We start from the raw sequence: 92,602 nt of genomic DNA, 5'->3' as shown, positions 1-92,602 counted from the left end.
CCCGGCGCCGGGCGGCCGGCACAGTGCGGGCGGCGGGCGGGGCGCGCCGAGAGGAGCCGTGCGGGCGCCCGTGCGGCCACCAGCCACCACAGCGATCAGCGGATGCCCGCGCGGCGCGGGCCGGCAGACGGCGCGACGAACGGCGGCCGGCACCGGCGGGACAGAAGGAGAAACCCGAATCCCCGGCCGCGGGCCCCGCGCCGGCCGGCCAGGAGCCGCCGGCACCGCACCGGACGCGGGCCCGGTACCCCCCGGCCGTGCGGGGACACCATGGATCTCCGCCAGACGGCTCCCCCACCGGGAACAGCCGGAGCCCGGCCGGCCCCGGCCCAGCACGGCCCCCGCTCGGGAGCTCGGCAGCCGGCGGACGAACCTCGGCACCGGAGCTCGGCGGCCGGGCCCAACTCCGCGGCGCCGGCGGAACAGCGAGACAGCCGCCGGGCGGGCGCAGCGGCCGTACGGCGCCCTGCCGGCGACGAACAGGCTGGCGCCGCTCCGCGTCGGACGCGGGCGCCGCAGAGAGCCCGCACGGCGCCCAGGAAACCCAACGGGAGCCGCCCGGGGCGAGACGGGCGCAGCGCCCCGCAAGGGGCCCCCCGCGGCACAGGAGCTCGACGGGCGGGCGAAGGGCCTGCGCCGGATCACGGCCGGCCCGAGGGCCGGCGGCACGACCGTCCTGGACGCCGCGGCCCGGAGCCCGGTGCCCGGCCGCGGGCGAGGGCCAGGCCAGCGCTCGGTGCCCCACCACCAGGCGGACGCCGCCGGACATGGGCCGGCGGGCGGGCGCGGGGCGTCAGCACGTGAGCCGGCGGGGCGCAGCGACGGGCACGGCCGGCGGAACACGGCGCACCCCGGGCCGGCAGGCGCGCCGCAGCGCAGAGCGCACGACGTCGACGTCGACGAGCAACTCGGCGCCCCGGCCCGGCGGCGGCACCGAGGACTCAAACCGGGGCCCCACCGTGCCCCGGGAGCGGCCGGCCTCGACCGGAAGCCGGGCGCAGCAGTGCGCGGCCACCGAGTACCCCCCGGGTGCCGGCGGCGCGCCCTGGGAATCCGTCCGCCAGGACGCGGCAGGCTGGCCGCGGCGTACGGCGCCGACGAGGAGCTGGGCACCCCCGGCCGGCAGCGGCGGGAGCCGCGGGCCGGCGTCGCACTCCGAGCGCCGGCCGGGGCGTACGTCGTCCGGCAGCCCCTGGAGCGGGGACCGCCGGCGAACTGGCCGGCCGGGCCGGGAGAGCAGCTCCGGCCGGCAAAGCGGTGGCGGGCGGCGGGGCCAGCGGCGGCGACGCTCTCCGGCTTTCCGAGGCGGCCGTCGACGGGGAGCAGCGACATCGCCCAGGAACCCGGCACCCGGGTGCAGCAGGGCACGGCGGGAGTACGGCGCCGCGGCGGGCAGGGTCCGCCGGCGGCTCAGCCGGGGGCGGTCCCGGGGCCCTCGGGTACAGCCGGCCCGGTGGGCGCCGCATCGTCGTCGGCGGGCGCCAGGTGGCCGGCCACGACCTCCTCCAGCACCTCGTACACCGCGGCCGCCCGGGTACTGCGCGCGCTGCCCAGAACCTCCCTCGGCGCGCTCAGCAGCGCCTGCCAGTGCTGCCCGCTCATCCGGCCCCGGCCGGCCGCCCTCAGCGCGAACACCAGCCGGCGCTGCGCCTTCTCCTGCAGCGGCCCCCGGGGCGGCGTCACCAACCGGTGCGCCGCCATCGTCAACTTCTGGCGCAGCGTCGGCGCGAGGTCCCCCCACAGCGGATCGTCCGTGGCGGGGAGCAGCAGCCCTTCCGCCGCCCCCGCCGCCGCCCGCACCGGCGGCCCGGCCGGTTTCCCGGAGCGCTCCGCCACCGCGGCGGCCGGCTCCACGCCCTCGGTGTCCCCCCGCCCGGCGCCTGCGGCCGGCGCCGCTCCCCCGCCGGCCTCCTCGGCGGCCTCCTGAGCTCCTTCCGCGGCCGCGGGCGCCCCGGCGCACCCGCTCCCCCGGACATGCGCGGCCAGCCCCGCCGGCGGCCCCGCGTACGCGCAGCCCGCACACCGCACCCACCCCGCCTCACCGACCGCCGCCCCCACCACCGACACCTGCGGCCCGAACCCCGCCTGCACCAGCCGCTCCGGCAGGCTCAGCCCCGACACCGCCCGCAGCGCCGCGGCCGCCGTGATGTCGTGCCCCCGCACGAACCACCGCCCAATCCCCGCCTCACCCCCGCACCCACAGAAACAGTCCCCCGTCGGGATCAACCGCGCTTTCCTCGTCACCGTCATGCGCGGCAACGTACCGGCCCCGGCCCCGCCCCAGGTCACGAACACCACACCCGGACCACAACCGCCCACAACGCGACCAGAGCCGACCACTCCACGATCGAGAATGACCAGCGCGCACCTACAACACGCCCCGCTTGCACGCCCTGACAGCGTGCACGTCAGCGCGTACGAACAGCGCGCTGTCACAGCGCGCCCGTCCTGCATGACCAGGCAACACGCACCACCGGGCGGCAACCGGTCATGCTTCACCGGCACGCACCCATATCACGCCACCGGGCCGGTCCCGGGTGCCGGACCGGCCCGCACGCCAGACCACACCGTCCACCGGGCACGACCATCCAGCGCGATGGCCGGCAGCCCGGGCAGCAGCAACGGACAGCCGACACGCGGCCGAACGGCAGCGACCAGGTATCGGCCGCCCGGCCCCGGCTCGACGACCGCGGCCACGGCCAGCCGGCGGCAGGAGCGGCGCCGGCGGACTCCCGGCCCGAGGAGCAGCGACGGTGGCGGGCGGACTCGACGGCGGCGGGTGCCGGGCGGCCAACCCGACCACCCCCGCTCCGGCGCAGCGAGGCGACCGCAGCGGACGGCGGCTCGGGGCGGCCGGACCGGTTCGACAACGGGCCAGGGGCCGGCGGAGCGGCGAGGCCCGGGCGGTCCCGGAGGTGTTGCCGGTGCCGCAACACCCCACCGAGCGGCCGGAGTCCGGCCCCCGGGACGATCGCCGGGCGGCCTGGCCCCGGGGGCGGGACGGGCGCAGCAGCACGGCCGCCACACGGGCGGCGGTCAGCAGGTCGATGTGGGTCGGTGCGCCGTCAGTCCGGCACCGGGTCATGGAACCCGCGCCGCCGAGCTGCCCCCGGCCGACACCGCAGCAGGCGTGCCAGGGCCAGCCGGCCGCCGCGCAGCGCGCCGTGTCGGTGCAGAGCCTTGACCGCGTACGTCGAGCAGCTCGGCGTGTACGGGCAGCAGGCGGGCCGGACGGGGCTGACTGTCGTCCGGTAGCGCCGCACCGCCCCGTACAGCACGCCCGCGGCCCGGCCGGCCGGACGGGGCGCCGCTGGATCGGTGCTTGCCGGGCTGGCGGGGCCGGGCCGCACGGCGAGCAGGGCGAGAGAGGCCAGCCACATCTCGGGGCAGCACGTCCGGTTCCAGTAGCAGCTATCCGCGCACGCCTCGGCGCAGTTCTCCTTGCGGTTCGCCCTGCCCGCGCCGTTTGCGCCGTGCCTCGTGTTCCCGCGCTGCCGTGCCACCCGGTCCCCCTCACCTCGGTTCGGTCATGATCGTACGGATGGCGGTCCACCGGGCCGGCGAGCGCGTCACCGCGAAGGCGACAGCCGGGCGGCGGGCCGGAACCGTTTACGGGCAGCCGGACGTGCGGCACGGACGGTCCCGGAGGTGTTGCCGGTGCCGCAACACCCCACCGAGCGGCCGGAGTCCGGCCACCAGGACGACCGCCGGGCGGCCCCGGCCCGGCCCGGGCGCGGGACGGGACGGCGGCGCGGGCGGGCGGGCGGGCGCAGCAGCACGGCCGGCGTACGGGCGGCCGCCACCACCTCGACGAACCAGCGGGGCAGCCGGCAGGCGACGGACCTGCTCCACGGCGGCCAGGCGGACGCGGGCGGCGTACGGCCGCAGCTGCCGGACTACCCGGCGACGTGGAATGTTGCGGACGCCGCAACACCCCACCGAACCAGCCGGATCCCCGGCAGACGGCCGTCGAACCGGGTGCCCGTGGCCGGGGCCCGGCAAGCGGACAGGGAGCAGCGGCGGCCCGGCACCAGGCAAGCGGTCACCCAGGGCCCGGGCGGGCAGATCGGCAGGCACCACGTCGATGAACTGCGGCCGCGGCCAGCGGCGGACGCCGGGAGCTCCCGCGGGCGGCCGGCGCGGGACCGGGCACCGGCGGGAGCTCCCCCGCGGCCAGGGGCAGGCGCAGCACGGTGTCCTCGCCCCGCCTCGCGCCCGGTCGGGGCGCGGCATCGCGCCGGACCGCGAGGCCGGCCCGGGACCAGAACGAGGACCGGCCCCCCGCCCCGCGCGTCGGGCGGTGAAGTCCGGGGCGCGGGGCGGGCGGGCCTCGGTCAGCCGCAGAGCAGGACCACCACGGTGGCGTCGTCCCGGTAGCCGTCTGCGTCGGGCTCCGCCGCGGCCACCAGGGCGTCGGCGAGGGCCTGCGGCTCGGTCGCGTACGCGCGGCACAGCCGTACGAACGTCTCCCGGTCGACCTGGTCGGACACCCCGTCGGACACCAGCAGCACCAGGGCGGCGGCCTCCTCGGGGATCTGCACCTGCCGGCACGTCGCCGCGCTGGCCTGCGCGAGCCCCAGGCGGGACCAGTTGTCGTGCCTCGCCGCCTCGAGCTGCACGGCCGCCCCTCCGTTCCGGCGCAGCCACTGGCCCATGGTCTGGTCGTCGGACCACAGGGTGAGCCCGGCGCCCTCCCGCCAGCCGTACGCCCGGCAGTCCCCGATCCAGTGCACGGACGCCGGCTGCCCCGGCTCCACGCAGGCGTACACGGCCGACGCGTGTGGCGGCTGGTCGTAGGCCGCGGCCATCTGCCCGGCCGTCATCAGCCCGGCCAGCCCGCCCAGCGCCGTGCCGATGTGCGTGATCACCGCCGGGGCGATCGCGGAGTACCGCACGGTGTCCGGGTGGTGGCCGGCGCCGTCGACCACCGCCGCGGACACCCTGCCCCCGCACCGCTGCACGTCCACGCCGTCCGCGCACGGCGGCTCCGTCCCCGCCCGCTGCGCCAGCCCCACCACGACCACCGGGTTCTTGATCGCTTCCATCACCATGTCCTCCTTCGTCCGGGAGCCGATCGGCCCCGCCCCTACAGGCCCGACCGAGAAGAAGAACGCGCTCGATACCACTCGATGACGCCAAACGACACAGAACGGCCGTACGCAGCGGGACCAGACCCGAACGGCGACAACACGGCGAGACGACCGCGTAGCGGCGGCGGCCCCGCGAGCAGGCGGGCAGGGAGCACGCCGGACAGGGCGCGCGGTCGGCGGCGGCGGGCGGCCGGGGCGCGCCGGCGGACCGGTATCGGGCCGGACGCCGGAGTACGGCGGCGCCGGGCCGGAGGCGGGCGGCGCGGGACCGGGGCCTTGACCGCGGGCAGGAGGTGTTGCCGGCGTGGAGCAGCGACGAGCCGGAGCGGCCGCGGGCCGGCGATCGGTTGGGGGCGGACGGCGCGGACGGGCGGCAGCTGGCCCGCAGCGGCAGGGGCCCGGCGCGGGACCGGGCGCCGAGCTCGGACGGCGTCCCGGCGCCGGGCGGACGCCGGAGCAGCGGGCGGCGGGGGCGGGGCGCGGCACTGGGGCAGGGCCGGCCCCGTCTGCCGACGACCAGCGGAGCAGAACTTCGACGGCGGTGCCGGGCCGGCGGCAGGACGAGCTGGGCGCGGCGGCCAAGGCGGCGGGCACCGCGCGGCGCGGCCGGGCGGGACGGCACGGGGGCGGAGCGGCGGCCGCGGGCGGCGAGGCGTACGGGCAGTCCCCGTGTCGGCGAATCCCGCCCCGGCCGGCCCCACCAGCCGCTAGGTTGGGACGGCGAGCTCCTGCCGGCCCTCGGCCCGCAGCCGCTCATCTCCTCCCCGCCGTCGCGGGGTTACGGCCTCCCGCCGTACGACTGCCTCCCTGCTCGGCGCAGGGACGACACCCGGTCCCGTCCCGGGTGCATCGCCCCCTGCCCCGCCATCGAGAGGCCCTCGTCGTGAACCCTGCCGAGCAGACCGCCGCCACCGTCACCGCCGCGTACCCCGGGCTGCGCCGTACCTCCCCGCTCCGCCCCGGAGCGCCCCTGACCGAGGTCGAGCTGGACCACCGGCTCACCACCCGCTACAGCTGGCACGGCTACGAGGTCGACGTCCACGTCGGCCCCCCGGAACACCTCAACCGCGAGGACGTCGAGGACACTTCGCTGCAGCGCCAGGTCCGCGCGGTGGCCACCCTCGTCGTCCTCGACGTGCAGGGCGCCACCACCCCGGGCCATGTCGAGTGGGACCTCGCGAACACCCGCCCCGAGCTGGTCTTCCCCGCCGCCTCCAGCGCGGCCGCCGCGGACACCGGTGACCCCCGATTCGCCAGCGCCGTCCTGGCCACCGTCGCACGGGCCCTCGAGCACGCCCGTATCGCGACCGCGGAAGCCACGCGCCGCGCCGCCACCGCCGCCGAGGAAGCCCAGTGGGAACGGGAACGGCCCGACGGAGTGAGCCGGCTGAAGTGGTTGCGCCTCAAGCGCGAGGAACGCGACCAGAACGCCGCAGCCACGGAGACGGCTGTCCCGGCCGGGGAGACCAGCACCCCCACCGGCTGACACCCGCGACCGCCCCGGCCCTCACGGACAGCCGCGCCTCCTGTTCGGCGATGTTCGGCGGCGGCCGGGCGGGCGCCGGGACGGCCCGGGGCGGAGCCGGGGCGGCGGTTCACTGCGGGTCGTCGCTCCGCGGCAGCCGGCGGGTCTGCTCCAGCAGCAGTTCCACCTGCTGCACCAGTTCCCGCGGCAGACTGGGGCGACCGTACGGGTCCAGCCCCTGATCCCGCTGCGCGCGCATGGCGTCGACGTACCGCTCCTTGTCCCGCAAGGTCCGGCGCACCTCCATCGCCCTGTGCGCCTCGACCATCAGCTCGGTGAACGACTTGGGCAGCTCTCCCTGGTCGACCGGCAACTCCTGGTGGTCCTGCTGAGCCAGTGCGCCAGCGTCGGCGGGCGGCCCGCTCGCCACGGCGATCGCGGCCGGGGCGGGCCGGGTCTGGTCCTCGGCGAGCATCCGCACGGCTTCCTCACGGCCGGCCTGGTCGAGCTTGGCGGGCAGCTGCCCCGTGTCGGCTGCGGCTTTCACGCGCTGCAGGGCCTTCTGGTAGCCACAGCCGGTCAAGCGGTTCAACCCGCGGGCAATCCGCTCCTGGTTGGTGGTGTTGTGGGAGGACGGGGCCATAACTTCTCCTTCGTCGCGTTCTGGCGTTGCGGTTCGTCCCACCACGAGCATGGCCAGGGTGCGCGGTTCGGAAGAGGGCACCGGTCGTCGCTCGCACCCGCGCGGCAGCACGGTTCACCGGTATCCGGGGGTGGGCCCGGAACGGCACGCACAGGCGAGGTGCGCTGCGCCGAGCATAGTGGTCGCCCCCGACAGCACCCGGGGCGCGGCCGTTCTGTCAGGAGGCCTGCGCCGCCCCAGACTCGTCGGCCAAGGCGTCCAGCTCCCCGCCGGGACCGTCCGCGTATGCGGTGGCGTACGACGGCTCGCCCGGGTTGTCGGCCCACGCAACGACACGGCGCGCACGCTCACGCCACCCCTGTGCCGCCTTCACCCGGTCCCCCCACCGGCTACGGCCCTGCGCGCACACCGTGCACAGCAGCCGGCCGTTCACCTCCCACACCTCCGGATCGGTGGTGAAGCAGACGGGGCAGCACCCCTTCGACCACGCCGGAGGATGGCACGGCTTGGCCATCATCAGCAGGGCCGTGATGATGATGTGGCCGCAGTACGCGCACTCGAGGCCGTACAACGCGTTCCGGTCGCAGCGGGGGCAGTGCTCACCGGCCAGAACCTCCGCCCGAGTGACGGCGGCCTCGGAAGTCCCTGTCGGCGCGAGCTCGGCAGCGGCGTACTCGATCACGTGATTCTCCTCAGTCGGCGGCCCCTCCGCCAGCACTCACTAAATTACCCACACGCCCGCATCAGGTCAAGTTTTACGCGCCGCTTTCGGTGGTTCGGCCCCGCTCTGGGAACGGGCCCGACGCCGGAGCCGGCCGAAGGGGCAGCACCTCAAGCGCGAGGAACGCGACCGGAACACCGCGGCCACGGAGACGGCCCCGGCCCGGCCGGTGCAGCGGCACCCCCGCCGGCTGACACCACCCGACTCCCCCGGGCCGAGCAGCAACCCGGACCGCACAGCGCAGCCCGGCGACCGAGGCACCGTACGCAGCAGCCGGGGCCACCGGGCCGGACCCTGGCGGCGGGGCAGCCGGGCACCGGAGGGGACCACGCGGCCGGGCGGCGTCGGTCAGCCCCCGATCACTCCCGAGCCGGTGCCCGGGCCCCGGCCGGGGAGCCCTTCCGGCGCCGGCTGGGCGACGTCGACCTCCCCGGCTTCGACCAAGGCCAGGCGCAGCTGCTCGGCCTGCGCGGGCCGCTCGGCGGCGGGCCCGACGTCGGCGGCCCGCAGCAGGGCCCGGGCGTGCCGGCGGACCTGGGCGTCGTACCAGGGGTCAGGAGCGGGGCGGGTGAGCAGCCGGGCGGCCAGAAGCAGGGCGTCGGGGCTGCGCGGGTGGCCGGCGGCGCGTTCGGCGACGTCGCCGGCTTCGCTCTGGGCCGGGGTGTGGGCGGCGCTGGCCCGGGCCAGGGGCAGCCACACCTCATCCGGGACGGCGAGGTCGGCGAAGTTGCCGGCGCCGGCGAGCGCGCCGGGCGGCAGGCCGGCGTCCAGCGCGGCCGTCCACCACACGAGGACGGCGTCCACGGCTGCGGGGGCAACGGCGGCTCGGGGCGCCGGGGCCGGCACGCCGCCACCGGTGTACGGGCGGTGCGGCGCGTGCAGGGCGAGGGCCGCAAGCAAGCGGGAGGCCGCCGCGGCGCCCCCGGGGCCGGCCGCCAACTCGGCCCAGGCAGCCGCGGGGTCGCCGAGCAGGCCCAGGTGGCCGCCCGTCAGCGCGCGCGCCACCTGCGCGAGCGCGCCGGGCAGGTCCTCGCGCACGGCGGCCAGGAGCCGGCCGCGGTCCAGGGCTCCGAGGAGCAGCGGGTCGTGGCCGCCCCAGCGCAGCCACGCGGTGGCCGGCGAGTGCCGGCCGGGGTCGAGGGCGTAGAGCTCGGGGTGGGCGGCGGTGAAGGCGGGCGCGCGCCGGTGCAGGGCCGGCAGGTGCACGCCGATCGCGGTGGCGACCGCCTCGTCGCCGACGCGGGCGGCGAGCACGGCAGCGACCAGGTCGAGGACGTCGGCGGGCATCTCGCCCCCGGCGTGCGCCTGGTGGGCGGCGTACTCGATGAGGGAGCCCAGCGCGCGGACCGCCGGGTGCGAGCCCAGCAGTTCCCCGCCCGGCCCCTCTTCGGGGCCCGCTTCTTCGCCGCGCAGGACGGCATCGGCGGGGCCGGCCTGCGCGGAGTCGGGCTCGGGCGCGCAGGGGGTGTCGTGCGGGGGGCCGGCGGCGGTCGCCGGCGCGGCGGCGCGGGTGAGGGGCTCGGCGAGGTCGCGCAGGTGGTCCAGGACGGCCGGGAGTTCCGCGCCGAGATCGGCGCCCGTGCGCCACACCACGCCGAGCAGGTCGAACAGCGCCTGATCGGCGAACAGCACCGCGGTGGAGGGCTGGTGGCCAGCCGCGGCGGGCAGGGCGCGGCGCAGCGTGAGGGCGGCGAGCGCGGCCGCTGCCGGGCCGGCCGGGAAGGCGCCGGGGGTGCCCGCGGCGGTGGCGGCCGCAGCGAGGTAGAACGCGCCGAGGTCCGGACGGGCCAGGGCGGCAAGCAGCTGGGGGACATCCGCGGTCCAGGCGTCCGGCGCCGCCTGGACCAGGCGGTGGAGCTCGATGGCGTAGCCGTCGGCGCCCGCGTCCTGGGCCGCGGCCAGGGCGGCGGCCACCGCGAGCGGGCCGGCCGTGGCGGCCAGCTGCAGCAGGTCTTCCGTCTGCAGGGCGACGGACTGCCTGACCGGCTCCGGACGGGCGGTGGCGCGCGGGTCGGACGGCCCGGCCGGCTGGAGCCTGCGCAGCGCGGCCAGGAGCGCAGCGAAGGCGGTGAGCAGCGGGGCGGGCAGGACCGGCGACCAGTCCCACACCCGCAGCCAGGAGGCGAGCGGCTCGACACAGCCGTCGACCTCGTCGGCGCCGGCGGGCAGGAGCCGGTCGGCTTCCTGGGCGGTAGGGGCCGGGCCGAGCGCCGCGCGCGCCCGCTGCTGAAGGGCGGCGGCCCGCTCGGCCGGGCAGTCGCGCAGCACCAGGGCGGCCAGCCGGGCGCCTTCCGCCGGCGGGCGGCCAGCCAGCAGCCGGACGGTGACCTCGACCGCCCGGTCCCACCACTCCCCCACGTCCGCGGCCTCGGCCGCGCCACCGGTGCCGGGGGTGGGCGGGTGCGCGGCCAGGTGGGCGGCGAGCAGTCGGTCGTGCAACCGCGGGTCCTCGGCGGCGATCCGCGGCCATCCCCGCAGCCGCTCGCCGAGCCGGACACCGGCCGCGGCGTCCGCGGCGGCCAGGTCCAGCACCGCCCGGGCCAGCTGCGGCCCCATGAAGGCGAAGACCGGATCGCCGAGGCGGACCTCGTCCAGGTCGACGTCGAAGACCACGTGCCGGGCGGCGCCGGGTGTCGCGTCGAGGTCACGGCGCAGCAGGCCCGCCGTTGCGTTGCGGGCCGCGCGGTCCCAGCCGAACGGCTCACCGCCGGCGGCGCCGCGGTGGACCGTGGTGACCATCTCCCGCAGCAGGACCGCGACGTCGTGGCCGGGCAGCCGCTCCGCTGTCAACCGGGCGATCTCCTCCTCCAGTTGCAGATCAATCAGCGCCTCCTCGCGGGCGCGCCCGGCGGTGTCATCCGGGTACGCGCCCGCCGCGGCCGCTTCCCGCTCGCCCCCGGGGCGCCCGCTGGCGCCGTCCGGGCCCGCGCCGTCCGGGCCCGCGCCGTCCGCGACCGCCTCGCCGGCGGCGGGCGGGGGCGCGGCCACGGCCAGCAGAGCCCCACGGCCGGCGTGTTCGGCGTCCACCGCGTCCTTCAGCAGCCCCTCGGCCACGACCAGCCAGTCCCCGTTGCGTTCCGCGACCGGCAAGGTGCGCGCCCAGCGGGCCGCCAGCCGGCGCGACCATCCCGCCTGCCCGGCCGGGGCCCCGGGCCGGGGCGGCGCGGTGACCTCGGGCAGCAGCAGACGCACGTCCGCGGGGGTGAGAGCGCCGTCCAGGGCCAGGCGCAGCAGCGCGTCCAGCACGCCCGGGCCGGCGGCGGCGAGCTCAACGGCGCGGCCGGCCAGCCATGTCCGGGCGGCGTGCGGGGCGTGGGCGGCGAGGTGCTCGAGGAACGGGGCAGCCGGCCAGATCCCGGTCTCCTTGTCGGCCAGCAGCAGGTGCGGCGCGTGGTCGTCCAGGACCTCGAGCCAGGTTGCGGCCGGGCCGGAGCGGAAGAAGTACGCCTCGGCGCGCGGATCCGCCCAGCCGGCCAGCTCCGCCGCTTCCTTCCCGCCCGGGCCGGTGAGCGCGGCCAGCTCCAGGACGCGGGCGGCACGGCCGGGCAGCGGCACCAGCAGCTCCCGGGCCGCCGCCAGGAGAGCGGTGTACAGGCGGGCCGGCCGGTCTTCCTCGGCGCCGGCGCCGTGCAGGGTCCCCGACGCCTTCGAGTACAGGTCTCCCCACGCGCCCAGGGCCTTGTCCTGCGCGGCACCGAGCCGCAGGCCCATCAGCCGCTCGGCGATCCCCCGCGCCTGACGGCGCCGGTGGCCGCCCGGGATGGCGATCTCGTTGCGCAGCACCTCAGCCGCGCCCCGCATCCGCTCCCACTGCGCTCCATCCGCTTCCGCCGCCCCGGCGGACTGGGCCGCCGGAGCGGGAAGGGCGTCCACCTCGTGCAGCAGGCCCTTCGCCGCGGACTGCAGGCCGGCCGCGTCCTTCGGGGCCCCGGGCAGCTTCAACAGGGCATCGGCCGCGCTGCGCACACACGCCTCGACGATCTCCCCGGGCCGCTCCAGGCCGCCGGCCCCGGACAGGATCCGGTGCGCGTCCCGCACCAGCCCCAACGCCCGCACCCCTTGGGCCCCCTGGTCCAGCAGAGCCCGGGCAAGAACCTCGTCGACCTCGGGCAGTACGTCCTCGCCAGCCGGCGGCGTCTGGTTGCTCACCGGTGCACCGTAGAGCCCGCGGGCCCGCGCCCGGGGCGAAACCCGACAGCCCGACCACCGGGCGACGGCGGACGAGCGCCGGCAGCCGAGGGCAGCCGAGGGCGCGGAGCCGGCGGGCACACACCGGCCAACAACGCCCACCGGCCAACGACGTCCACCAGACGCCCCGGACCACCAGCGAAACACCCACGCGGGCGGCGCGCGGCAGCCGGGCGGGCGCGGCGGCCGGGCGGTCGGGCGCCGGGCGCCGGGGAGCGGCCGGCGGGCGGAGGGCGGCAGCGGGGGCGGGACGGGGCCGGGGCGGGGACGACGGACGGGGCGGGCGGCCGGGCGCCGGGACCGGACGGCGGACGGGCGCCGGGGAGCGCGGCCGGGCGACGGGCGCGGCGGACGCGGCGGCGAACAACGCGGCCCGTACGGCGGGACGGGCAGCCGGCCGCCGGACAACCCGGCGAGACAACAACCGGACCCCCGACCACGACCAGCCGGACCGTGAAAGACCCGGCGACACGGCCGGACGGGACGGGACGGGCGGACGGCGCGGCGGCGGAGCCCTTCTAGGGCAGGGTCCCGGCCGCCCGCCGACGAGCGAGCATGCGTGTTTTGATCTGGGCCTGGGTGGGCCTCTCCCATCGGTGGAAGCCCTTCCCGGGCATCCACCATCCGCCGTGTTCGGCGCCACCGCGGCCGCACCAGCGGCATCCGTACGGGACGGGCGGGTGGCCGTCCGGGTACCGGATGTGGCCACGCAGCATGCCGGTGGCCTCATCACGTCGTCCGTAGCCGAGCAGGTGCTTGGTCGGGTCCTGCACGGTCAAGAGAACTCCAGAGTGTTCACGGGGCCGCAGCGAGCGCGGCCGGGGGCGAGGCGGACATCAACTGCGCCAGGGCCGCCTCCGTTAGAGGCGAGGACGGCCCTGGCGCGGCCGTTCAGTGGTCGGCGCAGACGTACGTCTTGATCCGGGAGTTGCCCAGTGAGCCGACTTCCGCGGTGACCTCACCGGTGTTCTCGCAACCGGAGAAGAAGCACTTCGCGGTCAGCCTGCGGACCATCTCCTCGCCGACCGCGCACGTACGCGGGGGCAGCCGCATCGTCAGCGAGGGCTCTTCTGCGGAGGTGAGCTCCAGGCGCCACAGCCGCGGCTCGTCCTCGTCTTCGGCGCTGTGGGTGACGGTGAACAGGGCGGAGCCCAGAGTGTCCAGACGGACGCGGTCGCCCGGGTGGAAGCTGGAGACCCACCATGACCTGTCCGGCCGTGGTTCGCCGTCGATGAGCAGAACTTCACTGCCGGTCGGTGTCGGCATGCGGGGCCTCCGTGGGTCGTTGGGGCAAAAAGCCATCGGCAGGGCTACTCGCCCTTACGTGCGAGGAAGGCTCCCGGGTCGGGGGTGCCTCCGCTCTCGTCGACGGCCATCAGCCACTCGTCGAACAGGTCATCGCCGAGGCGCCTGTGGAACTCGGTCATGATCCAGCCGCGGACGAGAGCGAGTTCCTTAGTCGCTGCCCTGCCTTCGGTGGCTGCCCACCCCAGGCAGAGCGCCTCATCGCTGAGGCGCGCAGCCATCACCGCGACCTCGGCATCCGCCTGCTCGCGCGCCATGACGTCCATCTGATCTCCTCATCTCGATGCTCGACTCTCGCTTTCACTAAATTACCCACACGAGGAGTTGGCGTCAAGTTATACGCCACGCTCCAGCACCTCGCGCGATAGCTCAATGAGCGGCAGCCGGCCGGAAGTCGAAGCGGCTACCGCGGACCGACGCTCAGGCCGAGCGAGCGGAACAGCCGACGGCCAGGATGCAGCGCGGACCAACGGCAGGGCGCACCTCAGACCCAGCTGCCCGGATCGGCACCGAGCGCCATCGCGTGGAGCGAGACCCCGTCCCGGTGTCCGACGAACAGCACATCCGCGTGATCGCCGAGCAGCACATCGCAGGGATCCCCCTCCGTCCCATCCCTCCTGACCACAACGGTCAATGTCACGTACTCGTCTTCTTCAGCCACTGCATCCTCCTCTCTCGAACGGGCGCCCGGGCCGGGCATGCCGGGGCCAGGGCGGGTCAGCCGACGGCTGGCCCGGGCTCAGTAGTTCGCGTACAACTCCTCAAGCGAGTCGGGCCACTCGCACTCGCTTTCGCACAGCTCGAAGAATCGACCGCACGGGCACTTGGGGGCCCGGCGGGTGATCTCGACCTTGGTGAAGGCGTGCCGGTCCATGTGGTCGCCGCCGCCGAAGTCAACGCGGGTCCCGTGCAGCATGTAGTCACTCTCAGCGCGGCGCACAGGGCCATAGACGGCGCCCGCGGTGTCGCCAGGGAAGCGGAAGAGGTCCCCCATCATCAGGTCCTTGATGAACGCGTCCTGGTCGTTGATGACCACCTGCGACCTAGCCTTTCGATGAGGTTGACCGGCGCCATCATCCGTCGCCGCACTCACTAAATTACCCGCTCAGGGGAGACGTGTCAAGCTATACGCGTCAACCTGCGAATCCGCCCGATTACTCCGGCGCGCAGGTGAGGAGGTAGATGTGGGTGTGCAGCGTGCTGCCGACCGCGTACCGGACGTAGGCGCGACCACCGGCCCGGTGGTAGGTGACTCCGGCGCTGGGGCGCCGAGTGCGGACGCCTGCCAGGGTTGCCCGCATGTCCGCCAGGCGGAGACCGGCAGGGAGAGGGACCTCACGGCGGGTGCCCTGCTCGTTCCCAAGGAACGCCTGCACCTGGCCGAGGCCGAAGGCGTACATTGCCGCCCCGGTTGCCGGTCGCAGCTCCAGGCGCTGGATCTGCTCCGCCGTGGCGCAGGCCACCCCGGGCAGTGGTGCGTTCATCGTCGGCAGGTCCGGGATGAACAGCCAGCCATCCTGGCCCGACAGGGCCGTACGCAGCTGGCCATCGGTCAGAGCGCCGGCTTCCGGGGCGAGGGGGAACCTCTCCCAGACACCTGCCGTCCTCAAGCCCCGGTGCCAAGTGAGGCCGTGCTGTGACCGCGCACGATCCCCGTCCACAAAGCGCAGCGGTAGCACCTTCGGGGCGGTGCGGGTGTTGTCGCTGCGCTGGGCCATCACGGGCTCCTTCTGTTGTCGCCGGCTGTCGTGTTCACTAATTTACCCAATATGGGGCAGCGCGTCAAGTTTCACGCGCCACAGGGTGCGGCTCGTCCACCGCCCGGGTTGGGCGGCCGCACGGACCACCTCCGGATCCACGGGCGACTCGGGGGTTGCGCGAGGACCCGAATCTCATGGCGCGTATAACTTGACACGCCAACCCGATGCGGGTAAATTAGTGATCAGTCGGGGGAGCAACCCCGAACTCCCCTACGCCGAAAGCGAGAACAGATCATGCAGGCGACTTCCACCCCCCTCTTCGGTACCGACCGCCTGATCGTCTCCACGGTGAAGACCTCCGACACCCGCCCGCACCGTGTGCAGGTGGTCGACCTCTACATCGACGGCGACCGGCAGGGTGGGATGTGCGTGGTGTGCGACGCCTACGGCGAGCTGAACGCGCTGACCGACCTCGCGCCGCACGCATACGGCTGCACCCCCGGCATCGAGGCGTTCGCCAGCCCGGCGCCGAGCTGGCTCTGAGCCCTTCGCAGTGACGACGGTGGGGTGCTGCGGACACAGCACCCCACCGTCCCAGCCCTCCAGAACGGAACTGACCTTGAGCAACCCCGACTCCCCCACCGTCACCGTCGAACTCGGCCGGGACGACCTCGCAGCCCTCCTGGAAAAGGTCTGGGGAACCCTCACCTGGGAGGACCCCTCCGGCGCACACCGCGCCCTCCAGAACCTGCGCACCGCGTATCTCGACTCCGTCCGCCCCTGAGTTCCCGTACGCCCTTCCCGCTCTGCCGAGGAGATCAGCCCCGTGTCCAAGATCAAGCTCTCCGTCGACGCCGAACTGGTCGTACACGATTCCCGGGCCGGCAGGCCCGAGACCCTCCTGGCGCGCGTAGCCCGGGTCGGACGGGACTACGTGTACCTGGAGTCCGCGGATCACCGCCGGCTCCCCACCGAACGCTTCAGCCTGGAGGACCGGACTGGCAGTGGATCTCGCGCCCGCTTCTACACCCCGCAGGAGTGGGAGGAGCACCAGCGGACCACGCGAGCAACCGACTTCCTGCGAAGCCGCGGTGTTTGGACCAAGCACGAATCCCCGTACCGCCACGACACCATCACCCTCGCCAACCTCATTAGGGCCCACGAAGGTCTCGACGCGATCTGATTTCGGGGCGGCGCCAGGACGGTCCCGGCGCCGACGACCGCAGGGTGCGACCGGTCGCACAGGGGCGGTTGCCCGTCACCGGTGGGGCGCCGGCCTCCCGACCCGCAGGCGACCCGTTCAGCGACGGTGGCTCTGAAGCGCGGCCATCACCGTCGTGGCGCGGGCCTCGGAAATGCCGACCTGCTCGAACAGGGCCTCCTCATGGCGAGCACGGCAGCTTGCCTCCGCCACCTCCTGGCGGGCGCGGTGCACGGCGGCCAGCGCGTGTGCCGCCTCGCGCTCCTGGGCGACGCGCAGGAGCGGGCGCAGCTCGTCGTTGCGGCCCTCGATGATCTTCGCCGCGGCTGCGGCGACGTGGGGCATGACCGCCCGGACTGACGCAAGGCACCCGTCCTGCCTGCAGCGCACCGGGAGAGCTTCCCAAGAGCCGTCCTCGCTGCGCCAGAACGTCACGGTGAACACCAGGGGGATCCGGAAGCGGGTGGAGACGTCCACCAGGATCCCGGGAGTCGGCCGCCCGTCCGGGGCGTGGTGCGAGATGGTCGGGTGGAGGGTGAACCGGGCCTCGCGGGAGCCGAGCCGGCCGTGGACCTCGAGCGAGGGCACCGGGCGCGAGTGGTCGAAGTGCTCTGTGGGCGTCGCCTCCTGCGACGCCTGGACGGCGCGGCGGGGTGTGGCGTGCCGCGGCAGGAGCCGGTCGTCGAGCTGCGCGTTGAACCCGGCGGCGACCAGCGCCTGGTGGGCGTTCTGGCAAGTCCGGGAGACCTCGGTCGCGCTCAAGTCCTCGGGGAGCTGGTGCCAGGTGTAGATGGCCTCGCCGTGCCGGGTGAAGCCGTGGGCGTCCAGCAGGTCGAGCAGGCGGGCGGGTGCGGCGGTGCGGGAGACCGCGTAGACGGTCGGTCCTCCGTACCGCGGGTAGATCTCGACGTCGGTGCCGTTGTCGTCGGCCTGGTTGCTCAAGGTGTCCTCCTGGGTGGGGCGGGCAGGCCCTGGCGTCGCGTGCCCGCGCCGGGCGCCGGGGTCTGCCCCCGAGATGCATGTCTGGATTTCGCGCCATCTGGCGGGCGGTGGCAGGCCTGGTGCACGGGCCTGCCGGACGCGGTCAGGTCGTCTGCGCCGCGTCTTCCGCCTCGAACTGCCGCGCGGCCGCCAGGAGCTTCTTGACCTTCCCGTAGTACTCCACGGACTGGGTCTCCACCTGGTAGCGGCCGCCTTCCTTGAGCAGCTTGCGCATGACGCGCCTGGCGCGCTGGAACTCCGCGGCCAGGACCGCGGACGCGGGCTGTTCCTCGGCGTTGTGCCACAGGCCCTTCACCGGGAGCCACGCCAGGGCCTGGCGTACCCCCTCGGCGACGTCCTCGCGGGTGATGTTCTCCGTCCCGTCGGCCAGGGTGCGGTGCGGGCGCAGCGCCGCTTTCACGGCGTCCAGAGATGGGAAGGCGCGGGGGGTGGTGCTGTTGGGGTAGGTGTGCGCGCGGGCCGCTCCGATTGCGCCGTCGACGTTGATCCCGCTCTGGGGGATGGTCCAGCGGTTTCCCGTGGCGTAGAGCATGCCGTCGAGCTTCTGGGGTGCGCCGTTGTCGCTCCACGCGACGTCGCGGACCATCTTGATCTCGCCGGCGCGGGTGAGGTTCGTGATCATCATGACGCTGTACTGCGTGACGTCCTCGGTGCGCAGGTTCGCGCCCGGGTTGCCCACGGTGTACGGCGTGCGCTTCTCGACGATCACGAGGTCTCCCCGGCGTACGCGTGCCTTGGTGGCCTTCGCGTCGGCGCTGGGGGTGGCTGCGGTCTTAGGCATCGGGGTGTTCCTTCTGTGGGCGGTCGCGGCACCCGGGGGTGGTGCTTGCATCCACCACCCCCGGGCATTCACTAAATTACTCCCCCCGCCCCTCGCGAGTCAAGTTTTACGCGTCGCGAATTCGAGGGCAGTACACGGTGGCCAACCGCCTTGACCGAGGTGTCGCCCGCCGGAGGGACATGGCCTACTGCCCGCCGGCGTAGAAGACTGCGGTGCCCGCGTCGAGGTCGACCCGGATGAACTCTCCGAGGAGGGGCCGGTAGTGCACGCTCAGCACGTCGAGGTCGGCGTCGAGCTCGGGCAGGTCCCGCGTGAAGATGGTGTCCGCGGTCGCACATCCTGCGCGCGGACCGAATCCGCGCCTACGGGGGTCGTAGCGGAACAGCACCTGCACCACATCCGCCGACCGTGACGTATGGAGCGTCAGCGCTTCCCGCACGCGACTGGGAAGCGCGGCCGCCACGCTCAGCGCGGCCTCGGCGCGGGCCTCTGCGGCTTCCGCTCGGGTGGGTACCTCGTGCACTGGGAACTCCTCATCGGGAACAGCGGGTGGTTCGGATTCCTGACGGTGGGGACCTGCGGGTTCCAGGCCGGGCTGGAGCCGCCGCCGGCACTCCGTCGGTGATGCCGGGTGATTGAGACGCAGGGCGGCTCCTCATCGCGCGCCTTGGCCGAGGAGTGGATGCGGTGCTCTGTCACGCTGTCACGCTCGGAGCCAGCGCGGCTGATTTGCGGGCGTTTCCCCAGCTCAGGCGGCATTCTCGGCAGAGCGTGACACCCGGCGTGACAGTGAGCGTGACACCCGGCGTGACACCTGGTTGCGCGTGCATGGCGGGGGGACACCACGCCACGACCGTGGAGACGGCCGGGCCGCGGTGCTACCAGCAGTTGGTGACCGCGACGTCCTCAGCGGGCACTCCGTGGTGGACGGCTACGGCCTGCCGCGCGGTGGCAGGACCGTTGACGCCGAACTCGAAGAGTCCGGTGCGGACGAGGTCGTCGCGGGCGGGGAGCAGGTAGGTGAGGAGGCTGCCGAGGGGGCGGGAAACCCGTCCGCCCTGCAGCGCGAGTTCCGGGAACGGGCCGTCGTGTGCGAGCAGCTCGTATCCGTTGCTGATCCGGAACTCCTCGGCCTGGGCGCCGGACGGCAGCACGCTGAAGCCGTCGCCGCGGGAGAAGGAGCGCAGTCCGCGGAAGCGGTACGCCGAGGCGACCCGGCGATCGTCACCGGTGAGCCAGTCGAGGTCCGCGTTGAACAGCTCGACGGCACGCCAGAGCTCGGACTCGGGGTCGGTTCCGTGCACGGTGTACGAGTAGACCCGGAGCATGGGGTGCGCCGGCTGATAGCCGGAGAAGTTGTCGCGGTCCATGTTGTGCCAGACGGTTACGCGCATGGGGTGTCCTCTCAGAGGGGTTCAGAGGGAAAGGGGGCTGCCGGTCCATTCGGCCGGGCGGGCGTCCGTACGGGACGTCATGTGCCAGCGGCGGGCGTCGTTCGGGCAGCGGTAGACGCGCTTCTCCTCCTCCGCACCACGTGTGGCGAGGCGGTTGAGCCGGGTTCCGGCCAGACGCCGCAAGGCCCGCCACTGCGTGGCCTCGTGCACCTTGCGGCAGCGGCAATTGGAGCTGGTGCCGAGCCAGCGCCGCACGTCAGCGCTGTCGAGGGTCTCCGTCGCGATGAACGGCTCCAGCGCCCTGCCGTGTACGCGCGCCCACTGGGTCCAGCCGTCGCTCTGGGCGCCGATCACGTAGTACCGGACCCGCCACCCCTTGGTGTCGGAGTGCTTGGCCGTGACCATTACGGCCGCGCCGCCCCGGCGAGCACCTTCCAGGCGCAGTTCGCCCGCCCCCTCCTGCTGGGAGATCTCCCAGCCGTGCTGGCGCATGAGTTCGGCGGTGGTCGCGATGACGCTGGGACGGACGGGGTCGGGGGCCACGGGTTGCTCCAGGGGTGGGTTCGCAGAGGTGGGCGGGACGCTTGCACCGTCAGCCGCGTCACTAATTTACCCAGCCTTCGCCGTTGCGTCAAGTTTTACGCGCCACAATACCTGACGCGTAAAACTTGACAGCGCGCCCCGGGTCGAGTAATTTAGTGAATGAGAGGCGGGGCAAGCGCCTCTCGCGCCACTGCGAACCGATCCACCGGAGGACTCCTGTGCACGCCCTCATCACGCTCGACACCGACGGCCACGTCTCCATCCCGGGCCGCGCCGCGCGGTACACCCTGGAGAGCAAGGGCAGTCACGAGTCGGACACGTGGGAGATCCTCGAGCAGATCACCCTGCCCGACGGCACCCTGGCGGGTTCGACGTCCGAGCTGCTGGCGGGGCTGATGCTCACCGACATCGAGGGCATCGCCGTTCTCGAAGACGGCGTCCTGACCGTCAGCGAGACGGGACGCGCCTTCCGCTTCTCGCCCGCCGAGGAGTGGGAAGCGCTGACCCCGGCTCACACGATGGCCGCCCGGTACACGGTCGAGGGGACCCACCCGGGCCGGGGAACCTGGAGCACCAAGAACGTCCAGAAGACCGAGGTCACGGCAGCCGAGGTACGCAGCCTCACCGAGCAGTCGACGGGTGGCGACGTCGCGGTCCACGGCAGCGGCGTCATTATCGTCGAGGCCGCCCGGGTGGGCTTCGCACTCCGCCTGACGCCGGTCCCCGAGCCGACGTACCGCCAGGAGCAGTGGGACTCCCGCAAGGTCGCCAAGTACCTGCGCACGGAGCTTCGTCGCACCTTCCCGGGTCAGACTTTCTCCGTCCGCTGCGGGCGCGGAAGCGACGCCGACTACCTGAGCATCGCCTGGACGGGCGGTCCTTCGAGGGCTGAGGTGGAGGCGCTCTGCGACCCGTGGCAGGGTGCGGACTTCGACGGGATGACCGACGGCATGAACCAGCGCGAGCCCCTGCTGATCGTCGGCGCGGGCGGCGAACCGGTGGAAGTCCGCCCGCTGACGGACCTGTTCGACTACACCCGCTCCCGCCCGGATGGGGTCCTGGAGCAGGCCAAGGCCCTCATCAGCCAGGAAACCTCCGCGGGGTGGGACGCGCACTTCAACAACCCGCGCACCTTCACCTTCCAGGGGGAGACCTTCTCGGGCATCACCGGCTGGGAGCGGCTGAACAAGGTCATGGACGCGATCGAGGGAGGGCGCATCGCGGTCTCCTGACCGACTCCGGGGCGCGGGGCGCAGCCTCGCGCCCGCGCCCGACCTGCGAGCCGCCGGCCCCTCCGGCGTCCAACGCGTAAAACTTGACCTAGCTGCCCGCGTCGAGTAATTTAGTGAAGACCGGCGAAGCGGGTGCACCACCCCCGCCGGCCCCTCGCACCATCAGAAGAAGCGCATCCGACCTCTGGCCGATGAGCGCACCCGACCCGCCAGGCCCCGAACCGCAAGGAGTTCCCATGCCCCGACGCACGAGCGACGACCTCACCCTGCGCGCGCCGCTTCCCAGGATCCCGGGCGTCGGCCACCTCGGAATCCGGGTCACCTACGACGCCAACTCGCCTGCCGGCTGGACCGTGGCGCTGCTGCGCCTGCCCAACGACTACTACGTCGTGGTCTGCAACGCGCCCCAGGCCCGATGGGCCGTGGTGTACCGCCACTACGTCGTCCCGGGTACCAACGTGGTGGACCCCCGCCCGCTGGTCATCGACCCGCTGACGGAAGTGCCCACCCCGGGGCCGGGCTACATCAAGTGGAACTGGACCGACGGGCGGGGCATCTCGTCCGTGCTGCGCGCCCTGGAGCCGCTCGACCGCGCCGCCGACCGCTACATCGGAAAGGCCGAAGGGGCCTGAGCCTCCAGCGTGCCGCTCGGCCGGCTCCCCTGATCCGCCGATCGCCCGGCTTCCGGGCGGCACGCGATGCGCCGGCCCCGGGCCGGCGCCCATTCTTCTCACCCGCCACCGCCTTCTCACCGGAGAGCTCCCGTGCCCCTCTTCCTCGAACAGCCCACCTACGGCCCTCACGGCCCCGACGGGCAGGGCTGGAACAGGCTCAGCCTGAACGCCCACTTCGACACGCGCCACCAGTGCGGGTTGCTGCCGATCGGATACACGGGGCTGTTCGAGTCCCGCACCGGCCGCCAGGGGTGGGGCGGATACGACCGGTGCGGCAAGGCCGGCGCCTGCGGCGCCTGCCCCGTGTCCACCCTTTCCGGCGAGCAGCGCCCTCTGGAAGGCTGGCCGGCCGGAACTCCCCTGCTGCTGGGCCGCGTGCGGCCCTGGGCTCTCACTCCCGGCGCGCTCCTCGCCGATCCGGCAGGCGGACGCAGTGATGTCCACCTGATGACCTGGCAGGGAGAGAACACGGGCGTCAAGGCCGACTGGCAGTCCGTACGCAACGACTACGGCGCCCGCATCAGCTGGACGTTCCGGGATGCCGAGGGCGAGGCGTTCTGGCTGGTGCGCGACAACCCGGACGCCGGAGCCGCCGTCGTACGCACGAAACAGCTCGGCGCGACGACCCGGCACGCGCTGTACGGCTGCAGCGGGGGGACCCGCCTGGCCCTGCTGACCTGTCACGGCGGATGCGCCCACGAGGAGTACCACCTTCAGCACCTGGCGGCGGACCTCGCCGGCCTCCCCGGCAGCGATGCGCCGAACGCGTCCCGCGGCCTCGCCGGAGAACTGCCCGAGTCCCTTCCCGCGGCTCCCGGGATCTCCTTCACACGCGAGGGACGGCACCTGGTGATCCGGCGCAGCGCCTCGCGTCAGTACCCCGGCTCGACCACCCGCTTCACCCTTGACGTGGCCGACGGGACGGCCGCCACGAGCGTGCTGCTCGCCTACGCCGTGCGCCTCGTCACCGTCGGCTGACCCTCCGGCCCCGGGGGCAAGGGGAGCAGGCCACGGCATCGTGACGCGTAAAACTTGACACCTTCCGGGGTGGGTGGGTAATTTAGTGAGTGCAGGCAGCGGCCCTCCCGGCAGCGCCACCACCGGCCTCGCGCCACCCCTTCAAGGAGCTCCGGATGACTTCCCCCGCCAGCGCGTCCGCCACGAAACTGCTGCCCATCGGCACCGTGATACGAGTGCGCATCGCCAAGGGCCTGAGCACCAGGGTCGGCAAGGCGGTCATCCTCAGCCACATCGATCCGACCGACCCGAAGAGCAGCTACGGCGTGTGGTTCTACCCGGCCGGTGACGCCAAGGCCGGGCAGGGCGGCACGGTCACCCTCGTGTTCCGCAAGGAGATCACCCGCGTCCACGGCGCTCTTGACGACCTTTCGGAGCGCACTCTGCGCCACATCGATCGCGGTCTGCGGGACTTCGGCCCCAGCCACCCGGTTCGCATCACCGCGAGCAGCCTGCGCCTGCGCAAGCGCCACGCGCGCCTCAGCGGTATCTGATCCCGCCGACCCCCGGGCCCTACACACAGCGAGGAGTACCGGCCATGCCCCTTCCCACCCTGCTCCAGGCGCAGGAGTACGCCGCGAGCCCCTCGCCGACGGCGCTTCTCCTCGAACGGTTCGGCTGCACCGAGCACCCCGACGGTCACGGCTGGCTGCTGTGCCCCGACGGCGTGAAGCGTCACGCCGTGTTCCGGTCGGGCGACGGCACGGATTCCGCCGAGGACCGCTACCTGAAGTGGACGATCCGCGAGAACCGCCTCACCTCCACGGTGGCGATCGAAGCTCCGCACGAGGTGCTCGACATCCGGCACGAGGTGACGTCGAGCCGGGTCGGCGCCCAGCGCCTCGTCGCCCTGCACGGCGCACCCCGTTCCCACGTCGAGTCCCACCAGCGGTTCACGTTCAACGGCGTGCCCGCGCGCCGCATCACGACCCGCGGCCGCCTTCTTCGCGATGTCCGTACGGCCCACCGCCGGGCGGTGCGCGAAGTGCTGGCCGACTCGGCCCAGCTCGCCCAGTGGCGCTACGCCTTCGAGTCCGTGCCGGCCCCCAGCGCGACGCCGTACAACCCGCCCGCCATGCCCGCGCCGGGCGAAAAGTGGAAGGCTCCGGGTCCCGCCCGGTACGAGCCGACCGGCTTCGCTCCGGGCACCTGGTTCTCGTGGTCCGACCAGGCGCAGGGCACCGTGTACGTCTGTCAGATTCAGTCGCTCGCTCCACGCGGTCATGTCTGGATCGCAGGTCACGCCGACGGGGATGAAGTACCGCTGCTCTGGAAAGGCCGGCTCACTCACCGCTCAGGCCACAAGGGCCCGTGGGACGGCCGCGCAGCGACGTCGCTGACCGTGCTCGCCACGAATGGAAACGGGGAGGACGAGGGCATGCTCGCGGTCATCCACGCCACGGCCCAGCAGGCGCTCGCATCCTGACCCCTTGGGCTCAGCCAGCACCTCGGCGGCGCACCGCTCCCGCGCGACGCGTGAAGGGCCGGCGTCCGTTCGCCCCGACCTCCGTACTGACACACCGATCCGTCCGCGACGACGAGCGACGCGATGTCGTCCCCGGCCGTCGCGCCTTCCCGCCAGATCCAGGAGATTGAGCATGTCCGTACCCGAGCAGGCCCCCGTCATCGACGATGGCGAGCTCTACGCCGAGCAGATCACCTTCCCCAATGGGCGCCAGGGGCGGACGCGGGCCTTCCTCGGCCGTGCCGTGCGCGAGCGCCTCGCGGCCATGACGTACACGGACACCGGGGAGGCGCCCACTTACGGCACCGTCACCCAGGACTCGGCAACGGGCGTGATCACCGGCATCTCCACCACTGCACCCAGCGTCGGGGCGCACCACACGGCGACCTGGACGCGGATCACCGCCGACGACCTGGACTCCCTCCGGCGCGATGACGCTGCCCGCTGGCAGAGGGTGTGGGCGGCGGCTGCCTCGGCCGGCCTCACCGCGAGGGGCTGAAACAGGTCCGCCGTTGCAGATCACTCCGCATTCTGTGAGGCGTAAAACTTGACCCCCCTCCCCCGTTCGGGTAATTTAGTGAATGCGGGGTGATTCCCCGTCCGTCCCGACTCACCCCAGGAGCCCGCCCATGGCCACCGCCTCCCGACCCCACCTCCTGCGCAGCGCCCTCGCCCTCCTGCTGAGCCGCCGCCGCGCGACATCCGCCCAGGCGGCCCTCGCGGCCCAGTTCGACCAGCAGCTCCTCGACGCAGCGGATGCGGCCGTCTCTGTGGCGCGGCGCACCCTCTATGACACCGTCTGGCCGCAGCTCCCGCCCCGTGAGCGCCTGTCCGCCTTCGGGGTGGTGAGCGTCGAGGACGTCACCGACCTGATGTACCGGCGTCACGGGATCGTCGCCATCCCGCCCGAGAGGGCGGCGGCGGCACTGCGGGCGCGGTACGAGGCCCGCTCGGGCCGCATCGATCTGCACACCGACGCCTACTCCCACTGACCACGTTCACCCCCGGCGCTCACCTCGGAGCGCCGGGCCGCCCGGGGCGCTGGAACCCGCGCCCGGCTAGACCCGCCTCGCGGCGGGCCGCCCGGCCCCGGATGATGACCCCCGCCAGAATGACGCGTAAAACTTGACACCACTCCCCGATGCGGGTAAATTAGTGATTACGGAAGGGCGGAGCAAGCGCCTCACCGGACACCACGAACCAGCCCCACCCCGCAAGGAGCGCCATGACCGCCACGCTGACCGAGACCCCCCTCACCGCCACGGTCGTGGAGCCCCTGGAGGTCATCGAGTACGACCGGATCGAGTGCGGCGACTGCGGCAAGCTCTCCCCCTTCCTCGACGATGCGGACGAGGGCACGGAGGACGCGCACGACGCCGGATGGCACGTCTACAACCTCGACGACTGCGGGTGCCCCCACCACCTCTGCGGCGACTGCGCCCAGGACCTGTGCGGCGAGGTCGACACCACGCCGCGCCTGTTCGGAATGCGCGTCATCTAACCCAGCCGGGCGGGGGCGGCCTCACCGGCCGCCCCTCCCACCGGCCGAACCCGGCGCAGGACAGGCCACCGCGTCGCGCTCAGCCACAGCACCCCTTCCCGCGAGGTCCTTCGCCGAGGAGAACACGCGCGCCGTCCAGAGACGGTGCACCCGCCGATCTCACGCTCCGCCCAGCGCCGGCTGGTCATACCCGAGAAGTTCGATCTTGAGAGGCAAGGCATGAGCACCCCCCGGCTTCCCGCGTTCGCGAAGTACCGCCCGCTCCGGAGCGAGGACGGCGAACGGACCCGCGTAACGGTCCGAGACGCCTTCGGAGTCGACGGCTGGTTCTTCGACGTCCCCGGCACCGCCGATTCCAGCCCCCGCACCTTCGCCGTGCTGCACCTGCCCGGCACGGTCACCCCCTCCGGGTGGGGCTGGGCCGTGCGCGGCGTCGAGGGAGACCGCCGCCAGTACGGACGCCTCGGCTTGACCCGTCACGACGCCGTGCGCGGAGCGCTCAAGGCCGTGGAGGACTGCCGGAACGAACCCGACGCGGCGCTCCGCATCGAACACCGCGCGAGCGGCTGGGCGCTGCACGTGAGGTGCGCGTGCCCCGGCACCGACGACTTCACCGAGGAGGAGTTCACGGACTTCGCCAGCGCCGCCGACTGGCTCGACGGAGATCCCACCGCCCCCTGGCGGTTCTGCACCGGCTCCCCTACCCGCCTCACGTGGACCGACGGGTGCGGCCACAAGCGGCACGGGCAGATCTGGGGCACGGCTCGTCACCACACCGGTTGGGCAGCCATCGACACCCTCGACGACCTCGGCGTCTACCCCCGGGTGTTCCTGCGCGATCTCAGCGCCGACGCCATCTGACCCACGAAACATCCCCAGAAGGAAGGCCCAGCATGACCACCCAGCCCCTCGAACAGCTCACCCGCCTCCTCTTCGACGACGACGCGGCGGGCCGCATGCTCCTGGCTGACGTCCTCGCCCTGGTCTACGACGGCCAGAGCCTGTCGTCACTGCGGCACGAACACGCGCACCTGCACGTCGAGAACGCGAGGACGGTCCTGGAGCAGCTCGACGCGCGCGCCGGGGAGATGAGCCAGCACATGGTCACCTGCCCCGACTGCGGACGCGAGGCCACGTTCCCCGGGGGCTGGACCGAGGGCCGGCGGTCCGCCCGCGCTGCGGGCTGGCACGCGCACGCCGAGCCCCTGGACGACTGCGGAACCCTCTGCCCGGACTGCACCCGGAACTGGCCTGGCCTGCACACCGTGAAGGGCTAGCAGGCCCGGCGAAGGAGCGGCACTCCGCGACGCGTATAACTTGACAGTCGCGCCCCGCGTGGGTAATTTAGTGATTACGGAACGAGGGGCCGCCCCGCAGCGGATCACGCGACCGGCCCACGACGACGAAGGATGCGACCTGATGGACACCGCCCGCGCCACCTCCCCGCACGCCGCCGGCTACCTGGCCCTGCGCCTCCCCGCAGGAACCTGGGTCAGGTACACGGGCGACGCGGCCAGCAGGCGGCTGTGGAGGGTGCAGCCGTGCACGTGCCTGGCGTGCATGTCCGCCACGATGCACGGCGCACCCGCCTCCCACTACGAGCTGCACGCACTCGACGGCGGCGCGCTCCCGCTGGTCCACATCGAGTACACCGCCGTCATTCCGATGCCGGTCCCGAACGAGATCTACGACCGCCACACCTGGCTTCCCCCGAAGGTCACGGCCACCCACCTCCGCCGGGAGCTGCGGCGCGCGTTCCCCGGGGTCCGGTTCTCCGTACGCCGTGGGCGCGGCGTGAAGTCCCACGACCTGACCGTGCGCTGGTCGGGCGGCCCCGGCAAGGCGGAGGTGGGCGTCATCGTCGCCCCGCTGCTCGCCGACTACACCAACCCCACACGACGTCGCGCGCGCCCCGTCACGGTCACCCGCTTCGGGTTCACCGAGCAGGGAACGCCCGTAGTCGACGCGATCCACCTCAACCGCCGCTGACCGCCCCCTCCGCCGGGCGCAGATCCGCGCCCGGCATCCACGCCTACTAGTGACGCGTAAAACTTGACATCACTCCCCCGTGCGGGTAAATTAGTGACTGTTGGAAGGGCGGAGCAAGCGCCCCACCGGCCACTGCGAACCACACCGAGGAGACGAAGATGCAGCTCACCGCCACCGCCACCCAGACCATCCCCACCGCATGCGCCTGCGAGGACGGGACCGGCATCGGCGGCTTCTTCGCTCCGGATGACGCGGACGTCTGCTGCGAGGGCTGCGGCGAGCGCGTCCAGGTCAACTGCGAGGCGAGCTGCGGCCGCTGCTGCCACCAGTGCCACGCCGACTTCCCCTGCTGACCCCCTCCCGGTGGCGGCCCGACTCCGGGCCGCCACCGGGCGAGACCCGGGCGGACGCCGCCTCCTCGGTGCGCCCCGCCCGACCACCCGCCCCACCACCTACACCGACAGGAGATCAACACCCGTGTTCATCCGCACGATCAGCGTCGCCCAGGTCCTCTTGTACTTCGCGGCGGGCCTCCTCTTCTCCGGAGCCTGGCTCCTCGCGACCGGCGACGAGCCCCCACTGTGGGCTCGGATGGTGTCCATCGTCGTCACGGTCGTCGCGATCGGCCCGGCCGAACGCGCACTGGCCCGGCGCAGCGCCCGCCGCAAGGCCCGCCGCCAGGAGGCACCCCTCCCCGGATAGTTCGGCGCGCATAACTTGACTCGACTCCTCGGTGCGGGTAAATTAGTGCGTGTCGGAACGGGCGGAGCAAGCGCCCCCCGGCGCCTACGAACCGCCCGTCGCGAGGAGTCGACCATGCCGCTCAACACCGCCGAAGCCGCTGCACCGGTCAGCCAGTTCCGGACCGCGATCCCCCGCGGACAGGAGGCCGCGGCGGCGGCTGCGGGCACCCTGGAGGGCGCGCCGGCGCGCTGCCCAAGGTGCTACGCGCCCGACCTGCGCCTCTGCCCGGGCGCCAGCCAGTGCGGGAAGTGCCGCTTCGTGCTCGGCGACTGGAGGTCGCTGGCGTACGTCGACGGGTACACCTTCACCCACCGCAACGGCCTGTTGTCCTACGTCCGCCGCTCCCCCCGCGACATGGCCGTCTCCCTCATGGCCGCACCGCTCCACGCCGTGCGCAAGGGTGCCGCAGCGGCGGAGGGGTGGACGGCCGACGAGTCCGACGGAGGTCCGGTGCTCGGCTTCACCTACGCCACCGGCGCCGCAACCGCAAAGCTCACCTACTCCACCGACGGCACCCGGTACCTGCTGACCGTGACGACCGACGCGGGAGCAGAGCTGTTCCGCAAGGCCTACAAGGGGCACGCGACCGCGCTCCGGAACGGCCGCAAGCACGCGGATGCGGCGGCCGGGCGGCTGGCCGTCGCGTAGCCGGCGCAGACTCCCAGGAGCCGGACCGCGCACGACACGCGCGGTCCGGCCCTCACCGTTCACGGCCGGGCAGACGACCCGCACACCAGCTGGCGCGTAAAACTTGACACTCTCCCCCTGTGCGGGTAAATTAGTGAATGTCGGGCGGAGCAAGCGCCCTGACGGCCACTACGAATCGCCCGTCACGAGGAGTCGGATCCCGATGAGCTGCCCCACCCACAGCGTCGCCCAGACCTTCCCGCACCGCTGGTGCACCCTGCTCGGCCGCACGGTGATCGTGGCGGGCCTGCTGCCCGCGCTGTTCGGCGGAGCGACCGCCGTAATGCTGCTGGCGCTGGCCGCGCTCGCCGCCCTCGGCCTGCTGATGGTGGCCGGAGCATTCAGCGCCCGCCGCTCCGCCAAGCCTGGTGTCCGCCCGGGGCGTGCAGTCGCCGCCCTCACGGCCGACGTTCTGGTCCTGCTCGTCGCGGCGGGTCTGCTGATCGGCGCTCTGATCGGCGGCAGCGGAGCCTCCATCCTCTCTTCGCCCCACGGCCTCGCGGTCGTCGCCGGGTTCCTCGCCCTGTGCGCCGTGCACCACCTCACGCACCGCCGCTCGCGCCGGTCCCGGCGTCGCTCGCGCCGCTGACCGCTCGCCGGGCCGGGCTTCAGCCCGGCCACCGGGCCCACCCCCTTCTCGAACCGACCGGGAGTACCTCGACATGAGCAGCACCATCACCCCCAGCCCCACCCACGCCTGCCCCCACCGCAGCTGCGCCTTTCTGCACGGCGTCGTTCTGCTTCTGCTCGCACCCGCCTTGATCGCCGCCGTCGTGTTCGGCGGGCTGACGATGTGGCTGCTCCTCTCGTTCCTCGGTCTGATCCAGCTGGGCATCGTCCTCCTCCCGCAGGCCCTCACTCCGGCAGCGCCTACCAGCACGCGGCCGCTGGCCGTCCGGCCGGTGTGGGCGTTCCTCGCGGTGGCCGTCGACTTCCTGCACTTCCTTGCAGCCCTGGCCTTCTTGGCCGCCGTCGCGATCGACCGCAGCTACGCCGCAGTCCCGCCGCCCACCGTCGGCGGGTACAGCGCCCTTGGGGCGGTCGTCGCACTGTTCGTCCTGCACCGCGTCACCCACCACATGGCCACCAGCCCCGCCGACCGCGACTGACACCCCGGACGGGGCCATGCGCCCCGCCCCCGACACCCCCCGCCGGAGCGGGCCGGCACCCCCGGCCCGCTCCGGCTCCTCCCTCCCCGCCCAGGGACACCGTGCTCCCGAGATGAACGCCGCGCGCCTCCACCACCACGAAGGGCATTTCACGTTGAACCACGAGATGACACCCGAAGAGCGGGCCGCGGTCGAGGACCGCGCCCGGCTGCCCCGCAGCCGCCGACAGCTCCGCCGCTACCTCGGCCGCCTGGAGAACGCGGAAGACCCCACCCCGCGCCAGAGGTACATGATCGAGTGCCTGCGCGTGGTGCTGGTCGAGAAGGATCTGGCGATCGCCCTCGCGGTGCCACTGCACCCGGGTCTGGTCATCGAGGGATGCGCCTGGCCGGAGGCGGACCCCGCGACGAGGTTCAGCGTCCACCTCTCAGGGAGCCGTACGCGGGTGCTGCGGCGTGGGTACCCGCGCGTCACCGAAGCCCGCGCGGCGGCCGTGCGCCTCGCCGAGGCCGCCGACTGGCGCGTTCCCCCGAGCGAGTTCTCAGCCGCTCACCACGCCGCCGTTCTCGCGGAGGAGACGTGCGTCTGAGCGTGCCGACCGCGCGCCTTCCTCTGCTCCCCCACCTCTCCACGTCGGCGCGTAAAACTTGACCTCCAGAGGGATAGCGAGTAAATTAGTGGACACCAAAGGGTGGTGACCGCACGCGTCGTCACCATCCCCCTCTCGCCATCACGGAGAGCAGGCCACCGTGCCGATCACCAGGACCGACCGCATCGGCGGCGCCATCTACGTCATCGCCAAGAATGCTGAGCTCGCCCAGGACCTGGCCCTGGCCCATCTGGCCGCCGACGGGGACGAGTGCCACAACGTCTTCGACGACCTCGCCCCGGCGAAGGACTGCCTGCACGACCGGTTCCGCGCGCACGACCCCGAGGACCGCGTGTACGTCGTGCGCCTTGAGATCGCTCCCGCCGAGTAGCGCCCCAGCGCGCAGCGAACGGCCGACTCCGGTCCGCCGCAGCCACCTCCCGCTACGCCAGCCCCAGCAGGAGGCCGACATGAAGCAGATCTACCCCGCAGCCGATCCCGTCGTACGCCTCGACTTCGCAGGACGGGCCGTACTCCTGGTCGGGGAGCTCCGCGTCGAGATGCACGTCCGCCCCCTCACCCCCGAGGAGAGTCAGGGCGCTCTCGGAGACGTGCGCATCGCGGGCACAGCCACCGCCTGCGGCGTCAACCTGGGCGAGGCCAGCAGCAACGCCGAGAGCTACAACCCGGAGGCGCTCCGGGAGATCTTCGACGGTGTCGTCCACGACGCTGCACACCGCGCCCGCCAGACCCTGGACTCCCTGGCCGAGGTGCACGGCAGAATGCAGCCGGAGTAGCCCGCCTCCGGCGGCCTCCTTCCGGAGGGCACCGTGCTCCGAGGCCCCCGCGGATGCGGATCTGGCTCGCTGCCCGGCCGAACACCTCCTCCCGGGCAGCGGCGCCGGACCACGCCCGCCGGCCCCTGGTCACATCCGGCTGCGATGCTCCGCCGCGATCCCGCTTGGGACCTGCACCCTGTACGGGTCAATTAGTGGTTACCCGATCCCCTCTCTCGCGGACCGCTGCGAACAACCCGCCGGGGATCACACCGTGCCGTCCCACTCACCGCCACCGACGTCCGCTCCGCCGTGCACGAACTCCTGGAGAGGAACCCGCCGCGCGCCGAGGATGGCCCTCGCTGTTCGTCCACCACGGCAAGCGGGGCGGCCCGGGCGCGACGCGCCTCCAGCTCTTCGGCGCGGTCATCAGCCGGCAGTCATTGGGCGACGCGCTCCGGTCGTCCACCAACGAGCGGGCCAGGGCCAGGCATCCCCTGCGCCGCCAGTCCGCCGAGCTCACCGGGACCTGGCAGAGCCAGTTGGGCAGCGGCGCGAGGGCGGGCCCGATCGCCGCCGCCCGTGACTCCACGACTCCTGCGAGTTCCGGCAGCCCGAATCACTGCGGCTCCCCGATCTCCACCCGGGCTTCACCCGCCGGCGCGCGACGGCGTCCGCGACGCTTCACCCGCGGGTCTGAGCCGAGTGTCACGCTTGCGGCCGATGGCCCCCGAAACAGCCTTCGGAGGGGTGTTTCCGCAGGTCATGGGTGTCACGCTCTGGAGCGTGACACCCCGCGTGACAGTCCCCGTGACACTGGTGCGTGACACCCCCAGGTCCTCGCCGTGACGAACCCCCAGGTGACGGCGTCCCCGGGCGCGCCAGGGCCACCGGGGCGGCCGTCGTGGAGCGCCGGCCGTGGCCCAAGTCCTCTCGGAGGACCGACCGGCCGACTGAAATCGCGATCCTCCGCAGCCGTCCCGTCTATCGACGGCGCCGGACGCGCGTGGGGTGGCGCCGGCCTTCCCCCCTCAGCGACAGACCCGCGCCCGCGCCAGAACGTACGCACCCGCGCCCTCCTCCGTCCCGTGGATGCCCGTCGAACCGCCGTGTGGTTCGCCCCCTGCCATCGGCCGGGGAGCGCCCACCGCACCGCACGGTGACAGCTCGACGCGCCGCCCCATCGAGAGCACGGCCCTTGGCCAGGCCCGAACCTCGAGCGACCGAAGCACTGCTGACTAATGCGGCGCCTGTGTCGCGTCCCCCACCCGTCGGATTACGGGAGCCAGCTCTTACACACCCCGCATGGGTCAATTAGAGGATTCGCCCGATTGAAGTCGGCTCGGCACCCCGAAGGCCACCACCGCGTTCACTCGTCGCCTACGTCTCGGGCGGGATCCAGGCCCTCCCCCGTCTGCCCTGCCTGCCGAGCCACCGACGGATTCGCGGCGCGAGGCACGAGCACCCCATGGTGTCCACGAGCGTCATGACTCCGCCGTCCCCTCGCACCGGTGAGCTCCGCCAGGCGCCCTCCGCCCCGACGATCACTCACCTCGGCGGCATCGGGACGGTAAGCGGGACATCACCCTGCGGGCCCGGCGCCCCGGCGACCCTTGCCGGCCGGGGAGCCCACTACCGCGGCGGCCACCTGGTCCAGCTGGTCAGTGGCGGTGACCGCGCACGCCCCAGCGCCCGGTGATCGGCTGCAGGGGCGCCGTCCGGCCTGCAGCCGCGAAGTGCTGCACGGTGACGCTGCACCACCTGATGAAGCGGCCGGCTCTGTCGCTGCACAGCCACCTCGACGTCCCGGACGCTTCGGCGGCGTCGCCGCTGCATCCCGCCGCTGCAAGGGAGCGGGTGCAGCGCTGCGCACGGCGCGAAGGAGCAGCAGTGAGCAGCAGCCGGCCGTCGGGGTGCGTGCAGCAGGCGCTGCATTGCAGCGCTGCACAGAAAAGCCGCTGGTCAGGACCCCATCCCGGAGGGCGAGCGTGAAGTCCGGGCGACCGTCAGGGGCGCTGCTGCACGCAGTCGCCCGGGCAGCGCTTCCCGGGTGCTACACCCTCCGAGCCCCGTCCTCGGTGACGTCGCAGCAGCAGCGTGAGCTGGCAGCCGTGCAGCGCGCTGCACGGCTGGTCCGGTGCAGCAGCGTCACCGACCAGAGCCAGCAGCCCGTACTAGCGGTCGAATCGCTGCACGGCCGATCGCCTCGGAGCTGCAGCAAACTGCCTTCGTCGTCCCCCATGCCCGTCCGGCAGCAGGGCGCGACCGCGGGTGGTCATCCCGCTCGGCCCTTCGCGTTCGGTACGGAGCGCACAGAAGGACCGGCTCCCGGGCGCTCGAAAAGAACGCCCCTCTCGTTCGAGGCTCGGCGCGCGCCGTGACCGGGTGCTCGATACCGTCCGACAGAGCGTGGGCCAGAGGCAGGCGGAAGGTGGTTCGGTGACCACGGGGTCGTCGGCCCTCACCGACGAGCACAGCCGCCAATCCCGCGCTGAGGCGGCGACGCGTGCTCAGCCTCCACGGCGGAGGCCATCCTCCCTGGAGCCCGCGCCGCGTCATGAACGGCGGTGCGCTCCGGGATGGGGAAGTCCGCCCTGCGGGTTTCTGTTGGCTCGAGCGGTGCGGCATCCTGCCGGCTCGGGCGTAGGGCGTCGTCCGTCACCGGCGTCCCGGCGGTCTGCCGGGTCAGAGCGGACGGCCGAGGCCGGCGAGCACGAGGGTCTTCGGCAGGCCACGAAACCCCCTCCATTTTGGCGCGTAAAACTTGACTGCGCGGAGGGGTGCGAGTAAATTAGGAGAAGGCGAGCGGGTGTGAGAACACCCTGCTTCTCGCACCCCTGAACCGCTTACCCATCGCCCGAGGAGGCCGTGTGACCGGCGCCCATCCGTCCTTCAGCGCCGAGGACGCCGAGCAGCGCTTGCGCCATCTCAACGTCTGGTGCCGCGCGCTCCTGCGACGCGAAGCATCGGCCCGGGGCCTCTCGCTCAACGTATTCCTCGACACCAACAGGCGCCTCGCCGAGGGCTACCTGCGCGGGATCGCCGCCGGGCTCGGGACGGGCACGCATATCGTGGCCGCCTTCGTCGAGGCGGACGACAAGGACCTGTTCGGCGTCATGACGACGGACGGCACGACCATGTCCGGCGAAGTCATGCATCTGGCGACGCTCATCCTCGCCTCCCACGGCTCGCCCGACCCCGTGTTCGTCACGGCGCGGACCAAGCACGTCGACGGGCCCGACACCGTCCAGGTGTGGCACATCGTGGCCGGGCGCGCCCAGCCTGTCGCCGCGCAGACGGCCACCGGCGAAGCCGCCCCTGACGGGGCCGTCCACGTGGACGCGTTCACCCCGAAGCCCCTCCTCGGGCGGTGACACCGCCTCAACCGCCGCGGTGACCGTGGCCCAGAGGCCCACCGGGCCGCACCCCCAGAGCTCTCGACGCCCACCCGTACGGCCGCCCGCTCTCCCTTGACCGAAGGATTCCGCCCATGTACTCCGCTCCGCCGCGAACCGAGGCCGACGTCATGTCCGCCGCACTGCGTCTGCACGGCTATCCCGCTCGTCTCCACGGCGACGGCGGGACCACCTTCTTCGCCGTCCCCCTCGACCCCGAGACGCCGGCCGACGATGTTTTCCTGCACGCGCACTTCCTGATCGCATCCGGCGAGCGCGCCGACCGGCCGGTGACCGAGCACGACGAGCCCTGGAGCGCAGCCCTGTACGAAGGCGGGCGGGAGTACGTCGACGTGATCTACGCCGGCAAGCCGGGGCTCAGCATCGAGAAGGACGCGGAGGCCTGCGTCCTTGCCGTAGTCGAGCACGCCGCCAGGACGCGGGCCGGGCACGTTCACATCCCTGTGCCGGGCAACGCCCAGCGTCTGGTCGACGCCATCCAGGCGGCGGGGGCTAACGCCTGGTACGACCATGAGGAGGGCGTCGTGTTCGCCCACCCGGCCGGTGTCCCGCAGGATCGGGCCCTGCTCGGTGAGCACATCTCGCTCCAGCTGCTGACGGACTCCACCGGGTGGCCGGGCGGCTTCCGCGCCGTGGCCTGGGTACCCGATGGCGGCGTGGACTTCCACGAGACGGCTCAGGTCTTCCTCTTCTGCGGCGTACCGGACCAGAAGGAGGTCGACCGGGGAGCCCAGGCGGTGGCCGAGTGGTTCAGTCGACCGAGCCCGGGCGCCGTGTGATCCCGCCGAGGACTCCGCGTACGCCGCCCGCGTCACCGGCGAGCACGCCGCCCAGCACATCCCCTGCGCTTTGACCCTCGCGCCTGACCCTTCTCCTCCACGTCTCGTCCCGGGTGCGCAATGACCCACCCCTTCTCCGGAAAGATCCCCCTGCCCATGCCGCTCAATCTGCCCAAGCTGCCCATGACTGCGCCTCTGCCTCGCCCTCAGGGCGCGCCCGCCGACTGGCCGGGCTTCCCCCGCGTTCAGCCCATCCACTGCGATGTGCTGCTGTCCGCCGAAGAGTGGCCCGCCCTGAACCTGTCCTGGCTGGAGGTGACGCCTTACGGGCTCGGAGCGCCCGAGTACTCCGTGCACGCGCTGCTCATCCAGCCGGGTGTCCCGGGCCCGGTCGCGGACGCCTACCGGCACCCCTTCAACAAGCGCCACCCCTTCGGCTGGGGGTGCCGCGTCCTTTCGCTGAAGGGTGATCCCGACGGGCGGGTCCGGATGCAGTTCAGTTGTCGGCGGCACGGCTGCACCCGCACTCTCGACGAAGCCCGCAGGGACGCCTTCGAGCACGTCATGGAGGATCACCCCGATGCGGCAGTCCTGTATTCCAGCCGCACCACCGCAGCCCGCTACCGCTACGCCTGACAGCCGCCATGACCACACGTCCGTGCATGTGGTGGAGCGCCGGCGTGGAGAACCACGCCGGCGCCAACGGCTTCGAACCGGCCGAAGGCGGCGGAAAGCCAAGCACGTAGTCACGGTTTCCGTCACGGACGGCTGCAGATCCCCGTCGCACGGCGTAGCCCACCGAGGAATACGACGCGTAAAACTTGACATCAATCCCCAGTGCGGGTAATTTAGTGAATGGGTCGGACGGAGCAAGCGCCCGGCCTCACCACTGCGATTCGCGCACTCAAGTCGGGAGCCGCCCCATGGCCGTGATCAGCGCTGTTCTCCACCCGGTCACCGTGACCGCCCGCCCGCCCGCCGACTCCGCCGGCTACCCCTACCAGCAGCCGCCCGCCGGAATCGATCCGGTCAAGTTGCGCGTCGTTCCCGCCCGGGATGTCCGGGAAGGCGACTGGTACATGGGCGACTGCGAGCAGCCGACCCCCGCCCGGCGCGGCCACTTCTGGGGCGTCCACTCCTTCGTGGCGTTCAAGGCCACGCCGGTCCTGGACGCCTCCGGCGAGACGCTCGCCATGGACGGCGAGTCCTTCGTCTGGAACCCCGACGAGCTCGTCATGGTCATCGTCGGCGCGGAGATCCCCGCTGCTCCGGGGGACACGGCAACCCCCCAGCCCGCTCTCACCCCCGCCCGCTGAGGCAGCGGGCCGTCGGGGAGACCGATCCCCGGCGGCCGCAGCGCGGCGCACCCCGAAACGACCAAGGAGCACACGTGCCCATTCCCCTTCTCTCCCCTGGCGACTTCGTGCGCATCACCATCGACGCCGAGGTCCGGCGCCACGAACCGGGCGAGCTCGAACTCTCCCCGCGCACGCTCGTCTCCTACGAGTCCGAGGACGATCTGACCGTCGAGCTGACCCGTGACCTCTTCCGCCAGGGCGACGTCGCGTTCGACGGCCGCCGCACTCTCCTGCGCACCGCCCGCCACGCGGACGGCGGCGGCCGGGAGGCCTACTGGACCGCCCCGGACGGGTCCGTCGTCCGCGACAACGAGATCTCGCCCGGCTCGCTGCGGCTGCTGATGCGCTGCCCCCTGACCTGAGCCCCACCCCACCGGCCCACCCCCGAGGAGATGGCCCCCATGTCCGGCGACGACGAACTGCACCTCCACGGCACCGTCACCTTCGACCCGCCCGTTGCCCTGAGCGGCATCGAAACCGAGTACGGCCGGCTCCTCAACAGCGGGCTCGGCATGCCCACGTATGCCGGGGACGGCACGGACCCTGCTCTGACCGGCTTCGTGTTCGCCGACGCCACCTGGGTGGACGCCGGCATCTGGTTCTCCGTCCTCGGCGTAGTCGAGGACATCGCCCGGCGCTGCGCGCCCACGATGAGCGCCACCGTGTCGTTCGACTCCGACAACCGCGGCCGGGGACGCCTCCTGGTGGACGCCGGCGGGCATCTCCATCTCTGCGTCGAGGGCGAGGACGCCTCCATCCATCTCGACCGGGCGTGCTCCCACTGCCTGCGCATCTACCGGCCGCACGTCGGGGACACGTTCCAGGTCGCCGAGGTGACCGAGAGCGCCCTGGTCCGCGTCACCGAGCTCGGCACCGACCCGTACGTCGACTTCCTCGTGGTCTGCGACGAGCACGGCGAGGTCGGGTGCGTCGCCACCCGGCAGGAGGCTGTCTTCCGCCGGGAGCAGCACCTGATCACGGGCCACAGCCCGCGGCCGCTCCCTCTGGGGCCGGTCCCGGCGCGGGAGATCCTGGGCGAGGACGTGCTCCGTCACATCGACCTGGCGGCGCGGGAGCTGCGCAACGCCCGGTACTACGCCGGCCTGGCAGGACAGGGCGGGGGCGCGGTCGGCCCTCGCGAGTCGGCACGCGCACACGCCCGCCAGGCCCTTGCGGCGCTCGGCGACGGCGACCCTGGCCAGCTCGCCGAAACCCTCGTCCACCTCCTGGTGGAGCAGCGGGCCGGGCGCTGACCGCCCCGCCCCGGGGCCGTGTCCCGGCGCCGGCCTCTGTCCACAGGCCCACTCCCCCAACCTGCTCGTGAACGGCCAGAACACTGGCTCGGAGCAGGGGAGCAGAACGTGTACAGATCGATCGCCCAGGGCGGACGGCGATGCAGGGGAAGCAGCCCGGCCATGCGGCGGGGTTCGTGGTGGAGGGCGGTGGGCGTCGTCGTCGCGGCGTGGGCGGTCGGCGTCGGCACGGTGATGCCGGCGGCAGCCGCCAGCGACCCGCCGGACTACCTCACGATCATGAAGGCCCAGGAGATGTGGAAGGTCGCAGACGGCAGCGGCATCACCGTTGCCGTCGTCGACAGCGGCTTCAAGGAAGTGCCGGGCGTGCGCAGCGAGTCCGTCCTTCCAGGCGTGTCGGTCATGTCCCCGCCCATCGAGCAGCCGGACAAGAAGTACTCGCCCCACGACGATGTCGACGGGCACGGGACCACCATGACCGCCGCTATCGTCGGCGACGGCTCAGGAGGAGGCCCCAAGGGTCTGGCCCCCGGCGCCAAGATCATGCCCGTACGCACCAGCCTCGGCACGCCCATGGCGTTTGCCGCAGGAGCCGAGGGTGCCAAGGGAATCCGGTACGCGGCCGACAACGGGGCCAGGATCATCAACCTGAGCTGGGGCGACTACTACTCCTACCCAAGGCTTAAGGCGGCTGTTCAGTACGCCCAGAGCAAGGGGGTACTCGTCATCGCTGCCATGGGAAATGAGGGGGAGGGCAACAACGCGATCAACTTGATCACCCAGGTTCCGGGAGTCCTCGGCATAGGAGCCATCGACGAGAAGGCCATGCCGCTGGACCTCTCTTCCCACGGGCACACCACGGACCTGTCCGCATACGGCAGCAAGGCCCGGATCCGCTGCAAGGAGAACAGCGGCTGGTGCGTCGCTGACGGAGGCACGTCGTACGCCACTGCCCTGGCCTCCGCCTCCGCCGCTCTCGTCTGGTCGGCTCACCCCGACTGGACCGCACATCAGGTCACCCGCGTCCTCATCGAAACCGCCGGCGGCCCCATCGACGGGGCCAAGCGCAACGACTGGATCGGCTACGGGGCGGTCCGCCCGCGCATGGTTCTGCTCGAGAGGGCGGGCACCCCGGGGGCCCCTGACGTGGACCCCTTGGCCCCGGTCCCCACGAAGCCGCCCACCCCGGCCCCGACCCCCAGCACCGGGCAGACCGCTGTGGCCCCGGCGAGAGTTGCGTCTGAGGAAGCGGGCCCGCCTTGGCAGTGGCTGGCGCTCGGCGCCGTCGTAGCCGCGGGCCTCGGCCTCGCCGGCACGCTGATCATCAAGCGCCGCCGCGGCTGATCCTTCTCCCCAGGCCCCTGAGGACCGCCGCCGGCCGCGCGAGCGAGCCCCGGCGGCTGCTTTGGGGTGGCCCCCGGGGGCGCGGCCGTGGCCATGGCCGCAGGTGCTGGGCGGCCTCGCACGGTTGAGCGGACTGGGCCTGGCGCCGGGCCGATACCCTGATCGCTGCCTTGTCACCTCGGGAAAGGGGATCCAGGAGATGGGTGCGAGAGACGCCAAGTACCTGACCGGCCTGGCCGGCCTGCTCTGTTTGACGCTTGCGACGGCCGCCGCGGGCGGCGGGGCGGACCGGTACGTCGCCTACTTGCTGTTCGTCGGCCTGCTGTTGCTTGGGACGTCGGCGGGGCTCTTCTGGCTGGAGCGTGACATGGAGCGCCACCTGGCCGCCCGTCGCGCCGCAGTTCCGGAGGTAGGGCGCCGCACGTGAGCGGCCTCAAAGTCCAGGGCGGAGGGGAGGCCGTACTCCGAGGCTCGCCGCCGCTCCACGAACCCCTGCGAGGGTGCGGCCCTCGCTGGTACGCTCGCTCGCGCACCTGCTCCCCGCACACGCGGGGATGACCCCGCAGCCGAAGTCCTCTCGCACAACTCGGCTTGCTGCTCCCCGCGTGCGCGGGGATGACCCGCGCCGCACATCCAGCGCCCTACTCCCTGCCGTCGCGGGGGTGGAAGACCAGCCCGAGGCTGACCCATCCCCGTACTCGGAGGAAGCGAAGTGCGCCGCCACCCCCTGACCGACGTCGTCGGCTCCATCCAGCCCGCCCGCGTCTACACCGTCGACGACGTTGCCGGCCTGTGCGGCGTCAGCCGGACGACCGCCGCCAGGTGGGCTGCCGGGGGCCATCTCGGTCAGGGCACCACCGTGCCGGTGGGCAGACACGACTCCTTCTACCGACGGGAGTGGACCGGCGGCGAACTTCAGGCCGCCGCTCGCGCGCCTCGTCCCGTGCAGTACCACCCCGGGGCGAAGCCCACGACCACCTACGGCCGGGGTTGCCGCGCCGGCGACGGGTGCTCCTGCGCGGAGCACCACGCCGCCGACACCACCGCCGCCAAACGCCGCAAGGCCGAGGCCGCGTTTCCGCCCCCCGTCCGGCAGCAGCTCCTTGCCGACGTGGCCGCCGGAAGCGCTCTGGACGCCGCCCTGCGCCGTATCGGCGTCTCACATCAGAGGTTGTGGGTATGGGCGCGGATCCTGGAGGACTTCGGCCGCGCTCTCGACGAGGCCCTGACCGTCGGGCGTGACCCGGGCATCAGCCACGGCAGTGAGCACTCCTACCGGGTGCACGCCTGTCGGTGCCCCGACTGCCGTGCGGCAAAAGCCCGCTACCGCATACCGGCGCAGCCAGTTGGCGCCAGCCGGTAGACCGGCCCGAGCGGGGAGCGGGCGGGGTGTGGCCGATCCCGTCGGGCCTCGGCGCCGGCGACCCCAGTCTGCTCGCCAAGGCCCTCGTCCACCTCCTGGTGGAGCAGCGGGCCGGGCGCTGACCGCCCCGGCGCGGGGCGGTGGCCCGGCGCCGGCCTCTGTCCACAGGCCCACTCCTCCAGCCTGCTCGTGAACGGCCAGAGCACTGGCCCGGAGCAGGGGAGCAGGACGTGTGCAGATCAGTCGCCCAGGGCGGACGGCGATGCAGGGGAAGCAGCCTGGCCATGCGGCGGGCCAAGTACGCCACCAACACGTCCGCGGCGGCCAAGAACTACCGCCAGGCCCTCGACGACGGCGAGGTCGATCACGGCGGCGCCGCCTGGAGGGCGCACCAGCGCGCCCAGTCGAGTGCCGACCGGGCCCGCGCCGCAGCGGAAGAAGGGGACCACGAAGGTGCGGAACGCGCCGCCCTCGACGCCAAGAACGCCATGAACCACGCCGCCCGGCTCGCCCGGTCCCGCACCCAGAGCGCGGCGGCGAGAGCCAAGGAAGAACGGCGCGACAGCAAGGGAGTCGACCAGGCCCTGCACGCCGCCAACCCGAAGTACCAGCCTCATGTCCGGGCGTACTCCCACAACTGCACCCACGTGGCGCAGACCTACGAGCTGCGCCGGCGCGGCCTGGACGTCGAGGCGGCGCCGGACACGACCGGCGGCCGGAGCGTCCTGGAGTACAGCGAGCCGTGGGGCGGGGTCGAGAAGTTCACCTTCTGCGACACCAATGCGCGCGACGTCGGGCGGTCCGAAGTCGAGCGCGCCTTCGCCGAGCCTGGCTCCCGGGGCCTGGTCCGCGTGCGGTGGAAGAACGGCGGCGGCCACGCGTTCAGCGTGGAGAACGTCGGCGGCAAGGTCCGGTTCATCGACGCTCAGCCGAACCCGCCGGTGACCGACGCCTCGCACTACTTCTCCCTGGCCGAGTCGTCCGGGTTCATACGTCTCGACGACAAGCCCACGCCGTCGAGGAAGGCCCTCTCTCGCTTCATCGTGGACTGACCGGCGGTGCGGCGCGCTCGGCGCCGGGCCGCGGCTTGACAACGACCCCCGCTTCGGGTAATTTAGTGACTTGAAGACTGTCGAGGATTGGATGCACCATGACCACCACCATTACGTACGAACAGGCGCGGGACCGCGTGCGCGCAGAGGTCGGACCCACCTGGAACCGGGGGACGTTCTGCATCGACGACCGGACGATCGTGGAGAACGAGGAGATGTACGTCTTCGAGGTCGGCGCTCGTGAGTTCCTGAAGGACGGGGACCCCAACTTCGAGATCCTCGGCCCGGTGACCACGGTCTCCAAGAGGGACGGCCGCGTCACCTCGTTGCCCTCCGTCCAGGTGGCGACGGACCCCTCGATCACGCGGCGGAGCAACCCCTCGCCCACGTTTGCCTGACCCGCCGCGTCGCCCCGCACGCGGTGCCCGGCACTGACGGAACCCGGGCACCGCGGGCACCGCGCCCGCGTACAGCCGCGGATGGCGTGCGCCAGTACACCCGGGATGAGAGCACAGGTCCCCCTGGGACACACCGGCCGGTGCCGACCACGGTTGCAGGGACGCCGAGTTGCCTCACGTCCGCCGTGCCGAGCTCCGCACGGCCCGCCCCCTCGGCGCGGCGCGGGCCGGCGCCCGCGGCCTGAACCCCCTCCGGCTGCCCGGCCTCTGTCCACAGGCCCACCGCTCCAGCCTGCTCGTGAACGGCCGGAGCACTGGCCCGGAGCAGGGGAGCAGGACGTGTGCAGATCAGTCGCCCAGGGCGGTCGGCGATGCAGGGGAAGCAGCCTCGCCGTGCGGCGGGCCAAGTACGCCATCGACGGCTCGGCGACCGCTCGCGCGTACAAGAAGGCACTCGACGAGGGAGAGGTGGACTACGGCGGCGCAGCCCACCAGGCCTCCCAGCGGGCGCAGGCCAGCGCCCAACGCGCCCATCAGGCTGCGGACGAGGGGGACCACGACGCCGCGGCCCGCCACGCGCTGGACGCGAAGAACCAGATGAACCACGCGTCGAGGCTGGCCCGGGAGCACACGGAGCGCAAGGCCACCCGCGCCGCGTACGTGAAGCGGACGAACAAGAAGATCGACGAGATCGTCCACGCGGTCAATCCCCACTACGACCCGGCCGTGCAGGACTACTCGCACAACTGCAGCCACGTGGCGCAGACCTACGAGCTGCGCCGGCGGGGGATCGAAGCCGATCCCGCGCCGGACACCACGCACGGCCGGCAGGTCGGGGAGATCGGGGAGGCGTGGGGCGGGGAGTTCACCCACTGCGACAGCTCGAAGGCGGACATCGGCCGCTCCGACGTGGAACGCGCCTTCGCCGAGCCGGGCTCGCGCGGAATCATGGCCGTGTGGTGGAAGAACGGCGGTGGCCACGCGTTCACCGTGGAGAACGTCGGGGGCAAGGTCCGCTTCGTCGACGGCCAGCCGACGCCGGCCGTGACCGACGCCTCCCACTACTTCTCGCTCGCGAAGTCCTGCGCGTTCATGCGGCTCGACGACAAGCCCACACCCTCGAAGAGTGCGCTCTCGCCCTTCGTACGGCAGTGACACCCGACCCCCGGCCGGCCTCGCGGAATCAGATCGCGCGGCCGCTTGACAGAAACACCCTTGACGAGTAAATTAGTGATTACGAACTCTTGAGAACAGGACACCCATGACCGCCATCACGTACGAGCAGGCGCGCGACCTGGTCCGCGACCGCCTTCAGCCCACCTGGGCACCCGGCACGTTCTGCATCGACGACCGGAAGATCGTGGAGAACCCGGAGATGTTCGTCTTCGAGGTCGGAGCGCGCGAGTTCCTGAAGGACCAGGACCCCACCTACGCGTCGACGCTGGGCGGGGTGAACGTGGTCTACAAGACGGACGGCCGCATCGACACCCTCGCCTCCCTCCAGGTGGCGACGGACCCCTCGATCACGCGGCGAGACAATCCGTCCCCCACGTTCAGCTGAAGTCGCACCTCACGACGCACGCGGCGCCCGGCCACCGACGGTCCGGGCGCCGCAGCGGCAGGAACGAACGGACCCGCCCGTACAGACCGGGCGACCGACACGACGCAAGCCGGAGCCGCCCGTGACACCTCGACTCACCGCCGGCCGACTGACGGCCGTCCGGGACGCCGCGGTCCGCACGAGCGGCACCCTCCACCCGATGCTCGTCTCGGCCGCGGACACGAAGGCACTGGAGGCCCTCGGCCTGGCCGGGTTCCTCGACGAGTGCGGCCACCTCCTGGGTTCCCCCGACCCCGAGAACCTGCACCGCTCCCACCACCATCTCCTGCGCCTGACCGACGCCGGACGGGCCAAGGCCGAACAGGCCGGCGGCCCGCAGCCGGCACAGCGCGGCGGGCGCCCCCTGGCGCCGCTGGCGGGCAGGACCCGGGATTGACAGCCGCACACCCGTTATGGGAAAATTAGTGAACGTATCTCCATGGGTGGCTCCTGCCCCCTGACCCCGACCACCGCCCATCCCCCACCCGGAGCACCCCCAGATGAAGACCATCGACGAAGTCATCAAGGCCTTCGCCAAGCTGCCGAGCGAGATCACCGCCAAGCAGATCGCAGAGGCGACCGGCCGTACGCACATCCACAACTGGACCGACGCGACCAAGGGATTCGAAGGATTCCCCGAGGCGCGCCTCGACGGCAGGACCGCCTACCGCGACAAGCAGGCGGTCCTGGAGTGGTACCTCAACCAGCCCTTCGCGCAGCCGACCCGGCGCGGCCCCCGCGACCTGACCGACGCGGTGCGCACCGCCGCTCCCGGCAAGACGCACCTGGGCGCCAGTCAGCTCGGCGAGCTCCTCGGCATCTCGCGGCGAGCGGTGAACAAGTACGCGGACCACTACTCCCCCGAGAAGACCACCGATCCCTTCCCCGCTGCGGACAGCGAGGGGATGCGCTCCTGGAGCCAGGTCCGCGCGTGGCTGCTGCGTCACAGCGACCCGCTCCCCAAGCCCGACGCGAACGGCAAGCGCGCCTGGCCTGACGTGCGGGCCTGGCTCCTGCGCAATCACGAGGACTCGATCCAGTCGCGCACCGGCAGCGTCTTCCTCGACGAGCTCGGACTCACCGTCGGCCAGCGTGACCTCGTCGAGCGCGTGCGCGCGGCAAACGCGGCCGGGGAGAAGGTGCCGGCGGAATGGCAGGCCGAAGTCCTGGGCCTGGAGGACGTCGATGAGGCCGAGCGGCTGGCGCAGGGGCTGGCCGCTCCGCCCCGGCGCCTGCGGCCGACCGCGCTCGCCCGCGAGCTCGGCATCAGCGTCGACACGGTGAAGCACTACGCCAAGACGCGCACCAAGGAGACCAGCGACAAGCCCTTCCCGGACAAGGACGAGGACAGCGCCCGCGACCTCGAAGAGGTCCGCGCATGGTTCGCCAACCAGAAGTGACGGCAGGCCGCCTTCCCGCCTCCCGGAGCGCTCTCGGAAGGCCAGGTCCCGGAAGGACGAGGCCGCGCAAGCGAGGGCGCACCGGCGGAATCCGACGCCAAGGACGGACCTATCCGGTGATCATCTCCGACAGAGACACCCTGCTCGCCGACGTACGAGGGGCCCTCAAGGACGGGGGAGTGAGCCAGTCCGGAGACCTACCAGGGCTGCCACACCTTCCCGAGGTCGAGACGTGGCTCGCCGACGGCGAGGTGCTCCTCAAGGTCACGGTGGCTCCTGAGGAGCGGTCGGGCGCGGACGCGATCCCGGGCCGGGTGCAGGACGTCCTGCGTTCGAGCGGGTTCGTCTTGGCCCTCGCGCACGACTGCGCCATGCCCGCTGCCGCGCCTCCAGCAGCCGCCCTCGGGTCCGGCCGAGCCGTGCGCGTGATCAGCCGGCACGTCGCTGCGGCCTCGGCTGTTGCCGCGCGCCGGCCGGGACGCAGCTCGATCTGATCGCAAGACGTCCCGTCCTGCCGCCCGTTCCGCCACGAACGGCCACGGGGCGGCAGCGTGAGAGCGGGCAGGGCCCTGAAAACCGGCCGGTCCCGCACGGACGCCCGAAGTGCGCAGGCCGCGCCAGGGACACGAAGCCGGCTCGAGGACGTGCTGGCCGTCGGTACAGTGTTCGCGGGCGGTCCGGCTTCGGCCGGTCGTTCGTAGTGGTCGGGGCCAGACGGTCTTGCAAATCCCCCCTTCACCGGGGGGAGGACTTCGGTCCGCCGTCTGGCCCCTCTCTCATGCCCTCTCCCCCACGTGAACGAGGCCGCTCCGGCGCCTTCGCGCCCAGCGGCCTCGCTTCTGATCGGTGCGGGTCGGTCTACTGCCCGGCGCCCTCCCGCGTACGGCGCCGACGCAGCCAGCCGTCCCGGGCGAGCCATCCGGTGCACACGAGTACGACCGCGAGCGCCGCGGTCATGGCCGCGATCTGCCCGCCCCTGCCGGCGGCGACCGCGACGACGAACGCCACCACGCCGAGCGCGACCACCAGGTTCGCGCGGATGCCCGCGGGCCTTTCCTTCTGCCTCATCACGTCAATTCCTCCGAAGCTGTCCAGCGCCACGGATGAGTGTGCCGTACCGTGCCGCGCGCCGTCCGCCGGTCGCCGATGTGGCTCCCGGCGGGCGTCGGATTGCTCCGCGGGCGGACTTCTGGACACCCCATCCACTCTTTGACGCGTATAACTTGCCACATCCGAACTCTTGAAGTATAGTTATACACGTCAGGAAGTCGGACGGGCTTCCGGTCAACTGAGGAGCTACCTGCTGTGACTGTTCTTGAGATCCCCACCGCCGGAACCGCACTTCGCGCCCCCGGCCGCCCCGACGCCTGGTCCATCCTGGGCACCGGCGTCCAGGGCGCGCGCAACGCCAGCGAGGCCCTCGACCTGGCGCACCTGAGCAACTGGAACGTCCGCGTCTGGGACGACGTCAACGTCACCCGCGTCGACGAGACCGGCGTGACCAGCCTGAAGATGTCCGACACCCGCGCGACGGTCCGCACCAACCCGCTCACCCAGCAGGCCGAGTACGTGGGCACCGTCGGCACCCAGTACACCCCGGTCCAGATCGACGACCACGAGGACGTTCTGGACATGTTCGGCCGCGAGAGCGGCGCGACGTTCCACAAGGCCGGTGCGTACGGCAAGAACGGCAGCAAGTTCTTCGTCTCGATGGTTCTCCCCGAGGTCATCCGCATCGGCGGCTTCGACGAGCACCGGATGCACCTGACCCTGTTCGGCTCGCACGACGGCTCCTCGGCCAACAGCTTCCACATCGGCCCGACCCGCCTGGACTGCGGCAACATGCAGCGCTTCATCATCGCGGGCGCACAGCACAAGTACTCCATCCCGCACACCGTCTCCGCGCCGACGAAGATCCGTGAGGTCCACAAGGCCCTGGCGACGCTCTTCGACTGGCAGGCGGCGTTCGAGCGCGAGGCCAACCGCCTGCTGAACACCCCCCTGACGCTGGAGCAGTTCGAGAAGGTCGCGAGCGGCCTGTGGGACTCCCCCGCCACCAAGCGGCAGCTGACCAACTATGAGGCCCGCATGAGCACCCTGCGCGCACTGTTCCTGAACGCGGACACCCAGGAGAGCATCCGGGGTACCGCGTGGGCGGGCTGGAACGCGATCGGCGAGTACCTCGACCACCACGGCCGCGCCAACTCCGCCGCGCTGCGCGCCGCGCGCTCCCTGTCGGACACCGGCGCGGTGACCGGACGCAAGACCTCGGCCTTCAACCAGCTCTTCGCGCTGGCTGCCTGACCGACCCCTGAACCGCCGCCGGGAGCCTTCTCCCCCTTCGGCTCCCGGCGGCCCCTCCCCAGCGACTCAAGCGACTGAACAACGGAGGACGGGTGTCCACCGAAGCGGATCTCGACGCCGCCCGGTACGGGTACGGCGTCAGCCATCACGACGACGGCGTGTACGTCCACATCGCCGCCGGCCTCTGGACGCCGGGCTACTGGCGCGGCTGCCCCGACGGACGCCCGCCCGACAGACCCCATCCGGCCCGCCGAGAACTTCCCCGCTCACCGCCCCGACACTGCGCGAAAGGACCGACCCGTGATCGACACGGCCACGCTGACCCACGAGTACGCCGAGCGCGTGCTGGACGTCGCGGTCGACGGAGACCCGGAACTGTCCCTGCTGTGCCCGGCTGACACGCCGTCCGCGGTGCCCCCGATCCGGGCGGACCGTGTACGGCTGACCTACACCAGCCGTGACGGCGACCCCTGGGTCCTGGACACCGTCGAGTGCCGTGGCCCGTACGTCACCACCCCGGCGCTCGCGCACTACAGCGGGCTGACCGCCGCCCCGGTCCTGTTCTTTCCGAACAGCCACTTCGCCGCCTCCCGGCCGATGCCGACCTGGCTCACCGAGGTCGTCGACACGCTTCGCGTCCCCAGTGAGGCGGTCACCGCCCCCGGCGCGGCGCTGCGGATCGCGGTGACCGGAGACCGGGCCCGGCGTACCCGCTACTTCCGGCTCGGCGGCACCGGCGAGATCCCCCACTGGTTCCCTACCGACCTCCCCGTGACCGCCTCCCCGCTGCGGCCCGACCGTTTCAGCCTCGCCTACCTCAGCGAGGGCGGAACCGCATGGGCGCTGGATGCCGCCGAGTTCCGCGGCCCCTACGTCGCCACCGGCGCGGAGCCGGGCCCCAACCAGAACGAGGGCCACCAGCCCTACTACCCGCGCTCGGCGTCGTCGCTGGAGGGCGCGCCGGACTGGGTCCTCTACCTCCTGCGGACCCATGCCACCCCTGCGGAGCTGCCGCAGTTCCAGCACAACTGACCCCGCCGGGGCGGCACCGGACCCGTCCCCGGTGCCGCCCGGCCTCCCCGCCCGGCCCGCCTGCTCACACGGACGGGCCGGGCACCACCCACACCGGCCTCAGCCGGACCCCGAACGCCTCCCCGGCACGGAAGGAAAGCCCTGTGAACGCCACGAAGGACACCATCAACGGCCTCAAGGTCATCGCGTGGGAGTACGCCGAGACCCCGCGCAGCAAGCCCACCGACCGCCGGTACTACGAAGAGGTCATCAAGGTTCTGCTGGAGGACAACAGCGAGGTGTTCGCCTGCATCTGGCAGGGCTGCGAGTTCACCCGCGACAGCGCCAGCGGGGTCTGGCCGCACCTGAAGGTCCACAAGCGCAAGGACAAGAAGACCTCCTCCGCGTCCCCGGTGAACGTGTCCGACCTGAGCGTCAGCGAGCTGATCGGCCGCGCGCAGCAGGCGGAGACGTACCGGTCGCAGCGCGACGTCGCCGTGCGCGAACTCCAGAAGGCGACGAAGGAACTCGCGGAGTGGAAGCCGCGCGCCAAGGCGGCCGAGAAGCAGATCCAGACCATCCGCAGCGCGTTCTCCGCCGTCGCGTGACCAAGCGGTGCGGCGCGCGCCCGTCCCGCGCGCCGCACCGGCACCCGCTCCCCCACGAAAGGAACCGCACCTCCGTGCTTTCCCTGGCCTCCGCGTCCCCCACCCTGACGCTTCGCCTGCTGGCCCCCGAGGCCTCCGGCCACGGCCCGTACATCGGTCTCCTGCCGGCCGGTGACCTGGACCCGTACGCCGCCCCACTGTTCACGCGGGCCACCGCCCAGCGCATCGTCGACGACCTCCACTCCGACGCCTGCGCGCTCACCGCCTCATGGGAAGGCGAGATCCTCCGCTTCACCTGGAGCGCAGCCCATGACGGGGACGGCGGCAGCAACACGGTCGCCCCCGACGCCCACGGCCGCTACGCGATCGGCGCCATGTGGCCCTGGGACGAATGGAGCGCCGACACCCCGCACACCGCAGGCCAGAGCGCGTACGCCCTGGGCGCGGTGCAGGCCTTCGGTGCAGCGGGTACGGCGGTGCCGGACGGGCTCGCGCAGCTGTACGCGCGGGGCCGCGCCGACGCGCACCGGCTCACCGTCCTGCCCCTGCTGTCCCCCGTTCCCGCGGGTTGCGGAGAGCACTGACGTCGCCGGGCCGCGCACCCCACCGTGTGCCGCGTCCCTCCGGCCGCCCCCTGCCGCAAGGAGAATCGTCTTGACCAGCCACCGCCCCACCGAGGCCGCCCTGGCCGGCCTGCTGCTCGACCCGGCCGTCCTTCACGTCCCCGCGTGGATGTACGTCCAGAACCACGGCGCGGGTGTGGTGTCGTTCGTCGGCTCCAGCCGCATCCCGCAGGGCACGCACCCGCTGCGGTACGGCAGCGAGCGCACCCACCAGTTCCTCGTCGGCGAACTGGTCGTGCGCCCCCACTACGCGATCGGCACCGATGTCCTTCGCGGCCAGGGCCTCGGCGGGCTCGCCACCCAGTCCCCCGACCTCGAACGGTTCCTTGAGCACGGCGAAGTGATCCTCGACCCCCACGCGCTGTGCCCGGTCCGCACCCCCTGACCTGCACCACCGCCCGCCCAGCCGACGAAGTCGGCGATGTCAGACCCCTACGTAAGGATCAGCGCATGACCACTGCCGCACCTGCCGTTTCCCTCGTCGACCGCGCCGCGTACGAGTCCGCCGTGGACACCGCGCTCGCTGCCGCCGCCGCGTACTACGACGACGGGGACACCACGCTGGACGACGCCTCGTACGACCGGCTGGCCGGCCAGATCGCCGAGTACGAGCGCCAGCACCCCGACCACGTTCGCGCCGACTCCCCGACCGGCAAGGTCGCCGGGGGCGCGGCCCCGCAGGGCGACGTCCCGCACACCGTCCCGATGCTGTCGCTGAGCAACGTCTTCAACGCCGAGGAACTGGCGAAGTGGGACGCCTCTCTCGCCCGACGGCTGTCCGGAGCCGTCACCGGGGGATACGCGGTGGAGCCGAAGCTCGACGGCGCGGCCGTCGCGGCCCGCTACCGCGACGGCCGCCTGGTCCAGCTGGTCGGTCGCGGCGACGGCGCGCACGGTGAGGACCTCTCCGCCGCCATCGGCAGCATCGTCGGCCTGCCGGAGCGCCTGCCCGGGAACGTCACCGTGGAGGTCCGCGGCGAAGTTCTGCTGACCACGGCCCAGTTCGAGGAGGCCAACGCGCTGCGCCAGTCCCACGGCTCCAAGGTGTTCTCCAACCCCCGCAACGGCACCGCGGGCACCCTGCGCGGGGCGAAGTCACGCTCCTACCGCATCGAGACGACGTTCTTCGGCTACGGCGCGGTGAACCTCGACGGTGGCAGCTTCCTGTCGGGGGACACCCACGAGGCCGTAATGGCGCAGGTCGCCGGACTGGGCGTGCAGACGACCGCCGCGAGCGAGGTCGGGCTGCGGGTGTACCCGACGCTGGCTCAGGCTCAGGCCCGTGTCGAGGAGATCGCGTCCCTGCGCCCGGGTCTGCCCTTCGGGATCGACGGCGTGGTCATCAAGGCCAACGCCTTCGCCGAGCAGCAGACCGCTGGTTTCGCCACGAGGCACCCCCACTGGGCCACGGCCTACAAGCTGGCGGCGGTCGAGGCGCAGACGAAGCTGATCGGGGTGGAGTGGAATGTGGGGCGCACCGGCATCATCGCCCCGCGGGCCGTGCTGGAGCCGGTCGAGGTGGACGGCAGCGTGGTGCGGTATGCGACCCTCCACAACCCCTCGTTCATCGAGAAGAGCGGTCTCATGATCTCGGACACCGTCATGGTCTGGAAGGCTGGGGATGTGATTCCTCGTGTGGAGGCCCCGGTGGTGGCGCTCCGCACGGGTCAGGAGACGCCCATCGTCTTCCCCGCGGCCTGCCCGAAGTGCGGCGGGGAGATCGACACGACGGGCGGGCGGTGGGAGTGCGCGGGCGGTGCGGGCGGCGGGTGCGGACTGGACGCCGCGCTGCGGTACGCCGTGGGCCGCGACCAGCTCGACATCGAGGGGCTCGGCCGCACGTTCATCGACGCGCTCGTGGAGAGCGGGGCGGTCACGGACGTCGCCGATCTGTTCACCCTGACCCGGGAGCAGCTGACCGAGGCAGCCCGCAGCGAGAAGCGCGCCGACACGCTGCTGGAGCAGATCGCCCAGGCCAAGCAGAAGCCGCTGAACCGGGTCTTCTGCTCGCTGGGCATCATCCGTACGGGCCGCACCCTGTCCAAGGAGATTGCGGCGCACTTCGGCACGATGGACGCGATCCGCAACGCGGACGCCGAGGCTCTGGCAGCGGTTCCGAAGCTGCCGGGCGCGAACGCTCCGAAGATCGCAGCGCACATCGCCGCCATGGGTGGGGTCATCGACAAGCTGGCAGCCGCCGGGGTGAACCTGACCGAGCCCGTCTCGGCCGTCCCCGCCGGTGGTCCGCTGACCGAGATGGCGATCGTCGTCACCGGCGGCATGAGCGGAGCGCTGGCCGGGCGCAACCGCAACGAGATGAACGATCTGATCAAGGCGGCAGGCGGCTCGCCCTCGGGCAGCGTGTCGAAGAAGACCTCGATCCTCGTCGCGGGCGCGAACGCGGGGAGCAAGCTGGCCAAGGCCGAGGAGCTGGGGATCAGGGTCCTCACCGAGCAGGAGTTCGCCGACCTCGTCCAGGAGTACCTGAACTGACATCAACGCGAAGGCGGGCGGCTCCCTGAGGGAGCCGCCCGCCTTCGCGTTGTCCTGCGCTACGCGCCGGCGTCGCCCCGCTTCTGGGCGCGGCGCACGATGCGCAGCATGAGGTCGGCGGTCTGGATGATCTCGGCCGCTTCCATCGGGTCGTCGAAGTGCACCGTGCGGTGGCCCACCGGGTTGCGGAAGGCCCCGAACGCGCCGGCGAAGAAGCTCATCATGCCGACCTGCTCGCCACGCTCGCTCTCGGTGTCGGTCAGCGGTCCCTTCTCGGGCTGGAAGGCCTGCTGCATCAGCGCCGTGCCCGTGAGCCCGTTCGCCAGGCCCGCGGCGTCACGTACGGCCACCTCGACGGCCTTCATCGCGGCGAAGCACGCGGTTTCGTAGTCCCCGAGGTTGAAGTATGTGCGGGCCCTGGTGAGCGCCTCGTCCAAGGGGCCGGCCAAGCGCTCGGCGCCGTGCAGTTTCAGGAGGGCGGCCGGGTCCTGGGCCAGGGCGCGGCCTTCGGTGGTGACCCTGCTCCAGTTCTGGTCCTGGGTCGGATTCGGTCCGATCAGGCCCTTGGACACGAGCCACGCCCACGCGTCGGCGATCCGTTGCAGGAGCCGGTCGAGATCGGGCTCCGCCGGGTTGCCGCCGTACCCACCTCCGAAGGAGCTCTGGAAGCCGCGGAGGACGTTGTTGGAGCTGATGTTCGCCTCGCCAGCCAGGGAGGCGAGCAGGTGCAACCCGAGCTCGGGCGTGGGAAGTGTGCGGATCAGTTCGGGCACGAGGGGCCCGGATATGCGCGCGGAAGTCACGGCCGGAACGCTAGCAGCGGCGCGGAGCGCGCATCCGGTGTTCGGCCTGGAGGGAGCGGGGAGGGGCGTCGTGTCCCCCTCCCCGCTCGGCGGTCAGCCGAAGAGGATGCGTGCGGTGCTCTCGTACGCCGCGGCCTCCGCCGGGAGGGCAGGTCCGTCCGGCGTGCGGTCCGCGTAGGGGATGGCGTTGGGCAGCAGGGGCAGATCGGTCGTCAGGTCCTGGAGGTAGTCGGCGGCGCGGGTGCCGGGGTGTTCGCGCTCGCCGAGGAGGAGGATCCCGGCGCAGTCCTGGGCGGGGAAGGGGGCGAACATGCCGTCGAAGTCCCGTGGGGCCACGCGCCAACGGACGTCCCAGCGGTGGGCGCGCATGGTCGTGAGCCAGTTCTCGTCCCAGGCGTCCGGGAGCCGGCGCCCGTCGGCGCCGAGGGTCTCCTCGACCAGGAACCAGCCGTTTCGTGAGGGCTGCTGCCACAGCGGTGCGACGCCGAGCCAGTAGTCGGCGAGCTCTGCTGCGCGGGTCTGGTCCGCAGGCTGGGTGTCGAGGATGACGATGTCGTGGCGGTCCGCGGCGGCCAGCTGCCGAACGTAGTCTGGGTCCAGGGCGCCGGGCCGCTCGACACTCAGCCCGGGCGGCGGAGTGCCCTGGAGGTGGGCGTGCCCGTTCGGGTCGGAGTCGACCAGGAGGACGCGGCGCCGCCCGGCCCCGGCGGTCGCGCGGGCGAGTTCCGCGGCGACGGTGGTGCGCCCCAGTCCTCCGGCCCCCTGCCCGTGGAGGTGGCCGCTGGTGACCGTGATGATCAGCGGCCGTCCGGCCGGAGCTGGCAGGCGCCGGGGGGTGCCGGCGTGCGGTGAGGAGGTGGGGGCGAGAGGGCGGTTGCGGGCGGCCAGCAGTTGCTGCAGATCGGCGTCGGTGGGGACCTGGCCGTGCACGTCGATCAGGGCCACCTTGGGCAGGCCCCGGAAGGCGAACATGCGGCGCAGGATGCGGCTGCGCGGTCCAGGGTCTCCGGCCCAGCGCTGGTATGCGGGAAGGGCGGCGCGTTCGCTGTCCGTCCAGTCCGCGGCGTTGCGCATCGGGTCACCCGCGGCCGGGAGTTCGGCGATCCACTGCTTCGCGGCCGCCGCCGCGTCCTTGGGCAGTTGCAGGGTGACGGTGGCGGTCGTGCCCGGCCGATAGAGCTCAAGCCGGGCCTTGGGCAGTGCGCGGCAGCGCAGGCCGGGGATCCCGGCGAGGGGCACCGCGCCGGCGTCGTCCGTGTCCACGCCGGGGTCGGGTTCGGGGAGCAGGAGGTCGAGGATGTCCTCCCACACGCCGTCGTCCCTCAGGTGGAGGGTCAGGCCGTCGCGCCGTGGCTGGACGCGGGTCAGGCCGTAGAGGTGGGCGTCGGCGGGACGGTGCTCCCGGGCGAAGGTCTCGTTGAGCTCGCCCAGGACGGCGGCTTCGAGGGCGACCTGTTCGGGGTGGTCCGCATCGGGTACGCCGTCGGCGCCGGTCAGGTCGGTGTGGGCCTGCTGGACGGTCTCGCCGGTGAGTTGGGAGCGCAGCCGGGCGCGGCGGGTCGCGTGGGGTGCGGACATCAGGGTCCCTTTCGTACGCCGCCCGGCTCGGCGTCGAAGGGTGAAGTCATGGGGAAGCGGTACGACTGACGGACTCGGCCCGCTTCGGTGATCGCCTTGCCGTGCCGGGTGGCGTAAGGCTCTGCCAGGCCGCGTGTCCGGCCCTTCGGGGACACGGTAGCAGTGCGGTTCACGCCGGTCCGTGCCCGCGGGTTGTGGGGCGGTGGCCGGCGGCGCGTACGGGGAGCCGATCGGTCTTGGCCGCGGTGGGTTACGGCGCAGACATCTCCGGGGCGCTCGGTCACCGACGCGTAGGGAGGGGTGCCGGGCCCCGTTGCGGCCGTGTCGCGGGGCCTCGGACCGCCACGTTGACGCGCTGGCACACCCACCCCACCGAGTTTTTCTATAAAACTTGACGTTGTTTAGATTTGTGTGAGATCATATTTCTTGACGGCGTTAAGTGTTAGGGGAGAACATGGCAACCACGAAGGACATGAAGCAGCTGCGCAAGCGGCTCGAAGGCCAGGGCTTCCGGCTCAAGGTGACGAAGAAGCACCACTACCAGGTGTTCGCTCCCAAGGAGGAAGAGACCGAAAACGGGGAGAAGGAGATCCGCTGGACGTTCGTCACCGTGCTTCCCAGCACCCCGAGCGAGTACCGGGGGATGAAGAACTCGATAGCCGAACTGAAGCGGGCCGGGTTCGTCCCTGCCTGACCGGCCGCGCGGCGCCGGGGGAAACCCCGGCGCCCGGCCGCCGCGCCGTCACCACACACGAAAAGCAGATGAAGAGGAACCCATGACCCAGCAGTTCAACGTGTACGTGGAGTTCGACGCCCCCGACACCCCGCTCCAGGTCTTCAGCGCGATCTACGAGGACCTGCTCGAGTACGGCGGAAGCGCCGGCACGGCCCCCAACGGCAATCTGTCCGTCCGTCTGTTCATCGAGTCCCCCAGCGCCGTCGACGCCGGCATCCGCGGCGTCGAGTACGCCCAGGCCGCGGCCATGAAGCACAAGATCTACCCCAACGCCGTCATCGGGTTCGCCGTGCTCACCGAGGAGGAGTTCGACCGCCAGCTGGCCGAGCCCGTGGTGCCCGAACTCGCCGGCGTCGCCGAGGCCGCCGAGATCATCAAGGTCTCCCCGGCCCGGGTCTCCCAGCTGGAGCGCGAACTGGAACCGCACCACGTCCAGACCCTGGCCTCCGGGCCGATCTTCCTCGCCGAGGGCCTGCGTCGCTACGCCGCGACCGAGCACAACAGCACCCGCGGCCGGCGCCGCACCGAGATCCCCCTCACCGACATCGAGCGCGCCCTCCTGGAGGTCCTGGCCTCGGCCGCGGCCTCTGCCGAGGTCCCCTCCGGTACCGAGCACCACCAGCTCGCCACGGAGGCGGTCGAGGGCACGATGGGCGCCAGCCAGGTGCGGCTGCGCGCGCAGCCGGCCGACTCGGCCCTGGCCGTCGCGCTCGACAGCCTCGCCGGCCACCGGCTGGTCCGTACCCGCACGGTGTACCGCAAGGAGGCGGCTGCCGGCCGCGAAGACGACCTGGTCGTCACCATGCTCGGCAAGGGGCTGCGTCACGCCGGCGTCGACACCGCGCCGACCGTCGGCGAGAAGGACCAGGCATGAACGCCGTGTCCCCGGAGCAGAGCCTGCCCCTCCCGGCCGGCCGCGGCGAAGCCCTGCTCCTCAGCTGGAAGTTCGGGCGCCGGCGCCCCTGCGCGTCCGCGGTGACCGCCTGCAGCATCCGCCGGCGGAACTGCGGCAGCATGCCGGGCCCCGGTCACGCCGAGGCGGCAGCCGCGAGCCGGCTCAGCGCCCCGCCGGCGCAGGCATCCGCCGGCGGACACCGGCCTCGCTACGCAACGATCCGCTCCATCGGGCGGCCGGCGTGACTGCTCTGGCCGCCAGCGCATCCGGTACCCGCCGGCTGGTGCCGGCCGCATGCCCCAACGGGGCCGGCAGGCCGGAGACCGTGCACCTGGCGGTCCTCGCGTTCCAGCCGCACCTCGAGGAGTGGCAGCACGGCGACGCCCTGTGTGAACAGCGCGCCGCGCCGGAGGCGCTGCCGGGGGACACGACGGTGACGTGCGCGGCCTGCGAGACGTGGCGGCCCTGGTTCGAGACTGCCCTCGCGCGGCCGGCCCGGGACGGATCGGCTGCCGCGGACGGATGGGAGTTCGCCGAAGTCCTCGAACGCGACGTCGAGGAGTGGGCGAAGACCGGCTGGCGCCTCAGCAAGGAACTCCTCTAGCGGCGCACCGAGATCGACGAGGTCCGCGCCTCGTGCGCCCGCACGACCAGGTATCTGCGGCAGCGACTGGACGCCCAGGCCAAAGGGCTTCCGATCCCGCCCTACCCGGACGACCCCGACGACGTCTGACCCGCATCACCCACCGGCGCCTCCTGGCGCTCCGACCCCGGGGAGAGTCCTCTCGTGAACCGTCCTCCTGTTGGGCTGTCGGCCCTGCTCCACCGTCCGGAGCTCCCCGCCCGCTGCTTCCTGACCGCCTTGGCCGCAATCACCCTGAGCTGCGCCGCGTACGCGGCGGGCCGACGGCACCGGAGCGGGAACGACGACGTCCTCGCGAGGGCCCGGCCGGACGAGACGAGATGGACCGTCGAGGGATTCGACGCCGGCGAGTGGCTGCCCGCGACGATGTGGCGCACGAGCCGTGAGGAGACCGAGCGGCATCTCGTCCGCGCCCACCACCGGCACCCCGTCCTCGCCCACCGGCTCATCCGCGAACGCCGGATCTGCACCGTTCACGCCACCCTGGCGCCCCACCACCCGAAGGAGCAGGCATGAAGTCCTTGAGCGACGTCGAGTCCCTGGCCGAACGCGCGCACGAGGGACAGGTCGACAAGGTCGGCCGCCCGTACATCGATCACGTCCGGGCCGTCGCGGCTGGCCTCGCCCCGTTCGGTGACGAACTCGTGATGGCCGGGCTCCTGCACGACGTCATCGAGGACACCGCGTGGACGGCCGGCGAGCTGCTCGCCGCCGGGATCCCCCCGCGAGTCGTCGAGATCGTCGAAGCGGTGACGAACCGGCCGGGCGTGCCGTACGCGGACAAGATCCGGCAGATCACCAGCGACCCGCAGGCGACGCTCGTGAAGATCGCCGACAACGCCCACAACTCCCGTCCGGACCGGGCAGCCCAGCTTCCGGCGGAGAAGCGTGAGCGCCTCGCGGCGAAGTACCGGGCCGCCCGGGGACTGCTGTGGCCGGCCGCCCGCCCGCAGGACGTCGAGGCGATCGTGCGCATCGTCTCTCCGTCCCTGCTCGCCGAGCGGGACGCTCACCGCTGACGGAGGGGGCGGTGGGCGCGCGCTTCCCGTTCGCGCCCCGCTACGCGCGGCCCTGGCCCTGCTGCTGGTCGGTGAGCTGGCGAACGTACTGGTCCAGCGGGTCGAAGTGCCATGCTGCGCGGAGGTTGTCGACCTCTGCTGCGTCCCGTAGGGGCAGCGGTACCAGCCGGCCGCCCGGGCCTTGGGTCAGCTGCGTGCCGAAGAGCTGGGGCAGGCCCGCGGCGACGAGCACCCGGTCCTCCAGCAGGGCTCCGTGGCGCGGATCGGCATCGCCCGCCGTCACCGCGGCCGCCAGAAGCGTCAGGCACTCACCCTGGAAGTCCGGCTGCCGGTCGGCGTGCTGCGCGAACAGCCACGCTGCGGAGGCGCCGTCGGACCCCACCAGTGCCTCCCCCGGCCACCCGTGCGATCCGATCACCGTGTTCAGCCACGCGGTGTTGCCCTCGTCCACGGCGCGCCACCGCTCAAGTAGCTGAGGCGTGCGCTCGGAGGCGGGCACCAGCCGGACGGCCTGGTCCTCCTCTTGGCGCCGGAGCAATTCGCCGCGCAACTCCTCGTTGCGGCTCGGCCGGGGCCGCAGCGCGGCCGCCCGCGCGATTCCTTCGAACAGGGCGGCGCTCAGGTCCAGCGTGTCCCGGGGGAGATCCCGGTCGCCGAGACCGGCGCGCGTGACCCAGTGGGTTGCGTGCTCGGAGGCGGGGTGGGGGACGAGAGGCCGGTCGGTGACGCCGACGAAGAGGTGGTCGCGGTGTACAGGTCCTTCTCCGCGGCGGCTGTCCGCGGCCGCCGGTCGGGAGACCACGTGCCAGGCTGCGGGGACCGGTTGATCAGGGCGGTCGTCCGGGAGCAGCGGCGGGAGCAGGCGTGTCGGATAGCCGGTCCTCTCCTGTACCGCGCGCACGGCTGCGGCGGCCGGCTCCTCGCCGTCGTCTACCTGCCCTCCTGCGACGCGTTCGCCCCCGGCACGGGGATGTTCCACGACGCATAACCTCCATTCCCACCCGAACTTCGCGAAGAGGTAGCAATGTGCCGTGTCGTGAGCTGCCAGTGCGTCGGTCATGGCTCCGATACTGGCCGGGGCGCGGTCCGTGTGACTCCCGTCCGGGGGAAGTGCTCCGGAGATCGGGCGGGGAGATCGACCGGGCATCTTCAGCTGGTGCGTTGATGCCGGTGGGGCCTGTGTTCTCTGCGCGGCAGGGCACCAGGGGCGATAGCGTGGTCACCAGAAGCAGTCGCGGTTCCGACCCGCTGCTCGCCCGTGATTGCGGTCACGGGCGTTTCGCTGTCCGGGCTGCGCTCGGGTGGGACGGGTCGGAGGCGGCGGTCGCGCAGTGCGGACGCCGGCGGCTGCGCACGTCAAGGAGAGAACAGCATGGCCAGTGGCACCGTGAAGTGGTTCAACGCCGAGAAGGGCTTCGGCTTCATCGAGCAGGACGGTGGCGGCCCCGACGTCTTCGCCCACTACTCGAACATCAACAGCCAGGGCTTCCGCGAGCTTCAGGAAGGCCAGAAGGTCCAGTTCGACGTCACGCAGGGCCAGAAGGGCCCGCAGGCGGAGAACATCAGCGTGGTCTGAGCGTCCTCTGCTCCATGACGCCCCGTCGGCGCCTCGGCTGTCGGCGGGGCATCTTCGCGTTCGGTAGCGGAGATCGGGTGCTCCCACGGCCGGGCGTCAGACCCCACCCGCGCGGTACCGCGGCACTCCAGCCGCTGCCAGAAGGTCCGTCCCAGCTCTTCGCTGGGGGTGGCTTCGATCCCGGGCCCGGCGTACGAGGCGTGTGGCCGGCCCGCGCCGGCGACAACCGGGCGGGCCGACCGACCTCGGTTGACAGCCGAGGTGTGTGTCCTGCGTGCTGCCACACGCTCGGACGGAGCTGTCCCCGGCGCCAACCGGGTGCAGCTGTACGCCACCTCTCATGGCAGTGAGCGGTCGGCGCCACCGGCCCTAACCAGGAGCCGAATCTGTGGAAATCGTATCGGCGGGCGCCGTGACGTGCTGCTACGCCGTGCGGCGCTCGGCGCGGGCGGCGAGCCGCGCGGCGCGGTAGGCCTGGGCGGGGTCGGCGGAGGGGCCGGGGACGGGCTGCCAGTTCCCGTACGGAGCGCGGTAGGGGTGCCAGCAGCCGTCGGGGCCGTAGCGCAGTTGGACGCCGGCGGCCTCGTCGGTGAGCTGGTTGTCCACGCAGACGACCGTGGCGAGCGGTGCGGGCCGCAGGGGCTGGATGGCGGCCTGAGCGTGGGCGAGGACGTCGTGTTCGACGGTGAACGGCTGCAGGTAGGCGGCGGCGCCACCGGGGCCGCCGTAGGCGTGGGCGAGCTGGAGGTGGCCCATGGCGACGATGCCCAGGCCCAGATGGTCCATGGCGGCCTGCCGGAAGGAGGCGCCGTGCGGGAGGGAGACGAGGCGGGCGAGGTCGCTGCCGGTGTCCTGGAACGTCGGCGGCTCGTCCCCCTCCAGCAGCAGCCCGGCGCGGTGTGCGGCGTCCGCGGCCAGCGCCTCCAGCGCGGCGAGGTCCGGAAGCGGAAGCGGCGGCGGAGCGAACCGGCCGGGCGGCACCGGCTGCACGCCGACCAGGTCGAGGTCGACCTGGTCGGGGATCGACGCGGCCGACGGGGAGGGCTGGGCCGGGACAAGCCGAGCGGCCGGAACCGGGTGAACGGGCGGCGGGGACTCGGTGTGCCGCGCCTGCGGCGTGACGTCGGGCGCCTGGACCGCGACCTGAACGGGAGCCGGTGCCGGGGCCGGACGCTGAGCCGGCGAGGCGGTGGCTTCGGTCCGGCCGGCCGTGCCTTGCCGGGTGCGCAGCCGGGTCTTGAGGTTCTGATGGGGCCGGCCGCGCAAGGTGAACAGCGGGGCGGGCGCCGTACGGAGCCGGTGGGCGAGGAGGAGCCCGAGGGCGAGGGAGTGCGCGCACGGGGACGCGATGCCGGGCCGGCAGGTGCAGGTGAAGGAGAGGTCCTGCGGGGTGGGGACCAGGGCGATGCCGGCGGTACGGGCAGGGTCGGTCAGCTGGTCGCTGATGAGCGCGGTGCCGGCCACCTCGTAGGCGTCGGGGCGCTGGGTGATCGCGTCCTCGACACGGTCCCATTCCTGGGCGGTGAGCTCGGGGGTGAGGAGCCGGGGCCGGGCTACGCGCCCGTCGGGCAGGGGGAACTTGGTGGTGGCGAAGCCGACGTTGACGTTGAGCGGCCCGGCGGTGTTGGTGGCCAGCAGGCGGCGTCCGGCGTCCAGGACTTCTGCGTCGCCTGCGGCCGCGGTCAGGGCGTCGGTGAGGGCGTGGCCCCATCCGGCGGTGGTGTGCTGCACGTTCATCGGTGTCCCCCCAGGCTGACGAGGTCGGCGAGTTCGCGGTCGGTGAGCTGCGCGAGGGCCTGGTCCCCGCCGGTCAGGACGGCGTCCTGCAGGCTCCGCTTGTGGGTGAGGAGCTGGTCGATGCGGTCCTCGACGGTGTGCTCGGAGATCAGGCGGTGCACGGTGACGATCGCGCGCTGGCCGATGCGGTGGGCGCGGTCGGTGGCCTGGTCTTCCACGGCCGCGTTCCAGCTGCGGTCGTAGTGGATGACGTGGGCTGCCCGGGTGAGGTTCAGGCCGGTTCCGGCCGCCTTGAGGGACAGGATCATCACGGGGTGGTGGCCGGCCTGGAAGTCGTCGACCATGCGCTGCCGCTCGGCGAGCGGGGTGGCGCCGTGCAGGAAGAGCGGCGTGTGGCCGAGGGCGGTGAGGTGGGCGGTGAGCAGGTGCCCCATGGTGACGTAGCTGGTGAAGATCAGGGCGGCCTCGCCGCGGAGCCGGATCGTGTCCAGCAGTTCGACGAGGGCGGCCGTCTTGGCCGACCGGTCGGCGAACTGCGTCGCGTCCCCGCCGGTGGGGGTGGCCGATGGCAGGGGTTCGCGCAGGTAGTGGGCGGGGTGGTTGGTGATCTGCTTCAGGGCGGTGAGCAGCTTGAAGACCAGGCCGCTGCGGGCGATTCCCGTCTTCGACTGGACCTGTTCGAGGGTGTCGCGGACGACGGCTTCGTAGAGGGCGGTCTGCTCGGTGGTCAGCTGGACGATGCGCCGCTGGTCGATCTTCGCGGGGAGTTCGGGGGCGATGCCGGGGTCCGCCTTACGGCGCCGGAGGAGGAACGGGCCGATCATCCGGTTGAGGTCGGCGGCCTGGGCGGAGTGGGGGTCCTTCTCCGCGGCGGTCGCCCACCGGGCGCGGAAGGTGCGCAGGGTCCCGAAGAGGCCGGGGTTGGCCCAGTCCAGCAGCGCCCACAGCTCGGAGAGGTTGTTCTCTACGGGGGTGCCGGTCAGTGCCAGACGGGTGGTGGAGGGTAGGGCGCGCAGCTGGCGGGCGGTCGCGGAGGTGGGGTTCTTCGCGTGCTGGGCCTCATCCGCGATGACCAGGGACCAGTGCCTTGCGGCGAGGAGCGCCTGGTCGCGGCGCAGAACGCCGTAGGTCGTGATCACCAGGGTGGTGTCGGTGACCGTGTCCAGGGTGCGGGCGGGCCCGTGGTAGTCGACGACCGGCAGGTGGGGGGCGAACCGGTGGGCTTCGCGGCGCCAGTTGGTCACCAGGGACGCCGGGCAGATCACGAGCGTCGGACCGGGGTCGCGCTGCTGGTGGTGCAGGGTGAAGGCGAGGGCGGTGAGGGTCTTGCCCAGGCCCATGTCGTCGGCGAGGACCGCTCCGAACCCCAGAGCGGTGGTGTGGGCGAGCCAGGTCAGGGCGCGTTCCTGGTAGCCGCGCAGGGTGGCGTCCAGTTGGTCGGGGGCGGGCACCGCGTCGGGATGGTGCTCGCCGCGGGTGAGGACGGCCATCAGGTCGGCCAGCGCCCCGGCGGGCCGGCAGGGGACGACGACGTCGGCGACGGTGAGGGTGCCGGTCAGGGCGGCGGTCAGCGCCTGGGTGCCCGGGAGTTGGCCGAGAAGGCGGTGGCGGGCACGCCGCCGCAGGAGCGGATCGGCCAGGACCCACTGGCCGCGGACCCGTACCAGCGGCCGGGCGGCTTCCGCCAGGGCGTTCATCTCCTGCTCGCTCAACTCCGCCCCGTTCAGGGCTACCTGCCACCGGAAGTCGAGGAGGGCGCCGATGCTGAACCGCGGCCGCTCCCCCGCGCCGGCGTGCCCGGGGCCGGGGCCGGGTTCGGTGCCGACGACCGCGGCCGCCTGCAGCGCGGTCCGCAGCCGCTCGGGCCACACGACGTTCAGCCCCGCCCGGGCGAGTTCGTTCTCCTGCTCCAGCAGCGCCTCGATCGCCGCGGCGTGGACGGTGACGCGGTGCGGGCTGTCCTGCTCGGCGAGCATGGTCAGGACCGGGCAGAGCCGGCCGGCGCGGCGCAGGGCGCGGCGTACCCGCGGTCGCAGCGCCGGGGCGTCCTCCTCGCCCAGGCGGGCGGCGCCCGACCAGACCTGCTCGGCGGGGACGTCGTGCCCGGTGTCGGGGGCGGTGCCGACGGGCGCCAGGTGGAGGTCTGCGGTGAGCGCTCCGGTGGCGGCCTGTTCGTCGCTGGGATGGTGCACGCGCAGGATCAGCAGGGGCGCGGGCCCGCCGTCGGCGAGGTCCTCCGCACGGTCGAGCCACGGGCGGACCTCGCCCAGCGTTTCGGCGGGCAGCGGCTGCGCCTCGGGCGTGGTCGTCCAGGGGCCTTCGCCGAACACGGTGGCGGCCGGGGTCCGCACGAGGGCGTCGGCCAGGGCGTCGCAGCACGCGGTGAGCAGGCCTTCGGCGGGGACGCCGAGCGGCAGCACTCCGGGAGGGGCGGCCGCGGCAAGGACGGTCAGCGCCTCCCGGGCGGGCGCCGGGAGGGGGCCGACGCGCCACGTCGCCCGATCGCCTTCGTCGAGGGCGGGGTAGATGAGCCGGGCCCGGATGAGCTGCAGGGCGATGTGCACCGCCCGCTGCCAGAACACCACGGTGAGGTTGTCGGTGAGGTTCGCCGGGCGCAGGACGTGCAGGCCGTCCAGGAGGGGCGCCCGCCAGCCGGGAGCTCCGTCCGGGCTGCGTCCGGGGGTGAGCGGGGCGGGCAAACCCGTCATCGGCAGGGACTCGGCTCCTGTGTCCTGCACCCACCAGGCCGCTGGCCTGCCGGGGCCGGCGGGCGTGAACGTCACCGGGCAGCCGGCGGTGAGCGCCTTCAGCAGCAGATCCGGTGCGGGCAGGCCGTTTACCGCGAGCGCCGGACGGACGGGACGGTGCGAGCCGGCCCGTGACGGAGCGGGGGGTGCCTCGCGGTCCGCGGTCACGGCCGGGGGGCGCGTGGGAGCGGCGGGCGTCACGGCAGGGGCGGTGCGGGGCGAGGTGGGGAGGGAGTTCAGCTTGCGCAGCAGGTTCAGCGCCGCGGCGTGGCGGGCGGCGACCTTGTCGGGGCCGGTCCCGGTCGCCGTCACCTGGGTGCCGGAGGCGGTGTGCCGGCAGGAGTAGGTGCACTCGACCCGGGAGCCGAGCTGGCGGATCTGCGATTCGGGCCGGGTGATGGTCTCCCTCTGGTGGTGCTTGTTGAGGTGCCTGACCGGGTCCTGTCCCTGCTGGGGGATCGTGATCTGTTGCGTCTGGGGCGGCTTGTCGTCGATCTGTACGGCGGGCTCGGGAAGATCGGCGACCTGCGCGAGGAGCGCGAGGGCGGCGTAGTGCCGGGCGGTCTTGCGGGACGCGGCTGCGCGAGGGGGGCCCTCCCAGGTGCGGTCGGCGTGCAGCAGGGCCCGGACCCGGGGCCGTTCGGGTGTCGAGTCCGGGGCGTCTTCGAAGGTCAGGCCGCGGTCCTGGCCGTGCTGTTCGGCGTGCCAGTGCAGGAGGGTCGCCGGGGTGGGGGGCATCGCCGCGGCCCGCTCCAATGCCGCGCTCCGCATCAGGGTCCAGGCCTCGCCCGGCGCGGCGAGGATCAGCTGGTGCATGTCGCGGTGGCGCAGCCGGCCGGTGCGCGCCCGCCGCAGCGTCTCCTCCTCCAGCTGCGCCCCGGGGCTCTGCCCTGCTTGAAGGGCGCGGCTCAGGTGATGCTCGAAGACCTCCGAGGGCATGCCCGGCAGGGTCAGGCGTTCCACCGGGCGTCCTTTGGCCGGCTCTTCGCCGGGCAGCGGGACGCCGGCGAGGCAGGCGAGCAGGGCCAGAGCCGCCGCGTTCTTGGCGTCCCGGCTGGTGCGCGCCCGCCGGGCGGGACCGGTGACCTGGTGGCCCGCGGCGCCGATGACCGCGGTGAGGGTGACGTCCCCGGCGGCGGCGCCCAGCGAGCGGGCCGGCTCCTCGAACCGCGGGGGCGGCCACACCTCGGCCTGCGTGTGGGTGACCAGGACCTGCCGGGCCTTCTCCGGGTCCTGGGCGAGGACGTCGATGGCGGCCTTGCGGGCCGGCTCCCATCCGGGTGCGTCTCCCGTGGCGAGGAGCAGCAGTCGCAGGTCGCGGACGGTGAGCGTGCCGGCGTGGCAGCGGCGTACGGCGTCGCGGGCCAGGGCGTCGTCGTACGACGCCGAGCCGGCGAGGTTCTTCAGTACCTGGTGCCATCCCTCGGCGTTCAGCGCCGTCACGTCCCCGCGGCCCGCGGGCACCGTCGGCGCGGTGATGCTGATTCCAGCCGTGGACCCCACTCGTACTCCCCCCACCACCAGGTGCTGTTCGCATCAGCCCAGGGTGGTCATCACTGACGGCAAAGACTCCGCCACAGTAGGGGAGCTCACTGACATGGCGCGGCCCCGCCGCGGCCGCGTCGTCGAGCGGGTGGGTCGGGGTGGTCAGTTGCCGTTCTGGGAGCGGATGGCGCTGCGGATGGCCATGTCCACGGTGCGGTCGGCGGCCAGCTCGTCGTAGTACCGGGCGCTGCCGGGGTGCTCGCGCAGCACCCCGGCCAGGATCCGGGCGGGCGTGCCGCGCAGTTGGCGAAGCCAGTCGCGGGTGGCGATCTGCTGGTCGAACTCGTTGAAGGCCTCGTCCCAGGTGCACATCCCGCGAGCTGCTTCCTCCAGCAGGTCCCACTGCTCGCGGCCGGCCGCCTGACGGCCGACGCCGCGCAGCCACGCGATGGCCCTCTTGGCCTCGTTCCAGTGCGCCCAGCTGGAGCCGTCGCCCCGAACGTGTGCGGTCATCGCCTGGATCAGGGTGAGGGCCTGTTCGGGATGGGCCAGCAGGAGCGGCGCGGTCAGCTTCATGTCCAGGCTCGCCACGACGTCCAGGTACAGCTCGTAGTCGTCGCCGTGGTCGGCGGCGAGCTCGAGCAGCCGGCCGGCGGCCGTGGTGTCCCCCGCCTGGGCGGCCGCCGCGAGGTGCTGGGCCCGCGCGATCGGCAGGTCGGTGTGTGGTGCGCTCTCCTGTTCGACGAGGTCCAGGAACTCGGCGATCGTCTGCGGGCGCTTCAGCGGGTCCTGGTAGGTGCACTGCCTCACGACGCTGCGCCAGGGGCCCGGGGGCGCCGGGAGAGGCACGTTCGCTACTGGCTCGGTGCCCGTCAGCAGCCAGCCGATGACCTTGCCCAGGCTGTAGATGTCGCTCGCGGCGGTGGCGTTGTGGGGGTCGACGGACAGTTCGGGGGCGCCGAACTCGGCGGTTCCGATGACGCTGCCGGTGCGTTTGGGATTGGTGGTCTGTCCGCGGGGGCGGCGCACGATGCCCCAGTCACCGAGGACCCAACGGCCGTCCAGCTGCAGGATGTTCGCGGGCTTGATGTCGCGGTGCAGGTAGTCCAGGCGGTGGGCGTCGGCCAACGCGGAGGCCACCGCGTCCACCAGGGACCGCAGTTCCCCGCTGTCGCCCTGCAGAAGAGGCTGGCAGCGTTCGGCGGTGGTCTGGGCCATGGGCATGACGAACCACTCGGCCCGCGGGCACGAGTCGAGGACCGGCATCACGTGGCGGTTGCCGCTGAGCTTCTGGGCGACCTCGATCTCCCGCAGCATCCGGGCGGTCAGGTTCTCACGCAGCGAGCGCGGCTTCTTGAACGCGACGACGACTCCCGTCGTCTTGTGCACGGCCTCGTGGACGACGCCCATGCCGCCCTCGCCATCGGCCAGCGGAAACGTCTCCAGGGCATAGTCCTTCCTCACGCCGCGGGACTGCCGGCGCACCGCGGCGTACGGGTCGGCGTCGGGCGGCGGCGGGCGCTCGGCGACCGCAGGGACGTCGGCCGGGGCGTGACCGGTGATCTTCATCAGCACGGGGTGGACGGCGCCGATGTCGTTCGTCGGCAGCGAGCCCAGCAGGTACGCGGGCCCGCCCTGCGGGCTCTGGATCAGGCCCAGCACGTCGCCGAGCTGCACACGGGCGACCGCGTCGCTCGTGCGGGAGCCGGCGTTGAGGGTGTGCAGTTCCACGCCGATGCCGGAGCCGGCCCGTCCGGCCAGCAGGATCGTGTCCCCGCCGGCGCCGGCCGTGTGTCCCGGGTAGGAGACCGGGGTCGGCGTCCAGTCGTGGCGCTCGCCGGCGCTTGTGCTGACATCGAGGTCGACGACCGCGCTGTGGCCGCCGGCGGCCAGGAGGAAGCGGCGCCCGCCGAGCCAGCCGGCCGAGCAGACCGCCGCGTCGAAGGCGATGGAGAACTGCTGCTGATCGCCGACCTCCTCGCCGAGCCGGGTGAGCGCCAGGGTCGCACCGGTGCCGGCGCCGAGCGTCGCCCCCGATCCGGACAGCACCCACACGCTGGCGTCGGGGCCGAGCAGCAGGCTCGCGTTTGCCTCGAACCCGCCGCCCACCGCCCGCAGTTCGCCGTCGCGCCACAGGACCACCGACGGCCCGCACAGCACGCAGAGCGCGCCGTCGGGCAGGACGACCGCGGCGCCGTGCAGGCCGGGAAGCGGCAACCGCCACCGCACTCCGCCGTGCTGGAGATCCACCTCGGCGAGCCCGGCCTCGGTGGTGATCAGCGCCCGCTGGGCGGATTGCCAGGCGAGCCCGCTCGGGCGCAGCGGCCACGACCGGCCGGTCAGGGCCACGCGGGCGGTGATGCCCGGCTCCGCCGCGACCGGCACGGTGTCCGGTCGCGGCGGCCGCGCGGTCAGGGCCAGCGCGGAAGCCGGTTCCTGCGGTTCCTGCAGGAGGAGTTCGGGCAGGGGGGTGTAGGGCGGCCGGGGCCTGCGGAAGGCTGAGCGGATCAGGTCGGCGAGCGGGGCGAGGCCGCAGACGGCTGCCTCCAGATGGTCCCGGTCCAGCAGCACGGCGCCCGCGGGCAGGGCTGCGCGCAGGGCGTCGTCCACCTCCAGGCCGTCCGTCCGCGCGCAGAGCAGGACCCATCGCGCGTTGTGCCCGGCAACGCGGTCGTGGGCCCGGACGGCGGCGGTGGCCGCCTCGGCCACTGCGGTGCCTGACGCGGTTGTCACGGTGAGCGCGTAGTCGCGTCCGGCGAGTTCGAAGAACACGGCCGGCTCATCAGGCGAGCGGTGGTCCACCGTCGCCTCGGGATCGGTGCGCCGGATCAGGGCCGCCACCACATCGACGAGGAGGCGGTGGCGGTCCCGCTCGGCTACTTCGCCGTCGTGGACCTGGCCGTACTCGGCCAGCAGCTCCCGTACGCCGTCCATCGACCCGCCCCGTGCCTCGCGCCTCGCGGGCGCCGTGCCCGCAGGGGCGATTGTTCCGTACGGGGGGACGCCACGGGCGGGCATCGTGGAGATCCGCCGGCCTCGCGGGGCCGGCCACCTCGGGACGGGCCCGCTCCCCCGCTTGCCCGGCCCCCCGCGGCTGCGGGTGAGCAAGCGCGTTGCGGGGGGTTCGGTGGACCGCAGCCCGGTGCGGCGCAGGGTCTCGATGGTGTGCGTCATGCTGCCTCCGCGGCTGGCTCCGGCCCGTTGGGGCGCGCCGTGGCGCCGGGTGCGAGCCACACGGGGCGGTGCGGATCGGAGGTGTCCCAGCCGCGCCATCGCTCGTCGAGGAGTTCGCCTGTCACGGGATCGACGACGCCTTCGGGGACGAGGACCGGCCACTGCCGTACGGGCCGGGCGCGGAGGTCGCGTTCGGTGAGCCAGCGCTGGTAGTTGGCCCGGTCGCGGGCGTGACGCGCTCTGCGGCGCTCGCCCATGCCGGCGGTTCCCTGCTGCTCGGCGGCGTGGGCGAGGACCTCGTCGTCGGGCTGGAGCCGTACGGGGCCCGAGAGTTCGGGGGCCAGGTAGTACAGGCCCTCGCGTTCCAGGGCGAGGCCGTCGGCGACGAGCTTGTCAAGGCGGCGGGTGACCGTGGTGCGGTGCAGGGTGGTGGCCTGCTGCAGGCGTTGGGGGCTGAGGCCCTCGGTGACGTCGAGGCAGGCCAGCAGCCGGGCACCGCTGGTGCCGTGGCCGTAGTGGTGGAAGGCGTCGTGGCTCATCACCGCAGCCAGTGCGGCCGTGTCGGTGAAGGTGTGCGGATCCGGGACAGTTGCCAGCTCCTGGGGAGTGGGGGGCAGGAAGTGTCCCGACGCTGCACGCGCGAGGAGCTCACGGACCGGTTGTGGGATCTTCAGCCGCCACCTCGATCCGTGGTTCTTGCCGGTGCCGGCCTCCAGCAGGTCCAGCCACCCGGCGCTGACCAGACGCTGGTCGCTGGCCTCCGCGGTCGACTTGGCGCACCCCATCCGCTCGGCGTGGGGCCGTAGCGCGGTGGTGTGGTCCAGGCCGCCGGCGCGCTCGCACAGACGAAGCCGTGCGGCGAGGTTCTTCTGGTCGACTGCTCCCCCGCCGCGTGAGGACCAGGTGAAGCTCTCCACTGCGCGGCGGACCTCGGTGATCTTCTCCACGGAGTCGGGCCGGTCGGTGATCGACCCGTTGCGCGCGGCGAACTCGCGGGCCTTGTCCAGCATCGCGGTGAGTTTGCCCTCGGCGTACTCGGAGCCCTTTCGCTCACGGAGCTTGCGCGCCCACCAGCCGCCGCGGGTGGGGGTGTAGATCAGGGCCTGGTGGAAGTCGGCGGGCGTCCACTCCCGGCCGGGCTGCGAGCATGCCAGGGCGAGCGCCATCGTGATGCGGTAGCCGGCGTCGGGGTCGTCCCGGCCGGCGTACCGGCCCTCGGTGTCGCCCTCCAGCAGCAGGCGCAGCGAACGCTTGCTGATCTCCCGGTGCTCCCACACCGGCTTTCCTCCGCGGCCGGGACGGGATGCGGGAGTCGTGCGTTGCGCGCGCGGGGTCGGTACGCGGGTCGGGGTCATCGTGCCTGCCCCGTCCGCGGGGACACGATGCCCGGACGGGCCGCGGCTCCGGCCGCGAGTGCCGTGCCGGCCGTCTCGTCGCGCCTGGTGTCGGACCTCGTACTGGTCACGCGGCGCTCACCGCCTCGCATACCGGCGCCGCGAAGGCTGCGCTCCGGTCCCCGGGCAGCGGCTGGGCGGCGAGCTCGGCACACCGGCTCGGCCAGTCCGTCACCGGCGGCCGCGCAGGCGACTGGCCCCGGGCGAGTTCCAGCTGCCGGGTCCGTTCGGCGAGCAGGAAGCCGGCCGCACGCTCCTGAGCCTGGTCCGCGGCCTTCTCGGCGGCCTCAACCGCGGTGGCCCGGTTGAGATACCGGTGCGCTGCGCGGATCGTGGCCTGGTAGGCGTTGTCCGCCTCTGCCTCAGCCCGCTCGGAGCGCATCAGCCGGGCGTGCAGGCTCGACCGCCGCCCCTCGCGCAACTGCTGCGCCCGCTCACGGGCCTCGAGGACCAGGCCGGCCTCGTTCACGCCCTGCGCCCGCAGCCGTTCGACGGCCCCGTCGACCAGCGCCGCGGTGTCCCGGGCGCAGCTCTCGGTGATCCGGGCGACGTCGGCCGGATCCGCCAGGTCGGCCCGGGCGAGCACCGCGAAGTCGACCGCCTCGGCCAAGGCCCGCTGGGTGTGGCGGCGTTCCGAGCACAGCAGGCACAGGCTGGCCGCCTCGGGCAGACCGCAGTCCGCGCACGGCGCGTCCAGGCGGGCCCGCTCGGCCGCGGCGAGCTCGGCCCGGCGCTGTTCGGTGGCCTTGCGGCGCTCGGCCTGCTCGACCACGGCACGCTCACGGCGGACGGCCTGGACGGCCGCCTCGTACGCCACCGCGGACTGAAGCCGCCTCTCGATCTCGGCCCGCAACACCTGCGGGGCGGCGCCCGCCAGCTCCTGGGCGGTCTCCTGGGCGATCCGGGCCCGCAGACCCCGCCGGTCACCGATCAGGACCTGGCAGCTGGGGCAGTCGGCGCCGGAGTCCATCCGCCGGCCCTCGTCGCACATCTGCGACCAGCACAGGGCCCGCTGCGGCAGACCGCGGCGCAGGATCCACCCCACCGGATCGTTCACCGGCCGGCCCATCTCCTGATCCAGACGCCGTCCGAGCCGCTCGGCCAAGGCCTCCTCCGCCGCTTCCGGGCCGACGACTCCGCCCAGTACACCGAGCTGCACCCGAACTCCGGCCAGGACACGGCGCCGAGCACCCGCCCGTCCCAGCCGGGCCCAGACGCCGGCGACCGGCGCCAGCACCGACTCCAACCCCTCCGGCAGCCGTGCCGGACGAGTGAAGACCACCCGGCCCGCAGAGCGACGAGCCGCCGAACCTCCCGCCACCTCCTGCTGCTCACCGGGGACTTCGTTGTGCTGTTCCCCGCGCAGCGGGCCACCCTGGCCGACCGCCGCCTCAGCGGCGCCCTCGTCCCGTTCGTCAACGCTGTGGTCCGCCTGGCCCTCGCGCACGCCTGCGCGCTCCGGCCGACTGCCGCACCACCGATCGGCTTCGCCGGACAACCCAGAACCAAGAGTCAGAGAACCCGATACATCAACCACCGGTGCGTGGGTGGCGTGGAGCGGTGCACCAGCAGGGCGCTCCACCACACCGGCCTCCCCCGCCCCATCGGCAGCCGATTCCCCGGTGTTCTCGGGGGACGCGTCGTCCTGAACCTCGTCAAGATCTCCGGGTGCATCAGCGGGGCGCTGGAAAAAAGGAGGCTCGACATCGTCGAAGGACTCCTGCTGCCAGCCCTCACCCGACAGGACCAGGCCCTCGTCCGGCGTCTCCTCCTGGTCGTGGACACCACCCTGAGCACACGACGCACACGCCACCGAACCGCCCACCGGCCCAGCGACCTCGGCGGCCCCGCTCTCCGGCGCCCTGCCCTGGACACGACGGTGCGCGGCCGCGACCGCCGGCACCACCAGACGGCCCTTCCCGAGCTGCCCGCCCTCCGTCGTCCCCCGCACGACCTCCACGAACTGGCCCAGCGCGAGACGGTCCACGACCTTCGCCCCGCCGGACACCGAACAGCCCAGCGCCTTCGCCGTCGTGGCGTCCGCCCGCCCGCGACCCTCCTTCACCGAACCGCCCACCAGCCGCACCCGGCCGTCCGGGCGCGACTGCAGAATCAGCAGCAGCAGGGCGAGCCGGTCCGTGGCCGCGCCCCTCCCCCGCCGCGACGCCAGCAGCCCCGCCGGCGTGAGCGGACCGTCCGTCGGCGCCCAGCCCGGCCCGAACACCGCCTCGCACAGGCGAAGGAGCGTCGCCAACTGCTTCTTGTCCAGGGCGAGCGGATGCATCACGTCGCCCCCCTCCCGCGCCGCAAGCAGCGGAAGGAGCTTCCACTCAAGCCCCGTGACCTGACCGATCTCATCCTGCACAGGCTTGGTGGTCACCACCTTCGCCTCACGCAGGGCAGGCAGCACGGTGTGGTCGACGTAGGACTCGCTGAACCCGAGCCACCGCGCCAACTCCCCAGCCCGCAACTGCATCACGACCGAACGCGCCGGCGCCTTCGCCAGCAACACCACCGCCGCCAGCCGCACCGCATCCGGCGCACCCTGAAGCGACGCATCAGCCAGCAGAGACCGCACCGCGGTGAACAACCGCGCGCGCATCCCACGACTCAACGCCAGCGGATCGCCAGGGCCCCACTCCGGGACCGGACCCGCCATCTCGACAACCTCGCCCCGCCGCGGAAGACGCCGCCACGACGAGCCAGAACGCTTCGAACGAGCCGACTCCCGCACCGTTTCAGGCACGACTGAGCCAGCCCTCGTACGGACAGAGATGATCTGCTCCATAATCGAGGAGGGAAGGGGACACCGTCACCGCGGCCCGAATCGGTCGGACACGGCGACACCGGCACTCAGCAAGCGATCTGGCTGGACATCACCCCCTCCACGCAGTGCGAACGGCCCGGGACCGCAGATCCCGGGCCTCTTCGCGTTCGAGGCATCCTGCAAGCTCGCGCCTGTGGATAAGTTCCGGCCCTGGCGCGCTGATCGCCGCACGCTTGGTGAACGCGTGTGCTGCACAGGTGGTCATCAGCACCGCTCCTCCTCGCGTCGAGAACAGAAACAAGTGAGCCTAAAAAGTGGGCGCTACCCATGCGGGCTGCCAGGCGCAGGAGTCCTGACCCTCTGGATTTTGCGACCCTATTCGAGTAATCGAGAATCGCGAAATTCAATTAGAGGCTCGTACCATACACCCTCGCTGACCTGCGGTGTTGCTGGTTTTGTCGGGCGTGGCGCTCAATCAGTTGACTATCAGACGCGTTCATTTTCCCGGAGCAGAACGACAACTCACAGGGCAAAGTAGAGTTCAGTTTCGTAATTTATTTTGGCGACTTGAAAACTATTCCGCCGCTCAATTTCGTGTGCGGTTTTGCGCTTGTTGCGCGCCGCGCTGATGTGGAAACGCATCCAACATCTGCGCGCCGGTGGAGCTGCAGAACTCGCAGGAGGCGGACAGCGGGTACCCCAGGTACCCACGTCGACGAGTCGTGCAAGACAGCCAAGCGAATGCCGATGAGCCGGCGTTTGACATGGAGCAGCGGACGAACCGTCGCGCTGACCTATCGGTGCGCTGGCTGTTCCAAGGCCTCATCCGGCGCGGAACCTGACCGCGTTTGAGGGTTGGATCGCGAGGAGGTGCGGTGAGTTGGGATCGTCGTGACATCGAGGCCGCTGAGACGTACAAGTTAGTCAGTCACACGCGCAGGTGACGGACCGGCAGTCGAGTGAGGCAGGCGATGTTCTGTGCCCGGTATGTCCCACTAGCGCCGCGGGGAGTCCCCCAATTAGCGCAGTATGGACACCGGAAACATGATCATCTTGGGCGACTCCTGGCAGCCTACCGCACTGACATGTCGGTGACTGATATGTTGCCCTCCATGACCACCCCCAACAGTGAATCCGGCACTGAAAAACTCATCGCCAACGTCATGCCGGAGATGCGTAGGGACTTGAAGATCCGCGCTGCCGAGCACGGCCTGAACGTCTCCGACGCCATCGTGAACGCGCTGAACCTCTGGTACGAGAACGCCGACGTCGACAAGGTCGACGTCAAGGGCGCGAAGTCCTGGGCCTCCTACGTGCCCGCTGGTGGCGTCGAGCGCTTCGAGCGAGAGTGTGACGCAAGGAACCTGACGAAGGTTCAGGGCATCGCTCAGGCGATCACCTACTGGCTTCTTCGCCACCCCTCCCCCGTTGACCGGCTGGTTCGACAGCCGGTCAAGCGCATCCTCGTCGGCAACCAGAAGGGGGGCGTAGGGAAGACGTTCATCGCGGCAGCCCTCGCCCAAGCTTTCGCCGAACTCGGCCTGAAGGTCCTGATCGTCGACTACGACCCGCAGGGTCACCTCTCAGCTCGACTTCAAGTCGCTGAGCTGCCGACAGGTGGTGACAGCCTCCTTCAGCACATGCTCGGTAAGGCGACCCAGCACCTTCGACGCTCGATCATCGCGCTCGAGGAAGTGCCGATGGAGGGGCGGGAGATCAACCCAGGCCCGATGTTCGACGGCCGCCTCCACATACTGCCGGTGTTCGAGGACGCGTTCCTCATGGATGCAGCTCTCGCCACGATGTCTGCCGGCCGCGACACGTGCCTCCGAAGGGCCCTCGAGCCGGTCGAGGACGACTACGACGTGATCGTTCTCGACGGACCCCCGAACCTCGGACTGGGCATGGAGCTCGCGATCGACTTCGTCCATCGCCGGCCCGGGGAGCTGATCGACCACTCCGGGATCCTCATCCCGGTCTGGTCGGACCGCTCATCCTTCCGTGCCTACAACCTCCTCAAGGGGCAGATCGACACCACGTGTAAGAACATGCGGATCGAGGTCGATCAGCTCGGATTCATCATCAACGCCTACGACTCGCGGAAGGGCACGGTGACGAAGGGGTTCTACGACGAGTGGAACACCCTCCACTCCCCCATCGTCCTGGCGGAGTTGAAGGACAGCATCGAGGGTCGTGAGTCTTCGGACTATGAAATCCCGCTGTTCCAGTACGCCGCTGACTGCCCGCAGGCTGAGGCGATGCGGAAACTGGCTAAGGAGCTCGCAGCATGAGCAAGTACCGGCCCTCGTCTCTCCCGAAAGGATCGACGAGCGGTCAGCCAGAGGGCGGGGCAGTTCCAGCCGTTCGAACCCGAGAGCAGGTTCGTGCCGAGTGGGAGGCCGAGCGGCAGGCCGAGCAGCAGAAGGCTCAAGCAGCTGAGGATCAGGTCGAAGCCACCGCCGATACTGATGAACACGGGGAAGGTCGCAGCGACGGCAGCCCTGCATCTGGCGAGACCTCCGGCGAGGGACTCTCCGGCGATCTACCCGACGGCACCAGCCACGGGGTTGAAGAGGCGCACGGTGATGACGCCGGGAGCGAGCTCCTGCTACCTGGAGACGATGGCGATGGGCTGGTTCAGCTGCCCGCAGACCGTGATCAGAATGGGTACGTCGAGATTCGTCCCTTCACGCGGCCGCAGAGCGAAGACCCGAAAGAACGCCTGGCTCACTACGCCCGAGGGATCGCTCAGGCCGAGATGGCGGGTCGCGCCAACGAACAGCGCGTCAAGCAGCAGAAGATGATTGTGCAGGGGCAGAACTTCCTGGCCATCAAGGAGGAGAAGCTGTGGGAGGTGCTCGGACTCCCTGACTTCGACGCTTTGATCAAGGCGCGTTTTGGGTTCGGGAAGAACTACGCCAACAAGATCATCCGGGCGGCGCCGGTCGTCATGGCACTCGAGTCGGTGACCTCGATGGAGCTCGTCGAGAAGCATCTCCGGCCCCTGTGTCCTGTCCTCAAGTCGTTCGGACCGGACGCGGTCCGCCAGACCTGGGCAGAGGCTTCACGGAAGAAGATCACGGAGAAGACCCTCCAAGAGGCAGCTGCGTTCCTCGGTTTCGCCGAGCCGGTCGAACAGAAGCCGAAGACGGTCGTGCCGTCGTCGCGGACGTCCGTGGCGGATCACGATAAGGCGGTGCAGGCAGTTCACGCCAAGGAGGCCATTCGCTCTCTCCGGGAGACCGATGAGCCGCGGGCAAGGGAGGCAGCCATAGAGTTCATGAAGATGGCTCAGGAACTCTGCGAGGAGTTTGGAATCGATCTGTCCGAGGCTTCCGGCTGATTGGCAGTTCCGACGGAGGCCCGGCGCTACGCGCCGGGCCTCCGTCGTGTTTGGTCAAGTCCGCGCCCGCACGTGACTGCTACCGCCGAAAAGTCCCACGTCGCTCCGAGAGGACCGCCCGTCAGCAGGTTCCCGGCGGGTACCCCGGGTACCCAGCGGTCCGCCGTCCGCCGCCGGCCGATCGGGTTGGGTACCCCGGGTACCCGGTCGGATCGTGAGCTGATCCGGTCCTTCAGCGCGGGGGCCGATGGTTGGGTACCCCGGGGTACCCAGCGGTCCGCCGCCGGGTACCCCGGGTACCCAGCAGGCCGCGGTCCGCCGCTGGCTGGTCGCGCCGGGTACCCCGGGTACCCAACGGGCGGAGAGGCCTCGATCGCGCCGGGTACCCCGGGTACCCAGCGGTCCGCTGCCAGCTGATCGCGCCGGGTACCCCGGGTACCCGGCAGGCGGGGGCCTCGATCGGGTTGGGTACCCCGGGTACCCGGTCGGATCGTGAGCTGATTCGGTCCTTCAGCGCGGGGGACCGGTGGTTGGGTACCCGGGGTACCCAGCGGGCCGCGGTCCGCTGCCGGCTGATCGCGCCGGGTACCCCGGGTACCCAGCAGACGGAGGGCTCTCGATCGCGCCGGGTACCCCGGGTACCCAACGGGCGGAGTGGCCTCGATCGGGTTGGGTACCCCGGGTACCGAGCACGCGGGGGGCCGGTGGTTGGGTACCCCGGGTACCCAGCGGGCCGCGGTCCGCTGCCAGCTGATCGCGCCGGGTACCCCGGGTACCCGGCAGGCGGGGGCCTCGATCGGGTTGGGTACCCCGGGTACCCGGTCGGATCGTGAGCTGATTCGGTCCTTCAGCGCGGGGGACCGGTGGTTGGGTACCCCGGGGTACCCAGCAGGCGGGGGGCCGGTGGTTGGGTACCCCGGGTACCCAGCGGTCCGCGGTCCGCCGGCCGTCCGCCGCCGTCCGCCGCCGTCCGCCGCCGGGTACCCCGGGTACCCAGCAGACGGAGGGCTCTCGATCGCGCCGGGTACCCCGGGTACCCGGCAGGCGGGGGCCTCGATCGGGTTGGGTACCCCGGGTACCCGGTCGGATCGTGAGCTGATCCGGTCCTTCAGCGCGGGGGACCGGTGGTTGGGTACCCCGGGTACCCAACAGGCGGGGGACCGGTGGTTGGGTACCCCGGGTACCCAGCGGTCCGCGGTCCGCCGCCGGCCGTCCGCCGCCGTCCGCCGCCGGGTACCCCGGGTACCCAGCAGGCGGCCGTCCGCCGCCGGGTACCCCGGGTACCCGGCAGACGGAGAGGCCTCGATCGGGTTGGGTACCCCGGGTACCCGGCGGTCCGCCGTCCGCCGCCGGCCGATCGGGTTGGGTACCCCGGGTACCCGGTCGGATCGTGAGCTGATCCGGTCCTTCAGCGCGGGGGACCGGTGGTTGGGTACCCGGGGTACCCAGCGGGCCGCGGTCCGCTGCCGGCTGATCGCGCCGGGTACCCCGGGTACCCAGCAGGCGGCCGTCCGCCGCCGGGTACCCCGGGTACCCGGCAGACGGAGAGGCCTCGATCGGGTTGGGTACCCCGGGTACCCAGCGGTCCGCCGTCCGCCGCCGGCCGTCCGCCCCCGGGCCCCGGGTACCCAGCGGGCCGCGGTCCGCTGCCGGCTGATTGCGCCGGGTACCCCGGGTACCCAGCAGACGGAGGGCTCTCGATCGGGTTGGGTACCCCGGGTACCCAGCAGGCGGGGGGCCGGTGGTTGGGTACCCCGGGTACCCAGCGCCGGCTGATCGCGTCAGGGCGCGTACCCAGCTCGAGCTGCAGGCCTTCAGGAGTGTCGTTGAGTACCCCGGTACCCAAGTCGAGCCTGAACGGGACCAGGCGTGCTAGGCACCACTGGTCCCCTTAGCGTTGTCAGTTCGTGCACGCGGGGTGAGTCGACTTGATGAGGGCCCTACTTCTGTATATGCCTCGTGGCGATCAGGGTGATCGCGAGGCGGCCCAACTTCACCCAAACGGTGGCGTCGGGTCTTCGTCGATCGTAGGAAGGCGAGTTCCGGACTCTGTCCACAGGTGGATCTCTGCACGCTAGCCACACTCGGAGAGTCTGGAGGGAGTGGAAAGTGTGGAGCGCAGCACAGGGGACGTCGTCCTGAACCGAACCCAGCGCATCCTCATAGGCGTTGTCGTCGCGGGAGCGTTGGTCATTGCGGCCATCGGATTCGCGGGATCGTACGCGGCCGTCCGCGAGCTGGCTGAACAGAAGGGGTTCGGAGCCTTCGCGACCGTCTTCCCGATCGGGGTGGACGCGGGGATCGCAGTCTTGCTCGCGCTGGACCTGTTGCTGACATGGCTACGGATTCCGTTCCCCATGCTCAGGCAGGCGGCTTGGCTTCTGACCGCGGCGACGATTGCCTTCAATGGCGCCGCGGCGTGGCCGGACCCCGTGGGCGTCGGGATGCACGGAGTGATTCCAGTGCTCTTCGTCGTGACGGTGGAGGCAGCCCGTCATGCCGTCGGGCGGCTGGCTGCGATAACTGCTGACCGCCATATGGAGGGGGTGCGCCTCTGGAGGTGGCTGCTTGCCCCTCTCCCGACCTTTCGGTTGTGGCGGAGGATGATGCTCTGGGAGATTCGTAGGTACGACGATGTCATCGCAGCGGAGCAGCAGAGGCTGATCTACCAGGCGCGCCTGCGAAGCCGGTTCGGTCGCGCATGGCGGTGGAAAGCACCGGTGGAGGAGCTGTTGCCCCTACGGATTGCCCGGTACGGCGTGCCGCTCGATGCAATGTCTCCGTCGCTTTCCCAGGAGCCGGATGCTGATAGCACAGTCCCGGAAGTCGCCGACCGGGACGCGGCCTCTCTCGCCTACGACGAGCTACCTCCTGGCGGCGCACCCGTTGGGGATGTATCGCCGATCGGCAGCACCACGTCGGAGGGCGGGGGAGTGGCGGTCGCGGTAGGTCCGGAGCCAGCGACGCGGGCTGCCGCATCCGGTGCTGCCGCATCTGCGTGCGAAGCCGGATCAGAGGTACCGAGCCGTCGGGACCAGGAGGCGGAGGTGGCCGTCGAGGGTGAGCCCGGCCAACCTGCCGGGGCTCCTTCCTCTACGGCTGACGCGGAGGCGCCAGAGGCCGACCCCCCGGAAGTGCCGGACGGCTCGCCTCCTGACTTGCCGATCCTGCCCTCGCGCGAAGCCGGATCAGAGGTACCGAGCCGTCGGGACCAGGAGGCGGAGGTGGCCGTCGAGGGTGAGCCCGGCCAACCTGCCGGGGCTCCTTCCTCTACGGCTGACGCGGAGGCGCCAGAGGCCGACCCCCCGGAAGTGCCGGACGGCTCGCCTCCTGACCTGCCGGCCCCGACCTCGCGCGACGAGCCTGCGGGGGAGGGGGGAGGAGAGCACGGAGGAGCTGCTCCGAAAGCTGTCGTGGCCATCGAGGAGGCGACGCCGAATCGACGTGGACCTGACATGTCGAGCAGCGTGGAGCTCGAGGCGGAGGATGTTGAGGTGCATACCCAGGCGATCGCCGCCTTGAGGTCCAACGCCGCCGCCGTGAGGTACGCGGTGGGCGTCCTCGAGTCGACGCACACTCCGACGATCGTCGACTGGCTTGCCGCGCACGGACGGGAGGTGAACCGAGGCCAGGCTCACAAGATCGCGAAGGAAGAGGACGTGCGGCGGCGGGGGCAGAGGCTGAAGGTGGTGAAGGAGGTGTCGTGAGGGGCCGCCCTCATCGGCCGCTCTCACTGCGGGGGAGGCCGAGGAGCTCCGCTGGCTGCCGGGGCCCATCAAGTCACGTGCTCGAACTGTTCGAATCTTCTCCAGGATCGATCCTAAGCTCAGGAGCCCGACGCCGGCGGGGCAGCAGATCCGGGAGGTCGGGCATCCCAACACCGCTGCCGAGAGCGGTGAGGCGGGCTTTCTGCCGCTGGCGTCGGCGCCGACGCACGTTCGGTCCGGGGCCGTCGCGCCGGCATGACGGTCCGCCGCTGCAGGGCACCTCGCGTCGGTCGTCTCCCTCGGAGCGACCCTGTCGACGCTGCGTCCGGGAGAGGCCGGCCGTCGCAGGGGCCCGAGGCCGGACTCTGTCCACAGGGCGATCTTTCTACGGTTCAGCTTGATCGTTCTCCCGCGCACTCAGCCGGGAGCGAGAGGAGCTGAGTCGTGGATTGGACGGTGGGTCATGGCGCGGACTGAATTCGACAAGCAGCTCGAAGACGGCCTGGAACAGGGGGCGATCGGCTTCGGCCGCTTCGTCAGCGGAGCCCCCATGGACGGTGAGCCGCGGCCGCCGGGCGGTATGCCGCGGTGGTGCATCGCCCTGGTGCGGCTCCTGCTGCTGGCCTGGGCGGGATGGGCCGCGTGGATGTGGTGGTGGGTGGAGGATCACGACCGGGTGATCCGGGTGTCGATCGCCGTCGGCGCAGCGGCTGTTCCGGTCGCGATCATCGCCGCGATACGCGGCCGCGGGCGGCGCAACCACATGCGCAGCCTGGTGGTGCCGATGTCCTTGGCGCTGAAGGACCTGCTCTCCGGCTGGGACGACCACCAGCGGCTGCGCGCGCTGAACATCCCGATCGACCGCTCCTTCGTGTCCATCCGGCTTCCCGACGGCTGGCACGATCCGAGCGACTTCAAGGAGCAGATGCGCAAGCTCATCCAGGAGCGGATGGGCACACCGGACAAGGTGTGGTCGGGGGAGTGGAACCTCAAAAACCACCCCTTCAACGTGACGTTCACCCCGAAGAAGCCGAAGCCGAAGCTGGAGCCGCCCGAGCGGGTCGACTTCTTCAGCGACGTGGTGCAGAAGGCCATCGCCGCGTGCAAGCCGGGGCAGCTGGTGCTGGGTATCGACGAGCGGCAGCGCCCGATCATCAAGGAGATGACCGGCGAAACCGCCATGTGGGCCCTGTCGGTGGGCTCCGGAGGCGGTAAGTCGTCGTTCCTGCAGATGGTGATCACGCAGCTTGTACGGCAGCGCGCCACGGTCATCGGCATCGACGTCAAGATGGCGAGCATCAACTGCTTCGAGAACGTCGAGGGAGTTCACCTCTTCACCGACCCGGGGAATATCGGCGACATGAGGTCGGCAATTTCCTGGGCCGCGAGGGAAGTTGAGGCCCGGAACTATGTGAAGAAGACCGACCCCAGAAAGGACTTCGACCGGCTCACCCTCATTCTCGAAGAGGGCAACGAATTCGGCGACGCCTCCAAGGAGTGGTGGAACGAGAACAAGGAAAAGGGCGACCCCGCCAGCGACCCGATCTGGGGCGACATCGCGACCATCATGCGCATGGGCCGCCACGTCAACGTGACGATCATCGGCGTCTTCCAGGACCTTCGCGAGGCCGCCGTCGGCAGCCGGGGCCTGCGCAACATGTTCCGGATGATCCTCATGGGAAATTTCAACGCGAATCAGTGGAAAATGATCGTCAACACGAGCCCGGTGCCCGAGTCGATCGACCAGGCCGGCCGCATGCTGATCGTCGAAGGAAACCGGCGGGTGTGGATCCAGGTTCCGTACGCCGATCCGGACGACTTCCGCGCCCACGCCCTGGAGCTGCGAACGAAGTTCGCGTACAGCACCCGGGACTTGTACGGCTCGCCGCCGGCCCGGAGCCCGCAGCGGCTTCCCTCGCTCCTGCAGGAGTCGCGCCCGCTCTTCACGGGGGACGCCATGGCCAAGAAGGAGGCGATACCCGCTGGTCAGGGGAGTGGTGATGACGCGACGGCCGTGAACATGGTCAAGGACGAGGCGCTGGAGCTGGAGCCCGGTGAGGGTGCGTCGGAGGCCGAGGAGCAGGAGCCGGAGGTGGAGCTGCTGCCGCTCGCGGAGGTCTCCCGGCGCCTGGCCGAGGAGGGCATCGAGGTCAGCGCCGAGCTGATGCGTCAGCACAAGCGGCGCCGCTCCAACTTCCCCGCGGGCAAGGTCGTCGACGGCAAGGAGCTGTTCGCCGTGGAGGACCTGGCGGACTACTACCGGCCCGCCGCCGACGCTGCGCAGGCACAGGACGTCGACGAGGCCGACGAGGTCGACGACGCGGACGGTGCGCAGGACGAGGGTGACGACGGCGGGACCGGGGAGGAGGGCCCGGGGGACGACGACGAGGAGGAGGAGGACAGCCTGAGCTGATCGGATGCATCGCTTAGGCGCCGAAAGGGGGGCCACGGGATTTCCCGTGGCCCCCTTCCTCATGCCCGCTTCGAGTTCGTCGGGCCCCGCGAATCGGCGGAACTTATCCACAGGGCAACGCTCCTAGGTTTCAGGTGTGAGCTTTCCGCGAAAGGCGTGGGCCGCATGGCGATCCGTCATGTCCGCGTACGCGGAGAGCCGTTATCGGGAATTGCGGTCGAGGAGTACGGGATGAGTGCGCTGCGGAAGATGTTGAATCTTCCTCCGAAGGAGCCCAAGGGCGGTGAAGAAGGAATTCCCGCGCCTGCTGACCACGTGCCGGAGGGGCCGGCGGCGGCCGGCGGGGAGGTGAAGGAGGCGCGGACGCCGGCCGCGCTCGCCTGGGCGGAGGAGGAGGAGTCCTCGGGACGCTCGGCGGTCCGGAAGGCCGGCCGGATCGCGATCTGGCTGGTGATCTTCCTCGCCGCGTTCACGGGTGTCAGGACGTGGATCTTCCCGGCCAAGCCGCCGGCGCCTGTCGAGCAGGTGGACGAGCTGGCCGAGGCGAGGAGGAACAACGTCCCCGAGCTCGAAGCGCAGCAGGTTGCGGCGCGCTTCGCCCGGTCGTACATGAACTGGAACTCCCAGGCCCCCGATCTCAGGGCCAAGGAACTCGCAGCCGACCTGGCCGAGGGGATCGACCCGAAGCTCGGCTGGGACGGCGCGGGAATGCAGCTCGTCGCGCAGACGATTCCGGGGGCCGTCACCCAGGTCGGCGGGAAGCGGGCCCGGGTCAGCGTCGACGTACGGGTCAGCGTGGTGACCGGCACCGGCAAGAACCAGAGGACCGTGTCCAGTTGGCGCGGCCTGGAAGTTCCCGTCGCGCAGGGCGCGGGCCGGGTGGTCGTGACGGGCGCACCGGCGCTCGTCGGGATGCCCAAGACCGCCGGCTACAAGGCGCCGGACGGTCCCGAAGCCGACTCGCAGCTTTCCGGAACGACCCGGGACACGGTCAAGACCTTCCTCACCTCCTGGGCAGCGGGCAGCGCCGACCAGGCCGCCGCCCCCGGCGCGAACATCCAGCCGCTGGGCGGGGGGATGGCCATGGACGCCCTGGACTCCTGGGTCGTCGACGCCGGAACGGGCGACAAGCGCAGCGGCACCGCGACCGTGCGGTGGAAGGTCGGCGGCGCCCAGCTGCAGCAGACCTACCAGGTCACGATCACGAAGGTTTCCGCCAGCAGCGCGAGCCGCTGGCAGGTCGAGGCGGTCACCGCGAAGACCGCGTAGCCGGCGCCGCCCCGTCCACCGGGGGCGCCCCGCGGGCCGGTTGCTCTCCGGGGCCCGCAACACCCCAACCCATCACAACCCAAGGAGTGGATACCCCATGGGCGGAAACGGTCTCGTCTCTTGGATTCTGGCCGTCGTCGGCTCTCTTTTCGTCGCAGTCCTCGCCGTGCGCGGCTTCGGGCACTGGATGAAAAAGGAGTGGGGCGCGCTGATCACCCACATGGTCGGCGGCGCCGTCGTCGCCGTCATGATCTTCACGCCGAACACGGCAGTGAACATCCTCAAGTTCATCGGCGCCAAGCTCGCCACGGTCTTCACCGGCTGAGGCGGACGCGACGATGCGCACCTCCAGCACCTACACCCGTCACTGGGATCTCGAAACCCGGCAGCACGAGCTGCTCGGCCTGGACCTCGGCGAAGGCCTGCCGCGGACCACCCTGAAGTACGGCGCCGTCATCTTCCCCCTGTGGTGGGGGCTGTGGCTGCTGCTCTTCGGGTTCCCCCTCAAGCCGCTGATCCCGCTGTTCCTCCTGCCGCCGCTGTTCATCACCTACTTCGGCGCCAAGCGGTCCACCGCCTACTGGCGACGCACCAACCTCCTGGTGTGGGGGGTCCGGCTGAACTACCTCAACCACGGGGTGCGCCCCGTCATCGGCCGCGGCCGCGTCCCCGCTCCCAAGGCGGGGCTGCGGCTGCGCACCCAGCGGCTGGCCGAGCAGGCGCCCCAGCTGCGCGAGATGCCGGCCTTCTCCTCCCTGTTCACCACCAGCGAGGACCACCCCGACGCCGCCGAGTCCTGCGGCAAGCCGGCGCAACTGCGCCCGCGCCTGCGGATGTACGGGCCCGATGCCGTGGCCCGGGCCCGGAAGAAGAACACGAAGAAGCAGCGCCGTGCAGGCGGGCACGTACCGAAGGGCGCCACCAAGTGACCAGCCAGACCTCCATGCCGATCCAGGCCCTGCGCAACTCCGTACGCCTGCGCGACCCCTACACCCTGACCGCCCTCAACTCCACCACCACCCCGCTGCTTGGGCTCGCCGACGGGGACCGCCCGGTCGCCCTGCCCGAGAGCGCCGAGCACGTCCTGGTGGCCGCCGGCGCCGGCGGCGGCACCACCACCCTGCTGCGCTCCCTCACCGCGCAGGCCTTGTGCCTGGGCGCGGCCGTCGACGTGATCGACCCGGGCGGCACCGGGCACGCCTGGGCCCGCGACCTGCCCGGCGTGCGCTACCTCTCCCGGATCCCGGAGATCCACGATCACCTCCAGCTCACCGTCGCCGCCCTGCAGGACGGCACCGGCCACTGGGACGGCAGCTGGGCCGGGCGCCGGATCCTCGTCGTCGAGCACCTGGGCACCGTCACGTTCGGACTGCGCGAGTACTGGTCCCAGACCCGGCCCGAGACGCAGCTCGAGGAAGCGCCCGGCGTCGAGGCGCTCGGCGTGCTCCTCGCCGCCGGGCCTGCCTTCGGCATCCAGGTTTTCGCCGCCAACCCGCGTGTCGGCCTTCCTGGACTCGGCGAGGTGCCGGCCGCCGACGTGTTCCCCACCCGGGTCCTCGCCTACGGCGGTGCCGCGCTGTGGGGGCGCGTCGCCCCCGAGGTGTGGGCGATCCCGCCGTACTCCCTCACCCCGGGGCGGATGCACGTCGTCGCTGGCCAGAAGGCCACCGGGATCCAGGCCCTCTACCTCAGCGACGACGAGGCCCGCGCGTTCGCCCGCGGTGTCATCGCACCGGAGGAGGCGGCATGAGCCGGGTCTCCCCCCACGTGTCCGCACGGATGGGTCTGCCCCGCCGAAGCGTTCAGCTCACCCGCGGAGCCGGCCGGCGGGCGGCCGCCCGCAACGTGCACCCGCTCATCGGCCTCGACACCGGCGACCGGCCCGTGCATCTCACCCCGGCTGACGGGCACGTCCTGGCGGTCGCCCCGGCCGGCATGGGCACCACCACCCTTCTGCGCACCCTCGGCGCGCAGGCCCTGGCCGCGGGCCTGCACGTCGACATCCTCGACGCGCACATGAGCGAGCACGAATGGGCCCGCGGCCTGGACCGCGTCACCCACGCCGAAGAGCCCGACCAGATCGTTCGGCATCTGACCGGCCTGGCGAAGCAGGCCCGCGGCCGGGCCGCGGCCGGCGTGCCGGGGCCCGCCCGGCTGGTCCTGGTCGAGAACCACGGCACCACCGATGTCCTGCTGAACCACCAACTCGACCCACGCCCCGACGGTGTCGCCCTCGACGCGCTGACGGCCGTCCTCGCACACGGACTTCAGGCCGGCATCCAGGTCGTCCTGACCTGCGCCGCAGTCCCGCCCAGCTTCGGCCACATCGCACGCGACCTGTGCCGTACCCGCCTGCTGATCGACCCGGACACCCACACCTGGCACAACGCCGGCGTCCCCGGCGAGCCGTACCCGCCGGGCGAGCCGGTGAGCCCCGGCCTGTGGCACCACCTCACCCCCGACGACACCCGCCTCCTGCAGGCCGCCGACCTCGGCGAGGAGGACGCCGCCGCGTACGCCCGCCGCACCCCCGACGACCACCGGCGCCGGTTCGCCGCCCGCACGACGAAGGAGACCCACCGATGAGCACCACCACCAAGGCGGCGAAGAAGTCCGCGTCGAAGTTCGGCCGCCTGCTGGGCCTGGGCGCCGAACGCCTGATGAAGGAACCGCAGTTGGTGGCCGTTGCCGACGGCCTGGTCGTCACCGACGTCGCCGCGGAGGCATGGTTCACCCTGTCGGCAGCCAACACCGACCTCATGCCGGAGGACAGGCAAGACCTGGAGCAGGACGCGGCAGCGCTCGCGCTCGCGAAAGTCCTCCCGGGCTACGACTGCCACCTCAAGATCATCTGGTCGCGGTTGGACGGCGAGGACTACCGCGAGGAGGCCCGGCAGATCTTCAGCGCGGGCGACGTCGAGGCCGTCGCGGCGATGTGGGCCCAGCGCCTGGACACCCTCGACCTTCCCCAGCGGCACATCCTGCTCGGTATCAGGATCGCCGAGCGTGACTCGGCCGCCAACGCCACCGTCAAGAACGGCGTCGCGGGCGCTCTCGGGCTGGGCCACACCGGCCTCGACGAGGCCGAGTTGAACCACCTGGACGGCCTGGCCCGGCGGATGGAACGCCGACTGGAGGCCACCCCGTGGCGTGCGCGCATCGCGCCGGCGGAGCTGCTGGCCTGGGCGATCTCCAGGGAGAGCTTCCGCCCGCAGCCCGCCCCGCCGCACCTGCCCACCGTCACCGGCGCCGCCCTGGTGCGGCTGACCCAGTCGAAGGCGATCCCGCACTCGGACCACCTGCGCATGATGGACGCCCGCGGTGAGACAGCCGCCTGGGTCAGCGTCCTGGTGATGCCCGCCTTCCCCGAGGACCTCATCACGCCGGGGGAGCAGGAGTGGCTGCGCTGCCTGAGCGAGATCCGCTACCAGCACCCGGACACCGGCAGTGACCCGCTGGTGTGCCCGGAAGCCAGCATCCGCTTCAGCGTGTGGCGCAAGGGCACCGCCATCAAGTCGGTCGACAAGCAGCGCCAGTCGGCGAAGGAGCAGCGGCGCTCCGCCGCCGAGGGATCCGCCGGCGAGACTTTTGCGGAGACCGAGGAAACCGAGCGGGTCATGGAGGACCTGCGCCGGCAGATGTCCCGCGACGGCATGACCCTCCTGGAGGACCACCCGCGGATCATCGTCTCCTCCACCGAGTCCCTCGAAGACCTCCGCGCCCGCTGCGACGCCGTCGTCGCGCACTACGCCGGGCTGTCCATCGACGTCATCGTCGCGTCCGAGGAGCAGCGCGAGCTGTGGCTGGAAGCGCAGATCGGCGACATGGTCCGCGTTCAGGATCTGGGCCACATCCGCACCACCGACGCGCTCGCGGCCTCGATGTTCTGGGGTGGCAGCGAGGCTGGGGACGACGAGGGGCCCATCGCGGGTCTGCTCACCGGGACCACCCCCGGGGTGTGCCGGATCGACATCACGGCCGGCTCCTCCCGCGGTGATGCGACGACCACCGCGTTCGTCGGACGCTCGGGCCGGGGAAAGACCACGTCGATGATGCTCGCGACGCTGATCGCGGGCCTCAAGGGTGCGTTCTCGCTGATGCTGGGCTTCAAGGGTGACGAGGGCGGCCTGATCAAGGCCGGCGAGTACCTGGGGCTCCCCTCCCACCACGTCACCTGCGGCGTCGACACCCCGTCGGTCGCCGACGTCTTCCTCCTGCTGCCCCGGGGCGACGCCGCCCTCCAGGTGGTCTCCCAACTGCTGATCATCCTGCCGGAGCGGATGCGGGACGCGGGCGTGGAGACGCACCTGCTGCGCGCCTGCAACGCCGTCGCCCAGCACGAGGACGCCGCGACGTGGCGCGTCATCGAGCTGCTGGAGGCGAGCAGCGACCCGCTCGCCGCGGAGGCGGGGGAGGCGCTGTCGGAACTGTCGCGCACCCAGTTGGGGGCGCCGCTCCTCGGCAAGCCCCGTCCCGGCGCGTCCCCGCTGCGCCCGGAGCCGGGGCTGTGGCTGGTCCAGGTGCCCGGCCTGACGATGCCCCAGGCCGGCACGAAGCCGTCCGACATGACGATGACCGAGCGCGTCTCGCTCGCTCTCATGCGGGGCCTCATCGCGTACGCCCTCAACACGAGTGCACGCGCTGACCTGCGGAATCTCCCGAAAGTCGTGGCGATTCCGGAGGTGCACGTCCTCACCGGCACCGACGACGGGCGCCGCTTCATCGACTACATCGCCCGCACCGGCCGCGCGTTGGACACCTCCCTGGCGATCGACACCCAGGACCCGAAGTCGCTGCTGGGAATGGACGGCGTCTTGGAAGCAATTACTACGGTTTGTGCGTTTGAGCAGTCCACCCGAAGCCAGCAGGACGCGATGGCCGAACTGCTGCGGCTGCCCGTCTCCGACAGCACCCGGGCGCTGATCCACGGGGTCGGCAAGGACGCCCACGGCGATATCAGGCACGGGCACTGCATCGTGCGTGACCGCCGCGACCGGGTCGCCACCATGCAGTGGGACGCCCCCTCCTACGAGCTGCTGCGGGCCCTGTCCACCAACCCCAAGGACCAGGCCCAGGACCACGACAGCGCGCTCGCGGATGCGATACCCGGCGCCGAGCCGGAGTCCGCGGACTCTGTCCACAACCCTCCCGCGGAAGGGTCGGAAGCCGCATGACCCCCATCCGCAGCGGGCCGGCCGACGCCGCCTGCAACCCGAGGAGGCAGAACGCCGTGACGTCACGACAGCGCACCCCGACCGACGCGATCGCCGTCCGCGCGGCCCTCGACGTCCGCTCCGGGAGTCCGGCATGAACCAGTTGATGAAACGTTTCCGCTACGCGGCGCTGCGGGCCTGGCTGATGCTGCCGCGGCTGCGCACCCTGCTGATCCCGACGGCGGGGATCCTCGCGACCCTCGGCGTCCTGGCTCCCGCCGCGGCCGCCGACGGCCCCGACGACTACAAGCCGGGCGGCATCGGCGACATGATGCCCAGCCCCTTCAAACCGCCGGGCCAGGGAACCCTGTTCGAGAGCTACAGCCCCGACGTCTACCAGCTCGACAAGCAGCTCTCGGACGATCTGACCGGCGGCGACCTGATCGACGGCTGGCTGCACGGCTTCGGCAACATGCTGATGCAGATCCTGACGCTGGTGGGCCGGGCCGCCGTGGTGGTGGTGGGCTGGTGCTTCAACGTGGTCAGCCTGCCCGAGATCGAGGGAGCGATTTCCAAGGCGATCGGCGCGGCCGCGGGCCCGATGATGACGACGTTCCTCCCGACCGCCGTCGCGGTCGGCGGGTTCATCGCCTGGGCCAAGCGCTCGGAGTCCTCCCCGCTCGGGCAGATCGCCTGGGTCGCGGCCAGCGCCGCGATCGCCACGACCTTCCTGGTAGCCCCCGCCACCTGGGTCAAAGGCGTCGATAATGGGCGCCAGTTGGGTGCCTCCGTCGCGATGAGCACGATCGGCGCCGGGCTCTCCGGCGGAGAGTCGGCGATGCCCTTCAAGACACCGGAGCCGAAGTGGTCCGGCAATGAGAAGGACAACACGGTCCGCCGCGCGGGGGACGCGGTGTGGCGCACCTACGTGGCAGTGCCCTGGTGCATCGCGGATCTTGGCTCCGTCAAGGCCTGCCAGGAGTGGGGCGACGACGTCGTCAAGCTCGGCACCGACATGGACGCCCGCGAGGACTACCTCGCCAAGACCCTCGACAGCGAGACCGTCGGCGGCGAGGCGGTCAAGTGGCGCCAGGGCCACACCCCCGGCGGCCGGATCGGCGTACTTCTCGCCGGCATCATCTCGTGCGTCATCTTCTGCGCCCTCGTCCTGACCCTGGCGTTTACCACCCTCGCCAGCCTCATCGGCGCGCTGATGCTCCTGGTGTGCGGCGTCGCATTCGCCACCCTGTGGTGCATACCGGGCAAACCCCGTCAGTGGGGGGTGCAATGGTTTGAAATGCTGCTCGGCCTCGTCATGGTGAGCTTCACCGCGACGATGCTGCTCGGCTCGGTGATGGTCGTCTGCGTCGCCATGATGTCGCTGCTGCCGTCCTACGGCTGGCTCATGGTCTCCGCGCTCAACATCTGCGCGGCCGCGATGGCTTTCAAGGTCAAGGGCCGCCTCGACGGCATCGTCAGCGCCGGCGGCGCCCAGATGGCGGGGCGCGGCGTGCTCTCCACCGTCAGCCGGATGGCCTCCGCCCGTCGGCTGCGCAACGCCGTCGGCGGACGCCGCGGCGGCGGCTTCGGGGACATGGACCGCCACCCCCCGACGTCGACGCGCAACCCCCGGGGCTACGGGGACAACTCGGGGAACACTTCGTCCGGCACCGGCACCGGCGATGTGCGAACCCGGCCCTCCCGCACCATTCCGCCGCCCCCGAACTACCCGCCCAACGTGCCCGGATCAGGCGGACCCGGGGTCGGACCCGGACGAAGCGGCGGCCCGACCGGCCCTGCCGGCCTCGGCCCCGCAGGCCCCAGCCCGCGAGGCGCGGGACCGGGCGGCGCCGGGCCCGGAGGTAGCGGACCGGGGAGCACCGGGCCCGGGAGCACGGGACCGAGGGCCACCGGACCGGGACGGCACACCCGTCCCAGCACCGGGCCCAGGCCCGGACCCCGCCGGCCCGCAGGTCCCGGACGCACCGGGACGGGCGGGACCGCCGGACCCTACACGGTGCGGCCCGGAGCCCCCCGCCGCACCGGAGTTCCGCCGAACTCCCCGCCCGGCGCCGGGCAGGTCATCCAGGGAACCGTCATCAACCGGCCGGCCAACCCGTCCGGGGCGCGGTTCCGCACCTACCCGCCGCCGGCCGCCCCGCCGCGGCCGACCCGCACACCGGGCCGCACCCCCGGCGCACTACCGCCGGCCGGCGGCTCCCGCAACGGGCACCCGCCGCGGCCGCGCGCGGGGTCCTGAACCCGGCCCCCGCACGGCAAGTCCCGCACCCCGTCCGCCCTGTGAGATCCCCGGCGGTCCGGCCGCACCCGCGGCCGGACCGCCCCGGGGCCATCCCGCCATGCCCCGTCCGCCTCTTCGCCCAGCCCGTACGGAGCCCCCGTGACCCACGAGACCGATTCCCCCACCCCCGAGAACGACTCCGAGCGCGGCGCGTCCCGGCGCGCGACCGTGCCGCAGAGCGCGGCCGAGTGGCGTGCCCTGCTGCGCGAGGAGGAGCTCCCGCCCGAGCTGGCCGAACTGCCGCGCCGTAAGCGCCGCAAGGCCAAGAAGCGGTGGCGCTCGGCCCGCCGCGACGAACGCAACGAATGGATCCGCGAGGAGCGCCGCAAGACGCCGACCCCGGTGGCCATCCCGATCATCGCGCTGGTCGTCGCCGCGGCGGTCGCCGGCGCAGCCTGGCTGTGGCCCGGCCAGGACGGCTCGGACCGGGTCCAGAACAAGCCGAACCCGTCCGTCGACGCACCCAAGTCCCCGGTCACCTCACCGACGCCCACCGCCAGCGCGCCCCCGGTCGCCGACAACCCCCAGGCGGTCGCCACGGCGTTCGTCACCGCCTACACCCTGCGCCGGCCGCTCGAGGACGGCAGTCACAAGGCCGCCGTCCGGCGGGCGGCGCCGTACGCCTCCGCCCCCCTGGTGGAGAACCTCACCCAGCACGACGACCGCGACTTCAACCAACTGGTGGCCGCGCAGGCCACCGAGGCCAAACCCACCAAGGTCGACATCGGGGCACCGAGCGCTACGGACCGCCCGGCCCCCGACACCTCGACCCGCGTGTACCTCCAGGCCAACGTCACCCTCGACGTCAAGGCCACCACCCCCTACACCTACACCCGGAATCTGACCATCGAGGTCGCGCGCGCTGACGCGGCCTCGCCCTGGATGGTCACCCGCGTCCTCGGGCTGAAGGAGTAGCCGTGGACGAGCGCGATCTGATGCGCGGCGCCCTCAAGGCCACCGGCGTGGTCAAGAAGGGCGCCCAGATCAAGTACGGCGCCATCGCCATGGTCGTCTTCCTGATCGGCCTTGTCCTGCTGGGCATG

The 92,602-nt window shown here is 72.3% G+C and carries 92 protein-coding genes (1 of these 92 only partly in view); 66 read left to right on the top strand and 26 right to left on the bottom strand.

What is annotated here, in order from left to right; genetic code table 11:
- Positions 1-1,410: 1,410 nt before the first annotated feature.
- The 3 genes from OG435_RS46970 to OG435_RS46960 form a co-directional block, all read right to left on the bottom strand.
- Positions 1,411-2,163, bottom strand: a complete 753-nt coding sequence (locus OG435_RS46970; protein WP_266887169.1) for a hypothetical protein — start codon at positions 2,161-2,163, stop codon at positions 1,411-1,413.
- Positions 2,164-3,065: 902 nt separating this feature from the next.
- Positions 3,066-3,503, bottom strand: coding sequence for a membrane protein insertion efficiency factor YidD (gene yidD / locus OG435_RS46965; protein WP_266887171.1), 438 nt, complete (start codon positions 3,501-3,503; stop codon positions 3,066-3,068).
- A gap of 831 nt (positions 3,504-4,334) precedes the next feature.
- Positions 4,335-5,045 carry a SpoIIE family protein phosphatase gene (locus OG435_RS46960; RefSeq protein ID WP_266887174.1) on the bottom strand — a complete coding sequence of 237 codons (711 nt, stop codon included), beginning with the start codon at positions 5,043-5,045 and terminating at the stop codon, positions 4,335-4,337.
- Between the two features lie 928 nt (positions 5,046-5,973).
- On the opposite strand from OG435_RS46960, the gene OG435_RS46955 reads away from it, so the two are divergent.
- Positions 5,974-6,576: a hypothetical protein gene (locus tag OG435_RS46955; protein WP_266887176.1), complete on the top strand. Its 603-nt coding sequence runs from the start codon at positions 5,974-5,976 to the stop codon at positions 6,574-6,576.
- Positions 6,577-6,685: 109 nt separating this feature from the next.
- On the opposite strand, the gene OG435_RS46950 is transcribed toward OG435_RS46955, so the two are convergent.
- The 9 genes from OG435_RS46950 to OG435_RS46910 all read right to left on the bottom strand — a co-directional run bounded on the left by OG435_RS46950 (position 6,686) and on the right by OG435_RS46910 (position 15,130).
- Positions 6,686-7,198, bottom strand: coding sequence for a hypothetical protein (locus tag OG435_RS46950; RefSeq protein ID WP_266887178.1), 513 nt, complete (start codon positions 7,196-7,198; stop codon positions 6,686-6,688).
- A 217-nt stretch (positions 7,199-7,415) separates the two neighbouring features.
- Entirely contained in the window at positions 7,416-7,880 is a 465-nt protein-coding gene (locus OG435_RS46945; protein ID WP_266887180.1) for a hypothetical protein, read from the bottom strand.
- 387 nt (positions 7,881-8,267) lie between these two features.
- Positions 8,268-12,068, bottom strand: coding sequence for a hypothetical protein (locus tag OG435_RS46940; protein ID WP_266887182.1), 3,801 nt, complete (start codon positions 12,066-12,068; stop codon positions 8,268-8,270).
- A gap of 557 nt (positions 12,069-12,625) precedes the next feature.
- Positions 12,626-12,886 carry a hypothetical protein gene (locus OG435_RS46935; RefSeq protein WP_266887760.1) on the bottom strand — a complete coding sequence of 87 codons (261 nt, stop codon included), beginning with the start codon at positions 12,884-12,886 and terminating at the stop codon, positions 12,626-12,628.
- Positions 12,887-12,998: 112 nt separating this feature from the next.
- Complete coding sequence (locus tag OG435_RS46930; protein WP_266887758.1) at positions 12,999-13,373, bottom strand: hypothetical protein; 375 nt, start codon at positions 13,371-13,373, stop codon at positions 12,999-13,001.
- Positions 13,374-13,417: 44 nt separating this feature from the next.
- The gene (locus OG435_RS46925) at positions 13,418-13,678 is read right to left on the bottom strand and encodes a hypothetical protein (RefSeq protein WP_266887756.1); all 261 of its coding nucleotides are present in this window, start codon (positions 13,676-13,678) and stop codon (positions 13,418-13,420) included.
- A 218-nt stretch (positions 13,679-13,896) separates the two neighbouring features.
- Positions 13,897-14,073, bottom strand: coding sequence for a hypothetical protein (locus OG435_RS46920; protein ID WP_266887754.1), 177 nt, complete (start codon positions 14,071-14,073; stop codon positions 13,897-13,899).
- 78 nt (positions 14,074-14,151) lie between these two features.
- A complete protein-coding gene (locus tag OG435_RS46915) occupies positions 14,152-14,448 on the bottom strand; it encodes a hypothetical protein (protein ID WP_266887751.1) in 297 nt (98 codons plus the stop codon).
- A 118-nt stretch (positions 14,449-14,566) separates the two neighbouring features.
- Positions 14,567-15,130, bottom strand: coding sequence for a hypothetical protein (locus tag OG435_RS46910; RefSeq protein ID WP_266887749.1), 564 nt, complete (start codon positions 15,128-15,130; stop codon positions 14,567-14,569).
- Positions 15,131-15,406: 276 nt separating this feature from the next.
- Between OG435_RS46910 and OG435_RS46905 the strand changes: the two genes are divergently transcribed.
- From OG435_RS46905 to OG435_RS46895, 3 genes are all read left to right on the top strand, one after another.
- Entirely contained in the window at positions 15,407-15,655 is a 249-nt protein-coding gene (locus tag OG435_RS46905) for a hypothetical protein (protein WP_266887747.1), read from the top strand.
- Between the two features lie 76 nt (positions 15,656-15,731).
- Complete coding sequence (locus OG435_RS46900) at positions 15,732-15,896, top strand: hypothetical protein (RefSeq protein ID WP_266887745.1); 165 nt, start codon at positions 15,732-15,734, stop codon at positions 15,894-15,896.
- A gap of 42 nt (positions 15,897-15,938) precedes the next feature.
- Complete coding sequence (locus OG435_RS46895; protein WP_266887743.1) at positions 15,939-16,295, top strand: hypothetical protein; 357 nt, start codon at positions 15,939-15,941, stop codon at positions 16,293-16,295.
- A gap of 117 nt (positions 16,296-16,412) precedes the next feature.
- On the opposite strand, the gene OG435_RS46890 is transcribed toward OG435_RS46895, so the two are convergent.
- The 5 genes from OG435_RS46890 to OG435_RS46870 form a co-directional block, all read right to left on the bottom strand.
- Entirely contained in the window at positions 16,413-17,255 is an 843-nt protein-coding gene (locus OG435_RS46890; RefSeq protein ID WP_266887740.1) for a hypothetical protein, read from the bottom strand.
- A gap of 142 nt (positions 17,256-17,397) precedes the next feature.
- Positions 17,398-18,096: a hypothetical protein gene (locus OG435_RS46885; RefSeq protein WP_266887738.1), complete on the bottom strand. Its 699-nt coding sequence runs from the start codon at positions 18,094-18,096 to the stop codon at positions 17,398-17,400.
- Positions 18,097-18,280: 184 nt separating this feature from the next.
- Entirely contained in the window at positions 18,281-18,619 is a 339-nt protein-coding gene (locus OG435_RS46880) for a hypothetical protein (RefSeq protein ID WP_266887736.1), read from the bottom strand.
- A gap of 355 nt (positions 18,620-18,974) precedes the next feature.
- Complete coding sequence (locus tag OG435_RS46875) at positions 18,975-19,490, bottom strand: hypothetical protein (RefSeq protein WP_266887734.1); 516 nt, start codon at positions 19,488-19,490, stop codon at positions 18,975-18,977.
- Between the two features lie 21 nt (positions 19,491-19,511).
- Complete coding sequence (locus OG435_RS46870; RefSeq protein ID WP_266887732.1) at positions 19,512-20,033, bottom strand: hypothetical protein; 522 nt, start codon at positions 20,031-20,033, stop codon at positions 19,512-19,514.
- Positions 20,034-20,251: 218 nt separating this feature from the next.
- Here OG435_RS46870 and OG435_RS46865 point away from each other — a divergent pair, with 218 nt between their 5' ends.
- The 35 genes from OG435_RS46865 (at position 20,252) to OG435_RS46695 (ending at position 46,273) form a co-directional block, all read left to right on the top strand.
- On the top strand, positions 20,252-21,265 hold the full coding sequence (locus OG435_RS46865) for an LPD29 domain-containing protein (protein WP_266887729.1): 1,014 nt from the start codon (positions 20,252-20,254) through the stop codon (positions 21,263-21,265).
- A 236-nt stretch (positions 21,266-21,501) separates the two neighbouring features.
- The gene (locus tag OG435_RS46860; RefSeq protein WP_266887728.1) at positions 21,502-21,897 is read left to right on the top strand and encodes a hypothetical protein; all 396 of its coding nucleotides are present in this window, start codon (positions 21,502-21,504) and stop codon (positions 21,895-21,897) included.
- 132 nt (positions 21,898-22,029) lie between these two features.
- Positions 22,030-22,917: a hypothetical protein gene (locus tag OG435_RS46855; protein ID WP_266887727.1), complete on the top strand. Its 888-nt coding sequence runs from the start codon at positions 22,030-22,032 to the stop codon at positions 22,915-22,917.
- A 155-nt stretch (positions 22,918-23,072) separates the two neighbouring features.
- Complete coding sequence (locus OG435_RS46850; protein WP_266887725.1) at positions 23,073-23,450, top strand: DUF6409 family protein; 378 nt, start codon at positions 23,073-23,075, stop codon at positions 23,448-23,450.
- 44 nt (positions 23,451-23,494) lie between these two features.
- Complete coding sequence (locus OG435_RS46845; RefSeq protein WP_266887723.1) at positions 23,495-24,382, top strand: hypothetical protein; 888 nt, start codon at positions 23,495-23,497, stop codon at positions 24,380-24,382.
- A gap of 172 nt (positions 24,383-24,554) precedes the next feature.
- On the top strand, positions 24,555-24,920 hold the full coding sequence (locus OG435_RS46840) for a hypothetical protein (protein WP_266887721.1): 366 nt from the start codon (positions 24,555-24,557) through the stop codon (positions 24,918-24,920).
- Between the two features lie 130 nt (positions 24,921-25,050).
- Entirely contained in the window at positions 25,051-25,413 is a 363-nt protein-coding gene (locus OG435_RS46835) for a hypothetical protein (protein WP_266887719.1), read from the top strand.
- Positions 25,414-25,646: 233 nt separating this feature from the next.
- Positions 25,647-25,922 carry a hypothetical protein gene (locus tag OG435_RS46830; RefSeq protein ID WP_266887717.1) on the top strand — a complete coding sequence of 92 codons (276 nt, stop codon included), beginning with the start codon at positions 25,647-25,649 and terminating at the stop codon, positions 25,920-25,922.
- Positions 25,923-26,141: 219 nt separating this feature from the next.
- Positions 26,142-26,783, top strand: coding sequence for a hypothetical protein (locus OG435_RS46825; RefSeq protein ID WP_266887715.1), 642 nt, complete (start codon positions 26,142-26,144; stop codon positions 26,781-26,783).
- Between the two features lie 32 nt (positions 26,784-26,815).
- Positions 26,816-27,199: a hypothetical protein gene (locus OG435_RS46820; protein WP_266887714.1), complete on the top strand. Its 384-nt coding sequence runs from the start codon at positions 26,816-26,818 to the stop codon at positions 27,197-27,199.
- Between the two features lie 142 nt (positions 27,200-27,341).
- The gene (locus OG435_RS46815; protein ID WP_266887713.1) at positions 27,342-27,911 is read left to right on the top strand and encodes an LPD29 domain-containing protein; all 570 of its coding nucleotides are present in this window, start codon (positions 27,342-27,344) and stop codon (positions 27,909-27,911) included.
- A gap of 158 nt (positions 27,912-28,069) precedes the next feature.
- Positions 28,070-28,264, top strand: coding sequence for a hypothetical protein (locus OG435_RS46810; RefSeq protein ID WP_266887711.1), 195 nt, complete (start codon positions 28,070-28,072; stop codon positions 28,262-28,264).
- Positions 28,265-28,388: 124 nt separating this feature from the next.
- Positions 28,389-28,613 (top strand): hypothetical protein, encoded by a 225-nt coding sequence (locus OG435_RS46805; protein ID WP_266887709.1) that lies wholly within the window; start codon positions 28,389-28,391, stop codon positions 28,611-28,613.
- A 114-nt stretch (positions 28,614-28,727) separates the two neighbouring features.
- Positions 28,728-29,303, top strand: coding sequence for a hypothetical protein (locus tag OG435_RS46800; protein WP_266887707.1), 576 nt, complete (start codon positions 28,728-28,730; stop codon positions 29,301-29,303).
- Positions 29,304-29,505: 202 nt separating this feature from the next.
- Entirely contained in the window at positions 29,506-29,931 is a 426-nt protein-coding gene (locus OG435_RS46795; protein ID WP_266887705.1) for a hypothetical protein, read from the top strand.
- Positions 29,932-30,004: 73 nt separating this feature from the next.
- Entirely contained in the window at positions 30,005-30,451 is a 447-nt protein-coding gene (locus OG435_RS46790) for a hypothetical protein (protein ID WP_266887702.1), read from the top strand.
- Between the two features lie 112 nt (positions 30,452-30,563).
- Positions 30,564-31,040, top strand: a complete 477-nt coding sequence (locus tag OG435_RS46785) for a hypothetical protein (RefSeq protein WP_266887699.1) — start codon at positions 30,564-30,566, stop codon at positions 31,038-31,040.
- A 160-nt stretch (positions 31,041-31,200) separates the two neighbouring features.
- On the top strand, positions 31,201-31,431 hold the full coding sequence (locus tag OG435_RS46780) for a hypothetical protein (protein WP_266887698.1): 231 nt from the start codon (positions 31,201-31,203) through the stop codon (positions 31,429-31,431).
- 79 nt (positions 31,432-31,510) lie between these two features.
- Entirely contained in the window at positions 31,511-31,837 is a 327-nt protein-coding gene (locus OG435_RS46775; RefSeq protein ID WP_266887696.1) for a hypothetical protein, read from the top strand.
- Between the two features lie 2,849 nt (positions 31,838-34,686).
- The gene (locus tag OG435_RS46770; RefSeq protein ID WP_266887694.1) at positions 34,687-35,190 is read left to right on the top strand and encodes a hypothetical protein; all 504 of its coding nucleotides are present in this window, start codon (positions 34,687-34,689) and stop codon (positions 35,188-35,190) included.
- Between the two features lie 116 nt (positions 35,191-35,306).
- Entirely contained in the window at positions 35,307-36,011 is a 705-nt protein-coding gene (locus tag OG435_RS46765; RefSeq protein WP_266887692.1) for a hypothetical protein, read from the top strand.
- Positions 36,012-36,167: 156 nt separating this feature from the next.
- On the top strand, positions 36,168-36,647 hold the full coding sequence (locus OG435_RS46760) for a hypothetical protein (protein WP_266887690.1): 480 nt from the start codon (positions 36,168-36,170) through the stop codon (positions 36,645-36,647).
- A 287-nt stretch (positions 36,648-36,934) separates the two neighbouring features.
- Positions 36,935-37,327, top strand: coding sequence for a hypothetical protein (locus OG435_RS46755; protein ID WP_266887687.1), 393 nt, complete (start codon positions 36,935-36,937; stop codon positions 37,325-37,327).
- Between the two features lie 74 nt (positions 37,328-37,401).
- The gene (locus OG435_RS46750) at positions 37,402-37,731 is read left to right on the top strand and encodes a hypothetical protein (protein ID WP_266887685.1); all 330 of its coding nucleotides are present in this window, start codon (positions 37,402-37,404) and stop codon (positions 37,729-37,731) included.
- A gap of 39 nt (positions 37,732-37,770) precedes the next feature.
- Positions 37,771-38,622: a hypothetical protein gene (locus tag OG435_RS46745; RefSeq protein ID WP_266887683.1), complete on the top strand. Its 852-nt coding sequence runs from the start codon at positions 37,771-37,773 to the stop codon at positions 38,620-38,622.
- A 162-nt stretch (positions 38,623-38,784) separates the two neighbouring features.
- Complete coding sequence (locus OG435_RS46740; RefSeq protein WP_266887681.1) at positions 38,785-39,966, top strand: S8 family serine peptidase; 1,182 nt, start codon at positions 38,785-38,787, stop codon at positions 39,964-39,966.
- Positions 39,967-40,165: 199 nt separating this feature from the next.
- Positions 40,166-40,393, top strand: coding sequence for a hypothetical protein (locus OG435_RS46735; protein ID WP_266887679.1), 228 nt, complete (start codon positions 40,166-40,168; stop codon positions 40,391-40,393).
- Positions 40,394-40,678: 285 nt separating this feature from the next.
- On the top strand, positions 40,679-41,329 hold the full coding sequence (locus OG435_RS46730) for a hypothetical protein (RefSeq protein ID WP_266887677.1): 651 nt from the start codon (positions 40,679-40,681) through the stop codon (positions 41,327-41,329).
- 284 nt (positions 41,330-41,613) lie between these two features.
- Positions 41,614-42,381: a toxin glutamine deamidase domain-containing protein gene (locus tag OG435_RS46725; protein WP_266887675.1), complete on the top strand. Its 768-nt coding sequence runs from the start codon at positions 41,614-41,616 to the stop codon at positions 42,379-42,381.
- A 98-nt stretch (positions 42,382-42,479) separates the two neighbouring features.
- Positions 42,480-42,779, top strand: coding sequence for a hypothetical protein (locus OG435_RS46720; protein WP_266887673.1), 300 nt, complete (start codon positions 42,480-42,482; stop codon positions 42,777-42,779).
- A 393-nt stretch (positions 42,780-43,172) separates the two neighbouring features.
- Entirely contained in the window at positions 43,173-43,934 is a 762-nt protein-coding gene (locus tag OG435_RS46715) for a toxin glutamine deamidase domain-containing protein (protein WP_266887671.1), read from the top strand.
- A gap of 106 nt (positions 43,935-44,040) precedes the next feature.
- Positions 44,041-44,340, top strand: a complete 300-nt coding sequence (locus OG435_RS46710) for a hypothetical protein (protein WP_266887669.1) — start codon at positions 44,041-44,043, stop codon at positions 44,338-44,340.
- 121 nt (positions 44,341-44,461) lie between these two features.
- Positions 44,462-44,776, top strand: coding sequence for a hypothetical protein (locus OG435_RS46705; protein WP_266887667.1), 315 nt, complete (start codon positions 44,462-44,464; stop codon positions 44,774-44,776).
- A gap of 103 nt (positions 44,777-44,879) precedes the next feature.
- On the top strand, positions 44,880-45,779 hold the full coding sequence (locus tag OG435_RS46700; protein WP_266887665.1) for a hypothetical protein: 900 nt from the start codon (positions 44,880-44,882) through the stop codon (positions 45,777-45,779).
- A gap of 116 nt (positions 45,780-45,895) precedes the next feature.
- Positions 45,896-46,273, top strand: coding sequence for a hypothetical protein (locus OG435_RS46695; protein WP_266887663.1), 378 nt, complete (start codon positions 45,896-45,898; stop codon positions 46,271-46,273).
- A 364-nt stretch (positions 46,274-46,637) separates the two neighbouring features.
- Here OG435_RS46695 and OG435_RS46690 read toward each other — a convergent pair whose 3' ends face one another.
- Positions 46,638-46,847, bottom strand: coding sequence for a hypothetical protein (locus tag OG435_RS46690; RefSeq protein ID WP_266887661.1), 210 nt, complete (start codon positions 46,845-46,847; stop codon positions 46,638-46,640).
- A 237-nt stretch (positions 46,848-47,084) separates the two neighbouring features.
- On the opposite strand from OG435_RS46690, the gene OG435_RS46685 reads away from it, so the two are divergent.
- The 6 genes from OG435_RS46685 (at position 47,085) to ligA (ending at position 52,818) form a co-directional block, all read left to right on the top strand.
- The gene (locus tag OG435_RS46685) at positions 47,085-48,083 is read left to right on the top strand and encodes a DUF932 domain-containing protein (protein WP_266887659.1); all 999 of its coding nucleotides are present in this window, start codon (positions 47,085-47,087) and stop codon (positions 48,081-48,083) included.
- A gap of 300 nt (positions 48,084-48,383) precedes the next feature.
- The gene (locus OG435_RS46680) at positions 48,384-49,115 is read left to right on the top strand and encodes a hypothetical protein (protein WP_266887657.1); all 732 of its coding nucleotides are present in this window, start codon (positions 48,384-48,386) and stop codon (positions 49,113-49,115) included.
- A gap of 143 nt (positions 49,116-49,258) precedes the next feature.
- A complete protein-coding gene (locus tag OG435_RS46675; RefSeq protein ID WP_266887655.1) occupies positions 49,259-49,702 on the top strand; it encodes a hypothetical protein in 444 nt (147 codons plus the stop codon).
- Positions 49,703-49,776: 74 nt separating this feature from the next.
- Positions 49,777-50,286: a hypothetical protein gene (locus OG435_RS46670; protein WP_266887653.1), complete on the top strand. Its 510-nt coding sequence runs from the start codon at positions 49,777-49,779 to the stop codon at positions 50,284-50,286.
- 70 nt (positions 50,287-50,356) lie between these two features.
- Entirely contained in the window at positions 50,357-50,710 is a 354-nt protein-coding gene (locus OG435_RS46665; protein WP_266887651.1) for a hypothetical protein, read from the top strand.
- 65 nt (positions 50,711-50,775) lie between these two features.
- Positions 50,776-52,818, top strand: coding sequence for an NAD-dependent DNA ligase LigA (gene ligA, locus OG435_RS46660; RefSeq protein ID WP_266887649.1), 2,043 nt, complete (start codon positions 50,776-50,778; stop codon positions 52,816-52,818).
- Positions 52,819-52,877: 59 nt separating this feature from the next.
- Here the strand turns inward: ligA and OG435_RS46655 are convergent, their stop codons facing one another.
- Together OG435_RS46655 and OG435_RS46650 are read right to left on the bottom strand one after the other, a co-directional pair.
- Positions 52,878-53,621, bottom strand: a complete 744-nt coding sequence (locus tag OG435_RS46655) for a TIGR02391 family protein (RefSeq protein ID WP_266887647.1) — start codon at positions 53,619-53,621, stop codon at positions 52,878-52,880.
- 93 nt (positions 53,622-53,714) lie between these two features.
- Complete coding sequence (locus tag OG435_RS46650; protein ID WP_266887645.1) at positions 53,715-55,199, bottom strand: hypothetical protein; 1,485 nt, start codon at positions 55,197-55,199, stop codon at positions 53,715-53,717.
- Between the two features lie 454 nt (positions 55,200-55,653).
- On the opposite strand from OG435_RS46650, the gene OG435_RS46645 reads away from it, so the two are divergent.
- The 6 genes from OG435_RS46645 to OG435_RS46620 all read left to right on the top strand — a co-directional run bounded on the left by OG435_RS46645 (position 55,654) and on the right by OG435_RS46620 (position 58,492).
- Entirely contained in the window at positions 55,654-55,893 is a 240-nt protein-coding gene (locus OG435_RS46645; protein WP_266887643.1) for a hypothetical protein, read from the top strand.
- A gap of 82 nt (positions 55,894-55,975) precedes the next feature.
- Positions 55,976-56,809: a hypothetical protein gene (locus tag OG435_RS46640; protein WP_266887641.1), complete on the top strand. Its 834-nt coding sequence runs from the start codon at positions 55,976-55,978 to the stop codon at positions 56,807-56,809.
- Positions 56,806-57,075: a hypothetical protein gene (locus OG435_RS46635; protein WP_266887639.1), complete on the top strand. Its 270-nt coding sequence runs from the start codon at positions 56,806-56,808 to the stop codon at positions 57,073-57,075. Before OG435_RS46640 ends, OG435_RS46635 begins: the two co-directional genes overlap by 4 nt.
- A complete protein-coding gene (locus OG435_RS46630; protein WP_266887637.1) occupies positions 57,072-57,434 on the top strand; it encodes a hypothetical protein in 363 nt (120 codons plus the stop codon). Before OG435_RS46635 ends, OG435_RS46630 begins: the two co-directional genes overlap by 4 nt.
- Positions 57,435-57,617: 183 nt before the next feature.
- Positions 57,618-57,989, top strand: a complete 372-nt coding sequence (locus OG435_RS46625; protein ID WP_266887635.1) for a hypothetical protein — start codon at positions 57,618-57,620, stop codon at positions 57,987-57,989.
- Positions 57,986-58,492 carry an HD domain-containing protein gene (locus OG435_RS46620; protein WP_266887633.1) on the top strand — a complete coding sequence of 169 codons (507 nt, stop codon included), beginning with the start codon at positions 57,986-57,988 and terminating at the stop codon, positions 58,490-58,492. Before OG435_RS46625 ends, OG435_RS46620 begins: the two co-directional genes overlap by 4 nt.
- A 40-nt stretch (positions 58,493-58,532) precedes the next feature.
- On the opposite strand, the gene OG435_RS46615 is transcribed toward OG435_RS46620, so the two are convergent.
- Positions 58,533-59,471 (bottom strand): DUF6624 domain-containing protein, encoded by a 939-nt coding sequence (locus OG435_RS46615; protein WP_266887631.1) that lies wholly within the window; start codon positions 59,469-59,471, stop codon positions 58,533-58,535.
- Positions 59,472-59,864: 393 nt separating this feature from the next.
- Here OG435_RS46615 and OG435_RS46610 point away from each other — a divergent pair, with 393 nt between their 5' ends.
- Positions 59,865-60,068 (top strand): cold-shock protein, encoded by a 204-nt coding sequence (locus tag OG435_RS46610; protein WP_266887629.1) that lies wholly within the window; start codon positions 59,865-59,867, stop codon positions 60,066-60,068.
- Positions 60,069-60,491: 423 nt separating this feature from the next.
- On the opposite strand, the gene OG435_RS46605 is transcribed toward OG435_RS46610, so the two are convergent.
- The 5 genes from OG435_RS46605 to OG435_RS46585 all read right to left on the bottom strand — a co-directional run bounded on the left by OG435_RS46605 (position 60,492) and on the right by OG435_RS46585 (position 73,135).
- Entirely contained in the window at positions 60,492-61,805 is a 1,314-nt protein-coding gene (locus OG435_RS46605; RefSeq protein ID WP_266887627.1) for a hypothetical protein, read from the bottom strand.
- Positions 61,802-66,055 carry an SNF2-related protein gene (locus OG435_RS46600; protein ID WP_266887625.1) on the bottom strand — a complete coding sequence of 1,418 codons (4,254 nt, stop codon included), beginning with the start codon at positions 66,053-66,055 and terminating at the stop codon, positions 61,802-61,804. Before OG435_RS46600 ends, OG435_RS46605 begins: the two co-directional genes overlap by 4 nt.
- 144 nt (positions 66,056-66,199) lie before the next feature.
- The gene (locus OG435_RS46595; protein WP_266887623.1) at positions 66,200-68,971 is read right to left on the bottom strand and encodes a serine/threonine-protein kinase; all 2,772 of its coding nucleotides are present in this window, start codon (positions 68,969-68,971) and stop codon (positions 66,200-66,202) included.
- 236 nt (positions 68,972-69,207) lie between these two features.
- Complete coding sequence (locus OG435_RS46590; RefSeq protein WP_266887621.1) at positions 69,208-70,488, bottom strand: hypothetical protein; 1,281 nt, start codon at positions 70,486-70,488, stop codon at positions 69,208-69,210.
- Between the two features lie 184 nt (positions 70,489-70,672).
- Positions 70,673-73,135, bottom strand: coding sequence for a hypothetical protein (locus tag OG435_RS46585; RefSeq protein ID WP_266887620.1), 2,463 nt, complete (start codon positions 73,133-73,135; stop codon positions 70,673-70,675).
- A 1,349-nt stretch (positions 73,136-74,484) separates the two neighbouring features.
- On the opposite strand from OG435_RS46585, the gene OG435_RS46580 reads away from it, so the two are divergent.
- From OG435_RS46580 to OG435_RS46515, 14 genes are all read left to right on the top strand, one after another.
- Complete coding sequence (locus OG435_RS46580; RefSeq protein ID WP_266887618.1) at positions 74,485-75,663, top strand: ParA family protein; 1,179 nt, start codon at positions 74,485-74,487, stop codon at positions 75,661-75,663.
- Positions 75,660-76,715, top strand: coding sequence for a hypothetical protein (locus OG435_RS46575; protein WP_266887617.1), 1,056 nt, complete (start codon positions 75,660-75,662; stop codon positions 76,713-76,715). The genes OG435_RS46580 and OG435_RS46575 overlap by 4 nt, the downstream gene beginning before the upstream one ends.
- Positions 76,716-78,853: 2,138 nt before the next feature.
- Positions 78,854-80,422, top strand: coding sequence for a DUF2637 domain-containing protein (locus tag OG435_RS46570; protein ID WP_430625863.1), 1,569 nt, complete (start codon positions 78,854-78,856; stop codon positions 80,420-80,422).
- Between the two features lie 463 nt (positions 80,423-80,885).
- Positions 80,886-82,835, top strand: a complete 1,950-nt coding sequence (locus tag OG435_RS46565; protein ID WP_266887614.1) for a hypothetical protein — start codon at positions 80,886-80,888, stop codon at positions 82,833-82,835.
- A gap of 231 nt (positions 82,836-83,066) precedes the next feature.
- Positions 83,067-84,104 carry a conjugal transfer protein gene (locus OG435_RS46560; RefSeq protein WP_266887612.1) on the top strand — a complete coding sequence of 346 codons (1,038 nt, stop codon included), beginning with the start codon at positions 83,067-83,069 and terminating at the stop codon, positions 84,102-84,104.
- Between the two features lie 97 nt (positions 84,105-84,201).
- Positions 84,202-84,429 (top strand): hypothetical protein, encoded by a 228-nt coding sequence (locus OG435_RS46555; RefSeq protein WP_266887609.1) that lies wholly within the window; start codon positions 84,202-84,204, stop codon positions 84,427-84,429.
- A gap of 13 nt (positions 84,430-84,442) precedes the next feature.
- Positions 84,443-85,033 (top strand): hypothetical protein, encoded by a 591-nt coding sequence (locus OG435_RS46550; RefSeq protein WP_266887607.1) that lies wholly within the window; start codon positions 84,443-84,445, stop codon positions 85,031-85,033.
- Complete coding sequence (locus OG435_RS46545; protein WP_266887605.1) at positions 85,030-85,854, top strand: cell division protein FtsK; 825 nt, start codon at positions 85,030-85,032, stop codon at positions 85,852-85,854. The genes OG435_RS46550 and OG435_RS46545 overlap by 4 nt, the downstream gene beginning before the upstream one ends.
- Positions 85,851-86,690 carry a hypothetical protein gene (locus tag OG435_RS46540; RefSeq protein WP_266887603.1) on the top strand — a complete coding sequence of 280 codons (840 nt, stop codon included), beginning with the start codon at positions 85,851-85,853 and terminating at the stop codon, positions 86,688-86,690. Before OG435_RS46545 ends, OG435_RS46540 begins: the two co-directional genes overlap by 4 nt.
- The gene (locus tag OG435_RS46535) at positions 86,687-89,278 is read left to right on the top strand and encodes an ATP-binding protein (RefSeq protein WP_266887601.1); all 2,592 of its coding nucleotides are present in this window, start codon (positions 86,687-86,689) and stop codon (positions 89,276-89,278) included. Before OG435_RS46540 ends, OG435_RS46535 begins: the two co-directional genes overlap by 4 nt.
- On the top strand, positions 89,275-89,415 hold the full coding sequence (locus OG435_RS46530) for a hypothetical protein (protein ID WP_266887599.1): 141 nt from the start codon (positions 89,275-89,277) through the stop codon (positions 89,413-89,415). The genes OG435_RS46535 and OG435_RS46530 overlap by 4 nt, the downstream gene beginning before the upstream one ends.
- Positions 89,412-91,517 carry a hypothetical protein gene (locus tag OG435_RS46525; protein ID WP_266887597.1) on the top strand — a complete coding sequence of 702 codons (2,106 nt, stop codon included), beginning with the start codon at positions 89,412-89,414 and terminating at the stop codon, positions 91,515-91,517. The genes OG435_RS46530 and OG435_RS46525 overlap by 4 nt, the downstream gene beginning before the upstream one ends.
- Before the next feature lie 141 nt (positions 91,518-91,658).
- Positions 91,659-92,474, top strand: a complete 816-nt coding sequence (locus OG435_RS46520; protein ID WP_266887594.1) for a hypothetical protein — start codon at positions 91,659-91,661, stop codon at positions 92,472-92,474.
- 2 nt (positions 92,475-92,476) lie between these two features.
- A protein-coding gene (locus OG435_RS46515; RefSeq protein ID WP_266887591.1) for a peptidase M23 crosses the window boundary here: on the top strand, positions 92,477-92,602 show its beginning. The gene runs 1,032 nt beyond the window's last position; only the first 126 of its 1,158 coding nucleotides appear in the window; the start codon lies at positions 92,477-92,479; its stop codon lies off the right edge, out of view.

The sequence above is a fragment of the Streptomyces sp. NBC_01264 genome (assembly GCF_026340675.1).
Classification (GTDB): Bacteria; Actinomycetota; Actinomycetes; order Streptomycetales; family Streptomycetaceae; genus Streptomyces.
Note: the sequence above shows the minus strand (reverse complement) of the source record. Positions and strands in the feature narration are given on the sequence as shown.

Bases quoted from the DNA above. Each gene is read 5' to 3' on its own strand.
- OG435_RS46850 (WP_266887725.1), top strand. From the start codon at position 23,073: ATGACTTCCCCCGCCAGCGCGTCCGCCACGAAACTGCTGCCCATCGGC.
- OG435_RS46910 (WP_266887749.1), bottom strand. From the start codon at position 15,130: ATGGCCCAGCGCAGCGACAACACCCGCACCGCCCCGAAGGTGCTACCG.
- OG435_RS46785 (WP_266887699.1), top strand. From the start codon at position 30,564: ATGAACGCCGCGCGCCTCCACCACCACGAAGGGCATTTCACGTTGAAC.
- OG435_RS46905 (WP_266887747.1), top strand. From the start codon at position 15,407: ATGCAGGCGACTTCCACCCCCCTCTTCGGTACCGACCGCCTGATCGTC.
- OG435_RS46960 (WP_266887174.1), bottom strand. From the start codon at position 5,045: ATGGAAGCGATCAAGAACCCGGTGGTCGTGGTGGGGCTGGCGCAGCGG.
- OG435_RS46555 (WP_266887609.1), top strand. From the start codon at position 84,202: ATGGGCGGAAACGGTCTCGTCTCTTGGATTCTGGCCGTCGTCGGCTCT.
- OG435_RS46640 (WP_266887641.1), top strand. From the start codon at position 55,976: ATGACCCAGCAGTTCAACGTGTACGTGGAGTTCGACGCCCCCGACACC.
- ligA (WP_266887649.1), top strand. From the start codon at position 50,776: ATGACCACTGCCGCACCTGCCGTTTCCCTCGTCGACCGCGCCGCGTAC.
- OG435_RS46535 (WP_266887601.1), top strand. From the start codon at position 86,687: ATGAGCACCACCACCAAGGCGGCGAAGAAGTCCGCGTCGAAGTTCGGC.
- OG435_RS46845 (WP_266887723.1), top strand. From the start codon at position 23,495: ATGCCCCTTCCCACCCTGCTCCAGGCGCAGGAGTACGCCGCGAGCCCC.
- OG435_RS46735 (WP_266887679.1), top strand. From the start codon at position 40,166: ATGGGTGCGAGAGACGCCAAGTACCTGACCGGCCTGGCCGGCCTGCTC.
- OG435_RS46815 (WP_266887713.1), top strand. From the start codon at position 27,342: ATGGACACCGCCCGCGCCACCTCCCCGCACGCCGCCGGCTACCTGGCC.
- OG435_RS46565 (WP_266887614.1), top strand. From the start codon at position 80,886: ATGGCGCGGACTGAATTCGACAAGCAGCTCGAAGACGGCCTGGAACAG.
- OG435_RS46530 (WP_266887599.1), top strand. From the start codon at position 89,275: ATGACCCCCATCCGCAGCGGGCCGGCCGACGCCGCCTGCAACCCGAGG.
- OG435_RS46800 (WP_266887707.1), top strand. From the start codon at position 28,728: ATGCCGCTCAACACCGCCGAAGCCGCTGCACCGGTCAGCCAGTTCCGG.
- OG435_RS46635 (WP_266887639.1), top strand. From the start codon at position 56,806: ATGAACGCCGTGTCCCCGGAGCAGAGCCTGCCCCTCCCGGCCGGCCGC.
- OG435_RS46835 (WP_266887719.1), top strand. From the start codon at position 25,051: ATGGCCACCGCCTCCCGACCCCACCTCCTGCGCAGCGCCCTCGCCCTC.
- OG435_RS46840 (WP_266887721.1), top strand. From the start codon at position 24,555: ATGTCCGTACCCGAGCAGGCCCCCGTCATCGACGATGGCGAGCTCTAC.
- OG435_RS46580 (WP_266887618.1), top strand. From the start codon at position 74,485: ATGACCACCCCCAACAGTGAATCCGGCACTGAAAAACTCATCGCCAAC.
- OG435_RS46830 (WP_266887717.1), top strand. From the start codon at position 25,647: ATGACCGCCACGCTGACCGAGACCCCCCTCACCGCCACGGTCGTGGAG.
- OG435_RS46790 (WP_266887702.1), top strand. From the start codon at position 30,005: ATGAGCAGCACCATCACCCCCAGCCCCACCCACGCCTGCCCCCACCGC.
- OG435_RS46610 (WP_266887629.1), top strand. From the start codon at position 59,865: ATGGCCAGTGGCACCGTGAAGTGGTTCAACGCCGAGAAGGGCTTCGGC.
- OG435_RS46690 (WP_266887661.1), bottom strand. From the start codon at position 46,847: ATGAGGCAGAAGGAAAGGCCCGCGGGCATCCGCGCGAACCTGGTGGTC.
- OG435_RS46560 (WP_266887612.1), top strand. From the start codon at position 83,067: ATGAGTGCGCTGCGGAAGATGTTGAATCTTCCTCCGAAGGAGCCCAAG.
- OG435_RS46720 (WP_266887673.1), top strand. From the start codon at position 42,480: ATGACCACCACCATTACGTACGAACAGGCGCGGGACCGCGTGCGCGCA.
- OG435_RS46575 (WP_266887617.1), top strand. From the start codon at position 75,660: ATGAGCAAGTACCGGCCCTCGTCTCTCCCGAAAGGATCGACGAGCGGT.
- OG435_RS46645 (WP_266887643.1), top strand. From the start codon at position 55,654: ATGGCAACCACGAAGGACATGAAGCAGCTGCGCAAGCGGCTCGAAGGC.
- OG435_RS46825 (WP_266887715.1), top strand. From the start codon at position 26,142: ATGAGCACCCCCCGGCTTCCCGCGTTCGCGAAGTACCGCCCGCTCCGG.
- OG435_RS46885 (WP_266887738.1), bottom strand. From the start codon at position 18,096: ATGCCTAAGACCGCAGCCACCCCCAGCGCCGACGCGAAGGCCACCAAG.
- OG435_RS46950 (WP_266887178.1), bottom strand. From the start codon at position 7,198: ATGGCCCCGTCCTCCCACAACACCACCAACCAGGAGCGGATTGCCCGC.
- OG435_RS46540 (WP_266887603.1), top strand. From the start codon at position 85,851: ATGAGCCGGGTCTCCCCCCACGTGTCCGCACGGATGGGTCTGCCCCGC.
- OG435_RS46550 (WP_266887607.1), top strand. From the start codon at position 84,443: ATGCGCACCTCCAGCACCTACACCCGTCACTGGGATCTCGAAACCCGG.
- OG435_RS46925 (WP_266887756.1), bottom strand. From the start codon at position 13,678: ATGGACGTCATGGCGCGCGAGCAGGCGGATGCCGAGGTCGCGGTGATG.
- OG435_RS46595 (WP_266887623.1), bottom strand. From the start codon at position 68,971: ATGGACGGCGTACGGGAGCTGCTGGCCGAGTACGGCCAGGTCCACGAC.
- OG435_RS46725 (WP_266887675.1), top strand. From the start codon at position 41,614: ATGCGGCGGGCCAAGTACGCCACCAACACGTCCGCGGCGGCCAAGAAC.
- OG435_RS46650 (WP_266887645.1), bottom strand. From the start codon at position 55,199: ATGTCCGCACCCCACGCGACCCGCCGCGCCCGGCTGCGCTCCCAACTC.
- OG435_RS46605 (WP_266887627.1), bottom strand. From the start codon at position 61,805: ATGAACGTGCAGCACACCACCGCCGGATGGGGCCACGCCCTCACCGAC.
- OG435_RS46795 (WP_266887705.1), top strand. From the start codon at position 29,506: ATGAGCTGCCCCACCCACAGCGTCGCCCAGACCTTCCCGCACCGCTGG.
- OG435_RS46765 (WP_266887692.1), top strand. From the start codon at position 35,307: ATGTACTCCGCTCCGCCGCGAACCGAGGCCGACGTCATGTCCGCCGCA.
- OG435_RS46860 (WP_266887728.1), top strand. From the start codon at position 21,502: ATGCCCCGACGCACGAGCGACGACCTCACCCTGCGCGCGCCGCTTCCC.
- OG435_RS46755 (WP_266887687.1), top strand. From the start codon at position 36,935: ATGGCCGTGATCAGCGCTGTTCTCCACCCGGTCACCGTGACCGCCCGC.
- OG435_RS46775 (WP_266887696.1), top strand. From the start codon at position 31,511: ATGAAGCAGATCTACCCCGCAGCCGATCCCGTCGTACGCCTCGACTTC.
- OG435_RS46930 (WP_266887758.1), bottom strand. From the start codon at position 13,373: ATGCCGACACCGACCGGCAGTGAAGTTCTGCTCATCGACGGCGAACCA.
- OG435_RS46525 (WP_266887597.1), top strand. From the start codon at position 89,412: ATGAACCAGTTGATGAAACGTTTCCGCTACGCGGCGCTGCGGGCCTGG.
- OG435_RS46745 (WP_266887683.1), top strand. From the start codon at position 37,771: ATGTCCGGCGACGACGAACTGCACCTCCACGGCACCGTCACCTTCGAC.
- OG435_RS46820 (WP_266887714.1), top strand. From the start codon at position 26,816: ATGACCACCCAGCCCCTCGAACAGCTCACCCGCCTCCTCTTCGACGAC.
- OG435_RS46740 (WP_266887681.1), top strand. From the start codon at position 38,785: ATGCGGCGGGGTTCGTGGTGGAGGGCGGTGGGCGTCGTCGTCGCGGCG.
- OG435_RS46875 (WP_266887734.1), bottom strand. From the start codon at position 19,490: ATGCGCGTAACCGTCTGGCACAACATGGACCGCGACAACTTCTCCGGC.
- OG435_RS46810 (WP_266887711.1), top strand. From the start codon at position 28,070: ATGCAGCTCACCGCCACCGCCACCCAGACCATCCCCACCGCATGCGCC.
- OG435_RS46620 (WP_266887633.1), top strand. From the start codon at position 57,986: ATGAAGTCCTTGAGCGACGTCGAGTCCCTGGCCGAACGCGCGCACGAG.
- OG435_RS46710 (WP_266887669.1), top strand. From the start codon at position 44,041: ATGACCGCCATCACGTACGAGCAGGCGCGCGACCTGGTCCGCGACCGC.
- OG435_RS46760 (WP_266887690.1), top strand. From the start codon at position 36,168: ATGCCGCTCAATCTGCCCAAGCTGCCCATGACTGCGCCTCTGCCTCGC.
- OG435_RS46700 (WP_266887665.1), top strand. From the start codon at position 44,880: ATGAAGACCATCGACGAAGTCATCAAGGCCTTCGCCAAGCTGCCGAGC.